Annotated in this window: 101 protein-coding genes, 1 tRNA gene and 1 pseudogene (2 of these 103 cut by a window edge); 57 read left to right on the top strand and 46 right to left on the bottom strand. The window is 72.0% G+C overall.

All coding sequences use genetic code 11. The features are described from left to right. From ACYVK5_RS10585 to mazG, 8 genes are all read right to left on the bottom strand, one after another. Window positions 1–170: the 5' end (the start) of an NAD(P)/FAD-dependent oxidoreductase gene (locus ACYVK5_RS10585; protein ID WP_460704610.1), read on the bottom strand. 1,264 nt of this gene lie to the left of the window's left edge; 170 of the gene's 1,434 nt are visible here — the first part of the coding sequence; the start codon lies at window positions 168–170; its stop codon lies off the left edge, out of view. Between the two features lie 93 nt (window positions 171–263). Beyond that, complete coding sequence (locus tag ACYVK5_RS10580) at window positions 264–1,319, bottom strand: Ppx/GppA phosphatase family protein (protein WP_460704608.1); 1,056 nt, start codon at window positions 1,317–1,319, stop codon at window positions 264–266. A gap of 46 nt (window positions 1,320–1,365) precedes the next feature. Continuing rightward, a complete protein-coding gene (locus ACYVK5_RS10575) occupies window positions 1,366–1,878 on the bottom strand; it encodes a DUF501 domain-containing protein (RefSeq protein ID WP_460704606.1) in 513 nt (170 codons plus the stop codon). A gap of 158 nt (window positions 1,879–2,036) precedes the next feature. Beyond that, window positions 2,037–2,498 carry an FtsB family cell division protein gene (locus tag ACYVK5_RS10570; protein WP_460704604.1) on the bottom strand — a complete coding sequence of 154 codons (462 nt, stop codon included), beginning with the start codon at window positions 2,496–2,498 and terminating at the stop codon, window positions 2,037–2,039. 1,078 nt (window positions 2,499–3,576) lie between these two features. Then, window positions 3,577–4,857, bottom strand: coding sequence for a phosphopyruvate hydratase (gene eno / locus ACYVK5_RS10565; protein ID WP_460704602.1), 1,281 nt, complete (start codon window positions 4,855–4,857; stop codon window positions 3,577–3,579). A 139-nt stretch (window positions 4,858–4,996) separates the two neighbouring features. Continuing rightward, window positions 4,997–5,752: a hypothetical protein gene (locus ACYVK5_RS10560; protein WP_460704600.1), complete on the bottom strand. Its 756-nt coding sequence runs from the start codon at window positions 5,750–5,752 to the stop codon at window positions 4,997–4,999. Further along, window positions 5,749–6,354 (bottom strand): RNA polymerase sigma factor, encoded by a 606-nt coding sequence (locus ACYVK5_RS10555; RefSeq protein ID WP_460704598.1) that lies wholly within the window; start codon window positions 6,352–6,354, stop codon window positions 5,749–5,751. The genes ACYVK5_RS10560 and ACYVK5_RS10555 overlap by 4 nt, the downstream gene beginning before the upstream one ends. Before the next feature lie 203 nt (window positions 6,355–6,557). Further along, window positions 6,558–7,391 carry a nucleoside triphosphate pyrophosphohydrolase gene (gene mazG, locus ACYVK5_RS10550; RefSeq protein WP_460704596.1) on the bottom strand — a complete coding sequence of 278 codons (834 nt, stop codon included), beginning with the start codon at window positions 7,389–7,391 and terminating at the stop codon, window positions 6,558–6,560. 189 nt (window positions 7,392–7,580) lie between these two features. Between mazG and ACYVK5_RS10545 the strand changes: the two genes are divergently transcribed. From ACYVK5_RS10545 to ACYVK5_RS10480, 14 genes are all read left to right on the top strand, one after another. Beyond that, window positions 7,581–8,036 carry a helix-turn-helix domain-containing protein gene (locus tag ACYVK5_RS10545; protein ID WP_460704594.1) on the top strand — a complete coding sequence of 152 codons (456 nt, stop codon included), beginning with the start codon at window positions 7,581–7,583 and terminating at the stop codon, window positions 8,034–8,036. Then, window positions 8,033–8,434: a HepT-like ribonuclease domain-containing protein gene (locus ACYVK5_RS10540; protein ID WP_460704591.1), complete on the top strand. Its 402-nt coding sequence runs from the start codon at window positions 8,033–8,035 to the stop codon at window positions 8,432–8,434. The genes ACYVK5_RS10545 and ACYVK5_RS10540 overlap by 4 nt, the downstream gene beginning before the upstream one ends. Window positions 8,435–8,490: 56 nt before the next feature. After that, window positions 8,491–10,011, top strand: a complete 1,521-nt coding sequence (locus ACYVK5_RS10535; protein ID WP_460704589.1) for an ABC transporter permease — start codon at window positions 8,491–8,493, stop codon at window positions 10,009–10,011. A gap of 115 nt (window positions 10,012–10,126) precedes the next feature. Continuing rightward, window positions 10,127–10,804, top strand: a complete 678-nt coding sequence (locus ACYVK5_RS10530; protein ID WP_460704587.1) for an ABC transporter ATP-binding protein — start codon at window positions 10,127–10,129, stop codon at window positions 10,802–10,804. Window positions 10,805–11,121: 317 nt separating this feature from the next. Further along, entirely contained in the window at window positions 11,122–15,276 is a 4,155-nt protein-coding gene (locus tag ACYVK5_RS10525) for an endo-1,4-beta-xylanase (protein ID WP_460704585.1), read from the top strand. A gap of 194 nt (window positions 15,277–15,470) precedes the next feature. Continuing rightward, entirely contained in the window at window positions 15,471–17,108 is a 1,638-nt protein-coding gene (locus tag ACYVK5_RS10520) for a peptide ABC transporter substrate-binding protein (RefSeq protein WP_460704583.1), read from the top strand. 81 nt (window positions 17,109–17,189) lie between these two features. Beyond that, window positions 17,190–18,194 carry an ABC transporter permease gene (locus ACYVK5_RS10515; protein WP_460704581.1) on the top strand — a complete coding sequence of 335 codons (1,005 nt, stop codon included), beginning with the start codon at window positions 17,190–17,192 and terminating at the stop codon, window positions 18,192–18,194. Window positions 18,195–18,270: 76 nt separating this feature from the next. Next, the gene (locus tag ACYVK5_RS10510) at window positions 18,271–19,236 is read left to right on the top strand and encodes an ABC transporter permease (RefSeq protein WP_460704579.1); all 966 of its coding nucleotides are present in this window, start codon (window positions 18,271–18,273) and stop codon (window positions 19,234–19,236) included. Next, on the top strand, window positions 19,233–20,459 hold the full coding sequence (locus tag ACYVK5_RS10505) for an ABC transporter ATP-binding protein (RefSeq protein ID WP_460704577.1): 1,227 nt from the start codon (window positions 19,233–19,235) through the stop codon (window positions 20,457–20,459). Before ACYVK5_RS10510 ends, ACYVK5_RS10505 begins: the two co-directional genes overlap by 4 nt. Further along, window positions 20,452–21,579 carry an ABC transporter ATP-binding protein gene (locus ACYVK5_RS10500; RefSeq protein WP_460704575.1) on the top strand — a complete coding sequence of 376 codons (1,128 nt, stop codon included), beginning with the start codon at window positions 20,452–20,454 and terminating at the stop codon, window positions 21,577–21,579. The genes ACYVK5_RS10505 and ACYVK5_RS10500 overlap by 8 nt, the downstream gene beginning before the upstream one ends. Beyond that, window positions 21,576–22,364, top strand: coding sequence for a type 1 glutamine amidotransferase (locus ACYVK5_RS10495; protein WP_460704573.1), 789 nt, complete (start codon window positions 21,576–21,578; stop codon window positions 22,362–22,364). The genes ACYVK5_RS10500 and ACYVK5_RS10495 overlap by 4 nt, the downstream gene beginning before the upstream one ends. A 268-nt stretch (window positions 22,365–22,632) precedes the next feature. Beyond that, window positions 22,633–23,433 carry a serine hydrolase gene (locus ACYVK5_RS10490; protein ID WP_460704572.1) on the top strand — a complete coding sequence of 267 codons (801 nt, stop codon included), beginning with the start codon at window positions 22,633–22,635 and terminating at the stop codon, window positions 23,431–23,433. Between the two features lie 611 nt (window positions 23,434–24,044). Beyond that, a complete protein-coding gene (locus tag ACYVK5_RS10485; RefSeq protein ID WP_460704569.1) occupies window positions 24,045–24,347 on the top strand; it encodes a helix-turn-helix domain-containing protein in 303 nt (100 codons plus the stop codon). 35 nt (window positions 24,348–24,382) lie between these two features. Next, window positions 24,383–25,651 carry a type II toxin-antitoxin system HipA family toxin gene (locus ACYVK5_RS10480; RefSeq protein WP_460704567.1) on the top strand — a complete coding sequence of 423 codons (1,269 nt, stop codon included), beginning with the start codon at window positions 24,383–24,385 and terminating at the stop codon, window positions 25,649–25,651. Between the two features lie 243 nt (window positions 25,652–25,894). Here the strand turns inward: ACYVK5_RS10480 and mfd are convergent, their stop codons facing one another. Then, a complete protein-coding gene (gene mfd / locus ACYVK5_RS10475; protein ID WP_460704565.1) occupies window positions 25,895–29,653 on the bottom strand; it encodes a transcription-repair coupling factor in 3,759 nt (1,252 codons plus the stop codon). A gap of 539 nt (window positions 29,654–30,192) precedes the next feature. Between mfd and ACYVK5_RS10470 the strand changes: the two genes are divergently transcribed. Together ACYVK5_RS10470 and ACYVK5_RS10465 are read left to right on the top strand one after the other, a co-directional pair. Further along, window positions 30,193–31,248 (top strand): acyltransferase family protein, encoded by a 1,056-nt coding sequence (locus ACYVK5_RS10470; RefSeq protein ID WP_460704563.1) that lies wholly within the window; start codon window positions 30,193–30,195, stop codon window positions 31,246–31,248. 327 nt (window positions 31,249–31,575) lie between these two features. Continuing rightward, window positions 31,576–33,327: a Coagulation factor 5/8 type domain-containing protein gene (locus ACYVK5_RS10465; RefSeq protein WP_460704561.1), complete on the top strand. Its 1,752-nt coding sequence runs from the start codon at window positions 31,576–31,578 to the stop codon at window positions 33,325–33,327. Between the two features lie 314 nt (window positions 33,328–33,641). Here the strand turns inward: ACYVK5_RS10465 and pth are convergent, their stop codons facing one another. The 6 genes from pth to ACYVK5_RS10435 form a co-directional block, all read right to left on the bottom strand. Next, window positions 33,642–34,247, bottom strand: coding sequence for an aminoacyl-tRNA hydrolase (pth, locus tag ACYVK5_RS10460; RefSeq protein ID WP_460704559.1), 606 nt, complete (start codon window positions 34,245–34,247; stop codon window positions 33,642–33,644). A gap of 21 nt (window positions 34,248–34,268) precedes the next feature. Continuing rightward, window positions 34,269–34,865, bottom strand: coding sequence for a 50S ribosomal protein L25/general stress protein Ctc (locus ACYVK5_RS10455; protein WP_460704557.1), 597 nt, complete (start codon window positions 34,863–34,865; stop codon window positions 34,269–34,271). A gap of 206 nt (window positions 34,866–35,071) precedes the next feature. Continuing rightward, a complete protein-coding gene (locus tag ACYVK5_RS10450; protein WP_460704555.1) occupies window positions 35,072–36,256 on the bottom strand; it encodes a glycosyltransferase in 1,185 nt (394 codons plus the stop codon). Between the two features lie 93 nt (window positions 36,257–36,349). After that, window positions 36,350–37,333: a ribose-phosphate diphosphokinase gene (locus ACYVK5_RS10445; protein ID WP_460704553.1), complete on the bottom strand. Its 984-nt coding sequence runs from the start codon at window positions 37,331–37,333 to the stop codon at window positions 36,350–36,352. A gap of 1 nt (window position 37,334) precedes the next feature. After that, entirely contained in the window at window positions 37,335–38,834 is a 1,500-nt protein-coding gene (gene glmU / locus ACYVK5_RS10440; protein WP_460704772.1) for a bifunctional UDP-N-acetylglucosamine diphosphorylase/glucosamine-1-phosphate N-acetyltransferase GlmU, read from the bottom strand. A 64-nt stretch (window positions 38,835–38,898) separates the two neighbouring features. After that, window positions 38,899–38,970: transfer RNA gene (locus tag ACYVK5_RS10435), tRNA-Gln, on the bottom strand. Between the two features lie 182 nt (window positions 38,971–39,152). On the opposite strand from ACYVK5_RS10435, the gene ACYVK5_RS10430 reads away from it, so the two are divergent. Together ACYVK5_RS10430 and ACYVK5_RS10425 are read left to right on the top strand one after the other, a co-directional pair. Then, on the top strand, window positions 39,153–39,770 hold the full coding sequence (locus ACYVK5_RS10430; RefSeq protein WP_460704770.1) for a TetR/AcrR family transcriptional regulator: 618 nt from the start codon (window positions 39,153–39,155) through the stop codon (window positions 39,768–39,770). Window positions 39,771–39,799: 29 nt separating this feature from the next. Then, complete coding sequence (locus ACYVK5_RS10425; protein ID WP_460704551.1) at window positions 39,800–40,408, top strand: MarR family winged helix-turn-helix transcriptional regulator; 609 nt, start codon at window positions 39,800–39,802, stop codon at window positions 40,406–40,408. Window positions 40,409–40,488: 80 nt separating this feature from the next. On the opposite strand, the gene ACYVK5_RS10420 is transcribed toward ACYVK5_RS10425, so the two are convergent. The 3 genes from ACYVK5_RS10420 to ACYVK5_RS10410 form a co-directional block, all read right to left on the bottom strand. Beyond that, window positions 40,489–41,967 (bottom strand): MFS transporter, encoded by a 1,479-nt coding sequence (locus ACYVK5_RS10420; RefSeq protein WP_460704549.1) that lies wholly within the window; start codon window positions 41,965–41,967, stop codon window positions 40,489–40,491. Window positions 41,968–42,104: 137 nt separating this feature from the next. Continuing rightward, window positions 42,105–42,926: an acetylxylan esterase gene (locus tag ACYVK5_RS10415; RefSeq protein WP_460704547.1), complete on the bottom strand. Its 822-nt coding sequence runs from the start codon at window positions 42,924–42,926 to the stop codon at window positions 42,105–42,107. Window positions 42,927–43,005: 79 nt separating this feature from the next. Further along, window positions 43,006–44,022, bottom strand: coding sequence for an acetylxylan esterase (locus tag ACYVK5_RS10410; RefSeq protein WP_460704545.1), 1,017 nt, complete (start codon window positions 44,020–44,022; stop codon window positions 43,006–43,008). A 117-nt stretch (window positions 44,023–44,139) separates the two neighbouring features. Between ACYVK5_RS10410 and ACYVK5_RS10405 the strand changes: the two genes are divergently transcribed. The 5 genes from ACYVK5_RS10405 to lat all read left to right on the top strand — a co-directional run bounded on the left by ACYVK5_RS10405 (window position 44,140) and on the right by lat (window position 49,490). Next, the gene (locus ACYVK5_RS10405) at window positions 44,140–46,104 is read left to right on the top strand and encodes an ABC-F family ATP-binding cassette domain-containing protein (protein ID WP_460704543.1); all 1,965 of its coding nucleotides are present in this window, start codon (window positions 44,140–44,142) and stop codon (window positions 46,102–46,104) included. Between the two features lie 2 nt (window positions 46,105–46,106). Then, complete coding sequence (locus tag ACYVK5_RS10400; RefSeq protein ID WP_460704768.1) at window positions 46,107–46,553, top strand: Lrp/AsnC family transcriptional regulator; 447 nt, start codon at window positions 46,107–46,109, stop codon at window positions 46,551–46,553. A gap of 154 nt (window positions 46,554–46,707) precedes the next feature. Next, window positions 46,708–47,265 (top strand): peptidoglycan-binding domain-containing protein, encoded by a 558-nt coding sequence (locus ACYVK5_RS10395; RefSeq protein WP_460704541.1) that lies wholly within the window; start codon window positions 46,708–46,710, stop codon window positions 47,263–47,265. A gap of 13 nt (window positions 47,266–47,278) precedes the next feature. After that, window positions 47,279–47,965 (top strand): hypothetical protein, encoded by a 687-nt coding sequence (locus ACYVK5_RS10390; protein WP_460704539.1) that lies wholly within the window; start codon window positions 47,279–47,281, stop codon window positions 47,963–47,965. Between the two features lie 208 nt (window positions 47,966–48,173). Further along, window positions 48,174–49,490 (top strand): L-lysine 6-transaminase, encoded by a 1,317-nt coding sequence (lat, locus tag ACYVK5_RS10385; protein WP_460704537.1) that lies wholly within the window; start codon window positions 48,174–48,176, stop codon window positions 49,488–49,490. Window positions 49,491–49,609: 119 nt separating this feature from the next. Here lat and ispE read toward each other — a convergent pair whose 3' ends face one another. The 8 genes from ispE to ACYVK5_RS10345 form a co-directional block, all read right to left on the bottom strand. Beyond that, a complete protein-coding gene (gene ispE, locus ACYVK5_RS10380) occupies window positions 49,610–50,797 on the bottom strand; it encodes a 4-(cytidine 5'-diphospho)-2-C-methyl-D-erythritol kinase (RefSeq protein ID WP_460704535.1) in 1,188 nt (395 codons plus the stop codon). Then, a complete protein-coding gene (gene rsmA / locus ACYVK5_RS10375) occupies window positions 50,794–51,642 on the bottom strand; it encodes a 16S rRNA (adenine(1518)-N(6)/adenine(1519)-N(6))-dimethyltransferase RsmA (protein WP_460704533.1) in 849 nt (282 codons plus the stop codon). The genes ispE and rsmA overlap by 4 nt, the downstream gene beginning before the upstream one ends. Before the next feature lie 116 nt (window positions 51,643–51,758). Further along, window positions 51,759–53,105, bottom strand: a complete 1,347-nt coding sequence (locus ACYVK5_RS10370; protein ID WP_460704531.1) for an aggregation-promoting factor C-terminal-like domain-containing protein — start codon at window positions 53,103–53,105, stop codon at window positions 51,759–51,761. A gap of 467 nt (window positions 53,106–53,572) precedes the next feature. Continuing rightward, the gene (locus ACYVK5_RS10365) at window positions 53,573–54,946 is read right to left on the bottom strand and encodes an aggregation-promoting factor C-terminal-like domain-containing protein (RefSeq protein ID WP_460704529.1); all 1,374 of its coding nucleotides are present in this window, start codon (window positions 54,944–54,946) and stop codon (window positions 53,573–53,575) included. Between the two features lie 82 nt (window positions 54,947–55,028). Then, window positions 55,029–56,054, bottom strand: a complete 1,026-nt coding sequence (locus tag ACYVK5_RS10360; RefSeq protein WP_460704527.1) for a TatD family hydrolase — start codon at window positions 56,052–56,054, stop codon at window positions 55,029–55,031. Window positions 56,055–56,213: 159 nt separating this feature from the next. Next, window positions 56,214–57,932, bottom strand: a complete 1,719-nt coding sequence (gene metG / locus ACYVK5_RS10355) for a methionine--tRNA ligase (RefSeq protein ID WP_460704525.1) — start codon at window positions 57,930–57,932, stop codon at window positions 56,214–56,216. 237 nt (window positions 57,933–58,169) lie between these two features. Further along, a complete protein-coding gene (locus ACYVK5_RS10350) occupies window positions 58,170–59,855 on the bottom strand; it encodes an RNA-binding domain-containing protein (RefSeq protein WP_460704523.1) in 1,686 nt (561 codons plus the stop codon). Between the two features lie 84 nt (window positions 59,856–59,939). Further along, window positions 59,940–61,703: a dolichyl-phosphate-mannose--protein mannosyltransferase gene (locus ACYVK5_RS10345; protein WP_460704521.1), complete on the bottom strand. Its 1,764-nt coding sequence runs from the start codon at window positions 61,701–61,703 to the stop codon at window positions 59,940–59,942. A 33-nt stretch (window positions 61,704–61,736) separates the two neighbouring features. Here ACYVK5_RS10345 and rsmI point away from each other — a divergent pair, with 33 nt between their 5' ends. From rsmI to ACYVK5_RS10320, 5 genes are all read left to right on the top strand, one after another. After that, complete coding sequence (gene rsmI, locus ACYVK5_RS10340; RefSeq protein ID WP_460704519.1) at window positions 61,737–62,603, top strand: 16S rRNA (cytidine(1402)-2'-O)-methyltransferase; 867 nt, start codon at window positions 61,737–61,739, stop codon at window positions 62,601–62,603. A 169-nt stretch (window positions 62,604–62,772) separates the two neighbouring features. Continuing rightward, the gene (locus tag ACYVK5_RS10335; protein ID WP_460704517.1) at window positions 62,773–63,126 is read left to right on the top strand and encodes a hypothetical protein; all 354 of its coding nucleotides are present in this window, start codon (window positions 62,773–62,775) and stop codon (window positions 63,124–63,126) included. 33 nt (window positions 63,127–63,159) lie between these two features. Next, window positions 63,160–63,327: a helix-turn-helix transcriptional regulator gene (locus ACYVK5_RS10330; protein WP_460704515.1), complete on the top strand. Its 168-nt coding sequence runs from the start codon at window positions 63,160–63,162 to the stop codon at window positions 63,325–63,327. 124 nt (window positions 63,328–63,451) lie between these two features. Next, the gene (locus ACYVK5_RS10325) at window positions 63,452–64,069 is read left to right on the top strand and encodes an isochorismatase family protein (RefSeq protein ID WP_460704513.1); all 618 of its coding nucleotides are present in this window, start codon (window positions 63,452–63,454) and stop codon (window positions 64,067–64,069) included. 37 nt (window positions 64,070–64,106) lie between these two features. Continuing rightward, a complete protein-coding gene (locus ACYVK5_RS10320; RefSeq protein WP_460704511.1) occupies window positions 64,107–65,843 on the top strand; it encodes a family 20 glycosylhydrolase in 1,737 nt (578 codons plus the stop codon). Between the two features lie 209 nt (window positions 65,844–66,052). Here ACYVK5_RS10320 and ACYVK5_RS10315 read toward each other — a convergent pair whose 3' ends face one another. After that, a complete protein-coding gene (locus ACYVK5_RS10315) occupies window positions 66,053–67,687 on the bottom strand; it encodes a hypothetical protein (protein ID WP_460704509.1) in 1,635 nt (544 codons plus the stop codon). 141 nt (window positions 67,688–67,828) lie between these two features. Between ACYVK5_RS10315 and ACYVK5_RS10310 the strand changes: the two genes are divergently transcribed. After that, window positions 67,829–68,002: a hypothetical protein gene (locus ACYVK5_RS10310; protein ID WP_460704507.1), complete on the top strand. Its 174-nt coding sequence runs from the start codon at window positions 67,829–67,831 to the stop codon at window positions 68,000–68,002. A 158-nt stretch (window positions 68,003–68,160) separates the two neighbouring features. Here ACYVK5_RS10310 and ACYVK5_RS10305 read toward each other — a convergent pair whose 3' ends face one another. After that, window positions 68,161–68,748 carry a dihydrofolate reductase family protein gene (locus tag ACYVK5_RS10305; RefSeq protein ID WP_460704505.1) on the bottom strand — a complete coding sequence of 196 codons (588 nt, stop codon included), beginning with the start codon at window positions 68,746–68,748 and terminating at the stop codon, window positions 68,161–68,163. Window positions 68,749–68,966: 218 nt separating this feature from the next. On the opposite strand from ACYVK5_RS10305, the gene ACYVK5_RS10300 reads away from it, so the two are divergent. Then, window positions 68,967–70,340, top strand: a complete 1,374-nt coding sequence (locus tag ACYVK5_RS10300) for a dihydrolipoyl dehydrogenase family protein (RefSeq protein WP_460704503.1) — start codon at window positions 68,967–68,969, stop codon at window positions 70,338–70,340. 103 nt (window positions 70,341–70,443) lie between these two features. On the opposite strand, the gene ACYVK5_RS10295 is transcribed toward ACYVK5_RS10300, so the two are convergent. Both ACYVK5_RS10295 and ACYVK5_RS10290 read right to left on the bottom strand, forming a co-directional pair. Continuing rightward, entirely contained in the window at window positions 70,444–70,818 is a 375-nt protein-coding gene (locus ACYVK5_RS10295; RefSeq protein ID WP_460704501.1) for a hypothetical protein, read from the bottom strand. Between the two features lie 203 nt (window positions 70,819–71,021). Continuing rightward, the gene (locus ACYVK5_RS10290; protein WP_460704499.1) at window positions 71,022–72,200 is read right to left on the bottom strand and encodes a DUF3179 domain-containing protein; all 1,179 of its coding nucleotides are present in this window, start codon (window positions 72,198–72,200) and stop codon (window positions 71,022–71,024) included. 196 nt (window positions 72,201–72,396) lie between these two features. Here ACYVK5_RS10290 and ACYVK5_RS10285 point away from each other — a divergent pair, with 196 nt between their 5' ends. From ACYVK5_RS10285 to ACYVK5_RS10250, 8 genes are all read left to right on the top strand, one after another. Next, window positions 72,397–73,005: a TlpA family protein disulfide reductase gene (locus tag ACYVK5_RS10285; RefSeq protein ID WP_460704497.1), complete on the top strand. Its 609-nt coding sequence runs from the start codon at window positions 72,397–72,399 to the stop codon at window positions 73,003–73,005. Window position 73,006: 1 nt separating this feature from the next. Further along, window positions 73,007–73,870 (top strand): cytochrome c biogenesis CcdA family protein, encoded by an 864-nt coding sequence (locus ACYVK5_RS10280; RefSeq protein WP_460704495.1) that lies wholly within the window; start codon window positions 73,007–73,009, stop codon window positions 73,868–73,870. 105 nt (window positions 73,871–73,975) lie between these two features. After that, window positions 73,976–74,464, top strand: a complete 489-nt coding sequence (locus ACYVK5_RS10275) for a MarR family winged helix-turn-helix transcriptional regulator (RefSeq protein ID WP_460704493.1) — start codon at window positions 73,976–73,978, stop codon at window positions 74,462–74,464. 118 nt (window positions 74,465–74,582) lie between these two features. Beyond that, window positions 74,583–75,386: an MBL fold metallo-hydrolase gene (locus tag ACYVK5_RS10270; protein WP_460704491.1), complete on the top strand. Its 804-nt coding sequence runs from the start codon at window positions 74,583–74,585 to the stop codon at window positions 75,384–75,386. After that, window positions 75,377–75,790: a nuclear transport factor 2 family protein gene (locus ACYVK5_RS10265; protein WP_460704489.1), complete on the top strand. Its 414-nt coding sequence runs from the start codon at window positions 75,377–75,379 to the stop codon at window positions 75,788–75,790. Before ACYVK5_RS10270 ends, ACYVK5_RS10265 begins: the two co-directional genes overlap by 10 nt. A gap of 307 nt (window positions 75,791–76,097) precedes the next feature. Then, complete coding sequence (locus ACYVK5_RS10260) at window positions 76,098–78,314, top strand: serine hydrolase domain-containing protein (RefSeq protein WP_460704487.1); 2,217 nt, start codon at window positions 76,098–76,100, stop codon at window positions 78,312–78,314. Window positions 78,315–78,339: 25 nt separating this feature from the next. Next, window positions 78,340–79,755 (top strand): sensor histidine kinase, encoded by a 1,416-nt coding sequence (locus ACYVK5_RS10255; RefSeq protein ID WP_460704485.1) that lies wholly within the window; start codon window positions 78,340–78,342, stop codon window positions 79,753–79,755. After that, a complete protein-coding gene (locus ACYVK5_RS10250) occupies window positions 79,752–80,636 on the top strand; it encodes a response regulator (protein ID WP_460704483.1) in 885 nt (294 codons plus the stop codon). The genes ACYVK5_RS10255 and ACYVK5_RS10250 overlap by 4 nt, the downstream gene beginning before the upstream one ends. Window positions 80,637–80,757: 121 nt before the next feature. Here ACYVK5_RS10250 and ACYVK5_RS10245 read toward each other — a convergent pair whose 3' ends face one another. Continuing rightward, window positions 80,758–81,477, bottom strand: a complete 720-nt coding sequence (locus ACYVK5_RS10245) for a DUF4386 domain-containing protein (protein WP_460704481.1) — start codon at window positions 81,475–81,477, stop codon at window positions 80,758–80,760. Between the two features lie 157 nt (window positions 81,478–81,634). On the opposite strand from ACYVK5_RS10245, the gene ACYVK5_RS10240 reads away from it, so the two are divergent. Then, complete coding sequence (locus ACYVK5_RS10240) at window positions 81,635–82,303, top strand: TetR/AcrR family transcriptional regulator (RefSeq protein WP_460704479.1); 669 nt, start codon at window positions 81,635–81,637, stop codon at window positions 82,301–82,303. Window positions 82,304–82,439: 136 nt separating this feature from the next. Here the strand turns inward: ACYVK5_RS10240 and ACYVK5_RS10235 are convergent, their stop codons facing one another. From ACYVK5_RS10235 to ACYVK5_RS10225, 3 genes are all read right to left on the bottom strand, one after another. Next, window positions 82,440–83,657 (bottom strand): cation:proton antiporter, encoded by a 1,218-nt coding sequence (locus ACYVK5_RS10235; RefSeq protein ID WP_460704477.1) that lies wholly within the window; start codon window positions 83,655–83,657, stop codon window positions 82,440–82,442. A gap of 149 nt (window positions 83,658–83,806) precedes the next feature. Beyond that, window positions 83,807–84,325 carry a PNPOx family protein gene (locus ACYVK5_RS10230; protein ID WP_460704475.1) on the bottom strand — a complete coding sequence of 173 codons (519 nt, stop codon included), beginning with the start codon at window positions 84,323–84,325 and terminating at the stop codon, window positions 83,807–83,809. Next, window positions 84,322–85,014, bottom strand: a complete 693-nt coding sequence (locus ACYVK5_RS10225; RefSeq protein ID WP_460704473.1) for a DUF4386 domain-containing protein — start codon at window positions 85,012–85,014, stop codon at window positions 84,322–84,324. Before ACYVK5_RS10225 ends, ACYVK5_RS10230 begins: the two co-directional genes overlap by 4 nt. Window positions 85,015–85,118: 104 nt before the next feature. Here ACYVK5_RS10225 and ACYVK5_RS10220 point away from each other — a divergent pair, with 104 nt between their 5' ends. Both ACYVK5_RS10220 and ACYVK5_RS10215 read left to right on the top strand, forming a co-directional pair. Beyond that, complete coding sequence (locus ACYVK5_RS10220; RefSeq protein WP_460704471.1) at window positions 85,119–85,820, top strand: TetR/AcrR family transcriptional regulator C-terminal domain-containing protein; 702 nt, start codon at window positions 85,119–85,121, stop codon at window positions 85,818–85,820. A gap of 44 nt (window positions 85,821–85,864) precedes the next feature. Beyond that, window positions 85,865–88,618, top strand: a complete 2,754-nt coding sequence (locus tag ACYVK5_RS10215) for a bifunctional FO biosynthesis protein CofGH (protein WP_460704469.1) — start codon at window positions 85,865–85,867, stop codon at window positions 88,616–88,618. A 179-nt stretch (window positions 88,619–88,797) separates the two neighbouring features. On the opposite strand, the gene ACYVK5_RS10210 is transcribed toward ACYVK5_RS10215, so the two are convergent. The 3 genes from ACYVK5_RS10210 to ACYVK5_RS10200 are packed head-to-tail and all read right to left on the bottom strand — an operon-like array spanning window position 88,798 to window position 91,501. Beyond that, the gene (locus ACYVK5_RS10210; protein ID WP_460704467.1) at window positions 88,798–89,940 is read right to left on the bottom strand and encodes an aromatic ring-hydroxylating oxygenase subunit alpha; all 1,143 of its coding nucleotides are present in this window, start codon (window positions 89,938–89,940) and stop codon (window positions 88,798–88,800) included. Next, window positions 89,937–91,160: an NAD(P)/FAD-dependent oxidoreductase gene (locus tag ACYVK5_RS10205; RefSeq protein ID WP_460704465.1), complete on the bottom strand. Its 1,224-nt coding sequence runs from the start codon at window positions 91,158–91,160 to the stop codon at window positions 89,937–89,939. Before ACYVK5_RS10205 ends, ACYVK5_RS10210 begins: the two co-directional genes overlap by 4 nt. Then, the gene (locus ACYVK5_RS10200) at window positions 91,157–91,501 is read right to left on the bottom strand and encodes a bifunctional 3-phenylpropionate/cinnamic acid dioxygenase ferredoxin subunit (RefSeq protein WP_460704463.1); all 345 of its coding nucleotides are present in this window, start codon (window positions 91,499–91,501) and stop codon (window positions 91,157–91,159) included. The genes ACYVK5_RS10205 and ACYVK5_RS10200 overlap by 4 nt, the downstream gene beginning before the upstream one ends. 160 nt (window positions 91,502–91,661) lie before the next feature. Between ACYVK5_RS10200 and ACYVK5_RS10195 the strand changes: the two genes are divergently transcribed. Together ACYVK5_RS10195 and ACYVK5_RS10190 are read left to right on the top strand one after the other, a co-directional pair. Further along, a complete protein-coding gene (locus ACYVK5_RS10195) occupies window positions 91,662–92,447 on the top strand; it encodes an IclR family transcriptional regulator (RefSeq protein WP_460704461.1) in 786 nt (261 codons plus the stop codon). A gap of 172 nt (window positions 92,448–92,619) precedes the next feature. Further along, window positions 92,620–95,193 (top strand): GcvT family protein, encoded by a 2,574-nt coding sequence (locus tag ACYVK5_RS10190; protein WP_460704459.1) that lies wholly within the window; start codon window positions 92,620–92,622, stop codon window positions 95,191–95,193. Between the two features lie 108 nt (window positions 95,194–95,301). Here the strand turns inward: ACYVK5_RS10190 and ACYVK5_RS10185 are convergent, their stop codons facing one another. Next, the gene (locus tag ACYVK5_RS10185; protein ID WP_460704457.1) at window positions 95,302–96,066 is read right to left on the bottom strand and encodes a DUF427 domain-containing protein; all 765 of its coding nucleotides are present in this window, start codon (window positions 96,064–96,066) and stop codon (window positions 95,302–95,304) included. 317 nt (window positions 96,067–96,383) lie between these two features. On the opposite strand from ACYVK5_RS10185, the gene ACYVK5_RS10180 reads away from it, so the two are divergent. The 6 genes from ACYVK5_RS10180 to ACYVK5_RS10155 all read left to right on the top strand — a co-directional run bounded on the left by ACYVK5_RS10180 (window position 96,384) and on the right by ACYVK5_RS10155 (window position 102,161). Beyond that, window positions 96,384–97,280, top strand: a complete 897-nt coding sequence (locus tag ACYVK5_RS10180) for a ketopantoate reductase family protein (RefSeq protein ID WP_460704456.1) — start codon at window positions 96,384–96,386, stop codon at window positions 97,278–97,280. A gap of 202 nt (window positions 97,281–97,482) precedes the next feature. Continuing rightward, a complete protein-coding gene (locus ACYVK5_RS10175) occupies window positions 97,483–98,349 on the top strand; it encodes a GNAT family N-acetyltransferase (protein ID WP_460704454.1) in 867 nt (288 codons plus the stop codon). Between the two features lie 62 nt (window positions 98,350–98,411). Further along, on the top strand, window positions 98,412–98,951 hold the full coding sequence (locus ACYVK5_RS10170) for a hypothetical protein (RefSeq protein ID WP_460704452.1): 540 nt from the start codon (window positions 98,412–98,414) through the stop codon (window positions 98,949–98,951). Window positions 98,952–99,079: 128 nt separating this feature from the next. Beyond that, a complete protein-coding gene (locus tag ACYVK5_RS10165; RefSeq protein ID WP_460704449.1) occupies window positions 99,080–99,820 on the top strand; it encodes a YcnI family copper-binding membrane protein in 741 nt (246 codons plus the stop codon). Window positions 99,821–99,828: 8 nt separating this feature from the next. Further along, window positions 99,829–101,538, top strand: a complete 1,710-nt coding sequence (locus ACYVK5_RS10160; RefSeq protein ID WP_460704447.1) for a copper resistance CopC/CopD family protein — start codon at window positions 99,829–99,831, stop codon at window positions 101,536–101,538. Continuing rightward, entirely contained in the window at window positions 101,535–102,161 is a 627-nt protein-coding gene (locus tag ACYVK5_RS10155) for a DUF1775 domain-containing protein (protein ID WP_460704445.1), read from the top strand. Before ACYVK5_RS10160 ends, ACYVK5_RS10155 begins: the two co-directional genes overlap by 4 nt. 73 nt (window positions 102,162–102,234) lie before the next feature. On the opposite strand, the gene ACYVK5_RS10150 is transcribed toward ACYVK5_RS10155, so the two are convergent. Beyond that, entirely contained in the window at window positions 102,235–102,741 is a 507-nt protein-coding gene (locus ACYVK5_RS10150; RefSeq protein WP_460704443.1) for a CGNR zinc finger domain-containing protein, read from the bottom strand. Between the two features lie 83 nt (window positions 102,742–102,824). On the opposite strand from ACYVK5_RS10150, the gene ACYVK5_RS10145 reads away from it, so the two are divergent. From ACYVK5_RS10145 to ACYVK5_RS10135, 3 genes are all read left to right on the top strand, one after another. Beyond that, window positions 102,825–103,700, top strand: coding sequence for an alpha/beta fold hydrolase (locus tag ACYVK5_RS10145; protein ID WP_460704441.1), 876 nt, complete (start codon window positions 102,825–102,827; stop codon window positions 103,698–103,700). 239 nt (window positions 103,701–103,939) lie between these two features. Then, window positions 103,940–104,635, top strand: a complete 696-nt coding sequence (locus tag ACYVK5_RS10140) for an ABC transporter ATP-binding protein (RefSeq protein WP_460704439.1) — start codon at window positions 103,940–103,942, stop codon at window positions 104,633–104,635. Continuing rightward, the gene (locus ACYVK5_RS10135) at window positions 104,632–105,912 is read left to right on the top strand and encodes an ABC transporter permease (RefSeq protein ID WP_460704437.1); all 1,281 of its coding nucleotides are present in this window, start codon (window positions 104,632–104,634) and stop codon (window positions 105,910–105,912) included. The genes ACYVK5_RS10140 and ACYVK5_RS10135 overlap by 4 nt, the downstream gene beginning before the upstream one ends. 19 nt (window positions 105,913–105,931) lie before the next feature. Here ACYVK5_RS10135 and ACYVK5_RS10130 read toward each other — a convergent pair. Beyond that, window positions 105,932–106,051: pseudogene (locus tag ACYVK5_RS10130) on the bottom strand (CGNR zinc finger domain-containing protein); the annotation flags it as partial. Window positions 106,052–106,312: 261 nt separating this feature from the next. On the opposite strand from ACYVK5_RS10130, the gene ACYVK5_RS10125 reads away from it, so the two are divergent. After that, window positions 106,313–108,703 carry a glycosyl hydrolase family 95 catalytic domain-containing protein gene (locus tag ACYVK5_RS10125; protein WP_460704435.1) on the top strand — a complete coding sequence of 797 codons (2,391 nt, stop codon included), beginning with the start codon at window positions 106,313–106,315 and terminating at the stop codon, window positions 108,701–108,703. 3 nt (window positions 108,704–108,706) lie between these two features. Beyond that, window positions 108,707–109,096, top strand: a complete 390-nt coding sequence (locus tag ACYVK5_RS10120; protein WP_460704433.1) for a LacI family DNA-binding transcriptional regulator — start codon at window positions 108,707–108,709, stop codon at window positions 109,094–109,096. Here the strand turns inward: ACYVK5_RS10120 and ACYVK5_RS10115 are convergent. Next, the gene (locus tag ACYVK5_RS10115; protein WP_460704431.1) at window positions 109,093–109,773 is read right to left on the bottom strand and encodes a TetR/AcrR family transcriptional regulator; all 681 of its coding nucleotides are present in this window, start codon (window positions 109,771–109,773) and stop codon (window positions 109,093–109,095) included. The genes ACYVK5_RS10120 and ACYVK5_RS10115 overlap by 4 nt on opposite strands. Before the next feature lie 101 nt (window positions 109,774–109,874). Between ACYVK5_RS10115 and ACYVK5_RS10110 the strand changes: the two genes are divergently transcribed. Next, window positions 109,875–110,363 carry a nitroreductase/quinone reductase family protein gene (locus ACYVK5_RS10110; protein WP_460704429.1) on the top strand — a complete coding sequence of 163 codons (489 nt, stop codon included), beginning with the start codon at window positions 109,875–109,877 and terminating at the stop codon, window positions 110,361–110,363. Window positions 110,364–110,389: 26 nt separating this feature from the next. On the opposite strand, the gene ACYVK5_RS10105 is transcribed toward ACYVK5_RS10110, so the two are convergent. From ACYVK5_RS10105 to ACYVK5_RS10095, 3 genes are all read right to left on the bottom strand, one after another. Continuing rightward, window positions 110,390–110,776, bottom strand: coding sequence for a DUF4345 domain-containing protein (locus ACYVK5_RS10105; protein ID WP_460704427.1), 387 nt, complete (start codon window positions 110,774–110,776; stop codon window positions 110,390–110,392). 56 nt (window positions 110,777–110,832) lie between these two features. Next, a complete protein-coding gene (locus ACYVK5_RS10100) occupies window positions 110,833–111,183 on the bottom strand; it encodes a CBS domain-containing protein (RefSeq protein WP_460704425.1) in 351 nt (116 codons plus the stop codon). A gap of 95 nt (window positions 111,184–111,278) precedes the next feature. Then, window positions 111,279–111,965: a CPBP family intramembrane glutamic endopeptidase gene (locus ACYVK5_RS10095; protein WP_460704423.1), complete on the bottom strand. Its 687-nt coding sequence runs from the start codon at window positions 111,963–111,965 to the stop codon at window positions 111,279–111,281. A 127-nt stretch (window positions 111,966–112,092) separates the two neighbouring features. Here ACYVK5_RS10095 and ACYVK5_RS10090 point away from each other — a divergent pair, with 127 nt between their 5' ends. Together ACYVK5_RS10090 and ACYVK5_RS10085 are read left to right on the top strand one after the other, a co-directional pair. Then, complete coding sequence (locus tag ACYVK5_RS10090; protein ID WP_460704421.1) at window positions 112,093–112,728, top strand: hypothetical protein; 636 nt, start codon at window positions 112,093–112,095, stop codon at window positions 112,726–112,728. After that, on the top strand, window positions 112,728–112,970 hold the full coding sequence (locus ACYVK5_RS10085) for a helix-turn-helix domain-containing protein (RefSeq protein WP_460704419.1): 243 nt from the start codon (window positions 112,728–112,730) through the stop codon (window positions 112,968–112,970). Before ACYVK5_RS10090 ends, ACYVK5_RS10085 begins: the two co-directional genes overlap by 1 nt. 192 nt (window positions 112,971–113,162) lie before the next feature. On the opposite strand, the gene ACYVK5_RS10080 is transcribed toward ACYVK5_RS10085, so the two are convergent. Then, window positions 113,163–113,846, bottom strand: a complete 684-nt coding sequence (locus tag ACYVK5_RS10080; RefSeq protein ID WP_460704417.1) for a hypothetical protein — start codon at window positions 113,844–113,846, stop codon at window positions 113,163–113,165. A gap of 67 nt (window positions 113,847–113,913) precedes the next feature. Further along, window positions 113,914–115,343, bottom strand: partial view of a cytochrome b/b6 domain-containing protein gene (locus ACYVK5_RS10075; RefSeq protein ID WP_460704415.1) — the 3' portion only. 457 nt of this gene lie beyond the right edge of the window; the window shows 1,430 of its 1,887 coding nt (coding positions 458–1,887); its start codon lies beyond the right edge, outside the window — the gene reads right to left on this strand; it ends in the stop codon at window positions 113,914–113,916.

Here is a 115,343-nt window from a genome sequence, read left to right as displayed (position 1 = left end):
ACGACGACGATCGCCGCCTCCCGCTTCTTCAGCTTCCTGCGCAGGCGGCGCGCCACGTAGAGGCCGACGGACCCACCGCCGAGCACCACGATGCGCGGCACCTTGCGCAAGCGGGGCGCGGCCGACGCGTCCTGGGCATGGCTGACCGAGGTCAGGTCGTTCTGAGGCATGATTCTCAGACTACCGCGCCACGACACGCCGTCCGGTGCCCTGTCCACGCGCTCTCAGCGTGACGCGTACCACGGTGAGGGAGCGGCAACACGTCAGACGAGCGACAGCGCGATCCCGTCCAGGATGTCGTGCTCGCTGGTCACCACGTCCGTCAGCGTCCCGCCGGCCGCCTCGACGTCGTGCACCACGCGCTCGACGACCTCGGACCAGACCAGCGCTCCCGCGGCGATCACGTCGACACGCCCGGGGTGCAGGAAGCCCATCGCCCGGCGCTCCTCGCGCGAGGACGCCAGCAGCGCCTCGCACGATGCGAGGACGGCCCGCACCGGCAGCTCGGCGCCGCCCACGCGGCCACGGTCGTACGCCGTCAGGCCCAGGGCGTGCGCGGTGATCGTGGTGATCGATCCGGCGAGCCCCACCAGCGTCCGGGCCTTGCCGAGCGGGACCACGCGGGCGGCGTCGTCCAGCGCGGCCCGGACGTCCGCCCGCGCGGCGGCCACCTCGGCCGGCGACGGCGGCTCCTCGGCCGGCAACGGCCGCTCCTCGGGCGCACCCGCCCCGCCCCGCGAGCCCGCGTGCGCCTCCCCCGCCGTCGGACCCGCCGTCGAGCCCGCCGCGACACCGGCCGGCGGCGCGAAGTGCCTCTCGGTCATGCGCACCGATCCCACGTCCATGGAGTGGGCGGCATCCACGTGGTCCGTGCCGAGGACCAGCTCCGTCGAGCCGCCCCCCAGGTCCACCACGAGGAACGGGCCGGGATGGGTCTGCGCGACGGCGCTCGTGGCGCCACGGAACGACAGCGCCGCTTCCTCGCCGCCCGAGATCACCTCGACGTCCACGCCGAGGATGTCCCGCACGCCGGAGAAGAACTCGTCCCTGTTGCGCGCGTCCCGCGTGGCCGACGTCGCCACATACCGCACCTTGGTCGCCCCCAGCGACTCGATGGCCTCCGCGTACTGCCGCGTCGCCGCGAGCGTGCGCCCCAGCGCATCGGGGTGGAGTTCACCGGTGCGATCGACGCCCTGCCCGAGCCGCACGATCTCCATCCGGCGGTCGAGCTCGGTCAGCGCTCCGGCGTCGTCGATGTCGGCGACGAGCAGGCGGATCGAGTTGGTACCGCAGTCGATGGCGGCGACTCGGGAGGTCATGGATCGGTCTCCTCGGGGGGCTCGTGAGCGGGAACGACAGCGGAAATCAGCAGGTGCAGCGGTCCGGGCGCCAGTCGTCCCGTGCGAGCGCGAGCGTCTCGTCACCCAGCGGGTTCACGCCCGGACCCGCGGCGAGGGCATGCGCCATGAGGGCGTGCAGGCATTTCACGCGCGTGGGCATGCCCCCCGCGGAGATCCCGTCGATCTCCTCGACGTGGCCGAGCTCCTCGCGCCGCGCAATGTAGTGCTCGTGCGCCGCGCGATGGCCGGCGGCCAGTTCCTCGTCCTCGCTGAGCCGCTCGTTCATCTCCTTCATCACGCCGATCGCCTCGAGGCGCGACGCCGCCGCCACCGCACCCGGGTGCGACAGGTAAAAGGTGGTGGGGAACGGCGTCCCGTCCGGCAGACGCGGCGCGGTCCGCGCGACGAGCGGCCGCCCGCACACGCAGCGCGCGGCGATCCCGACCACGCCGCGCGGTACCCGCCCGAGCTGCTCCCGGAGCACGGCGAGGTCCTGCGGGTCGACGGTCTCGGAACTCACGGCGGCTCTCTCACTCACCCGCCCATTCTCCCCCACCCGCTCCCGGGCGGCGGCCTGACGTCGGTCGCTTGTCGGGTGGTCGGCTCGATGTCGCGAAGTCGGTCCCCCGAGCGACCGATCATCCGACAACGGGCCGACCACCCGACAACGGGCCGACCATACGGACTCGCGGTCGCTCACTCCGAGTCGGCGATGCGGAGGGAGTCCCAGAGCCTCGTGTACCAGGGGGTGTTCTCGCCCTGGTCCTCCCGCGGGGTCTCCACGGGGCCGGGTTCCGGCTCCTCCTCCCGCACCGACTCGCCGTCGAGCGTGCGCCACGGCGTGTCGCCCGGCATGACGAACCGGAGCCGGGTCCTGGCCTGCTCGATCACGTACGACTGGTCGTCCCACCGCGCCCGCTCGTTCTCCAGTTCGGCCTTCTCGTCCTGCTGTTCGGAGAGTTCCTGCCGCAGTTCCGACAGCTGCGCCTGCTGCGCCACCGCCGCCCGCACGGTCGGCAGCAGCAGCACGATCGCCAGCAGCACGACCACCGACAGCACGAGCGCCCGTACCGTCAGCACCTCCGGCACCGCGAGCCCGTAGCGGGAGCGCTGCCGTTCGGCCCGCGCCGCCCGCACCGAGCCGCCACCCGCCGGCACGCTCGCGTTCGTGGTGCGCCTCGGCCGCGGCTGCGGCGGCCGCTTGGCGTTCCCCGGCCCGCGCCGCGGACTCTTCGAGCTGTCCGACGACGACCGTGGCCGCGTCCCGGAAGCACCGGAGCGGTTGCCCGTGGCAGGCTTCGGCGACACAGGCCGGGGAGTCGCCGACTGGGGCGACGCGGTCCTGGGCGGCGCCGACTTGCGGGAGGTACCGGACTTCAGGACCGCGGGCTTGCGGGAGGTACCAGACTTCGGGACCGCGGACTTGCGGGGGGTACCAGACTTCGGGACCGCGGGCTTGCGGGACGCACCCGACTCGGAAACCGCCGTCTTGTCCCGGGCACCGGCCCCGGGCGCCGGAGACCTGCCCGAGGCGCCCGCCCCGGACGCCTTCTTACGGGAGGTACCGGACTTCGGTGTCGTGGATTTCGGCCCGGGCGTCTTGGCCCGGGCGATCTTCCCCGAAGTCGGCCGACCTTTCGAGGACGCGGTCGCCCCCGAATCTCCGTGTCCGCCACTCGCCGCCGTCGCCCCCGAGGATCCTTGCCCGCCCCGGGCCGCCGTCGTCCCCGAGGCCTCCTCCTCGCCCAGGGCGGCCGTCGTCCCCGAATCATCGGACGGCTCCGGGCGGGCAGCCGGACGGCGCCGCCCCGGACCGGACGGCGACGCGGGACGACGAGACGAGGGCACGCCACGATTGTGCCGACCGCAGCCTCGATGATCACGACATTTCGAACGGCGCGCCGCCCACGCATCCGGCGGCAGATCTACTGACGGCCGTTCAACAGGGCGGGACCACCCCTTTCGGACCCGCCGAAGTGGGTCCGCGACCCTACTGAACCCGACTCAGTCCGCGAGCGGCCCGGGGCGGCAGGAGAGCCCGCCACCCTCGCCTGGAACAGCAGTGTGGTCGGGGGTTTTCCGCATGGTCGGTCAATCACTTGACCGACCATGCGGAAAACCCCCGACCACACTGCTGTTCGGAACCTGGCTGGCCCGCGCCGCACGAAACCGGCGCGGCCCGGCCCCCGGTGGAGGGCAGCCCGGGTTCCGGGGCTCAGCCCGGTCTTCCGGGAGCTCAGCCCTGGAAGCGGGGGAACGCCGTGCGGCCGGCGTAGACGCCGGCGTCGTCCAGGGCGTCCTCGATGCGCAGGAGCTGGTTGTACTTGTTGATGCGCTCACCGCGAGCCGGGGCACCGGTCTTGATCTGGCCGGCGTTGGTGGCCACCGACAGATCCGCGATGGTGGTGTCCTCGGTCTCGCCGGAGCGGTGCGACGTCATCGTGGTGAAGCCGTTGCGCTGGGCCAGCGTGACCGCGTCGAGCGTCTCGGTCAGCGTGCCGATCTGGTTGAGCTTGACCAGCAGCGAGTTCGCCGACTTCTCCGCGATGCCGCGGGCCAGGCGCTCGGGGTTGGTGACGAACAGGTCGTCGCCCACGATCTGCACCTTGTCGCCCACCGACTCCATGAGCGCCGCCCAGGCGCCCCACTCGTCCTCGCTCAGCGGGTCCTCGATGGAGACCAGCGGGTAGTCGGCCACGAGCTGCGCGTAGTAGTCGACCATCTCCTCGGTCGACTTCTTGCCGCCTTCGAAGGCGTAGGAGCCCTCGGCGAAGAACTCCGTGGAGGCGACGTCGAGCGCGAGCGCCACGTCGGTGCCCGGCGTGTAGCCGGCCCGCTCGATCGCGACGAGGATCAGGTCCAGGGCCTCACGGTTGCTCGCGAGGTTCGGCGCGAAGCCGCCCTCGTCGCCGAGCCCCGTGGCGAGACCCTTCTCCTTCAGCACCGACTTGAGGGCGTGGTACACCTCGGTTCCGCTGCGGAGCGCTTCCTTGAAGGTCGAGGCGCCGATCGGCGCGACCATGAACTCCTGGATGTCCACGTTCGAGTCCGCGTGGGACCCGCCGTTCAGGATGTTCATCATCGGAACGGGCAGCACGTGCGCGTTCGGCCCGCCGACGTAGCGGAACAGGTCCAGGCCCGAAGACTTCGCCGCGGCCTTCGCGACCGCGAGCGACACTCCCAGCACCGCGTTCGCGCCGAGGTTGCCCTTGTTCGGGGTGCCGTCCAGCTCCAGCATCGTCGCGTCGACGATGCGCTGCTCCTCGGCTTCGTACCCGATCAGCTCGGGCGCGATCTGGTCGTTCACCGCGGCGACGGCCTGCTCCGTGCCCTTGCCCAGGTAGCGGCTCTTGTCGCCGTCGCGCTTCTCGACGGCTTCGAACGCGCCGGTCGACGCGCCCGACGGCACGCCGGCGCGGGCGTAGGTGCCGTCGTCCAGGACGATCTCGACCTCGACGGTCGGGTTGCCGCGCGAGTCCAAGATCTCGCGTGCTCCAACGGCTTCGATGCTAGCCACGGATTCTCCTTCTCAGGATGTTGCTCGGAGGTTACGGCTCCCACCCTAGGACGTCCCGCGAGAAGCCGGGGAGCTGTCCGCGATGAGCCCGCCCCGCGGTCCGGTGCGCACGACCCGGCATGCGCACCGTCCCAGTCCATCAATGCAGCGTGTCCGGGCTGTAGACCACGATCTGGACGTCCTCGTCCACGCGCATCTCCCAGAGGGTGCACTCGAACGCATCGCCGGTCTCGAGCGCCGTCGGGGAGAGCTCGTGGTCCGGGCCGAGCAGCCCTTCGACGAGCGAGAGCGCCTCGTCCCGGCCGATGCACCTCCCGCCGCCCTCGGACGCCTCGACGGAGGTGAGTGGCCTGTCGAAGGGCGGCCCGGCATCTTCCTCGGCGACCCGCATCGCAATGGCCGCGGCCGTCTCCTCCTCGATGAAGTCCCAGGTGCACGTCTCCTCGTCCTCACGGGGCATGCCGTGCGAGATTCCCCCGATCTCGATCTCGACCTGCCTCAGGTACGACTCCGTCCAGTCGATGCCCTCGTCCGACGTCGGACAAGCCCGCTGGACCCAGCCGACCGGGCCCTGCTCGGCCGGGGTGCGCGTCTCGGACGGGCTCGGCTCGGGCTCGCGGCCGACCAGCGTCTCGACCTGCGCGGAGAACGCGTCTCCCGCGATGGACCCCAGAGCGCCGGAGGCGTACGCCGCGCCCCCGCCCGCGAGGACCAGGCCGAGTCCCCCCGCCATCATCGTCCCCCGCAGCATCCGGCGACGGACCTGCTTCGTGCTCCGCTCACTCATCATGATCCCCTCCCTGAGGGCGTCGAACGCCCCCGGGTCGACGGCGTCGAGGCGCGCCGACCTCGCAGGGTCCGCCGCACGCAGCGCGTCCATGGCGTCCTGGTTCATCGGGCCTCCTCGACTCCGGAGTGAGCACTCGCCCACTCACTCATGACGTGTCCGGTTCGCTGCGATCGTTTCCGCGCACCGTCAGCCTCTGGCTCGTCACCGGACGCGATCCGAGCCAGACGCTCGGCGAGCCGGCGCCGCGCCCGGTGCAGCCGCACCCGGACCGTCGCCCGCGACACGCCCAGGACCACCGCGATCTCGTCCCGGGCCAGATCCTCCCAGGCGACGAGCCGGAGGATCTCCTGGTCGTTCTCGTCGAGCCCGGCCAGTGCCAGCTCGATGTCCGAGCCACCCCGCAGACCGGCGTCGGCGGGCGGAACGACCTCCACGAGCTGTGCCCTCAGACGGTCGGCGAGCGCGGAGCGCCGTCGTTCGCCCCGGTAGTAGTTGGCGAGCACCCGCCGCGCGACGCCGAACAGCCACGGGCGCGCCCCGTCCCCGCGCGGGACCTCGGCGATGCGACGCCAGGCGACCAGGTAGGTCTCCGCCACGACGTCGGCCGCGTCGGCAGGGTCGGAGACCCGGCGCACCGCGTACGCGAGCAGTGCCGGATTCGTGTCGGCGAAGAGCACCGAGAAGCGCTCGTCGTCAGTGGTGGGCATACGGCTCCCTGTTCGGCGGCTCACCGGTGTGTGTGCCGGACATCTTGCACATGTCCGGTCCAGGCCGCAGCGTTACAGGAGGTTCGCGGTCGATCTCCGACGGGCGCGGACTGGAGGTCGGCCGTTCGCGCGGCGGCTCCGCGACCGGGCCGGCGCTGCCGCGTCGGCCTCAAGCCTTTGCGGCCGCCGAATCCGCGGCGGCCTCAAGCCTCTGCGGCCGCCGAATCCGCGGCGGCCGACTCCGCGGCACGCACCTGCGCCTCCAGCGCGCGGCTCGCGGCGCGCATCGCCTGCTCGGCGTCGACGCCGTCGGCCTGCGCCCGGCGCACGACGTCGAGCAGCTCGGCCCCGTAGCGCTCCGCGAGGTCGTCCGACGACGGAGCGCGGTCCGATCCACCCTCGTCGCGCCGCGGCGTGGCACCGGTGCCGGTGCCGCCGGCGCCCGACGATCCGGTGCCCGGCGACCTGTTGTCCGCCACCCCGCCGGGAAACTCTGCCCCCGGGACGCCGGCCTCCGGTGTCCCGACGCCGGGCGATCCGGTAGCCGGCTGCCCGGTGCCCGGCCCCTCCGCGAACCCTGCCTTGGCCGCGCGGGACACGACCTTCTGCGCGCGGGCGAGCGCGCCCTGTGCCAGCGGGATGCCCTCCAGGACCGACGTGCGCTGCTTCTCGGCCTGCTTGATGTCCTCCCAGCCGGCGAGGACGTCGTCGGCGGAGCGCTCCTCGCCGTCCGGGGTGAACACGTGCGGGTGCCGCCGCACGAGCTTGTCGGCGAGGTCGCGGGCGACGTCGTGCACCGTGAACGGCCCGGGCTCCTCGGTCGCGATCCGCGCGTGGAACAGCACCTGCAGCAGCACGTCCCCGAGCTCTTCGCGCATGTGGTCTCGGTCGCCGGACTCGATGGCCTCGGCCAGCTCGTGCGCCTCCTCCAGGAGGTACGGCACGAGCGAGGCGTGCGTCTGCTTCCGGTCCCACGGGCACCCGCCCGGCGAGTAGAGACGGTCCATGACGTCGACGGCGCGGCGCAGCTCATCCATGCGCCGATGCTCCCACGCCGCCGGGTTCCTGGGCCGGGCAGCGCGTCGGCACTACGGCGCCGCGCCGCCTCTCGCCGACGGCCGGGCCGCGTTCCCGCCGCGTCACCATCCTGCGCGGCCTGGCTCAGCACCTTCCACCATGCCAAGTGCGCGGTCGCGCGCGACTTCCAGCGCCGATACTCTTGATACATGAAGGGTGACCCGCAGCTCAGCCTGCGCGAGATGCGCGAGGCTGCCGGCATGACACAGCAGCAACTCGCCGACGCATCGGGCGTCGCGCGTCCGAACATCGCCGCGTACGAGTCCGGGCGCCGCCCGCTCACCGGCGCCATGCGGGAGCGGCTCGTCCACTCGATGCGGCGGCCGTCCCAGGTACTCGGGTCCCGTCGCCGCGAGGTTATCGCTCTCATCGAAGAAGCAGGTGGGCGCAATCCGCGAGTGTTCGGCTCCGTCGCCCGCCATGAGGACACGCCGGCCAGCGACATCGACCTGCTGATAGATCCCGGCCCGGGGATGGACCTGTTCGCGTTCGCCCAACTGCGCCAGGACATCGAAGAAACGCTGGGCATCCACGTCGACCTGGTCAGCGAAGGCGGCCTCAAGCCGAAGCATCACCGGATCCGGGAGGAAGCGAGACCCTTGTGACTGAGAACCGAACAGTGCTCGCCGAGAAGTACGGCGAGCGCACCGTCACATCGCTCGACGATTTCGTGGAACACACCGGGATGGCGGCTCGCCTCGTCGCGTTCGGCAGAGACCGGTTCTTCGCCGACGAGTTCGTCATGCTCGCCGCGGAAGCCGTCGCGATCCGACTCGGGGAGTCCATCAATCGCATGGACAAGACATTCCTCGCGGACCACAGCCACCTCGGCCTCCAGCCGATCCTCAGCACTCGCCATGTCATCGCGCACGGCTACGACATCATCGACCACGAGGTTCTGTGGCGCGCGTACGCCGAGCGGCTGCCCGGGACTGCCACCGCCGTCCGGTCTCTCCTCGGCGACGTGGCATCTCCGATCACGACGAACGCCGGGACCGCATAGCTTCATCACAGCGTCACGACAGGTCCGGCTCAGCGGTTCTCGCCACCCTTGGCCCCATGTTCCTCACGTACCTGCGCAGGGAGTTGCGCAACAGACGTAAGCAGACGGCGGTAGTCGCGATCGGGCTGGCCGTCGCCATCGCGCTGGTCATGGTGGTCTCGTCGGTGTCGGCGGGGGTCCGGGACGCGCAGACCGAAGTGCTGGAATCGGTCTACGGCGTGGGCACCGACGTCACCGTGACGCAGACGGCGGAACCCGGCGAGGGCGGCGGGTTCGGCCCCGGGCGCTTCGACTTCGACGCCGAGGACGGCGAGGCCACCGCGGACGGCACCCGGGAGATCGCGCAGGAGCGGCTCACGACGAGCCCCGGGACGACGGCGTTCGACGCCGGTGCGCTCGACGCCGTCGCCAACCTCGACGATGTCTCCGGCGTGGCCGCCACGCTGGAGCTCTCCAGTACGAGCTTCTCCGGCGAGATGCCCGACTTCCGCGAGATGGGCGAGGGTGGCCCCGGTGCCGAGCCCGGCGAGGGCGGCGAGGGCGGCGGGCAGGGCGGCCCGTCGTCGTTCGAGATCGACCAGCAGACGGTCACCGGCATCGACCCGGCCACGGCCGCCGTCGGCCCCCTGACCACCACCGAGATCGCGGACGGCCGCACCTTCGAGGCTTCCGACGCCGGGCAGGACGTCGCCGTGCTCGACGCCGTCTACGCGGAGCAGGAGGAGATCGGGGTCGGCGACACGGTCACCGTCGGCGGCTCCGAGCTGGAGGTGATCGGCACCGTGTCGTCGACCACCGGCGAGGGCGTGGAGACGGCGGCGAACATCTACCTCCCGATCGACGTGGCCGCCGCGCTGGCCGATCTCGACGGCCAGGTCACGACGCTGTACGTGCAGGTCGACTCGTCGTCGAACGTGGACGGCGTCTCGGCGGCGATCGCCGAGGAGCTCCCCGACGCGACGGTCTCCACCCAGGCCGACCTCGCCGAGGGGGTGTCCGGCTCGCTGTCGACGGCGTCGTCGCTGGTCTCGACGCTCGGCACCTGGCTCTCGGTGATCGTCCTGCTCGCCGCGTTCGGGCTCGCGATCCTCTTCACCGTGTCCGGGGTGAACCGACGCACGCGCGAGCTCGGCACGCTCAAGGCTCTCGGCTGGTCACAGCGACGCGTCGTGGGCCAGATCGCGGGCGAGTCCGTCGCGCAAGGGCTGATCGGCGGCGTCGCGGGCGTGGCACTGGGCGGCCTCGCCGTCCTGGCGGTGAACCTCTCGGGGATCACGCTGAGCGGCTCGACCGGCGCCCAGGTCGCGTTCGGGGGCAGGGGCGGCCCGCAGACGGGTCAGGCGCTGCAGGACGGAGCGGGTGAGGTCGCGGGCGGCGGCCCGGCCGGCTTCGGCGGTGGTGGCGGCGGCGGACTCGCCGACACGGTGTCCGACGTCGTCCTGCACGCGCCGGTCTCCCTGTGGATCGTCGCCGCCGCGGTGGGCCTGGCGGTGCTGGGCGGCCTCGTGGCCGGCGTGGTCGGGGGACAGCGCGCGGCGCGGCTGCGCCCGGCGGAGGCGTTCCGCTCCCTGGCCTGAGACCGGTCGCCGCGCGGCCGGTCCCGCCGGTCCGGCAGATGGCCGCGAGACCGGCCGCGCGGCACCGGCCCCGCCGTACCGCAGCACGTCGTCGTACAACGAGAGAAGGCATGTCATGTACCAGATCGAAAAGCTGAGCAAGACCTACACCCAGGGGAGGCGGACCGTGCACGCGCTGCGTGACGTGTCGCTGCGGATCGAGGACGGCGAACTGCTGTCCATCCAGGGCCCGACCGGGGGCGGCAAGTCCACGCTGCTCCAGACGCTGGGCGGGCTGGACCGGCCGACGTCGGGCAGCGTCGTGCTGGACGGCAAGGACCTGGCCGCGATGAACGACGCCGGGCTCACCCGGGTGCGCGCCGAGACGGTCGGATTCGTGTTCCAGAACTTCAACCTCATCCCGACGTTGACGGCGCAGGAGAACGTCGAGACGGCGCTCGTGCCCGCGGGCGTGACGAAGGCGGAGCGGGCGCGGCGGGCGCTGGACACGCTGGAGTCGGTGGGGCTCGGCGAGCGGGCGGACCACCTGCCGGGCGAGCTGTCGGGCGGGCAGCAGCAACGCGTCGCGATCGCGCGGGCGCTGGTGAAGAACCCGACCGTGCTGCTGGCCGACGAGCCCACGGGAAACCTCGACGAGGACACCCGCGACGAGATCGTCGACCTGATGGAGGGCCTGTGGAAGGAACAGGGCCTGACGCTGATCGTGGTCACGCACGACTCGGCCGTGGCGGCGCGCACCCCGCGTCGCATCCGCATCGCGAAGGGCAAGGTCAAGGAGCTGACGGGCGCCTGACCCGCCACCCGGGCGCCCACCGCCGAACCGCAATCCTGTCCCGCGATCGGCCGACGGACCGCAGGAACACGCCGACAATCCCAGCTCGAACGGCAGCCTGAAGCCGGTTCCAGCTGCCCAACCGCAAGAGGAAGCCGGTTCCGACTGCCGAACCGCAAGGTGAATCGTGCAAACGCGAGGTTTGCACGATTCACCTTGCGGTTCAGCGCCCTCTGGCGGTGGGAGGATGCGGTTCGGCACGCGGTGACTGGCCCCCGCTCCCGGGTGTGGCTACTATCACGCCCAAAGCACCCGTACCGCGCAAGGGAGCGCCTCTGATGTTCGATCGAAATCGTTTCCCATATCGAAATCGTTTCACACGACCCCGCACCACAAGATCCGGACGCCGCCTCACCGCCGCCACCACGGCCGCGGCCCTCGCCCTCACGGGCGCCGGCGTCGCGACCGTCGCCCTGACCGGACCGGCCGCCGCAGAACCCGTCACGATCACCGCGGCCGACTTCACCGACGGCACCACCGGCGCCTGGACCGCGTCCGGGAGCGCCACGCTGGAGGTGGTCCCGGACCCCGACGACGCCGGCAACAACGTCCTGTCCGTCACCCGCGCCGCGGACTACGAGGGACTCCAGTCCCCCGCCGGGATCTTCGAGGCGGGAGCCACGTACGACTTCTCGATGCGCGCCCGCATCGCCCCGGCCGCCGAGGGCGAGACCCCGCCGGAGTCCACCGGCATCCGCTTCGTCATGAAGCCGGACTACACCTGGGTCGGCAACACCACCATCACGTCCGAGTGGACCACCGTCACCGGCTCGTACACCGCGGCGGCCGACGCCGATCCGTCCGCCCTCCAGGCGTACCTCGGCACCGCCGACCAGGAGGGGCCGTACACCATCATGGTTGACGACATCCTCGTGACCAGCGAGGACAGCGGCACCGACCCGGGCACGGCCCCCGGCGGCGCGATCAGCCCTGTGCCCGCGCCGGCGTACCTCGCGGACGGCACGGGCAACGTCTCCGCCCTGACGTTCGACGACGGCCCCAACCCTGGCACCACGCCCGCGCTGCTGGACTTCCTCGCCGAGCAGGACATCACGGCGACGTTCTGCGTGATCGGCCAGAACATCGAGGCCGACGGCGGCGCCGAGATCCTGCGCCGGATCGTGGACGAGGGTCACGTGCTGTGCAACCACTCGACCGGCTACGCCGACATGGGCGACTGGACCGCCGATCAGGTGCGCGCGGACCTGGTCGCGAACCTGGAGATCATCCGGCAGGCCCTGGGCGACCCGAACCAGAAGGTCCCGTTCTGGCGCGCGCCGAACGGCTCGTGGGGCGTGACGCCCGATGTCGCCGTCGAGCTGGGCATGCAGCCGCTCGACGTGCGCAACACGATCGCGGACTGGGAGACGCAGGACGAGGCCACCCTCACGGAGAACCTGCGCGCCGCGATGGTCCCCGGCGAACTCGTCCTCGCGCACGACGGCGGTGGTGACCGCTCTGGGACGCTCGCCGCGGTCCGGACCGTGGTGTCCGAACGCCTCGCCGACGGCTGGGAGTTCGTGTTCCCGCAGGGCACTCCCCCGGCGTCGGGCACGGTGCTGAGCACCGACTTCGAGGACGGCACGCTCGGCGGCTGGGGCCCGCGCAACGGCGCGGACGACAGTGGCTTCGGCGTCGCGGTCACGGACGCCTACGCCCACGAGTCCACGTACTCGGCCGGGATCACGAACCGCGAGAGCACGGGCGACGGCATCGGCCTCGACGTGACCGGGACGCTCCAGGCCGGCGTCACCTACGACGTGTCCGCCTGGGTCCGTTTCGCCGACGGCGCCACGCCGGGCGACGTCTGGCTCAGCCTCGCGCACACGTCCGACGGCGAGACGACGTACGACACGCTCGCGCAGTTCGACGGCATGTCGAGCACCTCGTGGCAACAGGTCATGGCGACCTTCACGATGCCGTCCGCCGACGATGCCCTGCTCTACCTCGAGACCGACTACAACGGCGAGAACCTGAGCGACTGGTACGTCGACGACATCGAGATCTCGGTCCCGGAGCCGCCGGTCGTCGAGGACCTCACGCCGATCCACGAGACCACCGACTTCCCCGTGGGCGTCGCGATCGACGCCCGCGAGACGACCGGCCCGGCCGGGGAGCTCACCGCACGTCACTTCAACCAGATCACGGGCGAGAACCACATGAAGCCCGAGGCCTGGTACGACGAGGAGGGAAACTTCGGCCGTCACGCCCAGGCCACGGCCCTCATGGACTTCGCCGCGGCGAACGACGTGCGCGTCTACGGGCACGTGCTGGCGTGGCACGGCCAGACGCCGGACTGGTTCTTCCAGGACGACGCCGGTGACCCGCTGCCCGCGGACACCGCGGGCCAGGAGATGCTCCGGGAGCGCCTGCGGACGCACATCTTCGCGGTCGCCGAGAACCTCTCCGCGGACTACGGGCCTTTCGGGTCCGACACGAACCCGCTGGTCGCCTGGGACGTGGTGAACGAGGTCATCTCGGACAGCGGTGAGTACGACGACGGCATGCGCCGCTCGGAGTGGTACCGCGTCCTCGGCGAGGAGTTCGTCGACCTGGCGTTCCGGTACGCGGACGAGGCGTTCAACGAGACGTACGCGGCGCCGCCGTCGGACACGGTCCCGGAGCGCCCGGTGACGCTGTTCATCAACGACTACAACACCGAGCAGTCCGGCAAGCAGGACCGGTACCTCGCGCTCGTGGAGCGGCTGCTGGAGCGCGGCGTGCCGGTGGACGGCGTCGGGCACCAGTTCCACGTGAACCTGTCGCTGCCGGTCGGTGCGCTGGAGACCGCCCTGGACCGGTTCGCGGACCTGCCGGTGACGCAGGCCGTCACGGAGCTGGACGTGACCACCGGTACCCCGGTCACGCAGGCGAGCCTCATCGAGCAGGGCTACTACTACCGCGACGCGTTCCGCGTGTTCCGGGACCACTCGGCCGGGATGTACAGCGCCACGGTGTGGGGCCTGACGGACGATCGCTCGTGGGTGGCCGACAACGGCGCGCCCCTCCTGTTCGACGGCGCCTACCAGGCCAAGCCCGCCTACCACGGCGTGGTCGACGGCGAACTGCCCGCCAAGCTCCGCACGGCGGACGTGTTCGCGGGCGACGTGCCGCTGGACGACGCCGCGACGAGCTCGCTGGAGTGGGACAAGCTCCCGCTACACACGTTCGGGACGGACGCGGGCAACGCCCGCTTCCAGCTCCGCTGGGCGCCGGATCACCTCACGGCGTACGTGTCGGTGGACGACGCGACGACGTCGGGCGACGCGGTGACCTTCGCGCTCGGCGAGGCGGAGTACGTGGTCGCCCGCGACGGTTCCGGCGACGCGGACGCGGTCACGTCCGAGCTTGAGGGCGGCTACGACGTCGTCGTGCACCTTCCGCTCGACGGCGCGGCCGAGGGCGACACGCTGGACCTCGACGTGCGGGTGTCCGACGACGGCGAGGCCGCCGGTGCGTGGAACTCGCCCGGCACGCTCGGCACGCTGACGCTCGTCGAGGAGCTCTCCTACACGGAGATCCCCGAGGCGGCGACGGCCCCGGTGATCGACGGCGTGGCTGACGCCGCATACGAGGCCGCCGAGCCGGTGGTGACCACCAAGGCGGTCGAGGGCGAGGACGGCGCGCAGGCCACCGTGTCGACCACCTGGCAGGGCAGCACGCTGTACGTGCTGGCCGACGTCGCGGACCCCGTGATCGACGTTTCGGGCTCGGATCCGTGGGTCCAGGACTCCGTGGAGCTCTACGTCGACGCGGGCAACGCGAAGAACGGCGGCTACCGCGCCGACGACACGCAGATCCGCATCTCGGCGGAGAACGTGGTGTCGTTCGGCACGGGCGACGAGGCGGACCAGGCCGCACGGCTCACCTCGGCCGTGCAGCAGACGGACGACGGATACGTCGTCGAGGCCGCGATCGACCTGCTGGAGTACGGCGGGCTCGGCACGTTCCACGGCCTGGACTTCCAGGTCAACGACGCCTCCGACGGCGCCCGCACCGCGATCCGCAACTGGGCCGACCCGACCGGGGCCGGCTACCAGTCCACGGCGCACTGGGGCGTGGGCCGGCTCGTCGGGGCGCCCGGGATCGAGAACACCGTGCCGCCGGAGATCACCGGGAAGGCGCGCCCGGGCCGGCTGCTCACGGCCGACCCCGGTGAATGGTCCGTCGAGGACGTCACGCTCAGCTACCAGTGGCTGCGCGACGGCGAGCCGATCGCCGGGCACCCGCACGCGAAGCACTCGGGAACCGGCAAGACCTACAAGGTCAAGCCGTGGGACGCCGGGCACGAGCTGACCGTGGAGGTCACCGCCGAGGCAGAAGGCTACGACCCGGTCACGGCCGCCTCGGAGCCGGTCACCGTCCGGCATCAGAACCCCTGGCAGTGGACCTGGACGTGGCTCCTGCCCTTCTGGCACTGGCCCTGGCGCTGACGCCGGGGACCCCCGATCCGCCGAGGTAGCGGGCTGCTTCGTCGCCCCGCTACCTCGGCACTCCACCACCGCCGGGGTGGCGGCCTGCTCGGGCAGGCCGCCACCCCGGCATCGTGCTGCCCGGGCAGGTGGGGACGCGTACCGTTACCCAGCTTTTACTTGCACAAATGCACACTCATGCCAAAGTTACGGTTATGGCGCAGATCACCACCAGGATCACCGCGACCGCCGGCGTGGCCGCGGTCGCACTGACGCTCGCCGGCTGCAGCCCCAGCGACACCGAGGGTGGTGCCGACGGGCGGGTCACCCTGGAGACCTGGATCAGCCAGGACATGGAGACCCTGTTCCCCGGGGACGCCGGGACGTACGACAACATCAGCGTGCTCGACGTCGTCTACGACGGCCTCGTCCGGTACGACCCGGAGACCACCGAGCCCTACAACTACGTCGCCGAGTCCATCGAGCCCGACGAGGAGAACACCGTCTGGACCATCACGATCAGGCCGGACCTGACGTTCCAGAACGGCGAGCCCGTCGACGCCGAGGCGTTCGCCCGGGCCTGGAACTACACGGCCGACGGTGACAACGGCCTGTACTCGAACTACTTCTTCAGCATCGTCGAGGGCTATGACGAGATGCAGCCCACCACGGACGACGACGGCAACATCACCGCCGAGGGCGCCGCGGACGAGCTGTCGGGGGTGAAGGTCCTCGACGAGCTGACGATCGAGGTCACCCTCGGCGCACCGTTCGCCGGCTTCGCGACCATGCTCGGCTACACCGGCTTCTACCCGGTCGCACAGGAGTGCCTGGACGACGTCGAGGCGTGCGCGGTCCAGCCCATCGGGAACGGGCCCTTCCAGGTCACCGACTGGCAGCAGAGTCAGGAACTGACCGCGGAGAAGTGGGCGGGCTACACGCTGGACGAGACGCCGGAGTACGACGTGATCCACTGGACGGAGTACGCCACCGGCGAGACCTCCGGCTGGGCCGACTTCATGGCGGGCGACCTCGACCTGTCCTTCCCGCCGACGGCCGAGGTCGAGGCGACGAGAAACGACCCCCCGCCCGGGGGCTACGTCGAGCGCCCCGGCTCCGCCCTGACGTACCTCGGTTTCTCCGGCTACACCGACGGCCCCTGGAACGACATCGAGTTCCGCAAGGCGATCTCCATGGCGATCGACCGCGAGGGCATCGTCGCCTCGCTCGGCAGCGGCCAGGCGACCCCGGCCGACTCCTGGGTCGTCCCGGGCGGCGTGCCCGGCGGCGAGGCCGGCACCTGCGAGTGGTGCGTCTTCGACCCGGAGGCCGCCCAGGACGCGCTCGCGGCGGCGGGCGGCTGGCCCGACGGCGAGAGGCTGCAGATCAGCCTCGGCGACGACGAGTCCGAGGTGGAGTACTTCACCGCGATCGGCAACTCCATCGAGGAGGTGCTCGGCATCCCGTACGAGCTCGACATCGACCCGGACTTCTTCACGACGCGCGCGGAGCAGGGATACGACGGCATGTTCCGGAACAACTGGTTCCCGGACTACCCGCTGAACGAGAACTACCTCAGCTTCTACGCCTCGGGCGCGCCCGGAGCGGGGCACTGGGGCTGGTACAGCGAGGAGTTCGAGGCCAAGCTGGCGGAGGCCGCCGCGGCGTCGTCGCTCGACGAGTCCGTGGCCCTCTACCAGGAGGCCGAGGCGATCCTCGCCGAGGAGTTCCCGACCATCCCGTTCCGCTGGAGCTTCAGCGCCACCTACTACAGCGAGCGCCTGGACAACGTGGACCTCAACCCGTTCTCGGGTGCGCCGGTCCTGCGCCAGATCGAGGTATCGGCCGGCTGAACCACCCGCACCTGATCACCTGCGGGGTGGTGCCGGCGTCGCTCCACGGCACCTCCTCGCGGTCATGAACCAGAGGATTCCATGGGCCGCTACATCGCCGGACGCGTGCTGCAGGGCGCCGGGACGCTGCTGCTGGTGATGTTCGTGCTGCACCTGCTCACGACCGTCGCCATCCAGCTCAACGGCAGCCCCGCACAGGCGTTCTTCGGGGACAAGGTCGCGACGGAGGCGCAGGTGGCCGCCGTCGAACAGCGCTTCGGGCTCGACGACCCCTGTTTCGACCGGCCCGGCGACCCGTGCCTCGGGCCGTTCGCCGAGCGGCTCGGCCAGTACGCCCGTGGGGAATTCGGCACCAACCTGCGTGGCCGCGAGGTCTCCGACATCGTGAGCGCCGCGGCGCCGAACACGCTGCGCCTGTTCTGCGTCGTGGTCGTCACCTGGCTGGCGCTCGGCATGGTGCTCGGGTCCGTGGCCGCCCGCCGGCGCGGCTCCGCGGGCGACCACGGCATCCGGCTCACGTCGGTGCTGATCGACGCGTTTCCTGTCTTCGTGCTGCTGATCGTGTACCGGTACGTCGTGGCGGTGCCGCTGAACCGCTGGTCCAAGGAGACGTTCGGCGAGGACAGCTGGCCGCCGTACTGGTTCCGGCCCTCGTTCGACCCGGCGCACCCTTGGGCGACGGTCGTCGTGCCCGGGATCCTGCTGGGTCTGGCGGGGTCGGCGGCGTTCATCCGCCTGGTGCGGGCGAGCCAGCTCGAGTCGTATGCGGGCGAGCACGTGCGCACGGCCCGGTCGAAGGGGCTGGCCGAGGGGCACGTCGTCGTGCACCACGTGGTCCGCAACTCGTCCGTGCCCGTGGTCACCGCCGTCGGCCTCACGTTCGCCGAGGCCCTCGGCGGCGCCGTCATCACGGAGGGACTGATGAACATCTACGGGATGGGCGGCGTGCTGTGGGAGGCGGTCCGGAACGACGACGTCGGACTCGTGCTGGGCGTCGTGACCCTGCTGACCGCTGTGACCGTGCTGGTGATGATCGTGGTCGACATCGCCTACGCCGTGCTCGACCCGAGGATCCGCTATGACTGACATCGGCGACGGGCGCAGCGGAGGGTACGGGCCGGGGAACGAGGCACGTGCCCGGAGCGGAGTCCGAGGAGATGGCATGAACGGTACCGACATCGACGACGGGCGCGGCGGCGGGCGGCGGGCCGAGGCCCGTGCCCGGACCGGAGGGCACGTCGCCCCGGCGGCGCGTCCGCTCACCCGGGCCTGGCGCGCGCTGCGAGGCCGGCCCGATGCCGTGATCGCGAGCGCCGTGCTCCTGTTCTTCACGACGATGGCGCTGGCTCCGCGGCTCTTCACGAGCACGAGCCCGCGCTCCTGCAACATCCGCGAGGCCCGGCTGGACCCGCAGGAGGCCGGCGGCGCGCACCCGCTGGGTACGGACGCGCTGGGCTGCGATGTGCTCGCCACGCTGGTGCACGGCGTGCGGCCGTCGCTGCTGCTGGCCGTCGTGGTCGTGGGGGTGGCGCTGGTCATCGGGGTGACGCTCGGCCTGGTCGCCGGGTACTACCTGGGCTGGGTGGACTACCTGGTGTCGCGCACGGTCGAGGTGTTCCTCGTGATCCCGCTGCTGCTGGCCGCGCTGCTGATCCTGTCGCTGTTCCAGGGGATCGAGCTCGGCGCGGGGACGTTCGACGTGATCCTGCTGCCCGCGGTGGTGCTCGTCCTGTTCAGCTGGATGCCGTACGCCCGGTACGTGCGTGCGAGCGTGCTGGAGACGAAGAACCTCGACTACGTGACGGCGGCCCGCTCGCTGGGTGCCTCCGACCTGCGGGTCATGGTGCGGCACGTACTGCCGAACGCGATCGGCCCGGTCACCGCGATCCTGCCCACCTCGGTGGCGGGGATCATCAGCTGGGAGGCCGTGCTGTCGTTCCTCGGGATCGGGGTGCGTCCGCCGGCGACGAGCTGGGGGATCCAGATCGAGCAGGGGTCCGAGTGGGTGACCGGCGGTGCACCGCACATCCTGCTCGCACCCCTGATCTGCCTGGTCGCCACCGTGCTGGCGCTCGTGGTGCTGGGCGACGCGTTGCGTGACGCCCTCGACCCGAGGCTGGCCCGATGAGCATCCACTCAGAGCCCGGCCCCGGGGCGTCGTCGGGCACTGCCCTGCTCGAGGTGCGCGACCTCGCGGTGGAGTTCCGCACCTCCGAGGGGGTCGTGCGGGCGGTGGACGGGGTGTCCTACCGCGTGGAGGCCGGGCGGACGCTCGCGGTGGTCGGGGAGTCCGGGTCGGGCAAGTCGGTGTCGTCGCTGGCGGTGATGGGCCTGCTGCCCGACACCGCCCGGGTGACCCGCGGGGAGGCCCGCCTGGCGGGCGAGGACCTGCTGGGACTGAGCCGGCGCGAGCACCGCAGCCGGTGCGGCGACCGGATCGCGATGGTGTTCCAGGACGCGCTGGCGGCGCTCAACCCCGTGCACACCGTCGGGTACCAGCTCACGGAGGCGCTGCGGAGGCGGCGCGGGATGTCGCGCCGGGACGCCGGGCGGCGCGCCGTGGAGCTGCTGGATCTGGTGCAGGTGCCGAACGCGCGGGGCCGGGTGAAGGACTATCCGCATCAGTTGTCGGGCGGCATGCGGCAGCGGGTCATGATCGCGACGGCGCTGGCCATGGACCCGGACGTGCTCATCGCGGACGAGCCGACCACCGCGCTCGACGTCACCGTGCAGGCCCAGGTGCTGCGGCTGCTCGCCGAGATCCAGGCCGAACGGCGGATGGGGCTGGTACTCATCACGCACGACCTGGGCGTGGTGGCCGGCATGGCCGACGACGTCACCGTCATGTACGCCGGGCGCGTCGTGGAGCGGGCACCGGTGCGCGACGCCTTCCGCGCGCCCGCCCATCCGTACACGCGCGCGCTGCTGCGGTCGATCCCGTCGGCGGGTGGCGACGCGGGCGTAGGGAGAGGCAGGCGCAGGTCGTCGCCCGGTTCTGGCTCGCAGGACGACGTCGGCGCCGGGCAGGCCCGCCGGGCCCTCGACGACCGGGAGCTCGACGGGCGGCGGCGCCTGCCGGTCATTCCCGGCCGGCCGCCCGACCCGGCCGCGCTGCCGACCGGCTGCGCATTCCATCCGCGGTGCGACCTGGCCCGCGACGTGTGCCGGTCGGACACTCCGCCGCTGTTCGCGACCTCGACGGCGACCGAGCGCATGTCCGCATGCCACTTCGCCGCCGAGGTCCTGGCGTCCTCTGCCGCGGCGGTTCCGGGCGAGCGCCAGGACCCGTCCGATACCGGATGCCCAGGGCTCGCCGTCGGCCCGGAGGACAAGGAGATGACCGATGGCTGAGACCGTGCTCGAGGTTCGCGACCTCGTCAAGCACTTCCCGGTACGCCGCGGGCTGCTGCGCCGCACCGCCGGCATGGTCAAGGCCGTCGACGGCGTCTCGCTCGCCCTCGGCGCGGGCCGCACGCTCGGGGTGGTGGGCGAGTCGGGATCGGGCAAGTCCACGCTCGCGCGCACGCTGGTGGGGATCGAGCGGCCGACGTCGGGCCAGGTGCTCGTGGACGGCCACGACGTGGCGCGGCTGTCCCGGGCCGGCCGCAGGCAGCTGCGCCGTGACGTGCAGATGGTGTTCCAGGACCCGTACACGGCGCTGAACCCGCGCATGTCCGTGGGGCAGATCGTCGGCGAGCCGTTCGCCATCCACCGGGTCCGCCCGCCGGGCGGAAGGACCGCGGCCGTCGGCGAGCTGCTGGAGCTGGTCGGACTCGACCCGGGTCATGTGGACCGCTACCCGCACCAGTTCTCCGGCGGGCAGCGGCAGCGCATCGGCATCGCCCGGGCGCTCGCGCTGCGCCCCCGGATCCTGGTGTGCGACGAGCCGGTCTCCGCCCTCGACGTGTCCGTGCAGGGGCAGGTCGTCAACCTGCTGCAGGACCTGCAGGACGAGCTCGGGCTCTCGTACGTGTTCGTCGCGCACGACCTGGGCGTGGTCCGCCACATCGCCGACGAGGTCGCGGTGATGTACCTGGGCCGCGTCGTGGAGCGGGGCCCGTCCGACGACGTCTACGACGACGCCCTGCACCCCTACACGCAGGCGCTCCTGTCGGCGGTCCCGGAGCCCGACCCGGCGGTGCGGCTGACCGACTCCCGCGCGATCACGCTGGAGGGTGAGCCGCCGTCGCCCGTGGATCCGCCCGCGGGGTGCGCCTTCCATACCCGGTGCCCGCTGGCGCGGGCGCTCGGGGAGGGGGCGCCGCTGCCGGGCTCGGGGAACGACTCGGGCGCCGGGGACGGGTCCAGGTCCGTCGGTGACGGACACCCGGTTCCGGCCGGTTGCGTGGATGCTCCGCCCGCCCTGGAGCCGCACGGGGACGACGGCGGTCCCGCCGCGGGAGGTTCCGCGCACCTGGCGGCGTGTCACTTCGCGCGCCCGCTCCCGGCCCTGACGAAGGTGGAGTCATGACGCGTGTCCTGGTGGTCCAGAACTCGAAGACGTCGGGCCCGCGGCGGCTCGGCGACTGGCTGGCGGAGGCGAGCGTGACCGCCGACGTCGTGCGGGCGTCGGAAGGGCTGCCGGCCGGCCTGGACGGGTACGACGGCGTCATCCTGCTCGGCGGCGGCTACCTGCCCGACGACGACGCCGAGCACCCTTGGCTCCCGGCCGAGCGCGCGCTCACCGCCGAGGCGCTGGACCGCGAGACGCCCCTGCTCGGGATCTGCCTCGGCGGACAACTGCTTGCCCAGGTCGCGGGCGGCACGGTGACCGCGAGGTCCGGGGAGACGGAACGCGGGATGTGCGCCCTGGAGGTCCTGCCGGCGGCGGCCGGCGACCCGCTCCTCGGCCAGTTCCTGGCAGGAGCCGGACCGACCGGCCCCAGCCGCGACGGCCCACCTCACCGCGCGGACGTGCGCGACGCCGCCACGGCCGCCGTCGTCCCCGGGCCGCTGTGGATGCTGGAGAACCACGAGGATTCCGTGACCACGTTGCCGCCAGGCGCGACGCTGCTGGTCACGTCGCAGGAGTGCCGGGTGCAGGCGTTCCGGGTCGGGCGGGCTGCCTGGGGGCTGCAGTTCCATCCGGAGGCGTCGCCGGACGCGATCCTCCGCTGGGACGAGGCGGCCCTGGCGGGCCAGGGCATCGATCGCGCCGCCCTGGCAGCATCCGCCAAGGAGCACGCGGAAACCAACGAAACCCAGTCCCGGGCTGTGGTCCATGCCTGGACCGACCTACTGAGGACTGTTCAGTAGGGCCCCGCGGGCCTTTCACGCTGGTTTGAAGGGATCCGAAACCCTGATGAACTGGAGTCAGTAAGGGATCGCGGGGAAGCGCCGCAGCCGAGCAGGGACCGCCCGGCAATGCGGGTCGCAACCATGCGGTCGAGTAGTTGCCCGGCCCGCCGGGCGGCGGAGCAATTGCCCGCCCCGTCAGGTGGTCAGGTCATGTGCGTGCCCGGCCCTGTCAGGTGGCCGAGCGCATGCCCGGCGGGCGGCGGGACGCGAGGATCGGAGGAATCGCATGGTGCGGAGAGGGACCCACAGCGACGGCGTGCCGTTCGTCGCCTTCCATGTCGCGCGGGCGTCGGGCGAGGTGCTGGCTGCCCGCGAGGACGACGTCGTGGTCTACGCCGCGTCGACGGTGAAGCTCGCGGTGCTGGCCGCCGCCGCCCGGGAGCTCGACGCCGGGACCGCGTCGCTCGACGAGGAACTGGTCGCCGCCAGGACGTTCACCTCGCGGGCCCCGGGCGCGGGCCCGTTCACGATCGAGCCGGACGACATCGACGAGGGCCTCCCGCCGGACGGCACGCCCATGCCTCTGGCCGACGTCGTCGAGCGGATGATCGTGGTCTCGTCCAACGAGGCGACCAACATGATGATCGACCGGGTCGGCCTCGATGCGTGCAACCGGGCGCTGGCCGACGCCGGCTGCACGGACTCGATCCTGAGCCGCCTGTACTCCGACCTCGCCGCGGCCCGAGCCGGTGGCCCGTCGCACCTGGTCACCGCACGCGACCTCGCCCGCCTGATGGGCGCGATCGTGGCAGACCGGCTGGCGAGCCCGGAGCGGACTGCCTGGATGCTGGACCTGCTGTCCCGGCAGACGGACCGCCAGCTCACGGCGTCGTTCCCGGACGACGTGCCGTTCGGCTCCAAGTCCGGCTGGGTCGACGGGATCCGCCACGACGTGGCTTTCCTCGGCGCGCCGGGCCCGGACGCCCTCGTGATCGCCGTCTGCACGCGCGGCTACGAGAACGCGGACGCGGAGGAGGCGATCAAGGCGCTCGGCGCGATGGCCTCGGCCATTGCGGTTGTGCGATGAGGTTAGCCGGAAGCAATATCGGGACCGAGCTGCACCATTGCGATGGCTGCAGAAGTGAGCCTCGGGAGATCCTGCCGGACGACAGGGCCCGGGGCTCGCGTCATGTCTGAGCCCGAGCGTCGATCACGCGGACCTCGGTCGATCGTTCGATCGTCTTGAGCCAACGGGGGTTACCCGTCCGAGACTGTCGTCCCGCCAGTGAACCTTGCGCTGCCCCTTGAGCCGCAATGCACGCGTCGCGTCTCGGATCTCGTCCGCCCGCGCAGGATCTACGATCGCGGTCCCCAGCATGTACGCGCCCGGGTCGAGGTTCTTGTCTGATCCAGACTCATCGCCCCACGCAGCAAACACTCCATCCCCCTGCCGGCAGTCTCGGTTTCACCTCCGTGCCGCACGACACCGACTCGACTGGTGAACTACAGCGCCGCCACTCCTAGCCGTGGGAACGAAGAATTGCGCGGCGTGGCACAGCGGCGGGCGCGGCGTCATTGGCGTGCCGGTGGTTGACGCTAACGGCCAGCGTGCTACCCATTAGGGACGACGACGGCTATCCTGGTGACCACAGTCCGACCGGCGCGCCCAGACCGCCGTCGTCCAGAAAGTCCGACACCATGGCCCGCACGTCCCAACGAACCCACCGAGATCTCGCCTCGATCGGCGAGCACGTCCGCAACTGGCGCAAGATCCACGGCCTCACCGCTCAGCTCGTCGCGGATCGCGCCGGCATCACCCGCACCACCCTGCGCAGCATCGAGAACGGCACCGGCACCGTCAGCCTGGCGAACACCCTCGCGGTGCTCCGGGTCCTGGGAGTGGCCGACGCCGTGGTCGGTGCGACAGATCCGTTGACCACCGAGATGGGGCGTTTCCATGCGGAACGCACTCTCCCGCAGCGCGTGAGGATTCCCGGCTGAGGGGCACCGCACACTACGTAAGGAGTTGAGCCGCCGTGGCGATCCGTGTCGAGGTCCATCTGCCAGGCGGCCGGCAGGTCCACGCCGGTGAACTCGATCTGCACCTCAACACGGGGGGTGCGCTGGTCGGCAGCACGTTCCGGTACACCGACACGTACCTGCGCACGCCCGCCGCGTACGCGCTGTGCCCGGAGCTGCCGCTGACGCCGGGGCCGATCCCGTCGGCGGGCGACCGGCCGATGTTCGGCACGTTCGCCGACTGCCAGCCCGATCAGTGGGGCCGCACGCTGCTGTTCCACGCGGAACGGAGCAGCGCCCGCGACGAGGACCGCGCGTCCGTGCGGCTCACCGAGAAGGACTTCCTGCTCGGCGTCCAGGACGCGACCCGGCTCGGTGCGTTGCGTCTCTCCCTCGACGACGGCGAGACCTTCCTCGCGCCGCCGCGCGCCGACGTGCCGGAACTCGTGAACCTGCCCGCGCTCACGGAGGCGGCGGAGGCCGTCGCGGAGCACCGCGGGTCGGACCATGACCTGAGGCTGCTGGTCGCCGCCGGCACGTCGATGGGCGGGGCGCGGCCGAAGGTCACGGTGCGCGACGCCGACGGCGAGCTGTGGATGGCCAAGCTGCCCCTGCGCACGGACCGATGGGACGTCCAGGCATGGGAGTACCTCACGCTGCGGCTCGCGTCGCGGGCCGGGATCGAGGTTCCCGTGGCACGGCTGCACCGGGTGGACGGGGACCGCGGCCGCCACAGCATCCTGCTCACCCGGCGGTTCGACCGGCTGCCCGACGGCCGGCGGGTCGGCTTCCTGTCCGCGGAGTCGCTGGTGCAGAAGGCGTTCTTCGAGACGATCGACTACCGCACCCTCGCCGAGACGCTCGCGGACCACTCCGGCCGGCCCAGCGCGGACGGGTACGACCTGTTCCGCCGTGTCGTGTTCACCCTGCTCGTGCGCAACGTGGACGACCACATGAAGAACCATGGCTTCCTGCGCCGCACCGAGGGCTGGTCGCTGGCACCGCTCTTCGACGTCAACCCGGATCCGTTCTCGGTCGCCGAGTCCACGCCGCTGCGGCCGATGGGCAACCGGATCGACCGCGAGATCCGCGTGCTGCTGGACACGTGCAGTTCGTACGGCCTCCGTCCCGACCACGCGCGGAAGGTGGTCGCCGAGGTCTCCGAGGCGACCGCGGGCTGGGCGGACCTGGCCCGCGACATGTCGCTCCCCGGCGGCGAGATCACCCTCATGGCGGAGGCCTTCGAGAACCCGAACCGCAACGAGGCCCAGAGCCTGGCGGCGTAGCGCGCCGGACTCGCGCCGACCTCGGCGGCGCCGCCGAGGTTGCCGTTGCGGTCTCCGTCGCCGACCACGCCGTTCAGGGGTGTCGAGCGCGCTCCCACCACGCCAAATGGCGTGGTCGCGGCGACGGGCCACGGGCCGACGGGCCACGGGCCGACGAGCGACGGGCCGACGGGCGACGGCCGACGGGCCGACGGGCCGACGAGCGACGGGCTGACGGGCGACGGGCCGACGGCGGCCGGGAGGTCAGCGCGTGGTGCCCACCTTCGCCGCAGCGGCGACCTCGCCCAGGACGACCGCGTCGACCAGTTGCTTCGCCCACGCCAGGATCTCCGCGCCGCGCAGAGGGCGACCGCCCAGGCGGGCCGTCGTCGGGAACGGGACGAGGATCGCGCGGATGCCCGGCTTGAGGATCGTGCCCGGGTAGAGGCGCTTGAGGCGCAGCGTCTGCGACTCCGCCAGGTCGACCGGGGCGAACCGCACGTACTTCCCCTGGGCCGTGACGTCCGTGAGGCCGGCCGCGCGGGCATGGTTGCGGAACTCGGCGACGTCGAACAGCGCCGACGCGACCTCCGGAAGCTTGCCGTACCGGTCGGTCAACTCCGCCCGCACCTCGCCGAGGGCGGCGTCGTCGTGGGCGGCGGCGATCTTCTTGTACGCCTCGAGCCGCAGGCGCTCGGTGGCGATGTAGGTCTCGGGCAGGTGGGCGTCGACCGGCAGCTCGATCGTGACCTCGGGCACCTCCTCCTCACGATCGCCGCGGAAGGCGGCGACGGCTTCGCCGACCATCCGCACGTAGAGGTCGAACCCGACGCCCGCGATGTGGCCCGACTGCTCGCCGCCCAGCAGGTTGCCGGCGCCGCGGATCTCCAGGTCCTTCATGGCGATCTGCATGCCGGCGCCGAGGTCCGTGTGCGCGGCCATGGTCGCCAGGCGGTCGTGGGCCTGTTCGGTGAGCGGCTTCTCCGGCGGGTACAGGAAGTACGCGTACGCGCGCTCGCGTCCGCGCCCCACCCGCCCGCGGAGCTGGTGCAGCTGGGACAGCCCGAGCACGTCGGCGCGCTCCAGGATGAGCGTGTTCGCGTTGGAGATGTCCAGGCCGGTCTCCACGATGGTGGTGCAGACCAGCACGTCGAGCTCCTTCTCCCAGAAGGAGCGGATGACCTGGTCGAGCTGGTGCTCGTTCATCTTGCCGTGCGCGACGCCGATCCGGGCCTCGGGCACGAGCTCGTTCAGCCGCGCCGCCGCGCGGTTGATCGACTCGACCCGGTTGTGCACGTAGAACACCTGGCCCTCGCGCAGCAGTTCGCGGCGCAGCGCCGCGGTGATCTGCTTCTCCTCGTAGGCGCCCACGTACGTGAGCACGGGGTGACGCTCCTCGGGCGGCGTCGCCAGGGTGGACATCTCGCGGATCCCGGTGACCGCCATCTCCAGCGTGCGCGGGATCGGCGTGGCCGACATCGCCAGCACGTCCACGTTGGTGCGCAGCTGCTTGAGCGTCTCCTTGTGCTCGACGCCGAACCGCTGCTCCTCGTCGACGATCACCAGCCCGAGGTCCTTGAACCGGATGGACCCGGTGATCAGCCGGTGCGTGCCGATGACGATGTCGACCGTGCCCTCGCGCAGGCCGTCCACCACCGCCTCGGACTCCTTGTCCGACTGGAAGCGGCTCAGCGCCTTCACCGTCACGGGGAACCCGGCGTACCGCTCGGAGAAGGTCTCGAAGTGCTGCTGCACCAGCAGCGTGGTGGGCACCAGCACGGCGACCTGCTTGCCCTCCTGCACCGCCTTGAAGGCGGCACGCAACGCGATCTCCGTCTTGCCGTAGCCGACGTCGCCGCAGATCAGCCGGTCCATCGGGACGGGCTTCTCCATGTCCGCCTTGACCTCGTCGATCGAGGCGAGCTGGTCCGGCGTCTCGACGTACGCGAACGCGTCCTCCAGCTCGCGCTGCCAGGGTGTGTCCGGTCCGTACGCGTAGCCCTGCGTGGCCATCCGTGCGGAGTACAGCCGGATGAGCTCGCTCGCGATCTCCTTGACGTGCTTGCGGGCGCGGGCCTTGGTGTTCTTCCAGTCGGCGCCGCCCATCTTGTTGAGGCTGGGCGCCTCGCCGCCGACGTACTTGGTGACCTGGTCGAGCTGGTCCGTCGGCACGAACAGCCGGTCGCCGGGCTGGCCGCGCTTCGACGACGCGTACTCGATGACCAGGTACTCCCGCGTGGCACCGTTCGCGCTCCCGCCGAGGCTGCGCTGCACCATCTCGATGAACCGCCCGACACCGTGCTGTTCATGCACCACGTAGTCGCCCGCCCGCAGCTGCAGCGGGTCGACGACGTTCCGGCGCCGGCTCGGCATCTTGCGCATGTCCCGGGTGCCCGCGCCGCCGGCCCGCCCGGTCAGGTCCTGGTCCGAGAAGACGGCGAGCCGCAGCTCGGGCGCGACGAAGCCACGGCCCACCCCGCCGGCCACGACGTGGACGACGGCGGCCTCGGGCTCGGTCTCCAGGGACGACTCCAGCCGGGCTGCGGTGCCGGCCTCCGACAGCTGCTCGCTCATGCGCTTGGCGGGACCGTGGCCCTCCGTGGTGAGCACGAGCGTCCAGCCGGACTTCTGCAGGGCGTCGACCTCGCGCAGCGCCCGCGCGAAGTCGCCCCGGTACGACTCGACGTCGCGCGCACCGACGGTGAAGATCTCTCCGGCCGGGTTGATCGCGCGATCCTCCGGCAGGTCGCCGGCGGCCTGGTCCTCGGACACCCAGCCCGGAAGGTACGCGCCGGCCCCCACGGACGCTACGGCAGGAGCGCCCGCGCCCGGATCGGCGTGGCCGGCGGAAGACCCGTCCCCGCCCGCTGCGCCGTCGGACAGTTGCGCGAGCTCCACGTCCTGGCCGAAGGACGACAACGTCCACCAGCCCAGGCCGCGACGGGCCGCGACGGCCCGGGCCTCGGCGAGGGTCGAGAACGACGCCGCCGACTGGTCCGCGTCGCCACCGCCCGACAACGGGACCGAGCCGCCCGCGGCGGCCCCCACCCAGGCGGCTTCGAGGAACTCCTGCGTGGTCGCGACGAGATCGTGGGCCCGGCGCCGGACGCGCTCGGACTCGTTGAGGATCAGCAGTGCGTCGTCGGGCACGAGGTCGAGCACCGGGACCATGTGGTCCACCAGCAGCGGCGCAAGGGATTCCATCCCCTCCGCGGGGAAGCCGTCCGCGAGCTTCGCCAGCATCTCGGCGGCGCCCGGCAGCGACTCGGCGAGGTCCGCAGCGCGCTCCCGGACGGCGTCGGTCAGCAGGATCTCGCGGCACGGGGGCGCCCACAGGCCGCGGTCGGCGGTCTCCAGGGACCGCTGGTCCGCGACGGCGAACCAGCGGATCTCGCTGATCTCGTCGCCCCAGAACTCGCAGCGCAGCGGGTGGTCCTCGGTGGGCGGGAAGACGTCGAGGATGCCGCCGCGCACCGCGAACTCGCCGCGGCGCTCGACCATGTCGACCCGGGTGTAGGCGGCGTCGGTGAGGCGCTGGGCGATGTCGGTCAGGTCGGCCGTGGCCCCACTGGTGAGCGAGACCGGGACGAGTTCGCCCAGGCCCCCCACCACCGGCTGGAGCAGTGCGCGGACGGGCATGACGAGCACGCGGACGGGCCCCGCCTGACCCCGCTCCTCGGTCGGGTGCGCCAGCCGGCGGAAGACCGCGAGACGGCGGGCGACCGTGTCGGCGCGCGGGCTGAGCCGCTCGTGCGGCAGGGTCTCCCAGGCCGGGAGCACCGCGACGTCGTCCTCGTGTCCCGCGGGCAGGTAGGTGCGCACCGCCGTGGCGAGCTCGTCGGCCTCGCGCCCGGTCGCGGTGACCACCGCCAGGGGCCGCCGTTCCGAGGCGGCCGCCAGGAGTGCGGGCCGGACACCGACGGGCCCGACGACGTCGGCCTCGCCGCGCGCGCCGACGTGCTCGACGGCGGCCGCGACGCCCGGATCGGCGAGCAGGAGCGGAAGCAGACCGGTGAGATGCATCGGGGTCCTTACAACGGTGCGAATGGGGTACGACGACGGCGCCAGGCCGGCGACACGTGCCCGGGGAACCATCCGGGCACACGACAACTGGCCCACTTCCTCCCATGGAGGGGGTGGAGGGGCTGGGTCCACAGTAGCGCCGGAGTCTGACAACGCAGCGGCTCCGTCATCGCGAGACCCGAGGAAGCCTTCACATCACCACACGATTCCGCAGGTGACCCCCTGCCGCGAGCCCGGCCGCTCCACGGCCGGGCTTCCCACGGTCGACTGCTCCACGGCCGGCTGCTCCACGGCCAGGCTTTCCACAGTGGGACCGCGGTCGGACTCCCCACCGCCGCATTCCCCACAGTCGGGCCGCGGTCGGACTTCCCAGAGTCCGGCTTCCCACCGCCGGGCTCCCCACGGCCAGACTTCCCACAGTCGGGCCGCGGTCGGACTCCCCGCAGTCGGGCTCCCCCCTGCCGTGCTCCCAACGGCCAGGCTTCCCACCGCCGGGCTTCCCACCGCCGGGCTTCCCACGGTCGATACGATCGCAGGCGATGTCCACGCAGCCCCGCCAGTCCACGTCCAGGCCCGATCCCGTCCGAGGTGGCGCGCACTCCCGCATCGCGTGGGCCGACGCCGCGCGCGGCCTGGCGATCTGCCTCGTCGTGCTGTACCACGCGACCAACTGGACCGCCGGTACCGGGTACGACGTCAGCGTGCTGCGCGAGTTCAACGAGCCGCTGCGCAGCCTGCGCATGCCGCTCTTCTTCACAGTGGCGGGCATGTTCGCCACCAAGTGGGTCGCGACGTCGTGGTCCACGCTGTTGCGCGGCAAGATCTTCTACTTCGCGTGGGTGTTCGTACTGTGGGAGCCGATCACGCTCGTGGTGCGGCTCGTCACGGGCTACTACAAGGTGGCCGACGCCGACTGGTCCACCCTGGCCGGACATCTGACCTGGTCGCTGCTGATCCCCCGCTCGGAGCTCTGGTTCATCTGGACGCTGGCGGTCTTCTTCCTGGCGGCCCGGCTGCTGCGGCCCCTCCCGGCATGGGTGCAGCTCCTGGCGGCCACCGGCGTGAGTGGCTGGGCGCTGGCCGGCTGGGAGCCCGAGAGCATCGCCTACCGCGGCGCGGCGCAGTTCATCCTGTTCTTCCTGGTCGGCGTCCACCTGCGGCCGCTCGTGGAGACGTACGCCGATCGGCTGAGGTGGTGGTCGGGGCTGCTGGCCGTCGGCGCGTGGTACGGCGCGACGTGGGTGGTGAAGGCGTACGGCCTGGAGCCGACGCCGGGGCCCTACCTGCTGGCGAACGTCGCCGGGGCGATGGCCGGGATCGCGATCAGTGTCGCGCTCGCCAGGCTTGTCCCCGGGCTCGGCTGGGTCGGCGCGCGAACCCTGCCCGTCTACGTCACCCACACGCCGCTGATCCACGCCATCCTCTGGGCGTACTGGTCGAACGGCGTCTGGGTCCCGACACCGCAGTCGCAGTGGATGCCGCTCTTCATGGCGACGGCCATCGTTGCCACAGCCCTGACGCTGGACGCGGCCACCCGTCGCATCGGCCTGGGCTGGATCTGGGGCCCACCCCGCCGCTGGCTCACGACTCCCTGACGGAGGGCGCTCCGCGCCTGACACACTTTTCGCGCCAACCACGAGGTTCCTTTCACCAGCCCGCCCCTTGGCGTAAGCAACCTCCTGCTCCACAGGGAACCTCATAATCACCGTCTGATATGCCGGATATGCCGAACCGAGGTCAGGCATAGGCCGAGTCAGGGCCACCTTCCTGCGTTGCTCACCCACGACCGCCGTCGTACACCTTGTGCGACTCTTCCTGTTTGCCCTAAGTCTTGTTAAAGTCGGAGTCAGTTGCGAGGCCGCGCTCGCGCGGCTGGAGGAGCCGACAACGCCGTCGGCTCCCGTTCCTACCCGGGAGGCGACGTGCGACGTCCACGACGAACGGCAGCATTGGCCATCGCGGCCCTGACCAGCCTCGGTGCGGCAACCCTCACGCTCCCCGCGGCCGGAACGACCGGAGCCGCCTGGGCGGCGGGAACCACCGCGGTCACCGGAACCACCACGGCCACCGGAGCAGCCGCGGCCACCGGAGCAGCCGCGGCCACCGAGCCGACCAGAGCCACCGGACCCATCCCGAACCCCGTGCTCCCCGCCCCGGAGTCCGAGGTCAACATCACCGGCGAACCCTTCACCGGCACCGCGCCGGACGGCAGCGTGCTCGGCTACGTCGACGCGCACAGCCACATGTTCATGGAGGACGGCATCGGCGGGGCCGCCCTGTGCGGCAAGGCGTTCTCCGAGCACGGCATCGCCGACGCCCTCCAGGACTGCCACGCCCACGGAGCCCACGGCGAGACCGCGCTGCTGGAGAACCTCACCCGCCACGGCTCGCCGTTCGGCACGCACGACACCACCGGCTGGCCGACCTTCGCCGACTGGCCGGCCCACGACTCCCTCACCCATCAGCAGATGTACTACCGCTGGGTGGAACGGTCCTGGCGGGCGGGGCAGCGGATCCTGGTGAACCAGCTGACCAGCAACGGCCTGCTGTGCTCCATCAACCCGGGCACCCACCAGGACTGCGACGAGATGGCGGCGATCCGCCTGCAGATCGACGACGCGTACGCACTGCAGGACTTCATCGACGCGCAGTACGGCGGGCCCGGCGAGGGCTGGTTCCGGATCGTCACGGACAGCGCCCAGGCGCGCCAGGTGGTCACGGAGGGGAAGCTCGCGGTCGTGCTCGGCGTGGAGACGTCGGAGCCGTTCGGGTGCAAGCAGACGCTGCGGATCTTCGACGGGTGCACCCGCTCGGACATCGAGGCGGGCCTGGACGAGCTGTACGACCTGGGCGTGCGGTCCATGTTCGTCTGCCACAAGTTCGACAACGCGCTGTGCGGGGTGCGGTTCGACTCCGGCTCCACCGGGACGTTCGTCAACGCCGGCCAGTTCCTCAGCACCGGGACGTTCTGGCAGGTGGAGTCATGCCCGGCGGACGAGCCGCACGACAACAACCCCGGCAACGTCGAGCTGCCCGAGGAACTGGACTGGCTGCCGATCCCGCCACGCTACCCGTCCGGCACGGTGTGCAACACGTACGGGCTCACCTCGAAGGGCGAGTTCCTGATCGAGGAGCTGGTGGAGCGCGGCATGCTGATCGAGCTGGACCACATGTCCGCAAAGGCGGCGGACCGGACGCTCGAGATGCTGGAGGAAGCCGACTACAGCGGCGTGCTGTCCACCCACTCGTGGACGGACGAGCGGTACCTGGACCGGATCTACGCCCTCGGCGGGTTCGCGACCATGTACGGACACGACACCGAGGAGTCGATCGCGGAGTACGAACGCACCGCCGACGTGCGCGCGCAGTACGGCGTCGGCGGGGTCGGCTTCGGCTTCGACATGAACGGCTTCGGCGGCACGCCGGGCCCGTCGGACGGCCGGGTCGCCTACCCGTTCACGTCGCTCGACGGCGGTTCGACGCTGGACCGGCAGGTCACCGGCGAGCGGGTGTGGGACATCAACACCGACGGCGTCGCGCACTACGGCCTGGTCCCGGACTACCTGGAGGACCTCCGCGTCTCGGCCGGCGAGCCCCTGACGGCCGACATCCTCCGCGGCGCGGAGTACTACCTTCGCACCTGGCAGGCGGCCGAGTCCGACGCCACGAACTGACCCGCCCCGGGCCTTGCCCACGACCACAGCTCACCTCGAACTGCGGCCCCGAACCGCAGGGACACGCCGAAACCACAGAACCGAACCGCAGGGAACGCCGACGGAGCCGGATCGAACCGCAGTCCGGTGCCGACCACGGCTGCCGAACCGCAGGGTGAATCGTGTCAATCAGCGGTTAGCACGATTCATCCTGCGGTTCGGCAGCCACACCCGAGAAACCCCTGCGGTTCGGCAGGCAGGAAACGGCACGAGCCTGCGGTTCGGCACGAGCCTGCGGTTCGGCGCGGGCGCGCGGGCAGCGGCGAGGGGCGGTGTCACGCCCTCGCCGCGTGGAACTTCCCCTGCGCGGCCAGGAGGCCCTCCGTGACCAGGAGTTCCACCGCGTCCGCGGCGTCGTCCACGAGGATCGGGAGGTCCTTGCGTTCGGCACCCGTGAAGTCCCGCAGCACGTAGTCGGCGGTGTCCATCCGGCCCGGCGGCCGGCCCACGCCGACGCGGACGCGGTGGTAGTCGCGGGTACCGAGCGCCTTGGTGATGTCGCGCAGCCCGTTGTGGCCGCCCTCGCCGCCGCCGATCTTCAGCTTGATCGTGTCGAACGGGATGTCGACCTCGTCGTGCACGACGGCGACCTGGGCGGGCTCGATGCCGTAGTACTGGGCCAGCGCGCTCACCGGGCCGCCCGAGACGTTCATGTACGTGGACGGCTTCGCGAGGATCACCCGGGGCCCGGGCCTGCCGCCGGGCAGCATGCCGAGCCGCACCTCGGCGGCAACGGCCTGCGCCCGGCCGTGCCGGGTGAACCTGCCGCCCGTGCGCTCGGCCAGCAGGTCCAGCACCATCTGACCCACGTTGTGCCGGTTTCCGGCGTACTTCGGCCCGGGATTACCGAGCCCGACGACGAGCCATGGCTGATCGGTCATCGATTCAGGCACCCGAACGGATCAGGCCTCCGCGGACTCCTCGGCGGACTCGGACTCCTCGCCCTCCTCCGCGCCGACCTCGCCGCGCGGCTCGGTGATGAGGACGACGGCCTGCTCCGGGTCCGTCAGCAGCACGGACCCCTCGGGGAGCTGGACGTCCTTGGCGTACACGTGGGAGCCGGACGTGAGGCCCTCGATGGACACGTCCACCGACTCCGGCAGGTGCGTCGCCTCGGCCTCGACCGACAGGTTCTGGGCCTCGACCAGGTGGATGGTGCCCGGGGCGGACTCGCCGGTGATGTTCACGTAGATGTCGACGGCGATCTTCTCACCGGCGCTCACGACCAGCAGGTCGATGTGCTCGATGACGTTCCGGACCGGGTCGCGCTGCACGTCCTTCGCGACGGCAAGCTGGCCCTTGCCGTCCAGCTCGATGCTGAGCAGGGCGTTCGAGTGGCGCAGCGCCAGCATCGAGTCGTGGCCCGGCAGCGTGACGTGGACCGGGTCGGTGCCGTGGCCGTACAGCACGGCGGGAATCTTGTTGCCGCGGCGGATGCGGCGAGCGGCGCCCTTACCGAACTCGGTACGGGCCTCGGCGACAAGCTTGATCTCGGACACGGGAGCAACTCCTGAGGGTGATGTCGGACTAACTCGGGCGGGCGGCTGCGTCGGCGTGGGACATATGACGGACGCGGTGCGCGCGAAGTCGCTGCGTAGCGGTTGGCCCAATGGGTCACCGACTCACCGCCCAGTCGATCACGGACTGCGGCGCGTGCGGAACAATCCGTCGCGGCCGTCCGACGTCCCTCGCCGAGGCAACCTGACTACTGTACCCGCTCGTCGGCCCCCGACGCACCGAGAACGTGGTCGCCCTGCTGTGACGAAGAGAGCGCGCCCCCCAGCACCGGCTGGGTCCGCCGCGGGCGATACACGACCTGCGAGTGGAAGACGAACCTCAGCAGGAACGCCACCACCAGCAACACCGCCTGCACCAGCACCGGCCACGCGTCCGTGGCCGCCACGATCCACACGAAGATCGGCAGCCGGATCGCCGCCTCGGTGCCGTTGAACGCGAACGAGTGCGTCAGCCGCGACCAGAACCCGAACCGTCCCAGCCCGAGGAGGTCGCGGAACACCAGCCGTTCCTGCAGGGCGAAGTTCATGGCGATGGTCACGACGGCGGCGATCACCGCCGCCCAGGCGTGATGCATGCCCGCCAGGTCGTTCAGCGCCCAGAGGATGAGCACGTTCCAGACCGCGCCCATCCCGCCGATGATCGCGAACCGGGACATCCGCCCGAACCGCAGCGACGCGAGCTGCTCCAGGTACCGCAGCCCCATCTGCAGCGTCGCCTTGGACCTGCCCGCGTACCGCTCGCCGAACACGAACGGCTCCTCGCCGACGGCGAGTACGCGCTTCCCGCGTGCCAGCACCTCGAGCAGGATCTTGAAGCCGCGCGGCCGCAGGGTGTCCAGGTCGAGGGCGGCGACCCGCACCGCGAAGAACCCGGTCAGCGGATCAGTCACGTTCCGCAGCCGGAGCGGGAACATGGACCGCGCGAGCAGCGCGGACACCGTGGACACGGCCCGCCGCCAGTAGCCGTCGAGCCCGCCGGCGTCCCCTCCGCCGATGTACCGCGACGCGACGACGACGTCGAGCCCGGCTTCCTGGCCTCGCGTCGCGAGCACCGGGGCGAGCTCCGGCGGGTGCTGCAGGTCCCCGTCCATCACGACGGCCCACTCGGTCTCGACGGACCGCAGCCCCTCGACAACCGCGCCGCTCAGACCGCCGTCGGCCGCCTCGCGGTGGATCATGCGGACCGGGACGCCGCCGCGGGCGGCCTGCCCGGCGGCGACCCGCTCGATGACGGACGGCGTGTCGTCCCGCGAGTCGTCGACGAACAGCACGCAGGCGCCGGACATGCCCGCCAGCGCCTCGTCGAGGCGCCGCACGAGTTCGACGACGTTCGGTCCCTCGTTGAACGTGGGGACCACGACGGTGATGGCCACGGAGCCTCCTGGTCAGTTCTGCGTCACAGAACAGTCCACCCTTGACCTAGTTCCAGTCAACTCTCAAGTCGAACTGAACCCTTTAGCACGGGGTCAGGCGTTCCCGTCGAACAGGCTCGTCACGGAGCCGTCCGTGAAGACCTCCTTGATGGCGGTGGCGATCAGGGGCGCGATCGAGAGGACCGTGAGCGAGTCGAACCGCTTGGACGCCTCGATCGGCAGCGTGTCGGCCACCACGATCTCGGTGGCCCCGCACTCCGCGAGCCGCTGCGGCGCCGGGCCGGACAGCACGCCGTGCGTGGCCGCGACGGTCACCGATCGGGCACCCGCCGACATGACCACCTTGACCGCCTCGGCGATGGTGCCGCCGGTGTCGATGAGATCGTCGACGAGGACGCAGTCCTTGCCCTCGACGTCGCCCACCACGCGGTTCGCCACGGCCTGGTTCGGGCGCGTCACGTCGCGCGTCTTGTGCACGAACGCCAGCGGCCCGCCGCCCAGCTTGCTCGCCCAGATCTCCGCCACGCGGATGCGCCCGGCGTCAGGCGACACCACCGTCACGTTGTCCACGTCCACGCGCGTGCGCACGTAGTCCACGAGGATCGGCAGCGCCCACAGGTGATCGACCGGCCCGTCGAAGAAGCCCTGGATCTGCGGCGTGTGCAGGTCCACGGACATGATGCGGTCCGCGCCCGCGGTCGCCAGCAGGTCCGTCATGAGGCGTGCCGAGATCGGCTCGCGACCCCGGCCCTTCTTGTCCTGACGTGCGTACCCGAAGAACGGAGCCACCGCGGTGATCGTGTGCGCGGAGGCGCGCTTCGCGGCGTCGACCATGAGCAGGTGCTCCATGATCCACTGGTTGATCGGCGCGGTGTGGGACTGGAGCAGGAAGATGTCGGCCCCGCGGACCGACTCGCTGAACCGGACGTAGGTCTCGGTGTTGGCGAAGTCGTAGGCGCTGACCGGCAGGAGGTCGACGCCGAGTTCCTTGGCCACGTCCTGCGCCAGCTCGGGGTGCGCGCGCCCGGACGCGACGACGAGCGGGCGCTGGATCTGGCGGAGGGCGGTGCTGGGCATGTCAGTGGGCCTTTCGTTCCTGATCAGGGTGTCCGGCTTCATCGGAGTGTCCGACGTCGGACGTGGTGCCGTGGTCTGTCGCGTCGCCCGCGGCGTCGGCGGGCGCGGCCGACTGGGCGATCGCATCGACGGGGATGCCCTTGGCGGCGGCCGCCGCCTCGGCCGCGGCCGTGCCGGGGCGCCTGCGCGCGACCCAGCCCTCGATGTTGCGCTGGTCCGCGCGCCCGACGCCGAGCGCGCCGGCCGGCACGTCCCGGACGATCACCGAACCCGCCGCCGTGTAGGCGCCGTCGCCGACGGTCACGGGCGCGACGAACATGTTGTCGGCCCCGGTGCGCGCGTGCGCGCCGATGACGGTGCGGTGCTTGTGCTCGCCGTCGTAGTTCACGGTGACGGAGGCCGCGCCGATGTTGGTGTGGTCGCCGATCTCGGCGTCGCCCACGTAGCTGAGGTGCGGCACCTTGGCGCCCTCGCCGATCGTCGCGTTCTTGGTCTCGACGAACCCGCCGATCTTGCCCTTGGCGCCCAGCACGGTCCCGGGGCGCAGGTAGGAGAACGGCCCGACGCTCGCGCCCGCGCCGATCACCGCGAGCTCGGCGTGCGTGCGCACCACGGACGCGCCGTCGTGCACCTCGGTGTCACGGAGCGTGGTGTCGGGGCCGATCGTCGCGCCCTCGCCGATCCTGGTGGCACCGTGGAGCTGCGTGCCGGGCAGGATCGTCACGTCCGGGGCGAGCTCGACGTCGACGTCGACCCACGTCGTGGCCGGGTCCACGACCGTAACGCCCTCGCGCATCCAGGACTCGAGAATGCGCCGGTTCATCTCGGCGCCGAGCGTCGCGAGCTGCACCCGGTCGTTGACGCCCTCGACGGACATCGCGTCGTCGGTGATGATCGCGCGGACCGCGCCGCCCTCCTTGCGGGCGAACGCGATCACGTCGGTCAGGTACACCTCGCCCTGGGCGTTCCCGCGGTCCAGGCTCGCGAGCCCGCGGCGCAGGGTGGCGGCGTCGAACACGTACGTGGACGTGTTGATCTCGCGCACCTCGAGCTGCCGGGGCGTCGCGTCCTTGTGCTCGACGATCGCCTCCACCTGGCCGTCCGCGCCCCGCACGATGCGCCCGTAGCCCGTGGCGTCCGGGACCAGCGTGGACAGGATCGTCACCGCGTCGCCCTCGGAGTGGTGCGTGGCGAGCAGCCGGCCCAGTGTGGCGCCGTCGAGCAGCGGCACGTCCCCGGCGAGCACGACCACCGCGCCGTCGATCTTCCCCAGGGCCTCCATCGCGCACTCGACCGCGCGGCCCGTGCCGGGGACCTCGTCCTGGTCGACGACGCGCGCCGCCGGGTCCAAATCGGCGACGCGAGCGGCGACGAGGTCACGCTCATGGCGCACGACGACGGCCAGCTCCACCGGGTCGAGTTCCCGCGCGGCGGCGATCGCGTGCCCGACCATCGGCCGCCCGCCCACGGGATGGAGGATCTTCGGAAGGCGGGACCTCATCCGCGTGCCCTGCCCGGCTGCCAGGACGACGACGGCGGCCGGCCGATGTGTTTCCGTGCTCACGCTCCGCCCCCAGGACTCGAACCTGGACCAAGGGCACCAAAAACCCGTGTGCTGCCGATTACACCAAGGCGGACCGGTGCGTGCGACAGCGCGTCCGGCCGCCGCTTCCCTCGCGGGCGCGGAGACCGCCGTCGTGCACCGTGGCCCAGTCTGCCAGGTCGTCGGGGGTGCGTGCGGCGGCGAGGAGTGTCGGGCGGGACACACGGCACAATGTTCACCATGGCACCCGACTCCCGACGCACGCCGCGACCCCGCATGACCGCGAGCCAGCGCCGTGAGCAACTGCTGTCCGTGGCCCGCGAACTGTTCGCCTCCAAGGGGTTCGACGGCACGAGCGTCGAGGAGATCGCCGCCCGCGCCGAGGTGTCCAAGCCGGTGGTGTACGAGCACTTCGGCGGCAAGGAAGGGGTGTATGCGGTCATCGTGGACCGTGAGGTCCAGGAGCTGACGGCGGCGCTCACGGGCGCACTCGACGCCGGCGGCCACCCGAAGGTGCTGCTGGAGCGCACGGCACTCGCGCTGCTCGACTACATCGAGGAGAGCGAGGACGGCTTCCGGATCCTGGTGCGCGACTCGCCGGTCGCGCAGGCGACCGGGACGTTCTCGAGCCTGATCGGCGACGTCGCCACGCAGGTGGAGCGGATCCTGACCGAGCAGTTCCGGATCAACCGCCTCGACCCGCGCACCGCGCCGCTGTACGCGAACATGCTCGTGGGCATGATCGCGCTGACGGGCCAGTACTGGCTCGACCACCGCGCGACGACGAAGTCGGAGGTCGCGGCCCACCTGGTGAACCTCGCCTGGAACGGGCTGAGCCGCATGGAGAAGAAGCCGGCCCTGATGCGCCCTCTCGGGGCCGGTCAAGACTCTTGATATCAAGACACTTCGGGTAGTCTCTCGCCATGGAGGAGTCCACCAGCGGTTCGATACCGGGGCCGCACGACGACGGCCGCCGGGGCACGGGGCGCGGTACAACGGGGCCGGGCACGGGTGAGCCGGGCGCAGGTGAACTCGACGACGCCCCGCACGACGAGGTCGATCGCATCGTCGCGGCCTGGCTGCGGGTCCGTCCCGACCTCGACCTGGAACCGCTGACGGTGTTCAGCCGGATCTCGCGGCTCGCCCGGCACCTCGACCTGGCCCGCCGCCGCGCGTTCGCCCGCCGCGACCTCGAGACCTGGGAGTTCGACGTGCTCTCGGCGCTTCGTCGCGCCGGCGAGCCCTACCGCCTGTCCCCCGGCGCGCTGGTCCTGCAGACGCTCGTCACCAGCGGCACCATGACGAACCGCATCGACCGCCTCGCCGAACGCGGCTTCGTGGAGCGCCACCGCTCCCCCGACGACCGCCGCGGTGTCCAGGTCGAGCTCACCCCCGCCGGCCTGAAGCAGGTCGACGCCGCGATGGCCGACCTCCTCGACGTCGAGGCCGACGTCCTGTCCACCCTTGGCAAGGACGACCGCCTGAACCTGGCGGACCTGCTCCGCACCCTCGCGACCCAGTTCGAGGAGTAGGTCACCGCAGCGCTGGCCCACGAGGTTGCTTACGCCAAACGCGCCGCAGGCGTAACCAACCTCATGGTCCGTCGCCGAGCTCATGGCTGCGGCAGCCTCCGCTTCGTGCGCGTCGCAAGCGCCAGGGCGACCGCCATCGCGGTCAGCACGGCCAGGACCAGCATCAGCGGGGCGGACCAGCCGCTGGTGGCGTCGTGCACCGCGAACATGACCGACGGGCCGGTGAACGCGATGACGTACCCGCACGACTGGACCGTCGCTGCCATCCGCCGCGCCGCGACCGGGCTACCCGCCCGCTGCGCGACCAGCGTGAAGATCACGGCGAAGTTCCCGCCCTGCGCGAGGCCGGCCAGCGAGCACCAGAGGGCCCACCAGCCGGGCGCGAACAGCAGCCCGAGCGGCAGCGACAACCAGCAGGCGGTCACGACGGCGGACGCGGCCCCGAGCGGGAGCCGCAGCGCGTGCGTCGCCGGCAGCACCAGCGACCCGAGGATCGCCAGCCCCTGGAACAGCGACGCCGCCGCACCCGCCTCCGCGGGAGTGAACCCGATCCGGTCGCCGAGCAGCTCGGGCAGCGCGCCGGTCACCGCGAAGAAGGCGAACGACTGCCCCACGAACGCCACGGCCAGCATCCAGGTGATCGGCCGGCGCAGGACGCGCTCGGCCGGGCGCGCGAACTCCGCCCCGGAGGAAGCGGTCCCGCCCCGGCCCGCCGCCGTCTCCAGGCCCGACCCCGCCGTGTCCGACCCCGCCGTGTCCGACCCCGCCGTGTCCGACCCCGCCGTACCCGGCACCTCCGTGCCCGGCACCTCCGTACTCAGCACCTCCGTGCCCGGGGTCGCAGTCTCCGATGCCGCAGTCTCCGATGCCGCGGTGTCCGACGTCGCTGTGCCGGACGTCTCCGTGTCCGACGGCGGCCGTGGCCGCGCCGGGCGTTCGCCGTCGGACACCTCGCCGCGGGCGGGGACGCCCCTGATGACCCACGCCCAGCAGACCAGCGCGGCCACGGCCAGGACCGACCACGCCGCGAGCGCCGCCTGCCAGCCGAGCCACGCCGCGAGCGGCACGGTCAGCGTGGTGGTGAAGACCGAGCCGAGGTTCAGCGAGGCCGTGTAGAGGCCGGTGGCGACGGCGGCGCGGCGGGCGAAGTCGTGGACGACGATCACGGGTGCGGCGACGTTGCCGACGGTGATCGCGGCGCCGATGACGGCGGTGCCGGCCACGGCGATCCAGGCGCCGGACGCTCCCGTGGCGGCGGACCGCAGGAGGGTCCCGGCGAGGACACCGCCGACGGCGAGCGTCATGGCCCGGTACGGGCCGATCCGGCCGATGATCCAGGAGGCCACGGGCGCGAACAGGGCGAAGCAGAGGATCGGGACGCCGGTGAGCAGTCCGGCCTCGACCGTGGACATCTCGAGGCCGGTGGCGACGTCGGACAGGACGGGCGGCACGGCGGTGATCGGTGCGCGGAAGTTCAGCCCGACCACGAGCAGGGCGACGAGCAGGGCGCCGGTCGAGACGGCGCGGCGGGAGGAGGCCGGGGAGAGTGGGGTGCTCACGATGCGCCCATTGTGCCGACGGCGGCGACGGCCCGCCGCACGCGTCCAGCGGCGCGGCATGGCGTGGAGCGGGGCGGGGCGGCGCGGGGCGGCGCGGCACCGGGCAGCGCAGGGCCGGGTGACGGTTCGGCGGGGTCCTAGTTCGCGACCTGGGGCCGGAAGATCGGGCCGAGTTCCGTGTGGGTGGCGAACCATTCCTGGTAGGTGGCCTGGCGGGCGCCGGGTTCGGAGTGGTCCATGACGCGTTCGACGACGTCGGGGGGCGTGGCGCCCGAGAGCTCCGCGACAAGCTGCGCCGACTGCGCTCCCCAGGCCGCGAAGATCTCCGGCGCGCCCGCGCCGGGCCCGAGCAGCACCGGGGACGACGCGCGGCGCGCGAACGCCCGGAGCGCGGAGGCGTGCTGCTCGCGGAACGGCGCCTCGGCGATGACGCAGGCGATGTCCTGCAGGAGTCCGGCGGCGGCGACGGCCGCGCAGCCCGCCCCGGCGCGGCCGAGCACGGCGACGCGTGACGGGTCCACGCCCGGCAGGGACCGCACCTCCTGGACGGCGCGGACGGCGTCGGCCGAGATCTCGCGGTTGTACGGGTCCTGGGGGTCGCCGTCGTGCCGCATCTCGACGACGAGGTGCACGTAGCCGGCCGACGCCGGCCAGGTGCGGTCGTGCGGCGCGCCGAGACCGCCCGGCGGGACGAGCTCGACCACGCCGGGGAGCGTCCGCGCCGTGTCGGTCGGGGTGACGAACCAGCCGTGCAGCGGGTGGTCCTCGAAACCCGGGAGAGTCACCGCGTCGATCGTCAGCCCCCCGGCGTCCGATCGTTCGGGCTCGAGCCGGGTGGCGGCCTTGGTGCGCGACCGTACGAGCAGGTCGGACCTGAAGTCGTCGAACCCGGGCGGCTCGTCGGCAGCCGGGGGCGCGGCAGGCGCGAGTGCGACCAGAGGAATGTCGAACTCGGACACGGTGGGAGTCCCTCCGTCGGGTGGGTGGTGCGCCTGGCAGCGTACTGCCGTTTGTTCCTCGCCCCCACCCGGACCTGGGCTACTTCACGTGCTCGCGGAGGAACTCCAGGTGCCGCGCGAAGCGGTACTCGCCGCCGCCCTCGTGCCCGTTGTACGGGTAGACGTCGATCCGGGGCGGCTCCGTCGTCGCGGGCTCGGCCGCCGTACCCCAGGCGTTCCGGGCGGCGTACACCGTGGAGGGCGGGCAGACGTCGTCCATCAGGGCGGTGGAGAACAGGGCCGGCGCGTGCGCGCGGCGCGCGAAGGAGATGCCGTCGAGGTAGGAGAACGTGCGCCAGGTGCGTTCCTCGACCTCGGGCGCCCGGTGCACGTGCAGGTACTGCGTGATCTCGCCGTACGGCATGGCGTCGGTGATCTGCACGGCGCGGCGGTAGTGGCAGAGAAAGGGGACGTCGGGCATCGCGGCGGCCAGGTCGTCCAGCAGGCCGGCGACGGCGATCGTGATGCCGCCGCCCTGGCTCGTGCCCGCGACGGCCACGCGTTCAGGGTCGACGCCGTCGATCGCGCGGACCGCGTCCACGGCGCGGACACCGTCGGTGAACACGCGACGGTAGAAGTGGTCGTGCGGGTCCTCGATGCCGCGCGTCATGTACCCGGGAGCGGTGGGCCCGGCGCCGACCGGGTCCGGGGTGGCACCGCCGCCGCCCCAGCCCGATCCCTGGCCTCGCGTGTCCATCATGAGGTGCGCGTAGCCCGCGGCGGCGAAGCCGAGGTGCTCGTGCGGGAGGCCGCGGCCGCCGTTGTAGCCCTGGTACTGGACGACGGCGGGCAGCGGGCCCTCGGCGTGCGCCGGGCGCGTCAGCCACGCCTTGACGGGATGGCCGCCGAATCCGGGGAAGGTCACGTCGTCGACGGTGACCTGGGTCAGTCCCGTGTCGACACGTTCGAGCCGCGGGACCCCGCCGTCGGGCAGCGCGTCGCCGCACCTGCGAGCTTCGGCGATCGTGCGGGCCCAGAAGTCGTCGAAGTCTTCGGGCTCGTCGATCTCGGGCAGGTACTGCTCGAGATCGGCGCGGGGCATGTCGAACTGGGCCACTGCTACCTCCTGCGTCACTGCGGAAAGCGGTGTCTGTCCGCTCCTGCGCCGGTGAGCATATCCGCGCCCCGGCCCGCGGCGGATCGGGCATCCGGCGGGGGCGCATAACCTTGCGGGGTGGCACATCTCCTCGGCGCCGACGGCATCTCCCTCCAGATCGCTACCCGCAGCCTGCTCTCCGACGTCTCGCTCGGGCTGGACGACGGCGACCGCGTGGGCGTCGTCGGCCCCAACGGCGCCGGCAAGTCCACGCTGCTGCGGATCCTCGGCGGGCTGTCCGAGCCCGACGCCGGGCGCGTCACCCGCGTGAGCGGCTCCACGCTCGGCATGCTCGACCAGCGCGACGACGTGCCCGACGGCGTCACCGTGCTGGACCTGGTGCACGGCTCCGCCGACATGCACGAATGGGCCTCCGACGCCCGCATCCGCGCGGTCCACGAGGGTCTGCTCGCGGATCTCGACCTGGACGCGCCCGTCACCACCCTGTCCGGCGGCCAGCGCCGCCGCGTCGCGCTCGCCGGCCTGCTCACCGACGATCCGGACGTCCTGCTGCTCGACGAGCCCACCAACCACCTCGACGTCGAGGGCGTGGCATGGCTCGCCGAGCACCTCGCCACCCGCTACGGCCGCCCGGGCGCCCGCGGCGCGCTCGTCGTCGTGACGCACGACCGGTGGTTCCTCGACGCCGTCTGCACGAAGACCTGGGAGGTGCGCGGCGACGGATCAGGCGAGGTCGACGGGTACGACGGCGGCTACGGGGCGTACATCCTCGCCCGCGCCGAGCGTGCCCGGCTGGCCGCCGCGACCGCCGAGAAGCGCGAGAACCTGCTGCGCAAGGAGCTCGCCTGGCTGCACCGCGGCGCCAAGGCCCGCTCCTCCAAGCCCAAGTTCCGGCTCGACGCCGCCGCCGCGCTCATCGCCGACGAACCGCCGCCGCGCGACACGATGGAACTCACGCAGATGGCCACGCGGCGGCTCGGCAAGGACGTCCTCGACCTGGAGGACGTGACGGTCGTCCTCCCGCCGCGCGACGAGGCCGCCGGCTCCGACCCGGCAGGCCGCGTGCTGTTCGACGACGTGACCTGGCGCCTCGGCCCCGGGGACCGATACGGCGTGGTCGGCGTGAACGGAGCCGGGAAGACCACGCTGCTCGCGCTGCTCACCGGGCACCGCACACCCGACTCCGGCCGGGTCCGGCGCGGCAAGACGATCGAGGTGGCGCAGCTCAGCCAGGAGGTCTACGAGCTCGACGAACTGGGGCACCTCACCGCCGTCGAGGTCGTCGAGCGCGAGCGCGGGCGGATCGAGATCGACGGCAAGGAACTCACCGCGGCGCAGCTCACCGAACGCCTCGGGTTCACGCGGGAGCGCGCGTACACGAAGGTGGAGAGCCTGTCGGGCGGTGAGCGGCGGCGCCTCCAGCTGCTGCGGCTGCTCGTCGCCGAGCCCAACGTGCTGCTGCTCGACGAGCCGACCAACGACCTGGACACCGACACGCTCGCGGCGCTCGAGGATCTGCTCGACGGATGGCCGGGGACTCTGGTCGTCGTGTCGCATGATCGGTATCTGCTGGAGCGGGTGGCGGATCGGCAGGTTGCCTTGCTGGGGGACGGGAAGATTCGGGATCTGCCTGGTGGGGTCGAGGAGTACCTGGCGCTGCGGCGGGGTGGGGCAGCAGGTCGGGGTGGGGCGGCTGGGGCGGCAGGTCGGGCTGGGGCAGCTCGGGCTGGGGCGGCGCGGTCCGCGCGGGGGGCGGGCGGCCGGGTGGGGGCCGGGACCTCGGGGGAGGGAGCGTCCGCGTCGGGTGAAGGGCTGGGGGGCGGTGGGGTGGGGTCACGGGCTTCGGTGGAGACTCCTGTGCATACTCAGGCGGAGATTCGGGTGGCGCGGAAGACGATTTCTCGGATTGAGCGGCGGTTGGAGAGAATCGCGGAGGAAGAGGGTCGGCTGCATGAGGACATGGCGGCCCGGGCGACGGACTTCGAGGCCGTCGGCCGGCTGGACGCCCTGCTGAAGGAGCTGGCCGCGGAGAAGGGTGAGCTCGAGATGACCTGGCTCGAGGCTGCGGAGGTGGCCGGATGACCCTGGAAGACGACGTCGACCGCACGATCGTCAGTGCGCTGCGGGCGGACGGCCGCACCACGCTCGCCGCGCTCTCCGAGGCGACGGGACTGTCGCTCTCGGCGGTGCAGGTGCGGGTGCGCAAGCTGGAGTCGCGCGGCGTGATCTCCGGCTACCGCGCCATCGTGGACCCCGAGGCGATCGGGCTGCCGCTCACCGCGTTCATCGAGATCACGCCGCTGGACCAGGCGCAGGAGGACGACGCGCCCCAGCGGCTCAAGGACCTGCCCGGGATCGAGGCGTGCTACTCGGTGGCCGGCAACGCGAACTACCTGCTGCTGGTCCGGGTGGCCGCGCCGCGCGAGCTGGAGGGCCTGCTGGGCCAGATCCGCCGCACCGCTCAGGTCAGCACCCGCAGCACGGTGGTCCTGCAGACGTACTTCGAGGGCCGCCCGGTCGAGTCCTCCTGACCGCGCGAGTGGCGCCGGGCAGCTCGGGGGCGCCTGGCAGCGCGGGTGGGTCTTGTGGCAGGCGGCAGTTGGTGCGCGCGCCTGTTTCTTCTGGTCCGGGAGGATTGCTAGTCTCACCGCGATATAACGGCATTCTTCCAAGGAAACCGGACCCATGGTGAGCACGAGGACCTGGCTGCAGGTCGCGGGTGGAGTCGTCATCGCCGCGCTGGTCACTGCCGCGTTCCTGCAGGGGCGCGTCGCGGAGGACACGTGGACCGCCAACGACCCCGTGGGCGAGTGCGGCACCGGCTCGCTGGGCGGCGAGATCGGGCAGCAGAGCGGCGGTGAGGTGCTGGCGGTCCAGAACGTGCTGTCCGCGACGCACGCCCTGGAGCCCGTGACCAGCACCTGGGACGCGGATTCCGAAAAGGCCGTCCGGGCGTTCCAGGCATGGACCGGCCTGCCGGTGGACGGCTGCGTCAACACGAACACCTGGGTGACGATGCGGGCGCTCGTCGTGTCCGTGTGCGCGCCCGAGTACCAGTGCCAGGGCCCGGACCAGCTGCTGCGCTGGGGGCCGGCCCGCGACTCGCGCGACGCCTGGTTCCTCGACGCGAACTGCGACTGGGCCTCGTGGGTGCTTCCCGGGACCGCCCAGAGCCCGGTCGCCTCCACCACACCGTACGAGTTCTCGCGCGAACCGCTCACGAAACTCCGGTGCGAGGGATGACAGGGGTCGCGACATGGCGATGATCACCGACTATCGCAGGTCGACCCGGCGCAACGAGCTGATCCTGGGCGGTGCCGTGGGGCTCGTCGTCGTCCTCGCCGTCGTCGCCGTGACGCTCCTGATCACTATGCGCGACAACGCGGACCCGGACCCCGACCCCGGCACCGACGCCCGCGAGCTCACCGCAGACACGTGCGCGGCCGGCAGCCGCCAGCCCAGCTGGGTGCCCGACACCGTGATGCGGGCCGACGTCGCCTGCCCCGAGGACATCTCGCGCCGCGTGGGCGACAGCACGTCTCCGGACCGCCTCGGCACCTGGATCGTCTACGACCTGCACGGCGCCGCGAACGAGGAGACCGTGCCCGGTGCCGCGCCCGGCGCGTGGCCGGAGGACGAGGTCGAGTCCGGGGCCATCCACCCGGCCACGACGATCACCTACGTCGCCTATCTCGGGTCGGAGAAGCTCGTGCCCGAACTCGGCGGCGAGACGATCCAGGTCGAGTGGATGGACTTCCCCGAGGGCGGCGGCGACGCCCGCGTGACCCGGGTCGAGAACAACGGCTACGGCCCGGTCCGCGTCGAGTGGACGGACGACGACGGCTCGTACCTGCTCCTCACGGTCCTGGGCCGCACCCCGGACGGCCGCTCTGGCGTGGAGGTCGAGGAGCTGCTCCGTATGGCGGGCAGCCTCGCCGGCTGATCACGTCCGCCACGGATGGCCCCTTCGCCATGAACGGCAGGGCCGCGACGGACGGCACCTTCGCCATGAACGACCTGGCCGCCACGTGAAGCCCCGGCCGGCGGCCATGCCGTTCTCGACCGAGGTGCACCCCGGGCCCGGCAGTCTTGCGTAAAATTCTCCTGTCCGGGGGTGTACTGGCAGGATGTTCTCCCGTAGCGTGACTCTCATGACTGAGACGATCCTCTCCCCCTCCGAGGCGCTCCCCACCCTTCGTGAGCACCTCCTGGTCGACGGGTTCGACCTTGTCCTCGACCTCGAGAAGTCCCACGGCTCCACGCTCGTCGACGCGCGTGACGGCCGCGAGTGGACCGATCTGTTCACGTTCTTCGCCTCTTCGGCGCTGGGCATGAACCACCCCGCCCTGGCCGAGGACCCGGAGTTCCTGAGCGACCTGACCCGCGCCGCCCTCAACAAGCCCTCCAACTCCGACATCTACAGCGTCGAGATGGCGCGATTCGTCGAGACCTTCGCCCGTGTCCTCGGCGACCCGGCACTCCCGCACCTGTTCTTCGTCGACGGCGGCGCGCTCGCCGTCGAGAACGCGCTGAAGACCGCCTTCGACTGGAAGTCCCGGCACAACGAGGCGAACGGCCGCTCCCCCGAGCTCGGCACCAAGGTGCTGCACCTCGAGCACGCCTTCCACGGCCGGTCCGGCTACACGATGTCCCTCACGAACACCGAGCCCGGCAAGGTCGCCCGGTTCCCCAAGTTCGACTGGCCGCGCATCCCGTCGCCGTACCTCGCGGACGGTCGCGACATGGACGCCGCGGAGGCCACCGCGCTCGGCGCCGCCCGCGCCGCGTTCGAGGCGAACCCGCACGACATCGCCTGCTTCATCATGGAACCCATCCAGGGCGAGGGCGGCGACCACCATTTCCGCCCGTCGTTCCTCCGGGGCATGCAGGCCCTCTGCCGCGAGTTCGACGCCCTGTTCGTCCTCGACGAGGTGCAGACCGGCGTCGGCATGACCGGCACCGCGTGGGCGTACCAGCAGCTCGACGTGCAGCCGGACATCGTCGCGTTCGGCAAGAAGGCCCAGGTCTGCGGGATCATGGCCGGTGGCCGCGTCGACGACGTGCCGGACAACGTGTTCGCCGTCTCCAGCCGCATCAACTCCACGTGGGGCGGCAACCTCACCGACATGGTGCGCTCCCGCCGCATCCTCGAGGTCGTCGAGTCCGAGGGCCTCGTCGAGCGCGCCGCGCGGACGGGCGAGTCGCTGATGGGCAGGCTGCACGACCTCGCCCGCCGTCACCCGGGCCTCGTGTCGGACATCCGCGGCCGCGGCCTCATGTGCGCGCTGAGCCTGCCGTCGCGCGAGGTCCGCGACGCCGTGCTGGCGACAGTGGCCGACGACGGCGTCCTGCTCCTGGGCTGCGGCACGCGCTCGGTGCGCTTCCGGCCGGCGCTGACGGTGGACGAGACCACGCTGGCCCACGGCGTCGAGGTCCTCGACAAGGCGCTGGCGGCGCAGCACTCCTGAGAGTTTCCCTACGAACCACGAGGTTGCTTACGCTTCGACCCTCTGAGGGGAAAGCAACCTCGTGGTTCGCACGGAACCTCATGGTCGGCGCCGGCGGGAAGGCTTTCCGAGAGAATCTCTCAGCCCGTGATGCGGGCGCCCGGGGCCGGGCCCGTCGCCGTCCAGACCGATGCGGCGACGTCGGCCGCCGTCCAGGCCGCCGTGATCGCCAGGGCGTGACGGCGCGAGCGCGCCAGGGCCGCGACCGTCGGGCCGGAGCCCGAGACGAGCGTGCCGAGCGTGCCCGCCTCCCGCGCGACCTCCAGCACCCGGCCCAGCTCGGGTCGCAGGTCCAGAGCGGCCGCCTGCAGGTCGTTGTGCAGGGCCTCGCCCAGCGCGGTCGGGTCGCCGGCGCGCAGGGCGGCCATGAGCTCCGCGTCGTCCCCGGGATCGGGGCCGCGGTCGACGACGTCCGCCGCGTCCCCGTCGTCCCACGTCTCTCCGCCCGTCGGCACACCGCCGATGTCCCACGTCCCATCGCCGGTCGGCGCACCACCGGCGTCCCGCGCCGCACCGCCCGTCCGCGCAGCGCCGCCCGTCCGCGCCCCGCCACCGGTCCGCGCCCCGCCACCCGGCCGCGCCGCGCCGCCCGTCCGCGCACCGTCCCCCGCCCGCGACGCGGCCGCGCGAGCCGACTCCCCCGCCGCGGCCGCCGTCGTGCGCGACCGCTCGTCGAAGCGGGCGAAGACCGACGGCGTCGACAGTCCCTCGGCCTGGACGGCGAACGCCCAGTGGAACTCGCCGCGGGTCAGGACCGGGGTGAGGACGTCGCCGCGGCCCGTGCCGACCGCCGTGTGGCCCAGCAGCGCGAACGGCACGTCCGCCCCGAGGCTCGAACCCAGCATCAGCAGTTCCTGGCGGGACAGTCCCGCGTCCCACAGCGCGTCGCAGGCCACGAGCGCGGCGGCCGCGTCCGCCGACCCGCCGGCCATCCCGCCCGCGACGGGCACGCCCTTGTGGATGTGGAGGGCGACATCGGCGTCGATCCCGGTGTGGTCGGCCACGGCGCGGGCCGCACGCCACGCGAGGTTGGTCTCGTCGAGGGGGACGACGTCGGACTGGGGGCCGGTCACCGTCAGGGTGATCCCCGCGCCGGGCGCCACGTGGGTCGCCGTGACCTCCTCGAAGAGGGACACCGCCTGGAAGACGGTCGACAGCGGGTGGTAGCCGTCGTCGCGCACGGCACCCGACCGCAGCACGAGGTTCACCTTGCCCGGGGTCCGCACCTTCACCGACGGCTCCGGGGCCGCGTGGAGGTGGCCGCTCACGCGAGCTGCTCCGCGATCCGGGCGAACTCCTCGACCGTGAGGGTCTCGCCGCGCGCACCCGGGTCCACGCCAGCGGCGCGCAGGGCCTCTTCGGCCGCGGCGCCCGAGCCGACGAGGCCGCTGAGGGCAGCACGCAGCGTCTTGCGGCGTTGCGCGAAGGCGGCGTCGACCACCCGGAACACGGCCTCGCGCCGCGCGACGGTCGACGGCGGATCGCGGCGCTCCAACGCGACGAGGGCCGAGTCCACGTTCGGCACCGGCCAGAAGACGTTCCGGCTGATCGCCAGGGAACGCCGCGCGTCCGCGTACCAGGCGGCCTTCACCGACGGGATGCCGTAGACCTTCGAGCCCGGCGTCGCCGCGATCCGGTCCGCGACCTCGGCCTGCACCATGACGAGCAGGTGCTCCAGGGACTCGAAGCGCTCCAGGAAGGTCAGGAGGATCGGCACCGCCACGTTGTACGGAAGGTTGGCGACGAGTGCCGTCGGCGGGGCGCCGGGCAGGTCGGTAACGTCCATCGCATCGGCGCCGACCACGTCGAGGTCGGCGTCCGGGAGGTGCGCCTCGACCGTCCGGGGGAGCTGCTTCGCGAGCACCGGGTCGATCTCGACCGCCACGACGGACGCGCCCGCGTCCAGCAGGCCGAGGGTGAGGGATCCGAGACCGGGGCCGATCTCCACCACCCGTTCGCCCGGACGCAGGTTCGCGGCGCGGACGATCTTGCGCACGGTGCCGCCGTCGTGCACGAAGTTCTGCCCGAGCGTCTTCGTCGGGCGAACGCCAAGACGCCCTGCCAGGTCGCGGATCTCCGCGGGGCCCAGCAGGGCGCCTTGACGTGTATTCACGTGGACGAGCCTAACGGTTCGATATCGGCTCGCCAGCTATCCACAGCTTGTCGGTCGCTGTACTCGACCACTCCCGGGCCGCAGGGACGAAGCCCGGCGGCTCCGGAATGCGCAGCTCAGTACCAGCCGACCGACTGCGAGTGGCCCCATGCGCCGCACGGCGTGCCGTAGCGGCCGGCGATGTAGCCGAGGCCCCACTTGATCTGGGTGGCCGGGTTGGTCGCCCAGTCGGAGCCCGCGGTGGCCATCTTCGTCCCCGGCAGTGACTGCGGGATGCCGTAGGCGCCCGACGACGGGTTCTGCGCGAGGTGGTTCCAGTTGGACTCCTTGGTCCACAGCGCCTCGAGGCAGGTCCACTGCTCGCCGGTCCAGCCGCGCGCGGCGGCCAGCTGCTGACCGATCTGGCGGTTGGAGCCCGCCGGGACCACGGTGGTCGTGGTGCTCGACGAGGACGAGGAGGACGACGAGCTGGACGACGAGGTGTTGCTGCTCGTCGTGGGCTCGGGCTCCGGAGCGGGGCGCTCCTTGGTGCCCTCGGCGACGACCTCGGTGACCGGTTTGGTGGTCACCTTGTTCGAGACCAGCTCGCGGTCCTGCACGACGCCGTCGACGGTGGTCACCCGGTACGTCTTGGTGCGCTCACCGTTCTTGCCGGCGGTCTTGACCGCCGGGTCGAGGTCCTCGTACCGCGAGGAGTCCGTGACGGTCTTCGAGTCGTGCTTGATGGTGATGGTCTTGGTGACCTTCTTGGTCTCGACGCGCTCCACCTGCAGGGCGACGTCGGTCTTCTCCGCGACCTTGGCGACCTCGGCTTCCTTGACGGCCTTGCCGCCGTTCTCGGTCAGGTCGTCCACGGAGACGACGCTGACGCGGTCGTCCCCGTCGAGCTCGATGTCCAGGCGCTCCAGGATCGCGGCGACGCCGTCTCCACCGCCGTCGACCACGCGGGTCGAGCCGTCGGCCACGACGGCGACCGGGCCGTCGTCGTGCAGGCGCAGCGGGAAGTCGGCGCGCTCTCCGCTACGGGAGGCCACGAGCCGGACGTCCGTGCCACGCGAGGCGAGGATCTGCAGCGCCTCCTGGGAGTCGGTGACGTTGAGCCAGACGTCGGACTCCTTGCCGTCGGCCGCGACGGTCACCTGACGGCCGTAGCGGACGACGACGTCGGAGCCGTCGCGCAGTGTCGTGTCGGGAGAGGGTGCCACCTCGTCCTGGTCGTCGAGCCGGACGCCCTGGGCGGCGAGGAGGCCCTCGACATCGCCGGCGAACGTGCTCACGGAGGTGGTGGTGCCGTCGACGTCGAGCGTGACGGTCTTGTGCGCCTTGGCGAACGCGACGGTGCCGGATGCAAGGATCGCGGCTGCCGCGACGCCGGCCACGACGGGCCAACGGCGGGAAACTCGGTGGGTTCTGGCATTGCTGGGGATGTTCGAGCCGGAGCTCGCTTCAGTAACGGTGTTCACTCGCGTCCAGTCTTCGGACTACCCGGGCACGAGCGGCGAGAACGGGTGGCCGCGTCCGCAGGCACCCTCCTCGACGGCCGCCATGTCATAGCCGCACGCGGCCTGGCGGTTCGCCCGCGCACGGCGCAGGTGATCGTCGAGGTCTCGACCGGCCGATCCGGCGGTCTGGCGCTGTCCGCACTCCTGTGGGAGCACACCGGGACCTCGCCGTCCTCCTGGCGGGCGAACCGGACACTTACACCAATCCGATTCGACGCCGCAAGCAAGGACACTAGACCGTAACCGATCCGTTATTCATTCGACGAATCCGTAGCGTGTGTTTCCCGTCACGGGTGAAAAATGTGCGCAACAGTGCGCCATCGTGCGGGAGGAGTGCGCACGACGCGGCGGCGAGTACGCGGCGAGCCTCGGGCCGTCACTCCGGGTTCACGGGCATAACAGAGCCCGGCGGCCCCGGAGAGCAGAGTTCAGTACCAGCCCACGGACTCCGAGTGGGCCCAGGCTCCGCACGGGTTGCCGTAGCGGCCGGCGATGTACTCCAGGCCCCAGGCGATCTGCGTGGCCGGGTTGGTCAGCCAGTCGGAGCCGGCGGTGGCCATCTTCGAGCCGGGAAGAGCCTGCGGGATGCCGTAGGCGCTCGACGACGGGTTGTCCGCGTTCCAGCGCCAGCCGGACTCCCGGGTCCAGAGCGCCTCCAGGCACGTCCACTGCTCGCCGGTCCAGCCGCGCGCGGCCGCCATGGACTTGCCCAGCGCCCGGGCGGCCGCGGGGTCGGCCTGCGCCTCGGAGATCCGCATCGTGCCGACGGCGACCACCTGGGTCACGGGTTTGCTGATGACCTCGCGGTTCAGCACCGTCTTCTCGACGACGGCGCCGCCGAGCTTCGTGATGGCGTACTTGACCCGCGCCTCGCCGGCCACGCCGGCAGTCTGCACGATCTCGCTGCCCTCGAGAAGCTCCGGGTCCTGGATGGTCTCGGTCTCGAAGGGGATGGTCTCGGTGACGGTCGTCCGCGACGACGCGTCCCGGTTGATCATGACGACCATGCCGTCCACGGCCGCGGCACCCAGCGGCACCGACGACACGTCCTTCTCCTTCAGGACGATGCCGGCCTCGGCGAGCATGCCGCCGACGGTGGGCTGTGTCGACTTGACCGGCAGGGTCTCACCGTCCACGGAGACGTGGACCGTCTTCATGGTGGAGACACGGATGGGCTCGCGGCCGAGCGGCTCGCTGCGGGACGCCGAGGCGACGGCGCCCTGGCCCCGCTCGCCGATGAGGGCGAGGAGCTCACCGACGGTGCCGGCGGTGGTCTCCATCTGCGTGACCTCGCCGTCGATCTCGACGTCCACGGTCCGCATGGTGCGCACCACGATGACGGAGCCGTCCTTGGCGTCCGCGTCCACGGCCGGCGTGACGACGTCGGCCCGGCCGGGGGTGATGTGCTGCGACTTGAGGATCTCGGCGACCGAGGTGCCGTAGGCGTCCACGGTCTTCACGTCGCCGTTGAAGTCGATGGTGACGGTCTTGGCCTGCGCGGCGTAGGTGCCGGTGACGGCCACGAGGCTACCGAGCACGGCGGTCTGCACACCGATGCGGACGGGCGCCTTGGCCAGCCACTCCGGTGGTTTGATGCTGAGCGGCTCGGAGGGCGCCGCGTGCGCTCCCTTGGAACGACGGCGGGGGCTGTCGGACCGGTGCGGCGTGTCGGCCGGGTGCGGGCCGTCGGGCTGGCGCGGCTTGTCGTTCGACCAGGGACCAGGCGGGCTCCCGACGGGTCGCCTGGCGGCCGCGGCCGGGTCTGCGAAACGCGCTGCGCCGAGCTCCCGTCGCGATCTCACGGTCGTATGGTCTGCCACGAACCAAGACGGTAACCGAACCGGGCCCGTCTGGAAAGCCCGCTGAGGGACACATGTCCCCCTGTCACCATTTGCCGTAGACGGCCTCCGAATTGGCACTGATCTCCGAGCAGAGTTTCTCCAGGTCAACCTCAAGAAACTCCGCCATGGACCGGGCCGTGTGCGCCGCCGCGAACGGAGCGTTCGGCTGACCTCGAAATGGGTGCGGAGTGAGGTATGGGGCGTCCGTCTCGAGCAGGATCAGGTCACGGGGCGTCACGGCGAGCGCCGTCCGCAGCCCGTCGTTCGGCCTGAACGTGACCGGTCCGGCGAACGAGAGGTACCAGCCCTGCTCCGCGCACACCCGGGCCATCTCGGCGTCGCCCGAGAAGCAGTGGAAGACGGTGCGCTCGGGGGCGCCGTCGGCCAGCAGAACCTCGATGACCTGCGCGTGGGCATCGCGGTCGTGGATCTGCAGCGCGAGGCCGAACTCCTTGGCCAGGGCGATGTGCGCCCGGAAGGAGTGTCGCTGAGCCTCTTGGCCCTGCGGTCCGGTGCGGAACAGGTCCATGCCGGTCTCGCCGATGGCGCGGATGCGTTCGTGGCCCCGGGCAAGGTCCGCGATCTCGGCGATCGCGTCGTCGAGGGACGCGGCATGCCGCTCCTCGGGCTCGGACTCCAGGCCGTCAGGCCCCACCTCGTCGACGCCGGCGTGCAGCGTCGCCTCGTTGGGATGGATGGCGACGGCGCCGAGGATCCGGTCCGTATGCCCGTCGACCACGCCATCTTGCGTGGTGGAAGCCCTCTCATCACGCACGATGACGTGGTCGGCCGACGTATCGGCGAGATCGGTGTCCGGAGTGGCTGGTGGGGTCGTCGGCGGCGACAGGAGCGCGGCGGTCCAGCGGGCCGATTCGAGGTCGCAGCCGACCTGGACGACCCGATCGACGCCCGCTGCCGCAGCCCGCACGAGGTGCTCGGCCGGAGTCGGCGCGGGCACGCCGTCCGGGAGCACGGCGCCGATGTGGTCGAGGTGGGTGTGGTTGTCGACGACGGCGACAGGCAGCGGCTCAGGATCCGCGGGGAATCCGCGGTCACGCTTGCGGGCCATGGTTCTCCTCGATCTGACGGTGTCACGGGGGCGGTGGCGGTGGCGGGTCGGTACCGCCGGCAGGGTCGGGTGCCGCCGGACTGGACGGTGCCGCCGAGCCACTCATCCCGCGGCACCAGCCCGCGTCGCCAGATGGCCAGCCCTGGCGACACCCGAAGGTCACGCGGCGTCGGCGCCGCCGAAGCGCTCGACGTACCCGGCGACGTCGTCGTCGGTCAGCTTGGCGAACAGGACCGGCGGGACCGTCACGCCGGTCCCGGCGGGCACCGCGTCCAGGGCGCGCGCCTCCTCCGGGCTGACCCACGCGGCCCCGTCGTCGACGCCGAACACGCCGCGGAGCGTCGCCGCCGTGGCCGGGATGAACGGCTCGGAGACGACCGCGTAGAGCCGGATCAGGTTCATCGCCGTGCGCAGGGACAGCGCCGCGGCGTCCGGGTCGGTCTTGACCTGCTTCCAGGGCTCCTTCTCGACCAGGTACGCGTTGCCGGCCGACCACAGAGCGCGCAGCGCGGTGGCCGCCTTGCGGTACTCGAGCGCCTCCATGTGCTCCTCGAGCTCCGCGAGCAGGCGCGCCACCTCGGTGCCGAGCTGCTCCTCCGGCTCGCCCGGCGTGCCGCCGGCCGGAACGGTGTCGCCGAACTTCTTGACGGAGAAGGTCAGCACGCGGTTGACGAAGTTGCCGAGGGTGTCGGCCAGGTCCTTGTTGACCGTGGACGCGAAGTGCTCCCAGGTGAACGAGGAGTCATCGGACTCGGGCGCGTTGGCGATCAGGAAGTACCGCCAGTAGTCGCTCGGCAGGATCTCCAGGGCGGCGTCGGTGAAGATGCCGCGCTGCTGCGAGGTGGAGAACTTGCCGCCGTAGTAGGTGAGCCAGGAGAAGCCCTTGACGAAGTCCGTCATGGTCCACGGCTCGCGCACGCCGAGCTGCGTCGCGGGGAACATCACCGTGTGGAACGGGACGTTGTCCTTGGCCATGAACTGCGTGTAGCGGACGTCGTCGGCCTCGTACCACCACGACTTCCAGTCGCGGGTCTCGCCCTCCGGGGCGGCGTCGGACCATTCCTTGGTGGCGCCGATGTACTCGATCGGGGCGTCGAACCAGACGTAGAAGACCTTGCCGTCGGCCGCAAGCTCGGGCCAGGTGTCGGCCGGGACGGGCACGCCCCACTCCAGATCGCGCGTGATGGCGCGGTCCTGCAGGCCCTCGGCGATCCACTTGCGGGCGATCGACGTCGACAGCAGGGGCCACTCCTTGCTGTTCTCGTCGAGCCAGGCCTCGACCTCGCCCTGCAGCTTCGACTGCAGGAGGAAGAGGTGCGTGGTCTCGCGGATCTCGAGGTCGGTGGAGCCGCTGATCGCCGAGTGCGGCAGGATCAGGTCGGTCGGGTCCAGGACGCGGGTGCAGTTCTCGCACTGGTCGCCGCGCGCCAGCCCGTAGCCGCAGTGCGGGCAGGTTCCCTCGACGTAGCGGTCCGGCAGGAAGCGGCCGTCCTCGGGCGAGTACACCTGGCGGATGGCCCGCTCCTCGATGAAGCCGTTCTCGTGCAGCTTCCGGGCGAAGTGCTGCGTGATCTCCGCGTTCTGCTGGGACGAGCTGCGGCCGAAGTAGTCGAACTGCAGGCTGAAGCCGTCGTAGATCGCCTTCTGCGTCTCGTGCGCCTGCGCGCAGAACTCCGCGACGGGGATGTTCGCCTTGGCCGCGGCGAGCTCGGCGGGCGTGCCGTGCTCGTCGGTGGCGCAGATGTACAGGACGTCGTGGCCGCGCTGGCGGAGGTACCGGGCGTACACGTCCGCCGGGAGCATCGAGCCGACCATGTTCCCCAGATGCTTGACGCCGTTGATATACGGAAGCGCACTGGTCACAAGGTGGCGAGCCATCGCTGGAAGCTCCATTTCGTGGGACGGGACGGCCGGAATCGGCCTCGCCCAATCCTATGGCCTGGGCCGCCCTGGCAGCTGCCGGTTATCCACAGGCGTGACGAGCACGGCACCGCGATGTCCTCCTGCCTGCGAACGCCCGGGACGTCATGCAGACGACTTTCATCGTCAGCAGTCCTGCAGCGGCCGGGCATCATCAGATCCAGTACGGCAGCCACTGTCGTGGCTCGTGACCGGTTATGCCTCAGCAGCGAGCGAGAGGACATAGTGGGCGCCACGTCTCTCGCCCCGAAGTTCGAGCATGCCGTGCGCGACGAGGCGGCGAAGAAGAGTTGTCGCCTGCGTCGGTGCAATCGAGCAAAGCTCGGCGGCCTGTGCGCGGTTGATCGATCCGTGCGCGCGCACATACTGGAGCACCATCTCTTGCTGCTGGATCGGATCGAACGACCGTGTCCGGATGTATCCCGAAGCCGCTCCGATCGCCCGATACGCCGCACCAGACAGGTGGTAGGCGCGCCCCCGTCCGCTGCCCCGCGCCTCGACGACACCAGAGTCGACCATCCGGCTCAGCGTTGCTCGCACCTCAGCCTGCGAACGCTGGGTCAGCGTTGCCGCGTCGGTCAGACTGAGAGCACCGTCCCGGCGAAGGGCGCGGAGGACCTGAAGATCCTGCAGTGGCCATGGGCGACCGGTCTCCCGTTCACGTTCGAACACATAGCGAGCGAGTTCGGTATCGGCGTCAGCCGTTGGGAACGTGACACGGACCGACGCGGACGTGCTGCCGGTGTAGTCGGGCGCGTCCCGCCCGATCCGCAGCATGCCTGAGTACATCCGTTGGATCCCGCGTCCCGTGCGTTCCACGAGCCCCATACGCCGGAACGCCTCGGCCAGCAGGCGACTGCGCGGACGGCTCTCTACCAGCAGGTTGTCGAGCCGGATTCCCTCGGGGAATCCACCAGGGTTGGCGATGGTCACTCCGTCGTCCGTTATCTGCACCTGAACCGGACCGAGCTGCGTGAAGTCACGGTGCACCAGCGCGTTCGCCACGGCTTCGCGGAACGCTTCGACCGGGACCTTGGGTAGAGCGACACGGAGCATCCCGGCGTCGACTTCGTCTTCCTTGTTATACGGGAGGAACAGCCGGTGGATCTGGTTGGCGGCACTGATGAGTCCGCCAGACACCGTCTCGTTCAGTGTGACGGAGGTCTGCGAGAGAACCTGGAAGAGCACCTCGTAGGTCGGCGCGAGGCGACGTAGCGATTCGGTCTTACCGAACAGCAGGAGCGCACCCATCAACGGCATCGGGTCCGGATCTCCAACGGTCACCACTCCGAGCGCCCTGGCGAGGTCCAGATCGTCCAGCGTCCCCAATGCGTTGTCCCCGCTGCTACTGACGAGCGTCCGGGCCAGCGCGAACGCTGCTGGATCAAGGTCATCCAACGAGATCCCAGGAACACGGAGAGCCGCATAGTCGTTCTGCCCCGTGCTGGTCGTACGGCTCAGCATCTCGTGCAGCGGGTACGCGACACACTGTGGGCGCCCATCGGGCCCCAACGAGCGGCGTCGATACGTGGCGCGTGCAGTTCCGACAGGGGTGAACGCCTTCTCGACTTCGATGGCGATGACCTCGCGCTCGTCGATCTCGAGCACGGTGACCTCGCATGGGAGTGGAGGTACCGTCTGGTTCGCGATGAGTGCACGCATACGATGAGGATCGGTGCCGCCACTGTGGCGGGGGGCTGCTCCGGTGACGCGGCCGTCGTCCTCGACGCCGAGGAAGAGGGTGCCACCCTCACCGTTGGCAAGGCAGGTCACGTTCTCGACGATCCCGTTGTCGGAATAGCGCTCTCGTCGCTCGCTCTTGAACTCGACGGTGAGAGTCTCGCCTGTTTCGATGAGCGCGCGTGCCTGGTCTGGTTCCATGCCTACTTTTATACAACTTATAAAACTCTACCGCACTCCGAGGTAGAGTTTTAAAACCGGTCTTGGGCACGGCAGCACGCGGCATCAGATCCAGCTCGGCACCCACATCAGGCTGTGCCAGTAGTCGTAGGGCACCGGCATAGCCGTCCAGATCGGGTAGAAGAGCACGCTCACGCCCACGATCACGGCGGCCACCACGCCCGTCACCCAGCCGATGGCGCGGCGTGCGGGCGGGTCGTCGTCGGTCAGGTCCAGGAGCGCGGCGACCACGTGCACGATCGTCAGGACGAGGAACGGCGCGAACACGATCGTGTAGAACGTGAAGATCGTGCGCGAGGTCCCGCCGAGGAACTCGGCCACCGGCCACGAGTACAGGAACCACGGCAGCCAGCCCGCCGCGACCGCCGCCAGCGGGCCGGACGCGCGCCAGTCCCGCTGCATGATCCCGAGCACGAGCGACACGAGGAGCGCGACCGCGCCGAGCCACCAGATGATCGGGTTGCCGAGCGAGGTCACGGCGGTGGCGCAGTCCCGCGCCGCGTCCGCCGGGCAGGGCCCCTGCCCGGGAGAGAGCCTCTCCCAGAAGAACGACGTCGGTCGCGCCTGCACGATCCAACCCAGCGGGTGCGCCGCGTAGTTGTGCTCGGAGTCGAGCGTCGTGTGGAAACCCCACATCTGGTGGTGGTACTGCCACAACGACCGGCCCGACTGCCACACGCCGTCGGCCCAGCCCGGCCACCACCCGGGGGCGTCGTGCCCGTTCACCGCGGCCCAGTCGCGCATGTACCCCATGCGGCTCGCGAACCAGCCGGTCCACGTCGCGACGTACGCCAGCACGACCGCGGGCACCATGACGAGGACGGTCGGCACGATGTCGGACAGGATCCCGTCCTCCCACCATCGCCGGATGCCGGCGGCGCGCCGCGCGCCCAGGTCCCAGAAGATGGTGAGCAGGCCGAACGCCACCACGAACCACAGCGCGGACCACTTCACCCCGCACGCCAGGCCGAGGGAGACCGCGGCCGCGAGCCGCCACCACCGGAACCCGATCCGTGGCCCGTACAGCCCGACCTCGCTGCCCGCGTCCACGAGATGCGCCACCCGGTCGGCCAGCCGTCGTCGCGCCCACTCGCGGTCCATCACCAGGCACCCGAACGCCACGAGCACCCAGAACATGAGGAACTGGTCCAGCAGGCCCGTGCGGGAGTGCACGATCGCCTCGCCGTCGACGGCGAGCAGCAGACCCGCCAGCACCCCGAGCGCCGACGACGCGAACAGCCGCCGCGCGATCCGCACCACCAGCAGCACCGCCAGGATGCCGACCACCGCGCTCGCGATCCGCCACTGCCACGGCTCGGTGGCGCCGCCCGCCAGGCGCATCCCGAGGGCGATCATCCACTTGCCGACCGGCGGATGGACCACGTATTCGGCCTGGTCCGTCAGGTAGGAACTGACATCGCCCGCCTCGAAGGCCGCGTTCGGGTCCTCCGGCCAGGCCGCCTCGTAGCCGAGGCTCGCCAGCGACCAGCCCTCCTTGACGTAGTACGTCTCGTCGAAGACGAGCTTCGCCGGACGGCCCAGGTCCCACAGCCGCGCGAAGGCGGCCACGAGGACGACGGCCACCGTCCCGGCCCAGCCCCAGAAGCGGTCCCGGGACGTGACACCCAGGCGCATCCGGCGCGCGCCGAGCAACTGGGTCAGGAGGCGTTCGCGCGTGGAGCGGCCGTCGCCGACCGGGGCAGGGGCGAGCGCGACCTCGGCCGTCACGTCGGGCGCGGTGTCGGCGGTGTCGGCGGCCACGTCGGTGGGGCCGGCCTGGGGGTCTCGGTTCACGTCGTGCTGGGGCACCGGGCCAGCATAGGGCGTGGGATCGTGGGAACCGTGACATCTTCGACAGGCCAACGGGGTACGACGCCGCAGGGCGCCCTCGTCCTCGCCGCCACACCGATCGGCAACGCCGACGACGCCTCCGGCCACCTGCTGCGCCTCCTGGCCGACGCCGACGTCGTCGCCGCCGAGGACACCCGCCGCCTGCACGCCCTCGCGGCCCGGGTCGGCGTGAAGGTCGGCGGCCGGGTCGTGAGCTTCCACGAGCACAACGAGACCGCCCGCGCCGACGACCTGCTCGACACCGTCGCGTCCGGCGGCACCGTCGCTGTCGTGACCGACGCCGGCATGCCGTCCGTCAGCGATCCCGGCTACCGGGTGGTGGCCCGCGCGATCGAACGCGGACTGCGCGTCACCGCTGCACCCGGCCCCTCGGCGGTGCTCACCGCGCTCGCCCTCTCCGGCCTGCCCACCGACCGCTTCACCTTCGAGGGCTTCCCGCCCCGCAAGCCGGGCGAACGCGCCCGGAGTCTCACCGCGCTCGCGGCCGAGCCGCGCACGATGGTCTTCTTCGAGGCACCGCACCGGATCGCGGACACGCTCGCCGCGATGGCCGTGGCGTTCGGCGACGACCGGCCCGGCGCGGTCTGTCGCGAGCTCACCAAGACGTACGAGGAGGTGCTGCGCGGCGGGCTCGGGGAGCTCGCCGAGCGCGCGTCGGGTGAGCAGCTGCGTGGTGAGATCTGCGTGGTGGTCGCCGGTGCCCCGCCGGTACCCCCGGCGAGCGTGGACGACGTCGTCGGCGAGGTGCTCGACCGGGTGGCGGGCGGCGAACGGCTCAAGACCGCGGTCGCGGAGGTCGCGGAAGCGACGGGGGTGCCCAAACGCGACCTGTACGCGGCGGCGCTGGAGGCGCGCTGACCGGAGGCGACCGGGGCGACCGGAGGGCGGCGGTCACCGTGGAAGGCGACGTGACCAGGTAGGTCGTCCTGCTTTCGCCTTGACCACGCCTCGCCCCTTGTCATGTAGGGGTGAAGTTTTATCACAACTATACGTATGCAATCAGCGAACATGGTCCTAGCGTCGAGTCATGGATGGTCACCCCGGATACTCCCTGGCAGCGGCCGGATTCTCGTACCAGTCCCCCTACGCGCGGCCGGGCTCGCTGGACGAGCTCGCCGGACCGGCGTCGGGCACCGTCAAGGCCGGGTCCCACATCACCGGCACCAGGTACGTGTCGTTCGACATCGAGGACGAGTCCCAGCTCTGGGACCTGTACTCCGTCACGGTGCGCGACGGCACGGTGCGCGACCAGCGAGAGCTCCTGAACAAGGAGGTCCTGCTCCGCATGTGGCCCGTCCTCAACCTGCCGCAGGAGTGCCGCCAGGAGTGGGAGTCGCACTTCGCCGAACTGCGGGTGCGGACTCGGTGGTCCTTCCTCTGACCTCACGCAGCCCGACCCGGTAAGTCTCGGGGCATGTCTGCCACTCTGGGTAAACGGCTGCGGGAGGTGCGCAAGCGTCGAGGGCTGACGCAGCGGGAGCTGGCGAGCGAGTCCGGGACGTCGCTGTCGCTGGACCCCGGCTCGATCCGGCCGGGCGGGCAGGTGCGGGCTGGCTCGTCGAGGAAGCGGCTGACGGGATGACATCGCGATCTGGCTGCCGGCGGCGTACGCCGTCGTGTTCACCGTCCTCCCGGGAGCACGACGGATGTCGCAGTGACACCCCGGGGGCTACCGCACCCGGTCCCCACGGTGGCAGGCTAGGTTCATGGACGACATTCGGCCCCAGACCAGCCGCTTCGTGACGAGCCGGCCCCGGCGGGCGCTCGTGGTGGTGGACGTGCAACCCACGTTCTGCGAGGGCGGCGAGCTCGGCGTCGAGGGTGGCAACGCCGTCGCGGAGCGCGTGGCCGTGTACGTCAAGGAGCACCGCGAGCGGTACGACGCGATCCTGACCACACAGGACTGGCACATCGATCCGGGCGAGCACTTCAGCGACACCCCCGACTTCGTGAACTCGTGGCCTCCGCACGGCGTCGCGGACTCGCCCAACGCGGCGCTGCACCCCGCGCTGGCCGAGATCGACGCGGACGCCCACGTGAAGAAGGGCCAGTACGACCACGGCTACTCCGGGTTCGACGGCGCCGACGACGCCGGCCGCTCGCTCGAGACCATCCTCACCGACGCGGGCATCGGCGCGGTCGACGTCGTGGGCCTGGCCGAGTCGCACTGCGTGAAGCAGACGGCGCTCGACGCGCGCCGCGGCGGCCTCGCGACCCGCGTGCTCACCGATCTGACCGCCCCCGTGTCGCCAGAGCAGGGCGAGCAGGCGCGCGCCGAGATGCGCAGCGCGGGCGTGGAGCTCTTGTCCACCACTGATTTGTAAAGACTGCATTCAGTATTCGGCGCTATGCTCGCGGCCTATGACGGACAACGACGTCGCCGTGGCGATCACTCCAGCCCCCGTCCACGTCGAGCCGGGCCAGGGGGTGGTGAGCCTCGACCGGGTGCGGGTGATCGTGCCCGACGTCGTTCCGGGTGGTGAAGGCTGTGCCGATCCCGGCCTCCGGTCCCTCGCGGCGGAACTGCTCGAACCCGCGGGCCTCACCGTCGTCGCGCCGTCGCAGGCCGACTCGTCTCCCGGCGTCCCGCTCGAGCTGCGCGTCGACGAGACCGCCGGCCCGGAGGCGTCCTCGAACCCGGAGCGGTACACGCTCACCGTGTCCTCCGACGGCGTTCTCGTCGCCGCACCCGGGCGGACGGGCCTCATCCACGGCCTGCGGACGCTGCGCCAGCTCGCCGGCGCCGCCCAGGCCGCCGGGCATCCGGGCGAGGTCGCGGCCGTCGTCGTGCGCGACGAGCCGCGGTACGAGTGGCGCGGGCTCTCCCTCGACATCGCGCGGCACTTCTTCGGGCCCCACGACCTGCGGGCGGTCGTCGACCTGCTCGCCCAGTACAAGCTGAACCGCCTCGGCCTGCATCTCACCGACGACCAGGGCTGGCGCCTGGAGATCCCCTCGCGGCCGGAGCTGGTGGCACGTTCCTCACAGGGCGCCGTGCACGGGGACCAGGGCGGGTATCTCAGCGTCGACGACTACGCCGACCTGCAGGAGTTCGCGGCCGCGCGCGGGATCGTCGTCGTCCCCGAGATCGACGTGCCCGGGCACGTCAACGCCGCGACCCACGCCTACGGCGAGCTGACCCCGGACGGGCGGCCGACCGACACCTACGAGGGGATCGACGTCGGGTTCTCCCGCCTGTACCTCGACCTGCCGGCCACCGAGCCGTTCCTGCGGGACGTGCTGGGCGACGTCGCGCGGATGACCCGCGGGGAGTGGGTGCACTTCGGCGGCGACGAGGTGCACCGGATGGCGAGCGAGGAGTACCTGGGGTTCGTGGAGCTGTGCCAGGAGATCGTCGCGTCTTCGGGCAAGACGCCGGCCGCGTGGCAGGAGGCCGCCGGAGCGGGGCACGGCGACGCCGAGACGGCCGCGGCGGCGCTGGCCGCGGCGGGTGTCGGAGCGGGCGGTGCGGCCGGCGGGGGTGCGGGCGGCGCCGCGGCTCCCGGAGCGGCAGCGGTAGTCGGTACGACGGCGGTGGCCGGGGTGACAACTGCAACCGGTACGACGGCGAACGGCACGACGACGGGCGGCGGAACCGCGACCGCCGTCGTCCCTGACGGTGGTACCGCTCCCGCCGGGTCGCCCGTGCGGGCCGGGACCGTGCTGCACTACTGGGACCCCCGCGCGAAGCCCGACGCGTTCCTGCGCGCCGCCGAGGCCGGCGGCCGGTTCGTCATGGCCCCCGCCGAGCGGACCTACCTGGACATGAAGTACACGCCCGAGCACCCGCTGGGGCTGGAGTGGGCCGGGTTCGTTGAGCTGCGCGACTCCTACGAGTGGGACCCTGCCGCGACGATCGACGGGCTTCCCGCCGAGGCCGTCGACGGCGTGTCGGCCTGCGTGTGGACCGAGACCCTGGTGACGCGGAACGACCTGTTCTCCATGCTGCTCCCCCGCCTCGCGGCCGTTGCCGAGGCGGCGTGGACAGCCCAGGACGGCAAGAACTGGGAGTCCTTCCGGCAGCGGATCGCGACCGAGGCGGCGGCATGGCGCCGCGACGGCACGGCATACCACCCCACCCCGCAGGTGGACTGGTAGCGGCCTCCGCCGAACCGCGAGACCACCAGCCCCCGAGCTCGCCGAACCGCAAGATCAGCCCGGCACCGATTGCCGAACCGCAGGATCGCCCCGACACCGCCCGCCGAACCGCACGTTGAATCGTATAAACCGCCGATTGGCACGATTCAACGCGCGGTTCGCCGGCAGCCACCGGAACCGGGCTGCGGTTCGGCTGGACCGGCGCGGCCTCAGTCGACCGTGATCAGGAGCGGTGCCGCGGGATCCGACGGGAGGGGCGCGCCCGTCGGCGGGCCTGCCCAGCCGGTGGCGGCGCGCTTCGGCAGGCCGGAGACGACGTCGTACCACACGCCGCTCGCCGTCGTTCCGCCGTCGACGGGGCCCGCCGCGGCGAACACCGTGACCACCTCGGCGCGCGGCTTCAGCGCGGCCCGGTCCGTGATCGACGACGCCGTCGACTGGTGCACCACGACCATCGCCTGCGGCAGCCCCTGCGCGGACACGATCCCGGCGACCCGGTCCACCACGGCCTGCAACTCCGCGACCGGGACTTGTCCCTCGACGTCCGCGCCGTTGCCCGGCACGCGGAACTCGGGGTGCAGCGCGAGTCCGACCCCCGGCCGCGCAAGCAGCGGTTCGAGCGTGTCGATCTGGGCGGCGAGCGGCCGATTGCCGGGCACGACGTCGAGCAGCACCACGATCCCGGCCTCGCGCAGCGCGCCCACCACGGCGGTGAGGTCCTCGACGGGCAGCGGGTCCAGGTAGTCCCCGTCCACTCCCGGATCCGACGACTTCACGCTCGCGGCGACCGACACGACCGGCACGCCCCCGTACGCGTCCACCGCCGCGCGCGCCTCGTCGGCGGCCGCCCCGGTGACGGCCGGGTCCGCCCCGGCCGGCGGCGTGAACGACGTCGCGACATACGTCTCGCCGGCCAGGCGCTGCGTGCCGTGCGGGTAGGTGGCCCCTCGGCGCGCGGCCTCGACCTGCCAGGTGAGACGGTCCTGATCGGTGAACCCGGGACCGATGGCGACGACGCCGAGCGGGTCCGCGGACATGATCCGGCTGATCGCCGCCTTGCGCGCACCGGGATCGCCGCCGGGGACGACGAGCGGGACCGCGCCCGCCGCCCGCGCGGTCCCGATGGCCGCCTCCTGACCGTCCGCCGGATCGATCAGGAGCATCACCTCGGAGAGCTGGTCCGGCTCCTCCACGTCGGGAACCTGCTCGCGCAGGGTCCGGAGCCTGGTGGGGTCGATCATCCCGGCCTCGGGAAGCGTGACCTCGGTCCCGGCCGACGACGATCGCACCGCCGCGCCCGTTCCGACCGACGTCCCCTTGCCCCCGGGCTCCACGGACTCGACGGCCTCCTCGGCCGCCTCGCTCACCGCGTTCGGGTCGAAGCGGACGACGTCGCGCTCGCCGGCCACGGCGGCCGCGGCCGCCACATCCCCTTCGTCGCCGACGACGACCAGCGACTCGACGCCCAGCCGCTCCAGCTCGTTCCGCAGACCGGCGGCGTCGATGACGCCACCCTCGAGCAGCACCGGTGCGGCGAGCGCCTCACCGGTCGCGGCGGCGGTCATGCGGTCGGCGGCGTCGTCGACGGCGGCGAGCACGGCTACGGGTGAGTGGTCGAAGAGGGACTGGCTGGCGTGGAGGGCGAGCTCGGCGGGCTCGTCGGAGACGAGCGCGAGAACGCCGTCCTCGGGCGCGCGCACCGCGGGCCGGGCGTCGTCCGACGGGGCGCCGGAGCCCTCGGCGCTGGGAACGGAGCACCCGGCGAGCGCGGTGGCTGCCAGGGCGGTGACCAAGGCGGAGGCCGCGATGCGAGTTTTGACGAATCGGGCGTTCCGGTGATCCACGCGACATATCTTCCCGCACTCCACGGAGGCAGGTTCCCCGGGTTGGTGAATTGTGAGTGAAAGTTCGCACGGACGCCCCAACGATCACGGTGAGACCTGGGCCTGCGGATCCGCACCACGGAGCGGCACGACGACGCCCTGGTGCGCATGGTCGACCAGATCGAGGCACGCCTCACGTTCGTGCGCATGACGGCCGGGGCCGAGGCCGAGTCCCTGGGCGTCGACCTCGCGGCGGCCCCGCAGATGATGAGCGCGGTCCGCGACGCGATCGCCGCGGGCACCCTGGGCTACGCCCTGCTGATCGCCGAGCGATGAGCGGCCCACCTCCGGACAAGAGGCTGACGCCCCGCGCTCCGTCCTCTGTTGTCTGCGAGCCATGCAGTTTCTTTCCGTTTAGCGGCCTGAAACGAAAGGAACTGCATGGCTCACAAGCAACGGCCCGACCTGACCAAGTCCCGACATCCCGGCGGCAGTCAGCGCCGCAGCGTCAGGTGCGTGACCTCCGGCGTGTGCCGCACGGTGGATTCCGAGAACTCGATGGGCGGAACGCCGTCGAACACGCGCGTGCCGTCGCCGAGCGTGAAGGGGACGATGTGCAGCCGCAGTTCGTCGACGTACCCGGCGGCGAGGTACTCGTTCAGGGTGGTGGCACCGCCCGCGATCGACACGTTCCGGTCCCCGGCGGCGTCCCGCGCCTGTTCGAGCGCGGACTCGATGCCGTCGGTGACGAAGTGGAACGTCGTGCCGGTCATCTCCAGCGGCTCCCGCCTGTGGTGGGTGAGGACGAAGACCGGCGCGTGGTACGGCGGCTCCTCGCCCCACCAGCCCCTCCAGTCGAGGTCCCATTCCCCGCGCCCGGGCGAGAACATGTTGCGGCCCATGATGAACGCCCCGGCGTCGAGGATCGCGTCGATCTCGGCGCGGTGGTCGTCCTCGTGCTCGAACATCCAGGGGTGCAGGCGTTCACCCGCGACCACCCCGAACGGGTGGTCGAGCGACTGATCGTGCCCGGCGGAGATGAGGTCGGTGGACACTCCGATATCAGCGGTGATGATTCCCATGTGAGGTCCGACGACGGGCCGCACGGAAACTCATCGGTGTGCCGGCGATGAGTGAGTGCGCTCACGAAAAAGTCCGCGGCCATGGGAAAGACTGCCGCTGTGCCTCGCCGAGTGCGGCGGCGCATTCTGGGACCATCCGGAGCAAGCATCCGCAGCAAGGGGATCGGCCGCGACAGGTCGCGCGCGCCATCCGCACACCGCGAGGAGAGGAAGCCGAGATGAGCACCACGGAGCAGGCAGAGGTCGTCGTCGTCGGGCTGGGGGTCGCCGGGGAGGCGGTCGGCGGCGCGCTCGCGAAGGCGGGCGTGGACGTGATCGGCATCGAGGACAACCTGGTCGGGGGCGAGTGTCCCTACTGGGGCTGCATCCCCTCGAAGATGATGATCCGCGCCGCGAACCTGCTCGCCGAGGCCCGGCGGATCCCCGGGATGGCCGGGGACTCGACGGTGACGCCGGACTGGGCGCCGGTGGCCCGCCGCATCCGCGAGGAGGCGACCGCCGACTGGGACGACACGGCCGCCGTCGACCGCTTCGCCGACGCCGGCGGACGGTTCGTCCGGGGGCGTGCGGAGATCCTCGGGCCGGACCGGGTGCGCGTCGGGGACACCGAGTACACCGCGTCCCGCGGCCTGGTCGTCGCCACGGGCACCGAGCCCGTGGTCCCGCCGATCGAGGGCCTCGCCGACACGCCGTTCTGGACCAACCGCGGCGCGATCGAGGCCGAGGAGCTCCCGGCGTCGCTGATCGTGCTCGGTGGCGGCGCCATCGGGCTGGAGATCGCACAGGCCTACGCCCGGTTCGGGGTGGAGGTCACCGTGGTCGAGGCGGCGGACCGCATCCTGCCCATGGAGGAGCCGGAGTCCTCGGAGCTGATCGCGGACGTCCTGCGGGCCGAGGGTGTCGCCCCGCACGCCGGCTCCCCGGTCACGCGCGTCGCGTACGACGACGGCCGCGGGTTCACCGTCACCGCCGACGGCATCTCCGGCGACCTGCGTGCCGAGAAGCTCCTGGTCGCCACCGGCCGTCGCCCGCGCCTGACCCCCGAGACGCGCACCGCGCTCGGCGTCGCGCCCCGCGGCGACCTGGTCGACGACCGGCTCCGGGTCGCCGACCGCGTGTGGGCGCTCGGCGACGTGGCGGGCAAGGGCGCGTTCACCCATGTAGCCACGTACCACGCCGACATCGTGGTGCGGGAGATCCTCGGCCAGGACGGCCCGGCCGCCGACCATCGCGCGCTCCCCCGGGTGACGTTCACCGACCCGGAGGTCGGCGCGGTCGGGCTCACCGAGGCCGGCGCACGCGAGGCGGGGCTGACGGTGGCGACCGGGATCCAGCAGGTCTCGTCCACCACCCGCGGCTGGATCCACAAGGCCGGCAACGAGGGCTTCGTCAAGCTGGTCGCCGACACCGACGCCGGCCACCTCGTCGGCGCCACCGCCGCCGGGCCGCACGGCGGCGAGGTGCTCGGGATGCTGGCACTGGCCGTCCACGCCCGGGTCCCCCTCACCGAGCTGGACTCCATGATCTACGCCTACCCGACCTTCCACCGCGGCATCCACGAGGCCCTGAAGAACCTCGCGGCGGCCGGCTGATCCCATAGCTGCTGATCGGGGTTCAACAGGGTTTCGAATCCATTGAAGAGCGCCGGAAGAGGGACCCCCGCCCTACTGAACCGCCAACCAATACGGTCCCCGGTCAGGCGAACGTGCCCAGCCAGGTCGTGAGCGCGTAGAGGGCCGCATAGGTCGCGACCGCGATGGCCAGGGCCGCCGCCAGCTTGCGCCACGCGCCCCGGGCGCCCGCGACGCTGCACTGGTCGCGGCGCCGCAACGCCCAGACGACCAGTCCGGCGAGCACCGCCAGGCCGGCCAGCCGGAACCACCAGGCGTAGCCGTCGTAGAGGTCGGTGGCCCAGGTGAACGCCGTCGCCGCGCTGACGACGCCGATCAGCGCGAGCACCGTCGGGCCGACGCAGCACAGGATGCCGGTCAGCCCGGCGATCACCCCGATCCGGACGGCGGGGAGGCCCTTCGGCGGTGCGGGTGCGTCGGTCCTGGGCGTGTTCGTCATACCCGCCATCCTGCCGCGAAGCGCGCCGGGCCTTCTGTAAGCACGAGCACTCACCGGCCTGCACAACCGACAGCCGCGAACCGCATCAGGTCGACGAGGACATGCGACTCGAAACCAGCGCCTGCGCCGGCGGTCGACAGCCGGTCGGAGGTCGACGGTCGACGGTCGGTACTCGGCAGCCGACGATCAGTGGCCGGGCCGGCTCAGTCGATCAGTCGCGTCTCCGGCTGGAAGCCGACCCAGGCGAACCAGAAGGTGTCGAGGTGCGTCACGGGCTCCAGGGTCTCGCCCTTCAGCGGTCCTGCCGTCGCGCGTCCCAGGACGTTCCAGGCCGATCCCGTCTCCTCGTCCTCGAACCCCGCGCCGGCCGGGCGGAAGGTAAGGGCGCGCCCGTCCGCCGTCGTCGGCTCGAAGACACCGACAGTGCCGACCTCCTGGCCGTCGACGATGCGATCGGCGTCCAGCGCCGAGGCCTGGCCCTCCCGGTGCCAGAGCACCAGGTCGCGGCCGCCCACCTCGACCTCGAGCACTCCCGACTCGGCGAGGAGGGCGCGGCGCACGGCCACCGCGTTGCCGTCGGACTCGATCCCGACCACCCGTTCCTTCACCGGAAGCCGGGGATCCTCGGTCGGGGGCTGCACGAGCAGGCGGCCGTCCGGGTCGTCGTACCCGGGGTACGGGTTGCGGCCGTAGTCGCGCGAGAAGCCCGTGTCGCGGGTGAGCACCAGCGCGTCGGGGTGGTCGCTGCGGAACTGGCCCCAGCCGACCGCCCCCATCGGGATCGCCACGAGCTGCGCCCCCGTGAGGTGCCCCACGGAGGCCTGACCGGTGAGCTGCGGCCACAGCGACTCGGTCTGCCGGTCGTACATCACCAGGTTGTCGATGTAGAGCTTCCCGGACGTGCCGAAGTCCAGCACCTCGCCGTCGACGGTGCGCTCGAACGCCACCCCGGAGTTGCACAGCGGGCAGTAGGTGACCGCCACGGGCACGCCGCCGACCTCGTCGTTCACGATCTCGTGCCACGTCATCACCTGCAGGGGGTAGGCCCGGGTCTCGTCGGCGACGGTGAGGGACAGCACGGGCTCGTCGTCGTCCAGCCAGTCCACCTCGCCGGCCGGCTGGAAGACGGGGTCGTCGATCGCGGGGATGCCGTCGGGCGGTATGCCCCCGGACGCGAGGTGGTCCAGGTCGATGAGGGGCTCGGGCAGGTCGGGGTTCTGCGGGTAGTCGAGGGCCGACGGCGTGTCGTCGTCGACGCCGGACCCCGCCGCGGACCCGGACTCGCCCGCCGTGCCGGACCCATCGCCGGCCGGCTCCTCCGGCGCGGCGCATCCGGCGAGCGCCACGAGCAGCGCCGCCACCAGTACCAGCTTCCGGACCATGGCCCCCACGATCCGCTGCCACACGGCGACACCTCTGTAACGCCCATCACTATCGCCCAAAGTCACCGAAACCCGTGGTCAGCGCTACGCCCGCGCCGCGTGACGGTCACCGTGGACCGGCGACAGCCGGCCGACGTCATCGGACTGTAAGGACGCTCACCGACAATCCGCCCAGTTCCGGGAGCAGACTGTGTCTATGCGTCGGATTCTCGCACCCTTGATCGTCAGCGTCCTGTTCCTCGCGGGCTGCGCCGCCGGGACCACCCCGGGCACGGAGACCGGCGACGACGCCGGCGCGAGCCCGGAAGCCCCGGTCGGCACGGACGCCGACTCCGGCACGGACACCGACTCCGGCTCGGACACCGGCGACGGCGATGCCGCCGACGCCGGCTCGGGGGCCGACGTCGACCCGGCCGCCTGGGACTTCTCCGCCGAGACGCTGGACGGCGGCACGTTCGACGGCACCTCCATCGCCGGTACGCCCACCGTGCTCTGGTTCTGGGCGCCCTGGTGCCCGACCTGCCGCGCCCAGATCCCGACCGTGACCGGCCTCGCGGAGCGGTACGACGGCGAGGTCGAGTTCGTCGGCGCCGGCGGCCTCGCGTCCGGCGACGAGATCCGCGACCTGGCCGACGACATCCCGCACATCACCCACCTCGTCGACGTCGACGGCGTGGTCTGGTCGAAGTTCGGCGTCACCGCGCAGTCCACCTACGCCGTGATCGACGAGAACGGCGAGGTCGTCGCGGACGGCTACCTGGACAACGGCACCCTCGAGGACCTCGTCGCGGACCTGGCGGGCTGACGTGCCCAGCGCGGACGCCTTCGCGGTGGCCTTCGGTGCGGGGGTCGTCGCCGCTGTGAACCCGTGCGGGTTCGCGCTGCTGCCCGCCTACCTCTCCCTGTTCGTCCTCGGTGAACAGCGGTCGCGACCGGCCGCCGTCGGACGCGCGATCCGAGCAACGCTCGCCCTCACGCTCGGGTTCGCCGGGGTGTTCCTCCTGTTCGGCCTGGCCGTCGCGCCGGTCGCGGCCGCCGTCCAGGCCTACCTGCCCGCGTTCACCGTGGTACTCGGGCTGGTGGTCGCCGCGGCCGGCGGATGGCTGCTCGCGGGGCGCAGCCTGCCCTCGATCACGATCGGCCGCCGGCCCGGGAAGCAGGGGGCGCCGACGGCGGGCTTCGGCTCGATGACCGGGTTCGGCGCGTCCTACGCAATCGCCTCGCTGGGCTGCACCGTCGCGCCGTTCCTCGCGGTGGTGGTGACCGCGTTCCGCGTCGACTCGCCGCTGGCCGGGGTGCTGCTGTTCCTCACCTACGCGGGCGCGATGGGCTTGATGGTGGGGACGGCCGCCGTCGGAGTCGCGCTGGCCCGGGACGGCCTCATCGCGCGGGCGCGACGGTCGGGCAGCTGGCTCCCGAAGGCGGGCGGCGCGCTGCTCCTGGTCGCGGGCCTGTACGTGGGCTGGTACGGCTACTGGGAACTGCGGGTGCTGCACGCGGGCGCGGACGCGGATCCCGTGGTGGCGGCTGCGGCGACCGTCCAGCAGTTCCTCCACGAGATCGCCCCGTGGATCGCCTACGCGGGCGTGGTCCTGATCGCGGCGGTTCTCGTCGTCGTGGCGATCCGGCGCGTACGCCGCCGCTCCGGATCGGCCCGCGCCCCTCGGTGACGTTCTCCGGCCGCGGCCATCCGACTGCTGCGCAGCTACGGCAGCTCTGACGCACTGACCAGTGATCGCACCTCGTATCGTGGACCGCGACGACGGGGAGGCACTGTGGGCGATGCGTTCGCGACCGCGAAGGAGGCGGCCGATGACGAGTCGGTGGTCGCCTTCGGGCGGTTCCTGGGGGCGGCGAGCCGGCTGGAGCACGTGCTCGGCCGGGAGATCGAGGAGCGGTGCGGGATCTCGCACCTGATGTTCGAGGTACTGCTGATCCTGGCCCGCGCCGGGGAGCCCGGCCTGTCGATGCGCACCATCAGCCGCGAGCAGGTGCTGACCACCGGCGGAGTGACCCGGCTGATCGACCGCATGGAGGTGGCGGGCCTCGTGGAGCGCAGCGACAACCCCGCCGACCGGCGCGGCCGCATCGTGCGCCTGACGGCGGCAGGAGAGGCGAAGACCGTCGAGGCGAGCAGCGTGCACCTGGCGAACATCCAGCGGTACTTCCTGGAACCGCTGCGCGCCGAGCACCGCGCCGCGTTCGCCGAGAACCTGCGGATACTCAGCCGCTCCGCGGGCGAGGCGGTCGGGCGCCTGCGATAGCCGGCAGGCCGGTCCACACCGGAACTCTTCCAGGGAATATCTGATTGGTCAGATACTGTTCAGTCAGACGAACGGCGCCGCATCCGCGCGGTGCCCGGCCCTGATACGAGGAGCAACCATGACCGCACTCGAGTTCACCCTTTTCGACCTGGACTTCCCTGCCGGGAACAAGGCCAAGACCGCCACGCTCGTCGCCGGCGAGACCGAGGCGATGCTCGTGGACGCCGGCTTCACCCGCGCCGACGGCCATCGCCTCGCCGCCGCCGTCCTCGATTCCGGCAAGGCCCTCACCACCGTCTACATCAGCCACGGCGACCCCGACTTCTACTTCGGCGCCGAGGTTCTCGCGGACGCCTTCCCGCAGGCCCGGTTCGTCGCGACCGCACCGGTCATCAAGCACATCCAGCACTCCTACGAGGGCAAGCTCAAGGCCTGGGCCACCTCGGGCGTGAACCTGCCGACCCGGCTGATCGACCTGGAGGTCCTCGGCGGCGACATCACCCTGGAAGGGCACCGCTTCGAGCTTCGCGGCGGAGCCCCTGGCCTGGAGGACCGGCACTACCTGTGGCAGGCCGAGCAGCGGGCGGTTCTCGGCGGCTGCATGGTCTTCGCCGGGCAGCACGTGTGGACCGCCGACACCGGCGAGGCCGCTCGCGCCGTGTGGCGCGGCGTGCTCGACGAGATCGAGGCGCTCGACCCGGACCTGGTCGTGCCCGGCCACCGCGCGCCCGGCGCGCCCGCCACCGTCGAGGCCGTCCGCTACACCCGCGAGTACCTCGAGCAGTTCGAGGACGTCCTCAAGACCTCCGCGGACGGCGCCGCCGTGACCGCCGAGCTCGTCGAGCGTTACCCCGGCGCGGAACTGCTCGTCGCCGCACAACTCGGGGGCAAGGTCGCGAAGGGCGAGATGGCATGGGGCTGAGCGACTTCGCGACCTCGATCGAGCCGCGTGACGTGGTGCGACGCCAGTACCTGGCGTCCGCAGCCGGGGACCTGGAGGCGCTGCGCGCGACCCTCGCCCCCGACGTCGAGTGGACCGAGATGGCGGGCTTCCCGCTGGCCGGCACCTATCGCACGCCCGAAGGCGTCACGACGAACGTGATGGAGCGGCTGGGCGCGGACTGGACCGACTGGGCCGCCCACGACGACACCTACGTGGCCGACGGCGAGAACGTCGTGGTCCTGGCCCGCTACACCGCGGTCAACAAGGCCACAGGCAAGCCGATCGACGTGCGCGTGGCGCATCACTTCACGGTCCGGGGCGGGCTCATCGTCCGCTTCGAGCAGTTCGTCGACACCGCCAAGGTCCGCGACGCGATGGCCTGACAGCGAGGGTCGCTTCCGCAGCCTGAACGTGCTGGACCGCGGGCCGGTGGTCGTGCGTGTGACGCGTGGCCCGACCGCCCCACCCGAGCCTTGTCCGCCCCGCGCGGACGGATGGTCGGTCCGATGCCGCGGGGCCGCTCCCTCGGGTCCCACTCCTCGGCATCGGGCCGATCGTCGCCCGAGGTTCCGCCAAAGGTCGTAGGCCGATTTCCGACCTCCGCCAGTCGTGCGCGGCAGGGCCCGCCGACGACGCTGGGTGCACTCGAACCGAAGCCCCTTTGCGGGGCGAGAGCACCCAGGAGGACACATGCACGCCGCCACCACGGACCGCCGTCGGGCACCGGGAATCCGACCACCCCTCCCGGCGCGGATCGCCGCCGCGCTGGGCGCCGCCGCGCTCGTCGCGACGACGGCCGCCTGCGGCGGTACCCAGCCTGAGTCGTCCAGCGCCGGATTCGGCTCGCACGCCGGCGCCGCGTCCGCCTCGCACACAGGCGCGAGGCCTGGCGTTCACGCAGCCGCTGCGTCCGGCGCTCATGCAGGCACGACGTCCGGCACTCAGGCAGGCACGACGTCCGGCGCCGAGACCAGCACGCTGTCGGCCGCTCAGGCAGGTACGACGTCGGGCGCGGGGTTGGGCACCGTGGCCGCCGTCGCCGAGGAGCTGACCGCAGCGAACGTGGACGCCTGGCTCGAGGAGAGGCTGCCCGCGGCCATGGAGGCCAACGAGATCGCCGGAGCCTCGGTCGCCGTCGTGCACGACGGCGAGGTCGTCACGACGCGGGGCTTCGGGCAGGCCGACACCGGCGCGGACGGCGGCGCGCCGGTCGACGCGGACGCCGACACGCTGTTCCGGCCGGGATCGGTGTCCAAGGTCTTCACCGCCACCGCCGTCATGCAGCTCGTCGAGCAGGGAGACCTGGATCTCGACACCGACGTCTCCGAGTACCTCGACTTCGAGATCGACCGGAACTTCGACGCCGACCTCACGCTGCGGCACCTGCTCAGCCACACCCCGGGGTTCGAGGAGCGCATCGGCGGGCTGATCGGTTCGGGCGACGGACCCGCGGATCTCCGGCAGGCCCTCGTGACCGACCCGCCCGAGCAGGCCTACGCCCCCGGGACCACGCCCGCGTACTCCAACTACGGCAACGCGCTGGCCGGGTACATCGTGGAGCGGGTCAGCGGCGAGTCGTTCGAGGGCTACGTCGACCACCACATCTTCGAGCCGCTGGGGATGGAGTCGTCCACGTTCCGCCAGCCGCTGCCGGACGAACTGCGGGACAAGATGTCGCAGGGCTATGCTGACGCCACCGGCCCGGCCCAGCCCTTCGAGATCGTCGGCACCCCGCCGGCCGGGGCCCTCACCTCCTCCGCGAACGACATGGCGCGGTTCATGCTCGCGCAGCTCGGCGCGGTCCCCGAGGAGAACCTGCTGCTGAACGACGCGACCCGGGAGCAGCTGTACTCCCCGGCGCTGACCGAGGCCGACCTCGGCAGCTTCGCGGGCGCCCAGCGCATGACCCTCGGGCTCTTCGAGGAGGACCGGAACGGTCACCGGATCGTCGGCCATGGGGGCGACACCCAGTTGTTCCACTCCCACCTGCAGCTCTACCCCGACGACGGCACCGGGTTCTACATCTCCGTGAACAGCTCCGGTCTGGACCCCCTGGTGACCCACGAGCTGCGCATGGACCTGCTGGAGGACTTTGCCGACCGGTACTTCCCCGCGGACGGCACCACCGGTGAGGACACCGCCGACGACAGCGCCCGCACGGGCATCGACACCGTGACCCAGCGGGAGAACGCCGAGCGTCTGGCCGGGACGTACGTCGCGGCCCGCGGCTTCCACAGCAACTTCCTCGCCGCGCTCGCCCCGGTGATGAGCTACAAGCTGAGCGCCCGCGACGACGGCCGCCTGGCCATGAACCCGGACCCGGGCACCCAGCGGCCGGCCGTCTACGAGCAGATCGGCGACGACGTGTGGCAGGAGGTCGACGGGGAGCGCAGAATCGCGGTCCGGACCGAGAACGGTCGCGTCACCGGCATCGCGCACGACTCCGCCTTCACGATCCTGCCGCTCGCGGCCGAACGCGAGGCGGGCCTGCCGATCCTCCTTGCCGCCACCGCCGTGCTGCTCCTCTCGCTCCTGGCCTGGCCCGCGGGTGCCGTCTGGCGGCGGATCCGCAAGCTGCCCGCCCCGGACCCCGCGGGACGGCTCTGGCGGGCGCTGACCCGGGTGGGTGTCGTCAGTGCGCTGCTCGCCGTCGTCGGCTGGTCCGTGGCCGTACTGAGCATCATGGAGCTGGTGGAGGTGCCGTCCTCGGCGATCCGAGGGCTCCAGGCACTTCAGGTGGTCGGCGCGCTCGGTATGGTGCCGGCGGCGGCCGGACTGGTCGGCGCGATCCGGCGACGGGCCGGCTGGCGCCGGATCGCGGGACCGGCGGTGGCGCTCGTGGCGCTCTCCGCGGTCACGAACTTCGCGATCATGTTCCACCTCCTGTCCCCGAACATCTCCTACTGAGACGGACTGAGACAGGATGAGTCCCGTGCAGTCACCGCCCGAGGAACGCCAGACACGCCGGGTATACCGGCAGGACGCCCTACTGGCCGCTGTCGTCACCGTGATCACGCTCGGAGTGGTCATGATCATGGTGCGGCTCATCGACGCGGACCCCGACGTCAGTCTGTCTTCCGCGCAGTACTGGGCGGTCGGTGTCCTGTCGTGCGCGCAGGCCCCGTTCCTCGCGCTGCGCCGCTCCCTGCCGATGGCGACGCTCCTGGCCGTCGCGGCGTGCCAGGTGGCGCTCGTCGCCGTCGCGCCGGAGGTGATGTCGCACGGGATCGCGCTGCTCGTCGCGGCGTACACCGTCGGGTCGCGCACCTCCACCACGACCACGCTCGCCGTCCTGGTCCCGGCCGTGCTGGCCCAGACCGCGATGGTGGTCGTGGCGGCATGGGGGCGGCCGGACCTGGCCGCGCTCGTCGTGAGCCAGACAGGGTCGGCGCTGATGGCCTACGGCGGCGCGGCGTTCGTCGGCAGCTATGTCGCGACGCGCCGCCGCGAGCGCGAACTGGAGCGGAGGAGCGCACAGGCCCAGATCGCGGCGCAGCGCGAGCGCGCCGAGACAGCCGTCGCGGCGGAGCGCGGCCGGATCGCCCGCGAGCTGCACGACGTCGCGGCCCACCACCTGTCGGGCATGATCGTGCAGGCCTCCGCCGTCGACCGCCTCATCGGCCGGGACGACGACGCCGCCCGCTCGGGCGCGGCCTGGATCCGCTCGCAGGGCAAGGCGACCCTGGAGAACCTCCGGCAGGTGGTGGGTCTGCTCCGGGACGACGCCGGCGTCGACGGGAACGCCCCGGTGCCGGGACTGGGCGCGCTTCCGGCGCTGGTGGAGGAGGCCCGGCGGGCCGGCACCGACGTCGTACTGGAACGGACGGGCGAGGCTCTGCGGCTGCCGCCGATCACGGACATCTCCTGCTATCGGATCGCCCAGCAGGCCCTGACCAACGTCCGGCAGCACGCGCCGGGCGCAGCGGCGCGGGTCCGGCTCGCCTACGGCCCGCGGGCGGTGGAGCTGGAGGTGGTGAACGGCCCGGCCGCCCGCTCCCCCGCCGAACTCGCGGGTGGTGGAGGGTCCGGCCTGATCGGCATGCGCGAACGCGCCGGCCTGATCGGTGCCGACCTGGCCGCCGGTCCGGCCGCCGACGGCGGCTGGCGGGTGCGGCTGCGACTCGCGGTCTCGCACGACGACGGGCTGTCGCGGGAGAGGGTCGACGGGTTCCCGGGTACGGATGCCCATGGTCGACCGGAGGCAGGGCGCGACGACGGCCGCCGGAGAAGCCGGCACGCCGACAGCCGCCGCGGTGCCGGGCCCGGCACCGGCCGGCCGGGCGACGAAGGGACCGGCAGCAGCCGTCCTGGCGCAGGACACGACGACGAGACGGGGGATCTCGCATGATCAGGACGCTGCTCGTGGACGACCAGGCGGTGGTGCGCGCCGGCTACCGGGTGCTGCTGGAGGACGCCGGGGACATCGAGGTGGTCGGGGAGGCGTCGAACGGCCCGGCCGCGGTCCGTGAGGCGGCTCGTCTACGACCGGACGTGGTCTGCATGGACGTGCGCATGCCCGGCGGCGACGGGATCGCGGCGACCCGCCAGATCCTGGCAGCCGCGAACACGATGGATCCGAACGGCGCAGACACTGGCGGCAGCGGTCCCGGCGGAAGCCGTCACGGCGCGGGGCCCGACGACGGAAGTCCCGGCGGCAGCGGTCCTGGCGGCGGCCGTCACGGCGCGGGGCCCGACGACGGAAGTCCCGGCGGCAGCGGTCCTGGCGGCGGCCGTCAGGGCGAAGGCCCCGGTGGTGGCGGTCCTGGCGACGGCCGTCAGGGCGACGGCCCGGCGCCCGTGGCGCCCGCGGTTCTCGTGGTGACCACCTTCGACCTGGACGACTACGTGTTCGGGGCCCTCGAGGCCGGCGCGAGCGGGTTCCTCCTCAAGGACTGCGAACCGGAGGAACTGATCACGGCCGTCAGGAGGCTCGCGGCGGGTGAGGGCATGGTGGACCAGGCCGTGACGCGGCGGGTGATCACCGAGTTCGCCCGGCGGACGAGGAGGACCGCAACCGCGCCCGGCCCGGCCGCCGCGCTCACCGAGCGGGAGACCGAGATCGTGCGGCTCCTGGCGAGCGGCATGTCGAACGCCGAGATCGCACGCGAGCTGTACGTGGAGACGAGCACGGTGAAATCCCACCTCGGGCGCGCGATGACGAAGATCGGCACCCGCGACCGCGTGCAGACGGTGGTGTGGGCCTACCGTCACGGCCTCGCCGAGCTCTGACGAGATCGTCCGCCCGCACACCTTTCGGCGCCGACGACATCGACTGACGAAGTTGGTGACGAACCACGAGCTTGCTTTCGCTTCGACCCCTTGAAGCGCAAGCAAGCTCGTGGTTCGTCGACTACGCCGTCACGGCTTGCCGGCGCGGTCCTTCGTACGCCTCGGGGTCGAACCCCTTGACGAGCAGCCGGCCCGCCAGGCCGATCTCGAAGAGGGCTCCCGGGATCAGCATCACGAGGCTGATGTGGACGCCGAAGATCTCCGCGGCGGACCCGGCCGCGTGCGCGGCGTAGCCGACGAGGCCGAGACCGGCCAGCCAGCGCGGCACCAGGCGGGTCCGGTACAGCAGGGCGACCAGCACGAAGGCGCCCACGGACAGCGTCAGCTGGCCCGCCTGGTAGCCGAGCTCGTTGGCGTCGAGGGCCAGGTGGGCGAGCGCCGTCGCCCAGCCGTCGCCGGCGGGCCCGGCGGCCGCGCTCTCCCGGGCCAGGGGGATGAGCAGCAGCACGGCGAGCGCTCCGGCGGCCATGAGAATGACCTGGATGATCATCGCCGCGAGGTAGGCCAGCGCCGTCTTCCTGCCGTACTGGTCGACCACCGGGAAGAACAGGACCGCCTTGCCGATGTCGACCGCGGTGTTGAGCAGCATGAGGAAGGCGCCGAGCGCGAGGAGCGTCGCGTGCGCGGGGACCGAGGCGAGGAAGTCCTCCCCGTCGGCGACGGAGGTCACCAGGGCGTTGCCCGTCCCGTACATGAGGAACCCGGCGAGGAACAGGCTCCCGATCAGCCGGGAGGTGAGCATGCGCGCGTCCAGGCGCGGGGGCGTGGTCAGGGTGGTCATGGCTGAGTCCTTCTCTGGGGGCGGGTGAGGGCCCGCGCGGCGTCGTCGTACCCGGCACCGTGCGGCGGTTTCGTACTAAGTACTAATGCTACCGTACACAGTACGAAGCCCTGAGAGAGCCCGTGACAGATCCGAGAGAACCCCCGACAGAGGCACGATGACCGACCCTTCGAACCCCGCGACGCCGTCCCGGACGCGGCTGAGCCGCGCACGCGTCCTGGACGCGGCCCTGACGGTCGCCGACCGCGACGGACTGCAGCGGCTCACCATCCGTTCCCTGGCGAACGAGCTGGGCGCCCGGCCGATGTCCGTCTACCACTACGTCTCCGGCAAGGACGAGCTTCTGGACGCCCTCGTCGACGTCGTCTTCGAGGCGATCGACTCCCCGGATCCCGACGGCGACTGGCGCGAGGAGATCGGCCGGAGCGCGCACTCGGCGCGTGCCGTCCTCCGCGAGCACAGCTGGGCGATCGGCCTCCTGGAGTCCCGCGCCTCCCCCGGCCCGGCAACCCTGCGACATCACGACCGGGTCCTCGCGTGCTTGCTGCGATCCGGCTTCTCGACCGAGCTGACGGCCCACGCCTACGCGCTCGTCGACAGCTACGTGTACGGCTTCGCACTGCAGGAGGCGTCGCTCCCGTTCGACGGTCCGGGCGCCGCCGGGGACATCGCCCGGCCGATCATGGAGCAGATGGGCACCGGCGAGTACCCCGCGATGGTCGAGATGGCCACGAACCACTACCTCCGGCCGGGCTACGACTGGGCGGACGAGTTCGGCTTCGGGCTCGAGCTCATCCTCGACGGACTGGAACGACGACGGGGCTGACGGCTCACGCCGAGCGCTTGCGCGGCGAGCCTGCGCGGCGAGCCTGCGCGGCGAGAGATGCCAACCGAAGGTGGCACCGGGGACGAGACCCGCGACCTGGGTGCCCGGAGTCCGACGCCCGGTCCGGCGGCCGGTCCTACAGCCGGTCGTCCTGTTCCTCCGGGTGTTCGTCTTCCGCTGCGGCCGGTGCGTGCATGCCCCCGATCCGTTCCGCGAGGGCCGGGAACAGGAGCACCGAGAGCACGCCCGCGCAGACCAGGGCCGCCGCCTGGGCCTCGTCGAGGGCGCCGCTCGACACGCCCGCCGTCGTGATCACCACGACGAGGGGGAGCGCGGTCGACGCCATCGTGGAGAGGGCGAGCGCCTCACGCCGCGGGAGGTCCCGCCGGTGGAAGAGGAAGGTCGGGACGCCGCGGACCACCAGGAGGAGCACGAGGAAGATCGGCACGCTGACGAGGACCGCCGCGTCGGAGACCAGCGACTGGACGTCCAGACCGACTCCGGTGACGACGTAGAAGATCGGGATGAGGAAGCCGAACCCGATGCCCTCGAGCCGGGAGCCGACGATCCGTGCCTCCGCGGGGTCGCTCGACCTGAGGAAGACATGCACGAGCAGGCCGGCCGTGAACGCGCCGAGCACCGGGTCGAGCCCGAGCCACTCGGTGATCGCGAACAGCAGGATCACCAGGAACACGCAGAGCCGGACGGCCACCTGCGAACTCGTCCCCAGCGTGGCCGCGACGAGGCGGCCCAGCCGCGGATGGCGGGGCCGGCGCGCGAGCCACGCCCCGGCCAGGGCTAGCGCGGTGAACGCGCCGAGTACGGCGAGCGTGTGGGCGGGCCGCTGCCCGCTGAGCACGAAGGCGATGGCGAGGATGGGGCCGAACTCCCCGATGGTCCCCACCGCGAGCACGCCGTCGCCGAAGCGCGTGCCGCCCAGGCCGGCGTCCCGGACCAGCGGGAGGACCACACCGAGTGCGGTGGTGGTCAGCGCGAGCCCCACCACCAGGCCGGTCTCCGTCCCGCCGACGACGAGCCCGAGGCCGAGTCCCGCCCCGAGCGAGACCAGCCAGCTCCAGGTGGCCCGCCGCAGCGGCCCGCCGACGACGCGCCCGACCTCGATCTCGTACCCGGCCAGGAACATGAGGAACGCCAGCCCGAGATCGCTCAGCGCGTCGACGACGTCGGTCCTCTCCACCAGGCCGAGCAGCGCCGGCCCGAGCAGGACGCCCAGCAGGATCTCGAAGACCACCGCCGGCACCTTCAGCCGCGGCTCGCCGCGGTCGGCGAGGAACGGCGCGACGACCGCGGCGAGCGTGATCAGCGCCAGCATCATCAGGCTCTGCTCGTCCACCGGCTGCCCCCTCCGTCCGCCTGCCCCTCCCCAGCATGCTGGCCGCGGCGCCGGGCTGCCATCCGGGAGGTCCCCTGTGAACCAGGAGGTTCCTTACGCCCCCGGGGCCTGGAGCGTAAGGAACCTCGTGGTGTGCACGGACCCCTGACTCAGGGGACCGGCCGCTCCTCGCCCGCGAGCTCCGTCGCGCGCAGCCGGAGCGCGTTCTCGAGCTTGAAGATACGGATCGTCGCCGGCTCCAGCTCGGGGAAGGCCGTCTCCCCGACGGGGACCACCTCCGGGCGGTCCACGTGGTAGGTCTTGCCGTCGAACTCCAGGACGGCGGATCCGGCCGCCCGCAGGTTGCGGAGCCAGTCGGTATCGGGCCCGTAAGGCAGCTCGACGGCGAACCCGCCGGGCTCGGGGCTGGGCCCGATCGGCGTGACGTACTCGCGGCCGCTCGTGCGCCCCCGGTGGCGCAGCAGCCCCATCGTGGCACCCTCCTTGCCGGCGGTGCGTAGCTGGGCGCGGTTGGTGACGGATCGGTTGAAGCGCCGCACCGCCCCCAGGATGCGCGGGTTCTGGGTGCGGACGCCGATCACCACGAACGCCATCGCCGCGGCGAGCAGGACGGCGACCGTCCCGACGACCACGCCGAGGACCGTGAGGACCGTGAGAATCACGCTCATCGCGACCGCCCCCCACGCACCAGGAACCAGATGCCGAGTGCGACCTCGCCCAGCAGCGAGCTGGCCACGAGGATCCCGGTGAGCACGGTCAGGAGGACGGCGCCGTCGGGCAGGAAGAGGCGGGCGACGCCGTCGGCCGCGTACGCGAACCCGGCCACGAGCAGGACGACGCCGAGGAGCGACGGGGTGGCGCGATCGCGCAGGACGATCAGGCCCAGCACGACGAGATGGGCGGCGAACACGACGAGGCCGACCCGCCACGTCGCGGTGAACTGTCCGAGCGCCGCGTGGGCGGCGGCGTCGTCGGGGGCGGCGCCGGTGGCGATGCCGAGTGCCGTGGAGAGGTGTCCGACGGCGGTCGCGAGGACCGCCGCGTAGGTGACGCGGAGCCAGGCGGCCAGGGCGGGCAGCTCCCGGTGTCCGCTGCCGAAGAACCGCCACACGGCCCAGGCGAGCACGACGTCGAGGATCACGACGAGCAGGAACGCCGTGATCGCCAGGCCGAGAAGCACCTGGCCGTCGGCGATCCGGTCGGCCGCACCCGCGGCGCCGGTGCCCGCGAGGCCCAGGAGCGTGGCGTTGGCGGGGAGGGCCGCCACCGCCATGGCGAGCGTGGAGACGCCCGCGACGACGGCGGCGTCGCGGGGATAGGTCGTGGTGCCCGGTGGAGCGGCACTGGTCATGGTCATGGTCCTGATCCCTCGATCGCAGTTTATCTTGTAAACATGTTTACCTTGTAAGCGTAGCCGTCCACAAGTCCTCGGAGGGATGAATCGTCGGAGAGAATGCGATGGTGACCGAGACACGGAACCGGCGTCGTCCCCTGAACCGCGCCCGCGTGCAGGCAGCCGCCGTGGAGGTCGCCGACCGGGACGGCCTCAAGGGCATCACCATGCGGTCCGTCGCCGACCTGCTCGGGGTCGAGGCGATGGCGCTGTACCGGCACGTCTCCGGCAAGAACGACCTGCTCGACTCCCTCGTCGAGGTCGTCATCGCCGAGGTCAACGACGCCTGCGACGCCCTCCCCGCGCCCGAGGACCCGGCCGACTGGCGCACCAACCTGCGCCGCCGCATCCTCACCGCCCGGGACACACTGCTCCGGCACCGCTGGGCACCCGCCCTGATCGGCTCGCACGGCACGATGGGACCCGCGCTGATGCGCTACCTCGACGAGTTCGGGGCGATCATGTCCGCCGGCGGATTCACCCTCGACACCATCCACCACGCCCTGCACGCGTTCGGCCCGCGAGCGCTGGGCTTCTCGCCCGAACTCTTCGAACCCGAGGCGCCGGCGGTCGTGGAGACCGACCTGGACGAGGAGGCGGCGCTCGCCGACCTGGCCGCGATGGCCGAGAGTCTGCCCTTCCTCGCGCAGATGGCGCAGCACCTCGCCCACGAGGCGTCCACGACGCTCGGCTGGTGCGATGACCAGGCCGAGTTCGAGTTCGGGCTCGACGTCATGCTCGACGGCCTGGAGAAGCGGCTGCACCGCTGAGTCCGGGCCATCCCTCCCCTGACGACCGCATAGGGTTTCTCACCATGGACGACGACATCGCGGCCCAGGTCCCCGCAGCCCCCACACCCCGGCAGACCAGCCGCGCGCTGGCCCGCGCCGAGCGCGGCGTCGCACTGGACGTCGAGGAGACCGCCGCGCTGCTCGCCGCCAGGGGCGAGGAACTGGACCGGCTGTGCGCGGTCGCGGCGCGGGTCCGCGACGCGGGCCTGGTCGAGGCGGGCCGGCCCGGCACGACGACGTACTCGCCGAAGGTCTTCATCCCCGTCACCCGGCTGTGCCGCGACCGCTGCCACTACTGCACCTTTGTGGAGACGCCGGGCCACGCCGCCCGCGAGGGCCGGGAGCCGTACCTGTCGCCCGACGAGATCCTCGCCATCGCCGCCGAGGGCGCGGAGCTGGGCTGCCTCGAAGCGCTCTTCACGCTCGGCGACCGCCCCGAGGACCGCTGGCCCGAGGCCCGGCAGTGGCTCGACTCGCGCGGCTACGACTCGACCCTCGCCTACGTGCGCGCGATGGCGATCCGCGTCCTGGAGGAGACCGGCCTCCTCCCCCACCTCAATCCCGGCGTCATGAGCTGGGAGGAGATGAACCGCCTCAAGCCCGTGTCCCCGTCCATGGGGATGATGCTGGAGACCACCTCCCGGCGGCTGTACGAGACGAAGGGCCTGGCGCACTACGGCTCGCCCGACAAGGACCCGGAGGTCCGGCTCCGCGTGCTCGAGGACGCGGGACGGCTCGCGATCCCGTTCACGTCCGGCCTGCTGGTCGGCATCGGCGAGAACCTCACCGAGCGTGCCGAGACGATCTTCGCGCTGCGCGCGAATCTCCGGCGCTACGGCGCGCTGCAGGAGATCATCGTCCAGAACTTCCGCGCCAAGCCCGACACCGCGATGCGGCACAGCGACGACCTCCCGCTCGACGAGTACCGCGCCGCGATCGCGGTCACCCGGGTCGTGCTCGGCCCGAAGGCGCGCATCCAGGCTCCGCCGAACCTCGTCGACCTGGCCGAGTGCACCGCCCTCCTGGACGCCGGGATCGACGACTGGGGCGGGGTCTCGCCCCTCACCCCCGACCACGTGAACCCCGAGCGCCCCTGGCCGTCGCTCGACCGCCTCCGTGAGACCGTCGAGCAGCACGGCTTCACCCTGCGCCCGCGGCTCACCGTCCATCCGCGGTACGTCCTGCAGGGCGAGCCGTGGCTCGACCCGCGCATCAGCGCCCACGTCGCGGCCCTCGCCGACGACGACGGTCTGGCGCGGCCCGGCGTGAAGCCGTCCGGCCTCCCGTGGCAGGAGCCCGACGGCGGGTTCACCGCCGCCGGCCGCACCGACCTGCACGAGACGGTTGACACGGAGGGCCGCACGGCCGATCGCCGCGCCGACTTCGACTCGGTCTACGGCGACTGGCAGGGCCTACGAGACGAGGTGGCCCACCGGAACCAGGCCGCGACGGCTGCCGACCACGCCATTTTGCGCGATGGTCGCGCTTCCACCGCGCAAGATGGCGTGGTCGACCAGGATGGCGTGGTCGACGGCGGCGGGGCTGACGGCGGCGGGGCTGACGGCACGACGACGGGCTCCGCGACAACGGCATCAGCGTCGGCATCGGGACCGGAGGCGGGGTCGGAGTCGACGCCCGCATCGGGGTCGACCGCTGCGGCGGCGACCACTCGTGCGGTGGCGATCAGCGCCGAGGGGAAGGCCGCGCTGGCGGCGGCCGAGCGGGATCCGGGCGGGTTGTCCGACGAGCACGCGCTGACGCTGATGACCGCCGAGGGCGAACTGCTGGAGCGGGTCGCGTCGTTCGCCGACTCGCTGCGGCGCGACGTCGTCGGCGACGACGTCACCTACGTGGTGAACCGGAACATCAACTTCACCAACGTCTGTTACGTCGGCTGCCGGTTCTGCGCCTTCGCGCAGCGCCGCAGCGACGCGGACGCCTACTCGCTGTCCCTCGACCAGGTCGCCGACCGGGCGGAGGAGGCCTGGGGCCTCGGCGCCACCGAGGTCTGCATGCAGGGCGGCATTGACCCGCAGTTGCCGGCGACCGGCTACTTCGACCTGGCCCAGGCGATCAAGCAACGCGTGCCGGACATGCACGTGCACGCGTTCAGCCCGATGGAGATCGTCAACGGCGCCTCACGCACCGGCCTGAGCTTCGAGGACTTCCTCATCAAGGCGCGCGAGTCCGGCCTCGACACGATCCCCGGCACGGCGGCGGAGATCCTGGACGACGACGTGCGCTGGATCCTCACCAAGGGGAAGCTGCCGACGAGCACGTGGATCGACGTCGTCTCCACGGCGCACCGGGTCGGGCTGCGGTCGAGCTCGACGATGATGTACGGGCACGTCGACCACCCGCGGCACTGGGTCAAGCACCTGCGCGTGATCTCCCGCATCCAGGACGAGACCGGCGGGTTCACCGAGTTCGTGCCGCTGCCGTTCGTGCACAACAGCTCGCCGATCTACCTCGCCGGCGTCGCCCGCCCCGGCCCGACCGCGCGCGACAACCTCGCCGTGCACGCGATGGCCCGGATCATGCTGCACGGCCGCATCGACAACATCCAGACGAGCTGGGTGAAGCTCGGCGTGGACGGGACGCGGCGCATGCTGCGGGCGGGGGTGAACGACCTGGGCGGAACGCTGATGGAGGAGACGATCTCCCGGATGGCGGGCTCGGAGCACGGCTCGGCCAAGACCGTCGCGGAACTGGAGGAGATCGCGTCGGGCATCGGCCGCCCGGTCCGTCAGCGCACGACGACGTACGGCGTGCCATAGGCCCAACGGGACGGCGGGCCGGTCGGCCGTGTGGTCACTCCGTCAGTCACACGGTCGTGTGGCCAGCCAGCCGTTCGGCGTGTGGTCGGGGGTTTGGCGTGTGGTCGGTCAATCACTTGACCGACCACACGCCAAACCCCCGACCACACGCCGAACGGCCGACCACACGTGGGCCGCATCTACCCGCGTAGGCCCGGCGACACCTTCTCCCGTACCCATTCGTGGAACTCGCCGATGTGGTGCTCCGCCGGGACCAGCACGCCCCCGTCCGTGTAGAGGGCGGAGGCCATGGACGGCTGGGTCTTCTCGCAGGCGTCGAAGTCCTGCCGGTTGACCCGGTCGAACAGTTCGACCGACGCCGAGACGTCGGTACCCGACTCCACGACGTCGCCCACGAACAGCCAGTCGCACTCCAGGACGGTCCGCTCGGCCGAGACCGGGAACATCCGCAGGAAGATCACGTGGTCAGGGACCATGTTCACGAACACGTTCGGCCGGATGGTGATCGCGTAGTAGCGGCGTTCCTGGTCCGGCGCGATCGTCGGTAGCTGCCCGACGCCGGACGAACCGTCGACGGTGAACCCCTCGACGTCCTCGCCGAACTCCGCACCGTGGTTGACGAAGGCCTGAGAGGCCCAGCCCTCGGCGAACTCGGGAAGCACGTTCGTCAGCTCGGGGTGGATCGTGGCGCAGTGGTAGCACTCCTGGAAGTTCTCGATGATCAGCTTCCAGTTCGCCGCGACGTCGTAGGTGATCCGGCGCCCGACGGCCAGCTCGTCGATGTGGTAGTTGTCGAGGTGGTGCACGTCCCCGAGCCGGGTGACGACCTCGCCCAGCACGGTCTCGGTGAACGACGGCGGCTCGTCGGCCAGGCACACCCACACGTAGCCCAGCCACTCCCGCACCGCCACGGCGCGCAGCCCGTACCGGTCGCGGTCGACGTCGGGCATCCTGGTCAGGTTCGGTGCCGCGACGAGCTTGCCGTCCAGGTCGTAGGTCCAGGCGTGGTAGCCGCACTGGAACGTGCGCCCGCTGCCGGACTCCTCGGTGCAGACCCGCATCCCGCGATGCCGGCACACGTTGTAGAACGCGCGCACCTCGCCCCGCCGGTTCCGGCTCACGACGAGCTGCTCGCGGCCGACCTGCACCACCTTCCAGTCGCCGGGCCTGGCGAGGTCCGCGCTGCGCACCACGCAGTTCCAGCTCTTCTCGAAGATGTGTTCCTGCTCCAGCGCGAAGATCTGCGGGTCCGTGTAGTAGCGGCCGGGAAGGGTCGGCATCAGCGACCCTTCGACCGGGCTGTCCAGTTTGTCGATGATCATGCCGCGCTCTCCTTCTCGAGCAGGACTCCGGGCTGGGGTTCGGGCACGGGCATGGGCTGGGGAACGGACCGGCGCCGCATGCGCGACCGGCGCCACCGCGTCACCTCACGGAGGCGGTTCATCCCGAGCACGGCGACCTCCTCGCCGTCACGCTCGTAGACGATCAGCAGGTCGCCGCCGGTGACCGAGCCGTCGCGGATCGTGGCCCGGTCGGCGCTACTCGGCTCGCCGGCGACCTGGATCGTGGTGCCGTACTGCTCGGACCAGCAGTACGGCACCGGGGCCGGCGGCGGTTCGTGGCCCAGGATCGAGGCGGCGGCGGCAGCCGCGTCGTCGACGGCGTCCTGCCAGTGCCCCGCACGGCCATGGGTGGCCCGCTGCGCGCAGTCGCCCACCGCCCACACGCCGTCGGCTCCGGTACGCCCGGCCTCGTCGCAGAGCACCGCGCCGGACAGCCCGAGCGGCACCCCGGACGAGGCCAGCCATCCGGTTGCCGGCCGGGCGCCCACTCCCGCGACGACGAGGTCGGCCTCCACGAGCCCGCCGTCGGCCAGGGACACGCCGCCGACCCGGCCGGACGCCCCGGGGACGAACCCGGTGGCCCGGGCCTCGTCCACGAAGCGCACGCCGTGACGTTCGTGCAGCGCCTTCAGGCTCAGGGCGGCCTCCGGCCCGAGGCGGCTCCGTAACGGGTACGCCTCCGGGCCGACGACGGTCACCGAAGCGGCGCCGAGCGCGGTGGCCGTGGCCGCCGTCTCGAGTGCCACGAACCCGCCGCCGATCACGGCGACGCGGCGGCCGGCGACGCCGTCGGACCGCAGCGCCTCGGCATCGTCCAGCGTGCGCAGTACATGGGTGCCCGGGAGCGCCGGGCCGAGGCGCACGGCGTCGGAGCCGGTGGCGACCACTATCGCGTCCGCGGCGAAGGCGCGGCCGTCGGCCGTCCGCACCACCCTGTCGTACGAGTCGAGCGCGACGGCGCACGTCCCGCGGACCCAGTCGGCGTCCAGCGGGTCTTCCGGGTCGTCGAGCGCCAGGTCGGCCGCGCCGATCGTGCCGGCCAGGTAGGCCTTGCTCAGCGGCGGCCGGTCGTAGGCCGGGTGCGGCTCCGCGCCGATCACTGTCAGCGCTCCGCCGTAGCCGGCACGGCGCAGCGCGTTCGCGGTGTGGAAGCCGGCCAGGCCACCACCCACGACGAGGACACTCGCCGGGGCGCTCATCCCACGACCATCCCGGGCGGGAGGTTCGGCTCCAGTGCGGAGAGCTCGACCCACACCTCACCGCCGCGCACCTCGACCTGGTGCACCCGGACCGGCTTCTTCGCGGGCGGCTGGTCGACCTCGCCGGTGAGCAGCGAGAACGAGCTGGTGTGCAGCGGGCACTCGATCCGGCAGCCCTCGACCCAGCCTGCGGCCAGGGACGCGTCCTGGTGCGTGCAGGTGTCGTCGACGGCGTGCACGGTTCCGTCCTCGGTGAGAAAGATCGCGATCGGTGGCTCGAGCGCGTCGATGCGCAGCCCTTCGCCGGGTACCAGATCGTCCAGGAGACATACGCGTTGCATAGGACCTCCGATCAGGCTATTGTTGCGCTATGCGAAACACGATTCGCAGTGCACAACGTTTTGCGCAATATTCTGCGGTGCCCCAGGCCGCCGCCGTCAAGACGTGCGGCGGCTCACCTCAAACAATTCACATGCCCGTAACGTGCCGAAAGGTCGCTTCATGAAGGCGACGACCGCCGACCCGACGCCCGTGCAGTCCGTCGACCGCGCGGTCCACATCCTGGAGCTGCTCGGCAACAACGGCCCGATGGGGGTCAGCGAGGTCTCCCGCCACCTCGGCGTGCACCGGTCCACCGCGTTCCGGCTGCTGGCGACCCTGGAGGGCCGGCACCTGGTGGAGCAGGAGTCACACCGCGGCCTCTACCGCCTCGGCCTGGGCCTGCTCCGGCTGGCCGGCTCGGTGAGCGCGCAGGTCGACCTGGTCCGCGACGCGCAAGCCTGCTGCGACGCGCTGGCCGCGCAGCTCAACGAGACCACCAACGCGTCGGTCCTCGACGGCGAGGCGGCCATCAACATCACCCAGGCGCTCGGCAGCCAGCTGGTCGCCGTGGTGCGCGACGTCGGCCAGCAGACGCCACTGCACGCGACCTCGACCGGCAAGGTCCTGCTCGCCCACACGCCCGAGGACGTCCAGGCGCGGCTCGTCCGCGGCAAGCACGAGCGGTTCACCCCGGCCACCATCACCGAGCCGGAGGCCCTCCGGTCGGAACTCGCCACGATCCGCGAACAGGGCTGGGCGGCGTCGCACGAGGAGTGGCAGGCGGGTACCAACGCGGTGGCCGTGCCCGTGCGCGGCCAGGGCGGGAACGTCGTGGCGGCGCTGTCGGTGACCGCCCCGAACTTCCGGATGCCCGAGGACAGCTTCCCCAAGTTCGCGGAAGAGCTCGCCGAGGGCGCCGCTGACCTGGGGCGCCGGCTGGGCGGCTGGGCCTCGGCGGAGCAATAGGCCGCTGCCCACCCGTGCGGGTTGGTGGTCCGCGCCGTGACCTCCGGTTACGGAGGCGTAAAACCCTCGCCGAGTCACAGCGGCCCATTGTGGGGATGGCATCGCCGCCCCTACGATCGTTGCGTATCACAACACCATGTTGCTATATGCGCAACAACCGCAGGAGGCAGCCGTGAGCAGTCGCGCGTCAGCACCGACCCCGTATGCCCAGCCACGGATCGTCGTCGTCGGCCTGGGCGTGGTCGGGGCAGCCCTCGCCGACGAACTGGTACTGCGCGGGATGCGGTCGGTCACCGTGCTGGAGCAGGGACCGCTGTACGAGACCGGGGGTTCCAGCTCGCACGCGCCCGGCTTCGTCTTCCAGACCACGCCGAGCCGGGTGATGAGCACGCTCGCCCGGCGCACCCTGGACAAGTTCGACGGCCTGGAGCTGGACGGCGCCTGGCTCTCGAAACGCGTCGGCGGACTGGAGATCGCCCGCACCCCTGAGCGACTGCGGGACATGATGCGCCGGCAGGGACTCGCCTCCTCGTGGGGCATCCCGTCCGAGGTGGTCTCGCCCGAGGAGTGCGCGCGCCTCTGGCCCGGACTGGACCCGGCGACCGTCCTCGGCGGCTTCCACACCCCGACCGATGCCGTGGTCAAGGGCGTCCGCGCCGTGGAGTGGCAGGCGCGGCGAGCCACGGCCGGCGGAGCGACGATCATCGGCGGCACCCGCGTGACCGGCATCCGGACGAAGAACGGCCGGGTCACGGGCGTCGAGGTGCTTCCGGTCCCGGCGCCCGACGGCACGACTGCCGACGGCACGACTGCCGACGTTGTTCCGGCCGATGTCGTGATCTTCGCCGCGGGGCTGTGGGGCCCCGCGCTCGCCCGCGACCTCCTCGGTTTCGAGCTGCCGATGATGCCCATGGAGCACGGCTCCGGTCGCAGCACCCCCGTCCCCTCCCTGACCGCCCTCGACGACGACGTCGAGGTGGCACGCCCGATGCTGCGGCACCAGGACTTCGCGATGTACCTGCGCGAGTGGGGCAGCACGATCAGCGTCGGCGCCTACGAGCATCGGCCGATCCCCGTCGAACCGGACCGGATCGCGGGCGCCGACGAGTTCGCCCGCACCGGAGTCCACCCGGCGATGCACCCGCTCACCCGCGAGGACTTCGAACCGACATGGCAGGAGGCGCAGACGATCCTGCCGGGCCTGCGCGAGTCCCGCCTCGACCTCGCGAACTCGTTCAACGGCATCTTCTCCTTCACGCCCGACGGCGGGCCCATGCTCGGCCCGGTACCGGGCACGGAGGGACTCTGGCTCGCCCAGGCGGTGTGGGTGACGCAGTCGGCCGGCGTCGGCCAGGTGATGGCCGACTGGATCACCAGCGGCGACCCCGGCATCGACACCCACGGGCTGGACTTCCGGCGGTTCGACCCGCAGGTGGTCAGCCACGACTTCACCGTCGAGCGGGCCGAGGAGGCCTACGACGAGGTCTACGACGTCGTGCACCCGAAGGCGCCCACGCTGCGGCTGCGCGGCCTGCGCACTCCCCCGTTCCACGACCGGCAGCAGGCGCTCGGCGCCGTGTTCGGGGAGGCGAACGGCTGGGAACGGCCGCTCTGGTACGAGGCGAACGCGACGCTCCTCGAGGGGATGCCCGACGGCGCGGCGGACGGGACTTCCGACGGCGCGGCGGACGGAACGGACCCGGTGGCCGGCCGGGACGCCTGGGCGGCGCGGCACTGGTCGCCGATCGCGGCCGCCGAGGCACGCGCGACCCGGGCGGCCGTCGCGATGTACGACATGACGGCGCTGCCCCGGATCACCGTCAGCGGCCCCCGCACGACGGCGTTCCTGCGGTCCCTGCTGTCCACCGACGTCGACAAGTCGGTGGGGCTGATGTCGTACGCGCTGCTGCTGGACGAGCAGGGCGGCGTGCTCTCCGACGTGACGGTCGCCCGGCTCGGGCCCGAGGAGTACCACCTGGGCATCAACGGCCCGCTGGACGTCGCCTGGCTGCGCGAGCACCTGCCCGCCGACAGCGCCGTGCAGATCCACGACGCCGGGTCCGGGGCCTGCGGGATCGGCCTGTGGGGGCCGAACGCCCGCGATGTGCTGGCCGGGCTCACCACCGAGGACGTCTCGAACGAAGGGTTCCGGTACTACCGGGCGCGGCGGATGCGGATCGCGGGCGTGCCGGTGCTGGCGCTGCGGCTGAGCTACGTCGGCGAACTCGGCTGGGAGCTGTACGCGCCCGCGGAGTTCGGCCGCCGGCTGTGGGACGCTATCTGGACCGCCGGGCAGCCGCACGGCCTGGTCGCGGCCGGGCGCCGGGCCTTCGAGAGCCTGCGGCTGGAGAAGGGCTACCGGCTCTGGGGCACCGACATGACCCGGGAGGACAGCCCCGCCGAGGCCGGGGTCGGCTTCGCCGTGCGGCCCGCCGCACGGCAGTTCACCGGCCGGTCCGCGCTCGCCGGCCGGCCGGTCACCCGGCTGCTCACCTGCCTGACCCTGGACGACCCGCGCCGGGTGGTGCTCGGTTCGGAGCCGGTCTACCTGGACGATCGCGTGGTGGGGTACGTCACCAGCGCCGAGCAGGGATACACGACGGACACGTCCATCGCGTACGCGTGGCTGCCGCAGGAGCTCGCGGAGCCCGGGACCCCGGTCGAGGTCGAGTACTTCGGCGAGCGCCTCCCCGCGACCGTGACCGCCGAACCGATCTTCGACCCGGAGGGGAAGCGGATCCGCTGATGCAGCACTTCGACGTCATCGTGGTGGGGGTCGGGTCGATGGGCCGGTGACCGCCTACCGCCGACCGCGGGCGATCACCGGGGCAGGCGGGCGACCACGGGTGATCGCCTACGGCCGGCCGACCCGCTCCCCGTCGACGTAGAGCTCCAGGTCGGCGGTCTTCTCGGGCCAGAAGCAGACCAGACCGGCGAGCCCCGTCGACTCCGGCAGCGGGGTGTCGTACCCCCAGACCACATCGGCGAGCTGCGAGCCCCCGGCGTCGATGGTCCAGTACGACGCCTCACCCTTGTAGGGGCAGTGGCTCGTGGTGTCGGTGGGGGTCAGCAGGTCCATCCGCACGTCGACCCGCGGCAGGTAGTAGCGGGGTACCAGCCCGGTCTCGGTCAGGACGACCGGCCGGCTCGACTCCGCGACGACCTCCCCGCCCACGACGACGCGGACGTGCCGACTGGACGGCAGCGCGTCGATGCGCACGTACGGGCTGCGCGCGTGGGTGTGCAGGACCTCGTCCTCCTCGAGCCAGGTGTCGAAGGCCGACCAGGTCAGGGCGAACGCGTCGCGCATGGCCTCGACCGGGGCCTCCGGATAGCGCTGCGCGGCGCCGGGAAGCGTGCGATTGCCGATCACGACGTCGAACAGCTCGGTGGGTCCGAGGGCCTTGGACCGCGGGCCGTGGGACGACGACGGGCGCACCTCGACCTCCAGGTCCTCGGGCGCGAAGAGGTGCCGGGGGTAGTAGGAGTGTTCCCAGACCAGCAGCGGATCGACGGCGTCGGCGACGAGCTCGCCCTCGCTGTAGGCGCGGATCCTGGTCCGGCCCCGCTGCACCGTCCCCGGGGCGATCACGAACGGGTTCTCGATGATCTCGGACATCTCTGTCACCTCTCGTACGGTCCTCTGCGGGCGCCCGGCATCCCGGGCGTCTCTCCTCCCGACAACCTGGCACGCCACCATCCTGTTCCGCCGGCCTCCAGTCGGTAAGCGTCCGGTAAGGCCCCGCCCGGCAACCACGGTGGTCGGCAGTTCGTCGTGAGATCGGCAGTTCGGGCTGCCGATCTCACGACGAACTGCCGACCACGGACAGCGACGTACCCGCATGCCGGGACAGCATCCAGGGATGGCTCCCCCGATCCGGCACCGGATCGTGAGACCGATCCGAGGGCGTATGTCCGGCCACCTAGCATCGGCCCATGTCTGACACCCCCATCGCCGTCATCGGACCCGGCGCGATCGGCGGCCTCGTCGCCGCCATGCTCGACCGGGCCGGGCACGACGTCGTCGTGATCGCCCGTGAGAGGACCGCCGCGCAGATCGCGGAGCACGGCTTCGACCTCGAGACCGACAGGTTCGGCACCTGGCACGCGCCGCTCACCGCCGCGACGGAGGTCCCGCACGGCGCCCGCGTGGTCGTGGCGGTCAAGGCGGAGGGCGTCGCGGCCGCCGCCGAACTGCTCGCCGGCGCCCGCCCCGTCGAGGTGGTCTCCCTGCTCAACGGTCTGGACCACCTCGACGTGCTGCGCTCTGCCCTGCCCGGCGTGCACGTCGTCGGCGCCACCATCGCGGGCGAGACGCTCCGTACCGGAGCGGGCGAACCCGGCCCGCTCCGGGTCCGGCACCGCGGTGACCTCCTGCGGGTGGTCGTGCCCGACGGCGCCGCCGGGCTCGGCGTGGTGACCGCGCTGCGCGACACGCCCATCGACATCGTCACGGGCGGGACCGACGCCGAGGTGCTGTGGAAGAAACTCCGCTTCCTGGCCCCGCTCGCGCTGCTGACGTCGGCCTGGGCGACCGCGATCGGGGACGCGCTGACGCGCGATCCCCGGCTGACATCGGACCTGCTCGCCGAGATCGCGGCGACCGCCACCGCAGAGGGCGTGCCGACCACGGGCGAGGAACTGCACGGCATCCTGAGCGGTTTCCCGGCGCCGATGCGCTCCTCCCTGCAGGCCGACATCGAGGCCGGCCACGCGGGCGAGCTCGACGCGATCGGCGGAGCCGTGCGGCGCCGGGCCGAGGCCCACGGCATCGAGGCGCCGGCGCTGGACGACGTCATCGCCAGGATCGAGGCACGGATCCCCACCACCTAGGCGATCGCGCGGGTAAGGGCTGGCTGCTGAGTCCTCGACCACGCGGTTGGCACCACGACCACGAGGTTCTGTCGCATCGGCCGAGGGAGCCGGTCGCCAGGCTCGTGGTCGCGTCGCCGAGCTCGTGGTCGCGGCCTCAGCAGCCCTCCGATGATCCGAAAAGGACGTGCGGATCGCCCGCCCCGTGCGGTCTGATCGGACGATGACGATCGTGCTGGGCAAACCGGGTGTGGACGAGCTGGGCGAGGCCGTGGGCGCGCTGCGCCGGTGGCAGGACGACGAGGCGGCGATGCAGCTGCATCCGGGCGACCTGGGCTGGTACTGGCGGTTCGGCGCGGTAGCGACGGCCGCGGCGGTCCGGACCTGGAGCCGGGAGGGGCGGATGCTCGCCGTCGGCCTGCTGGACGGACCCCGGCTGCTGCGGCTGACGACGGCGCCGGACGCCCGGCGTGACGAGGATCTGGCGCGGCAGATCGCCTCCGACGTGGCCGACCCGGATCGCGGCGTCCTGATGCCGGGCAGAGGCGGCGTCGAGGCGCCCGAGGACGCGCTCGTCAAGGACCTGCTGCGCGAGGACGGCTGGGGCGACGACGAGCCGTTCACCCCGCTGCGCCGCGACCTGACGGAGCCGGTACCGGACCCGGGTGTCCGGGTCGAGACGGCCGGGCCGGAGAGCGCGCAGGACCGGGCCACCGTGCAGCGGGCGGCGTTCACCGGCTCGACGTTCACCGACGAGCGCTGGCATGCGATGGCCGCCGGCCCGCTGTACTCCGATGCCCGGTGTCTGATCGCGTACGACGACGCGGGCCACGCCGTGGCGGTCGTGACGGTGTGGTCGGCCGGCCCAGGAAGGCCCGGACTGGTCGAGCCGATGGGCGTGCATCCCGAGCATCGCCGTCAGGGGTACGGCCGGGCGATCACGGTCGCCGCGGCCGCCGCGCTCCGGGAGCTGGGCTCGTCGAGCGCGCTCGTCTGCACCCCGACCGCCCAGCCCGGCGCCGTCGCCACCTATCTGTCGGCGGGCTTCGAACGGCTCCCCGAGAGATGGGACTGCTGCCGGAACGGTTAGACCGGGAGCAAATACCACAGGCACCTTCGTTCGATGCGTTGTCCGGCGCTACAGTTCACCCCGTGATCTCACCCGGGACAGGAGCGCTCCGTGCACTGCGGATACTCCTGCTCGCCGTCGTGACGGTGGGACTGTCCCTGGTCTCGCACCTCCTGGCCGGCGGCGCACACCCCGGCACGGTGCCGCTCGCCGTCCTCACGGCGCTGACCGCCCTGGCGATCCGGCCGCTCACCCGGCGCGAGATCGCCATGCCACGCCTGATCGGCGTGCTCGGGGCCGGGCAGGTCGTGCTGCACGTCGCGTTCGAGCGGTCCGCCGCTCTGTCCGCGGTCCCCGGGCCGGCGCACCACCATCAGGACACGGCGACGACGCCGTGGATGATCGGCGCGCATGCCGCCGCGACGCTGGTGATCGCCGTCGCCCTGCGGCACGGTGAGGCCCTGCTGTGGCGGCTGTGGGCGTGGCTCACGGGCCACAGCCTTCCCGGCGAGCCACGCGTCGTGCTCGTCACGACGCCTCCGGCGCACGGCTACCTTCCCGAGGTGCGTCCGGCGTTCGCCGGCGGCCCGCCCCGGGGGCGCGCGCCACCCGTCGCGGTCTGACACCTCGACCACCGGCCGGGCGCCGTCGTACGTCGTCGTACGCCGCCGGGCCGGAGCATGCCGCGTGGCGCGCGAACGCGCCGTGGCGTGGCGTGCCCACGAACACCTCTTCCGCGAAAGGCACCCTCATGCGAAAGTCCCTGCGCGCCCTCGGCGCCACCGCCCTCACGGCCGGGCTCGTCGTCGCCGGCGCGACCACGGCCTCGGCCCACGTCGGCGTGACCCCCAGCACCACCGTCGCCGGCTCGTACTCCCTGCTCACCCTCAGCGTCCCGCACGGTTGCGACGGGTCCTCCACCGAGAAGGTCTCCATCCGGATGCCGGAGCAGATCCTCTCGGTGACCCCCAGCGTGAACCCGAACTGGGACGTCGAGAAGGTCATGGAGGACCTCGCCGAGCCGATCGACGACGGCCACGGCGGCGAGTACACCGAACGGGTCGCGGAGGTCGTCTACACGGCGAAGACCCCGCTGCCCGACGATCTCCGCGATGCCTTCGAGCTGTCGCTCAAGCTCCCCGAGGCGGAGGGCGAGACGCTCGTCTTCCCCGCCGTCCAGGAGTGCGAGGAGGGCGAGATCGCCTGGGTGCAGGTGCCCGAGGAGGGCGAGGACGCGCACGTGCTCGACTTCCCCGCACCGTCCTTCGTGCTCACGGCCGCCGAGGGCGACGACCACGGGGAGTCGATGTCCGACGACGAGGCCGATACCGAGGACGTCTCCGCGGCCTCCGAGAACAGCGCGTCGGCCGCTTCGACCGCTTCCGACACCGAGACCGGCACGCCCGCCCTCACCTGGGTCGCCCTCGCGCTCGGCGCCGGCGGCCTGGTGCTGGGCCTGCTGGCGTTCCTGCGGTCCCGCACCCAGGGCTGAGCCGCACGATGCCCCGCTCCAGGTACTGGTGCCGGGCGGTGGCCGCCCTCGTCGGCACCGTGGCCGGGCTGCTCGCGATCCTCGCGGGCGGCCCGGCCGCGGCCCACGCCGTGCTCGTCGGCACCGACCCGCGGGACGGCGCCGTCCTGGAGGCACCGCCCGACGAGGTCACGATCACCTTCAACGAACCCGTCCAGGTGGTCGCCGGAAGCACCACCCTCCTCGCCGCGGACGGGTCACCGGTCGCCGCGACGGCCGTCGCCGTCGACGACACCGTCGTCGTCACGCCCGACGCACCGCTCGCCGCCGGCACCTACGTGGTGAGCTGGCGCGTCATCTCGCTCGACACCCACCCCGTCGCCGGCGCCTTCTCGTTCTCCGTCGGGGCGCCGAGCGACACGAGCGTCGACGTCCAGGTCGCCGAGCCGACGGCGGCACTCGTCGCCGCGCGCGCGATCGAGCAGGCCGCCGTGCACCTGGGTACGTTCCTCGTCGCCGGCCTCGTCGTCTTCGAACTGCTCGTGCTGCACGCGACGCCCGGCGCCGCCCCGGTGCTCCGCCGCCGGATCCAGCGCGTGCGCCGCTGGGCGCTCCTGGTCGCGGGCGTCGCCCTGGCCGCCGCGGTGCCCCTGACCGCGGCCTGGCAGGCCGGGGCCGGGCTCGGCGCCGTCGCGGACCCCGCGACCTGGGCCGCCGGGATCATGTCCGACACCGCAGCCGCCGGCGCGCTCGGCCTCACCGGACTCGTCGTGGCCACGCTCGCCGCACCCCGGGCCGGGCGCGAGACCCGCGCCGTCCGGTCCGCGGGCCTCGCGCTCGGCGGGTCGGCACTCGCGCTCGGCGCGCTGCTGCTGGTCGGGCACACCCGCACGTTCGGACCGCCGTGGCTCGTCCTGGCCGCGGACGTGCTGCACGTCTCGGCGGGCGCGGTGTGGCTCGGCGGCGTCGTCGGGCTCGCGCTCGTGCTCGCGCCGTCGGCCCTCCTGGAGCCGCGGCGCGCCGCGGTGACCGTCGCGCGGTTCTCCGCGCTGGGCGCGTGGCTCGTCCTGGCGCTCGCCCTGACCGGGGTGACGCTCGGCTGGCGCATCCTCGGCACGGTCGATGCCTTGGTGGGCACGGCCTACGGCCGCAGCCTGCTGGTCAAGACCGCGCTCGCGCTGTGCGTCGTCGCGATCGCCGCCTGGAACAGGTACCGGCTCGTGCCGGCCGCCGCCGTCGCCGAGCGGGGGCCCGCCGCGGCCGGCTCGCCCGGTGCGGTGGCGCGACGCCGGCTCGGCCGGACCGTCGCCGCCGAGGCGGTACTCCTGGGGCTCGTCCTGGCGGTGACGGGCGTCCTGGTCTCGAACAGCCCGGTCACCGCGGTCCCGGCCGACGCCGATGCCACGGTGCCGGAGGCCGTGGACGTGACGGAAGAGCTCGGCGACGGCACGCTCCAGGCGCGCATCACTCCCGGGAGGGTCGGCGTCAACTCCCTGGAGGTCGTACTTCTCGACGCCGACGGCGCCCCCGCGGAGCCCGTCGCGCTGCCCGAACTGACCACCACGCTCGCCGAGCCGTCCATCGGGCCGTTCACCCACCCGCTCACCGAGACCGGACCCGGCACGTACGAGGCCGCCCTCGACCTCACGATGCCCGGGAGCTGGACCGTCACGGTGAGCGTGCGGACCTCGAAGTACGAGAACCCGATCGTGGACATCCCCATCGAGGTGACATCGTGAGTACCCCCACCGCCGCCCGTCTGCTGCGGGCCGGCGTCCGGACCCTGCTGGGCGTGATCGCCGTCGGCGTCCTGTGCCTGCTGCCCGCCGCGCCGGCCGCGGCGCATGTCCTGATCGAGACGGTCGAACCGAACGACGACGGCACCACCACCCTCACGTTCACGTTCGACCACGGCTGCGAGGGAGAGCCGACCGACACCCTGCACGTCACGATGCCCGACGGTGTCGAGGCCCTCACGGCCGGGCAGCCCGACGGCTGGGGCGCCGACGTCGGACCCGGGTACGTGCACTGGGAGGGTGAGCCGGTGCCCGACAGCGAGCGCGCCGAGTTCACGCTCGACGTGCGGGTGACGGGCGCCGTCGGGCAGTCGTTCTCCTTCCCGACCGAGCAGGGGTGCTCCTCGGGCGCCGCCTACTCGTGGAGCGACACCGACCCCAGCGGCGCGCACCCCGCGCCGACGTTCGTCGCGACGGCCGCGACGCTCGCGGAGGTGCCCTCCCGGGCGGCGGGCCCCGCCGAGGTCTCGCAGGTCGGGACGGGTCCGCTTGTCGCCGGTGTGCTCGTCGCCGCGGTGATCGCCGGGGCAGGCGGCGGCTGGGCCGCCCGCCGCCGGATCCCCTGACGCCGCACGAACGCCGCGGCGCCCATGGACCGCGGTCGGCTACTTGCCGCGTGGTCGGTCCGATGTCGTGTGGTCAGCCGCTCCGGGTGCGCTCGTAGTGGCGGCGGGCCTTCATGCGGTTGCCGCACAGGGCCATCGAGCACCATCGCGCCCGGTTCGGCTTGCTGTGGTCGACGAGGAACCGGGCGCATTCGTCGTTGGCGCACGGGCGCAGCCGGCCGGGGTTTGCTCGCCGCACGGCGTCCCAGGCCAACACGGCACGGACGGCCGCGCGCCGCGCGCCGCTCACCTCGACCGTCCACTCGATCCCTCCGCCAGTGACCGCGGGCCGACGGCGGACGCCCTCGAGCAGCGGCGCCAGCGCGCCGAGCGGGGTCTCGCCGCGTACGAGGCCCTGCAGGACGTCACGCGCCTCCCGCGTGGCCCGCAGTTCCGCGCCCGAGCCCGTGCCGCCGTGGGCGCGCAGCCACTCGGCGGTCAGGACCTCCTGCCGGGTGCCGTCCACCACGGGGGTGCTGTTGAGCAGGTCGAGCAGGAACGCTTCGTCGGTCGTCTCGCCGGTCTTCTCGTCGATCGTCAACCCTAACCTCCAAACCTCGCTTGACAGGTTACACGAGCGCCTGGTTTCGTTCTAACCACTACAACCTGTCAAAGGAGTTAGAAGTGAGCGCCGTCCACCATCGCTACGTCACCGTCCAGGGTCACCGGCTCTTCTACCGGGAGGCCGGACCGGCCGATGCGCCCGTCCTCCTGCTGCTGCACGGGTTCCCGACCAGTTCGTTCATGTTCCGTGAGCTGATCCCCCGGATCGCCGGCCGCTACCGCGTGATCGCCCCGGACCATCTCGGGTTCGGCCTGTCCGACGCCCCTTCGGCCCACGAGTTCGGCTACACGTTCGACGCGCTCGCCGACCTGACCCAGGGGCTGCTCGCCGAGCTCGGCATCACCCGGTTCGCCGTCTACGTCCAGGACTACGGCGCCCCCGTCGGCTGGCGGCTGGCGCTGCGCGACCCGGACTCCATCACCGCGATCGTCACCCAGAACGGCAACGGGTACGAGGCCGGTTTCGTCGAGGAGTTCTGGCGCCCGGTCCGGGCCTTCTGGGAGGAGCGGACGCCGGAGACGGAAGCTCAGGTCCGCGGGGCGCTGACCCTGGAGGCCATCCGCTGGCAGTACCTGCACGGCGTGCCGGACGAGACGCTGGTCAGCCCGGACACCTGGCACCACGACCTCGCGCTGGTGTCCCGGCCGGGCAACGACGAGGTCCAGGTGGCGCTGTTCGGCGACTACGCCACGAACCCTCCCCTGTATCCCCGCCTGCACCGGTACCTGCGGGACAGCCGCGTACCGGTCCTGGCGGTCTGGGGCCGCGGCGACGAGATCTTCGGCCCCGCGGGCGCGGAGGCGTTCGCCCAGGACGCCCACGACGCGGAGATCCACCTGCTCGACGGCGGTCACTTCCTGCTGGAGAGCGCCGTCGACGAGGTCGCCGGCCTGATCGGAGACTTCCTCGACCGCAGACTCGACATCCCGGCGTAGCCGACGGCGACGCCCTGAGTCGACCCGCGCGGGGACGGAGCCGGCCGGACCCGCGCGGCCGGCCCCCCTCTTCGTCGCGCCGACTCGCGACGACGTACCAGCCGCTTCCGGCGCCGAGCGCTTCCTGTGTGGTACCAGCGTGGTACGCAGGTGTCATCGCCAGGACGATTCGCGCGGGCGGCTCCTCGGCGAGGGTTGACCGTGTCAAGTTCTTCGGCGACACGAGAGAGGCGGCCGAGGTGGCATCCCCACTGATCTCCGTCAGCAACCTACGCAAGACCTACGGATCCGGACCGAGCGCCTTCGAGGCGCTCAAGGGACTGGACCTGGACATCACCGAGGGCGAGACCCTCGCGATCGTCGGCAGGAGCGGATCGGGAAAGTCCACCCTGATGCATCTGCTCGCCCTGCTCGACCGGCCGACCGCCGGGACGATCACCCTGGACGGGACCGACACGTCCCGGTTGTCGGCCCGGCAGCTCAACCGGACCCGCAACAGCACCTTCGGGTTCGTCTTCCAGCAGTTCTTCCTCAACGCGCAGGCGAGCGTGCTGGACAACGTGACCCTCCCGCTGAAGATCGCCGGGGTCCCGCGGCGTGAGCGCACCGCGCGCGGGATGGCCGCTCTCGCTCAGCTCGAGCTCGACGACAAGGCAGGCAACAAGGCCAACGACCTGTCCGGCGGGCAGAAGCAGCGGGTCGTCATCGCCAGGGCGCTGATCAACCGGCCGCGCGTGATCTTCGCCGACGAGCCGACCGGGAACCTCGACACGGCGACCGGCGGCGTCGTGGAGGACATCCTCTTCGACCTCAACCGGCGCCAGGGCATCAACCTGGTCGTCGTCACGCACGACGACGACCTCGCGTCGCGGTGCGACCGGAGCATCTACCTCCGCGACGGCCTGATCGCCGCGTACGAGGAGGTGGCGGCATGAGGGGCATCGACATCGTCGGGACCGCGTTCCGCAACGCCTTCCGGTCCAAGCTGCGGACCAGCCTGACCGTGCTGGCGATCTTCATAGGCGCGTTCACGCTCTCCGTGACCAACGGCCTGGGCACCGGCGTCAACCAGTACCTCGACGACACCGTGGCCTCGGTCGGCGTCGACGACGTCATGACCGTCACCAAGGCGAGCGACTCCGAGCCCACCGACGGCCCGGCCGAGTACGACCCCGACCGGATCGAGGCCGACGGCCCGCCCGGTACGACGACGGTCGCCCTGACCGACGACGACATCGACACCCTCGCCGACATCGACGGCGTGCTGGACATCGAGCCCGTCAAGAGCGTCGCCGTCGACTACGTCCAGCACGAGAGCGGGGACAGGTACCAGCTCGGGGTCGCCCAGTTCGTCCCGGGGATGGAGGTCGAGCTCGCCGCGGGCGAGCAGGTCGACCTCGACGCCGCCGGCCCGGAGCTCGTGCTGCCGGAGGACTACCTGGAGCCCCTCGCCCTCGGCAGCGCCGGCGACGCGCTGGGGCAGACGGTCGTACTGGCCGTCACCGACGGCACCGGAACCCAGGAGACGGCCGAGGCGACCGTCGTCGGCGTGGCCGAGCCCGGCCTCATCAGCATGGGCGGCGCCATCCCGAACGACGCGCTCACGCAGGACCTCTACGACCTGCAGGCCACGGGATCCCCCGAGGCGGAGACCACCCGCTACCAGCAGGCGTCCGTCTGGTTCGACGCCGATGCCGGCGAGGAGCAGACCCAGGCCCTGCAGGACCGGCTGGCCGACGCCGGCTACACCGGCAGCACCCTGGAGGAACAGCTCGGCACGATCACGTCGGTCATCGACGCGATCGTGCTGGTCCTGAACGGGTTCGCCGTGATCGCGCTGATCGCCGCGGGCATCGGGATCGTCAACACGCTCTTCATGGCCGTGCAGGAGCGCACCCGTGAGGTGGGGCTGATGAAGGCGATGGGCCTGTCGAACGCGCGCGTCTTCTCCTTGTTCAGCATCGAGGCGGTCGTCATCGGCCTGGTCGGCAGCGCGCTGGGTGCGCTCGCCGCGATGGGCGTCGGGCAGCTCGTGGGCGGCCTGTCGGGCGACCTCCTGGCCGACCTGCCCGGACTCACGCTCCTCGCCTTCGAACCGGCCACCGTGGCGGCGGTCGTGCTGGGCGTCATGGCCATCGCGTTCCTCGCCGGAACCCTGCCCGCGCTGCGGGCGTCGCGGCAGGACCCGATCTCGTCGCTCCGGTACGAGTAGCGCACCGACGCCCCGGTGATCAGCGGTCGGTGCGGGCTCGGGCGCGGTGCCGGCGTACCGCCGCCCGGTTAGCGCAGCGGACGGAACAGTACTGCTGCCGTCCGTTGCGGGTGATGTCGACGACGACCGCCGAGCACGGGTCGTGGCCCGAACGGGTTCCACGAGCACGCGTGGGTCACCGAATCGAGCCACCGGACGTCGGAAGGCCTGGTGCGCTACGTGCGCTGCGGCCGGTGCGGAAGCCGGCGCGTCGACGTCCAGGGCCACCCCCACGTCCCGCCGACGGCGCTCAGCGCCGTCGTGGGCTGACAGCGTCGCGGCGGGCGGCGGCCGGGCATTGTCCGTGCTCTCCCCCGATTGCTAGCGTGAAGGTTCACGGACGGACTCGAAGGAGAGGCACGTGTCACCTGAACTTCAGCCCGACGACCAGGCGATCAGTCTGGAGCGGCCGGCCGCCGGATTCCCCGAGGCGTTCCTGCTCGGCAACGGCTCGCTCGGCGCGACGGTCTACGGGCGGCCCGGCGTCGAGGAATTCGACCTGAACCTCGACACCGTCTGGTCCGGCGGGCCGGGCCGATCCCCGGTCAGCAAGGTGCGTCCCGGAACCGTCGAGGAGCTGCGCACGGTGATCGCGGCGGAAGACCACCTCGGGGCCGACGAACTGGCCCGGGAACTCCAGGCCGACGGCTGGACCGAGTCGTACCAGCCGCTCGGGCGGCTGTCGTGGCGGTGGGGCCGGGCCGACGACGCAGGCTCCGCCAGGGCAGGCTCCGCCGAGAGCGGCCGAGCCGACGGCGTGGACCCCGCCGTCTACCGCCGGCGACTCGACCTGCGCACCGCCACCGCCCGGGTCGACACCGGATCGGGCTCGATGGAGACCTACGTCAGCGCCCCGGACGGCGTCGTCGTCGCCGAGGCCGACGGCGCCGCGGCACCACCCGGTGCCACGCTCGGCTTCGAGTCGCCCCACCCCGGCGTCGACGTCACCGTGTCCACGTCGGACGGCGTCGAGTGGCTGGTCGCCGTCGGACGCGCGCCGAGCCGTGTGCTGCCGAACTACATCCCGAGCGACGACGCACTCGGGTACGACGGCGCCGCGCCGGACGACGACGGCCTGGTCGACGCCGGCATGGGCTGGGCGGTCGCTGCCGCCGTCACCGGTGACCGCCGGCTCGTGGCCTCCGCGGCGAGCGGCTTCCGCGGCACGGGCGAGCGGCCGAGCGCCGATCTCGCAGCCCTCGCCTCCGAGGCGCGGGCCCGGGTCCGCGCCGCGCTGGCGCAGGAGGCCGCCGACCTCCGACGACGCCACCTCGAGGACTACACCGAGCTGTTCGGCCGGGTCCGGCTCGACCTGTCCGCGTCGGACGATCCCCGGGCGGCCGCCGCGCAGCGGTACTTCGACCTCGGCCGGTACCTGCTCATCTCCAGCAGCCGCCCAGGCACGCAGGCGGCGAACCTCCAGGGCATCTGGAACGTCGACGTCCGGCCCGGCTGGAGCTCCAACTACACGACCAACATCAACGTCGAGATGAACTACTGGGCCGCCGAGCCGGCCGCCCTGCCCGAGCTGCACGAGCCGCTCTTCGACCTCGCCCGCGACCTCGCCGAGGCCGGCCGCCCGGTCGCGGCGTCGGTCTACGACGCCCGGGGCTCGACGACGCACCACAACACGGACCTCTGGCGGCTCACCGCGCCCGTGCAGGGCGAACCCCAGTGGTCGAACTGGCAGTCCGGTCTGGCGTGGATCGCCGCGCACGTCGGCGACCGCCTCGAGTACAGCTGGTCGGACGAGTTCGCCCGGTCCGTGGCGCTGCCGGTCAGCCGGGCGGTCGTGGAGTTCGCGCTCGACCAGCTCGTGGAGGACGCCGAGGGCATGCTCGTCGTGAGCCCGTCGTCGTCCCCGGAGCACCCCTTCCTCGCGGACGGCGAGCACGGCACCGTGACCGCCGGGTCCACGATCGACCAGGAGCTCGCGGCGCAGGCACTCGACCGGTACGTCCGACTCGCCGAGCGCCTCGACGTCGTCGACGACGTGGCCGGTCGCTGCCGCGCGGCCCTCGCGCGCCTCCGGCTCCCCGCGATCGACGACGCCGGCCGCCTGCAGGAGTGGGCGCTGCCGCTGCTGCCCAGCGAACCCGATCACCGGCACCTCTCGCACCTGTACGGCGCGTACCCGGGCACCCGCATCACGGAGACGGCCACACCCGCCGAGTACGAGGCGGTGCGACGAGCGCTCGACTACCGCCTCGAGCACGGCAGCGGGCACACGGGCTGGAGCCAGGCATGGGTCCTCTGCCTGGCCGCGCGGCTGCGGGACGCGGAGCTGGCAGAGCGGTCGATCGGTGTCCTGGTCGGCGAGCTCAGCTCGGCGTCGCTGCTCGACCTGCACCCGCTCGAGGGATGGCCCGGCGGCGCGATCTTCCAGATCGACGGGAACTTCGGCGGCACGGCCGGGCTGGCCGAGCTGCTGGTGCAGAGCCACGACGGCGCCGTCTCGCTGCTGCCGGCACTGCCGCCGTCGTGGCGCAGTGGCAGTGTCCGGGGCCTCCGTGCGCGCGGGGACCGGACCGTCGACCTCGCCTGGGAGTCGGGCAGCTTGCGGCACGCCCGGATCCGTACCGCGTCCGACGGCGAGCTCGTGATCGAGTGTGCCGCGGGACCCCGGCCGATCGTCGTCGACGACACCGGCGCGGCGATCGAGCCGCGGCCCACCGCACCGGCACCGCACGGCCGCACGCGCTGGGCCTGGAGGTCCACGGCGGGCCGGACCTATGAGGTCGAGAAGGGCTGACCGGTGGGCAAGCGCGTGACGATCCTCGACGTCGCCGAAGAGGCCGGGGTGTCCCGGCAGACGGTGACGCGAGCGGTGAACGACATGGACGACATCAGCCCGTCGACCCGGCGGCGGGTGCTCGAGGCGGCCGACCGCCTCGGGTACCGTCCGAGCCGGTTCGCCCGCAACCTGGTGACCCGGAAGAAGACGAACGCGCTGGGGCTCGTGGTCTCCTCGTTCCGCAACCCGTACTACACCGACATCGCCGCGGACATGCTGTCGGGGGCCGCCGACCGCGGCTGGCAGCTGCTGATGGCGGAGCCGGCCGACGTCCTGGACACGCTCCTACCACGCAAGATGGCGTGGTCGCGCGCAGGCACTTCGGGGTCGACGTCGCACCGGCGCGGTTAGCGCAGGGGCCGGCGGCGGTCCAGCCCTTCCAGGGTGAGGTCGAGGGCGAAGACGAACTCGGCGTCGTCGTCGCAGCCGCCGAGCCCCTCGTGGCCGGCCACGGCGGCGGTCAGCTCGGCGAGGCGCGGCGTGCCCATCGCCTCGAACGCCCGCACCTGGGCGGCCACCTCGTCCGGCGTGGTGTCGCCGGAGTCGTCGTAGAGGTCCTGGCTGAAGCCGAGGATGCGACTGCCGAGCACATGGATCGCGTGATGCACGAGGGCGAGGTCGAGTCCGCCGTCGCGCAGGATGCCCAGCAGCGTGTCGAGGTGTCGCAGCTCGGCCGGGGTCGGGGTGGACCTCACCTTGCGCAGCTGAGCGGTCCACGGGTGACGCAGCATCGTCGCGCGGGCCGCCAGCATGGTCGCGCGGGCGTTCGCTCGCCAGTCACCGGCGTCGGTGACCGGCTCGATCCGCGCGATGACGGCATCGATCATCGCCTCGAGCAGGTCGTCCTTGCCGTTCACGTAGCGGTAGACCGACATCGGGTCGATACCGAGCTCCGCGGCGAGGCGGCGCATGCTCACCGCGTCCACGCCACCGGCGTCGGCCAGGTCGATCGCGGCGGCGACGACGCGATCGCGGCTGAGGTGCGCGCGGGACGTCCCACGCGCGCCGGGGGCGGCGGATGCAGGCATTGCCGAAACCCTACCCTTGCGGGCTCTACGCCGTAGATCTACAGTGTATATACGCCGTATCTACGCTGTAGAACTGCGGCCCGAACCCCGGAAGGATCGCCGTGAACACACACTCGACCGACGACAACGCCGACCGGCCCTGGCTGCCGCCGCGCTGGGTGATACGCACCGTCTGGTCCGCGCAGCGCGGCCTCTACCGCCTCACCGGCGGCCGCTACCCGCTCACCCGCCCCCGGGGCGGCAGGTTCGGGATGCTGCGGCTGCGCACCACCGGCCGCCGGAGCGGCCAGGAACGTGCCGTCATCCTCGGCTACGTGGTCGACGACGGCCGCTACGTCACACTCGCCATGAACGGGTGGGGCGACGAGCCGCCGGCTTGGTGGCTGAACCTGTCCGCCCGGCCCGACGCCGCGATCGACACCGTCGACGGAACCTTCGGCGTGCGCGGCCGCGAGGCCGGGGGCGACGAACGCGACCGGCTATGGCCCGCCCTCGTGGCGGCTCGCGGCTGGGGCGGCGAGGACCTGGACCGTTTCGTCGCGACGCGACCGCGGGACACCCCGGTCGTCGTGCTGGAGCCGGTCGGCTGACAGCGGAGCGACGTTCGGAGCGAGGTTCAGCGTGCCCGCCCGAACGCCCGCACGTGCCACCAGACGACGAGCGGCACGACGGCCAGCTCGAGCACCATCACCCCGGCGAACACCGGATGCGGCCACCCCGTCACCAGCACGGAGACCAGTCGGGCGACGCCGCCGACCGCGGCGATCGCGAGGACCACCCGTGTCACCTCGCGGCGCCGCTCGGGGCGACGCAGGCTCCACCAGACGAGCAGTCCGGCAGCGAGCCAGAACACGTTGGCGAACCGGTACTGGCTGTCGACGGTGGCGTTCACCGGCTCACCACCGGGCAGCGCCGCAGGCCCGCCCACGATTCCCAGGAGTCCGCTCAGTACGGCCACACCGCCGAGCACCGCAATCACCACGACCAGCGTCCGACGACCCATGCCGTGCAGCCTGGCAGGGATACGGCGACTCGCATCACCCGACGCGCCGGGCGCGCTCATGCCGCGGTGGTGCGCGGGAAGATCCGGGCGAGCACGTCGGCCAGGGTGATCACGCCGGGGCCGTCCTGGGTGGACACGACCGCGAGGTGGTTGCGGGTCTCGCGCATCGCCGCGAGGGCCGTGTGCAGCGGCATGGTCGGGGCCAGCGTGTAGGCGGGACGGGCAAGGTCCGCGACGGGACGGTCGTCCGCTTCCAGGAGCACGTCACGCACGTGCACCACGCGGCTCGGGGCGCCGTCGGCGTCCTGGACCAGGATGCGCAGGTGGCCCGACCGGTCGGCGGTGGCGCGCACGTCGGCGGCCGTGGCCGTCGCGCGGACCGCGACGGGCGGGGCGTGACCCGACACGATGTCCGCGACGGTGAGACGGCGCAGATCCAGGGCGCCGGACGGTGATGCCGAGCTGCGCGAGGCGTAGCTGAATGTCGCGCCACAACCCCTGCTCAGCCGTAGATGACGAGGGCCGTGACGATCGCGGCGGCGTTCCACAGGGCGTGGGCCAGCATGGATGCCGTCAGCCGTCGGGTGACCAGGAACAGCCCGGTGTAGACGAGGCCGGCGATGGTGATGGCCAGGACATCCAGGAGGTTGGTCGGCAGGTGCAGCAGACCGAACAGCACCACCGAGACGACTGCTGCCACCTTCAGCGCCGCCCGGGGCCGGGCGGTCCGTTGCGGGATGGCGCCGAGCAGGAAGCCGCGGAAGTACAGTTCCTCGGCGATGCCGCCGCCCACGATCCCGAGGACGAGGGCGGCGGCTAACGCGACCGGGCCGCCGGAGGCCATTCGCAGGATCTCCTGGACTTCCAGGTTGGCCGCGCCGCCGGCTGCCGGGAGCAGGACACCGAACTCCAGAAGGAGTCGGGGTGGAACGGTGGCCGCCGCGATCAGCGTGTCCCGTCGCCAGTGACTCGACGTCAGGCCGAGGCTGCGGTGCGTCAGCCCGTGGCGGCGCAACCACCAGGCGATGAGGGCTGCGGCTGACACCAGTTCGGCGACGGTGACCGCGATGAGCACCATCGGCGCCCCGTCGGGTGCGAACACGCCCGCGGCGAGTGGCGGAGCGACGAAGCAGATCAGTGCGCCGGCGAAGAACAGCCCGGCGGAGCGGGCAGGTACGGGGATCGTCATGGTGGGTCCAGTCTCTCGGGGGCAGCTTGAGTCGTTCGACATACCGGTGGCCAAGCCCGTCGGTGGCATATCGACTTTCGGTATACTAGACGAGAAGCATATCGAATGTCGATAGGGGAGGTTTGTCGTGCAGCATGACATCGAACAGGGGCGTGGCCCCCGCACGGTTCCGGCGGGCCAGTGGGCCTTCGAGGCGGCCACGGCGGCCGCCCTGACGCTAGGCGTCCTGCTGGCCGCCGGCTCGGCGATCGGCGCGCTGATCGCCGACAACCTGGTCCTACCGGTGACGATGGACCCCAAGGCCGACCTCGGATCGCACGTCGCGGCCAGTGGCTTCGAACTCTTCCCCGAGGGCGCCGCCATCCTTACCGTGACCGAGCCGACGGTCGGCGACCGGTTCTGGATCTTCGGGCCGGCGTTGTTGCTCGCCGCTGTCATCGCGACGGCGGGAGGGTTGCTCTGGCGGGTGGTGCGGTCGCTGCGCACCGCAGACCCGTTCCGTCCGCGCAACGCCCGTCGGGTCGGCGCAGCGGCCGCCGTGCTCCTGCTCGGCGGATTGCTGGCAGCCGGACTCCAAGCCGCTGGTCATCTCGCACTCCTCGAGGCCGCACGGCGCACCTGGCCGCTGGCCCAGGCGCTCGAACTGCAGATCGTCATCGACCCGCCGACGACCACGCTGGTGCTCGGCCTCGGCCTCGGCGCGGCGGCCGAGTTCCTGCGCCGGGGCGCGGCGATGCGAGCCGACCTCGACGGACTGGTGTGATGGCTGCTGCCGATGACGAGCAGCCGCCCAATCACCGGGTGGTCTGCCACCTCGACCAACTCCTCGCCGAGCGCGGGATGACTCTCGCCGAACTCTCCAAACGGGCCGGGGTCACCGTGGTGAACCTGTCGGTGCTGAAGAACGACCGGGCCAGAGCCGTCCGGTTCTCCACCCTGACCGCCATCTGCGACGTCCTCCACTGCCAGCCGGGTGACCTGTTCAGCGCGCGTCCCACCGATTGACGGCCTGTTCCCGGGAGCCGGTAGTCCCTCGTGTTCGTGATCGGATCTGTCCAGGGTTTCTACCGCCCCGAGGCCGGCAGCCGCGCGTGGACGAGTCGGTTCACAGGCACGAAGGCTGTCAGTCGACAGGTCACACACGCGGCCGCCGGGCCACAGCCCGGCACGATCAGGCTGCGAGAGCGATTCTCGGAGTCAGTCGTAGTTCCACTCGTCGAGGCGGAGGCGCGGGTCGTCGGCGTCGATCGGTTCCATGGAGCGGGCGATCTGCTTCATCGTCGCGAGGTCCGCGTCCGCGTCCGAGTCCGAGTCCGAGTCCGAGTCCGAGTCCGAGATGCTGTACTGCACATCGCCCTCCCTCCAGCTGAAGGTGTTGGCGTTGACCCCTGTGGTGTCCTCGGAGTACGTCGCAAGCCCGCCGTCGAACTCGACGAACTCTCCACCTCCCTCCAGGTAGCCGTACTCCTCGGGAACCAGAGCGGGCCAGGCCACGCGCACGTACGGCGACCCTTCCTGCAGCCGACCGTCCTGGACCGACCCCTGCCACAGCATCCACTGGTACTGCCTCGTACCGGGGTCGGCCTTCGGGAGCTCCACCAGCTCGTATCCCTGGGGCACCCCGGACACCTGACCGGACCCGAGGTCCAGGCTCTCCAGCGCCGACACGAGGTCGTCCCGCGTGATGCCGTTGCCCTGGGCGTACCACCTGTCGCCACCCTCGGTCCACCAGATGAACTGGTACCCCACTGGCGAGACAAGCCCCTGCGCCTTCGTACCGCGGAGATCCATCGGGCCGGCTTCCGGCGGCCCGGTCCCGGCTTCCGGGTCGAACCCGGCCGGGAGGGACCCTCCGTGCAGCACCGCGAAGGCCCGGTCCACCAGCCGTCCCGGCGAGGGGACGGGACGGTTCAGCGGCTGAGCCGTCCCGGCCGTGGGACGGGACCGCTCAGCGGCTGCTGACCTTGCCGAAGACGGAAGCGATCGGCGCGATCACGAGCGGCCTCGCCGCGACGACCGCCGCGACCGCAACGACGAGACCTCCCGCGAACCAGGCGAAGCCCACCCAGCTGACCGTGTCGGAGGCCGCGAACATGTGGTTCAGGTTGCGCAGCGCCCCCGTGGCGAACACCAGGGTGACGTGCGCGATCACGAACAGCACGAAGAAGAGCATCGTCGGGAAGTGCAGCGCCCGGGCCACCGGCGCCGGGAAGAGCCTGTTCAGCCGTTCCGCGTTCTTGGGCCACCACTCGCTCATGCGCAATCCGGTGATCGCGGCCAGTGGGGCGGCGACGAACACCACCACGAAGTACATGAGTTGCTGCAGGCTGTTGTAGTTCACCCAGCCGTGCTCGGTGGGCCAGTTCAGCGTGAGGTACTGCAGCGCCGCCGATGCCGCGTTCGGGAACACCTCCCACGAGGTCGGCACGATCCGTACCCAGTGGCCGGACGCGAACAGGAGCACTACGAACACGACCCCGTTGGCCAGCCACAGCAGGTCGATGCCGGTGTGCAGCCACAGGTTGATGCTGATCTTCTTGCCGCCCCTCGCGGGGGTCCAGTAGGCGGGCGGGGTCTTCTGGTACCGCACCAGCAGGCCCGTGCGCACGATCAGCACCAGGAAGAAGAAGTTGAGGTAGTGCGCCCAGTTCGCCCAGACAGGGAAGCCGACCGGGGCGGAGTCGGGCAGCTCGTAGGACCCGGGGTAGCGCTCCAGGAACCCGGGCACGCCCGGAAGCGTGGTCACGCCGCGCGCGGCCAGCACGATGATCCCGGCCGCGGCGACGACGCCGACCAGCCACAACCCGAGGGGCCGCGCCCACCCGCCCAGGGTGCGCGAACCGATCCTGCGCGGCTCCCGCGCGGGCTCGGCGGGTGGCGCGGGCTCGGTCGGTCGTGCCGGCTCAGCGGGTCGTGCCATTTCGGTCGGTCGGGCAGGCGCGGTCGCGCCCGCCGATTCGGCCGGGGCCTCCGAGGCGGGTTCGACGACGGCAGGGGGACGGACGATCGGCGCGCTCCCGCCCTGGTCGGCGGGGGCGCTCGGCGCCGGGGTCGCCCGAAGCGACTCGGGCGCGGGTGACCCGTCGTCGGGTGACCCGCCGTCGGGCGACTCGGTGCGGGGCGACTCGGCCCCAGCGGGCGCGGCCGCGGCGCCGACAGGCGCGGCGGCGGCCTCGGCAGATGCAGCCTCGGCCGCGGGAGCCGCGGCGAGCCTTCGCTGGACCGTGACCGTCTCCGCCGGAGGCCAGGGCTCGCCACCGGCGACCCGTGGCAGGCCGCGACGCAGCACCACCTGCTCCGTGACGGTCTCGCCGGACGGTTCGGCCGCCCCGGGGGCGGCCGGAGTGTCCGCGGACGCCGGCACGGGCGCGGCCGGAA

The sequence above is a fragment of the Myceligenerans halotolerans genome (assembly GCF_054782975.1).
This window is presented reverse-complemented; position numbering and strand designations above follow the sequence as displayed.

Bases quoted from the DNA above. Each gene is read 5' to 3' on its own strand.
- ACYVK5_RS10510 (WP_460704579.1), top strand. From the start codon at position 18,271: ATGAACGGTACCGACATCGACGACGGGCGCGGCGGCGGGCGGCGGGCC.
- ACYVK5_RS10215 (WP_460704469.1), top strand. From the start codon at position 85,865: ATGGACGACGACATCGCGGCCCAGGTCCCCGCAGCCCCCACACCCCGG.
- metG (WP_460704525.1), bottom strand. From the start codon at position 57,932: ATGGCTCGCCACCTTGTGACCAGTGCGCTTCCGTATATCAACGGCGTC.
- ACYVK5_RS10580 (WP_460704608.1), bottom strand. From the start codon at position 1,319: ATGACCTCCCGAGTCGCCGCCATCGACTGCGGTACCAACTCGATCCGC.
- ACYVK5_RS10335 (WP_460704517.1), top strand. From the start codon at position 62,773: ATGGATGGTCACCCCGGATACTCCCTGGCAGCGGCCGGATTCTCGTAC.
- ACYVK5_RS10395 (WP_460704541.1), top strand. From the start codon at position 46,708: ATGGTGAGCACGAGGACCTGGCTGCAGGTCGCGGGTGGAGTCGTCATC.
- ACYVK5_RS10195 (WP_460704461.1), top strand. From the start codon at position 91,662: ATGAAGGCGACGACCGCCGACCCGACGCCCGTGCAGTCCGTCGACCGC.
- ACYVK5_RS10325 (WP_460704513.1), top strand. From the start codon at position 63,452: ATGGACGACATTCGGCCCCAGACCAGCCGCTTCGTGACGAGCCGGCCC.
- ACYVK5_RS10205 (WP_460704465.1), bottom strand. From the start codon at position 91,160: ATGAGCGCCCCGGCGAGTGTCCTCGTCGTGGGTGGTGGCCTGGCCGGC.
- ACYVK5_RS10290 (WP_460704499.1), bottom strand. From the start codon at position 72,200: ATGGTCCGGAAGCTGGTACTGGTGGCGGCGCTGCTCGTGGCGCTCGCC.
- ACYVK5_RS10490 (WP_460704572.1), top strand. From the start codon at position 22,633: ATGGTGCGGAGAGGGACCCACAGCGACGGCGTGCCGTTCGTCGCCTTC.
- ACYVK5_RS10525 (WP_460704585.1), top strand. From the start codon at position 11,122: ATGTTCGATCGAAATCGTTTCCCATATCGAAATCGTTTCACACGACCC.
- ACYVK5_RS10135 (WP_460704437.1), top strand. From the start codon at position 104,632: ATGAGGGGCATCGACATCGTCGGGACCGCGTTCCGCAACGCCTTCCGG.
- ACYVK5_RS10245 (WP_460704481.1), bottom strand. From the start codon at position 81,477: ATGACCACCCTGACCACGCCCCCGCGCCTGGACGCGCGCATGCTCACC.
- ACYVK5_RS10175 (WP_460704454.1), top strand. From the start codon at position 97,483: ATGACGATCGTGCTGGGCAAACCGGGTGTGGACGAGCTGGGCGAGGCC.
- ACYVK5_RS10485 (WP_460704569.1), top strand. From the start codon at position 24,045: ATGGCCCGCACGTCCCAACGAACCCACCGAGATCTCGCCTCGATCGGC.
- ACYVK5_RS10095 (WP_460704423.1), bottom strand. From the start codon at position 111,965: ATGACGATCCCCGTACCTGCCCGCTCCGCCGGGCTGTTCTTCGCCGGC.
- ACYVK5_RS10505 (WP_460704577.1), top strand. From the start codon at position 19,233: ATGAGCATCCACTCAGAGCCCGGCCCCGGGGCGTCGTCGGGCACTGCC.
- ACYVK5_RS10350 (WP_460704523.1), bottom strand. From the start codon at position 59,855: ATGGAACCAGACCAGGCACGCGCGCTCATCGAAACAGGCGAGACTCTC.
- pth (WP_460704559.1), bottom strand. From the start codon at position 34,247: ATGACCGATCAGCCATGGCTCGTCGTCGGGCTCGGTAATCCCGGGCCG.
- ACYVK5_RS10160 (WP_460704447.1), top strand. From the start codon at position 99,829: ATGCCCCGCTCCAGGTACTGGTGCCGGGCGGTGGCCGCCCTCGTCGGC.
- mfd (WP_460704565.1), bottom strand. From the start codon at position 29,653: ATGCATCTCACCGGTCTGCTTCCGCTCCTGCTCGCCGATCCGGGCGTC.
- ACYVK5_RS10185 (WP_460704457.1), bottom strand. From the start codon at position 96,066: ATGTCCGAGATCATCGAGAACCCGTTCGTGATCGCCCCGGGGACGGTG.
- ACYVK5_RS10390 (WP_460704539.1), top strand. From the start codon at position 47,279: ATGGCGATGATCACCGACTATCGCAGGTCGACCCGGCGCAACGAGCTG.
- ACYVK5_RS10445 (WP_460704553.1), bottom strand. From the start codon at position 37,333: ATGCCCAGCACCGCCCTCCGCCAGATCCAGCGCCCGCTCGTCGTCGCG.
- ACYVK5_RS10180 (WP_460704456.1), top strand. From the start codon at position 96,384: ATGTCTGACACCCCCATCGCCGTCATCGGACCCGGCGCGATCGGCGGC.
- ACYVK5_RS10320 (WP_460704511.1), top strand. From the start codon at position 64,107: ATGACGGACAACGACGTCGCCGTGGCGATCACTCCAGCCCCCGTCCAC.
- ACYVK5_RS10285 (WP_460704497.1), top strand. From the start codon at position 72,397: ATGCGTCGGATTCTCGCACCCTTGATCGTCAGCGTCCTGTTCCTCGCG.
- ACYVK5_RS10115 (WP_460704431.1), bottom strand. From the start codon at position 109,773: ATGCCTGCATCCGCCGCCCCCGGCGCGCGTGGGACGTCCCGCGCGCAC.
- lat (WP_460704537.1), top strand. From the start codon at position 48,174: ATGACTGAGACGATCCTCTCCCCCTCCGAGGCGCTCCCCACCCTTCGT.
- ACYVK5_RS10520 (WP_460704583.1), top strand. From the start codon at position 15,471: ATGGCGCAGATCACCACCAGGATCACCGCGACCGCCGGCGTGGCCGCG.
- ACYVK5_RS10165 (WP_460704449.1), top strand. From the start codon at position 99,080: ATGCGAAAGTCCCTGCGCGCCCTCGGCGCCACCGCCCTCACGGCCGGG.
- glmU (WP_460704772.1), bottom strand. From the start codon at position 38,834: ATGAGGTCCCGCCTTCCGAAGATCCTCCATCCCGTGGGCGGGCGGCCG.
- ACYVK5_RS10225 (WP_460704473.1), bottom strand. From the start codon at position 85,014: ATGACCATGACCAGTGCCGCTCCACCGGGCACCACGACCTATCCCCGC.
- ACYVK5_RS10295 (WP_460704501.1), bottom strand. From the start codon at position 70,818: ATGACGAACACGCCCAGGACCGACGCACCCGCACCGCCGAAGGGCCTC.
- ACYVK5_RS10210 (WP_460704467.1), bottom strand. From the start codon at position 89,940: ATGATCATCGACAAACTGGACAGCCCGGTCGAAGGGTCGCTGATGCCG.
- ACYVK5_RS10425 (WP_460704551.1), top strand. From the start codon at position 39,800: ATGGAGGAGTCCACCAGCGGTTCGATACCGGGGCCGCACGACGACGGC.
- ACYVK5_RS10535 (WP_460704589.1), top strand. From the start codon at position 8,491: ATGTTCCTCACGTACCTGCGCAGGGAGTTGCGCAACAGACGTAAGCAG.
- ACYVK5_RS10330 (WP_460704515.1), top strand. From the start codon at position 63,160: ATGTCTGCCACTCTGGGTAAACGGCTGCGGGAGGTGCGCAAGCGTCGA.
- ACYVK5_RS10305 (WP_460704505.1), bottom strand. From the start codon at position 68,748: ATGGGAATCATCACCGCTGATATCGGAGTGTCCACCGACCTCATCTCC.
- ACYVK5_RS10300 (WP_460704503.1), top strand. From the start codon at position 68,967: ATGAGCACCACGGAGCAGGCAGAGGTCGTCGTCGTCGGGCTGGGGGTC.
- ACYVK5_RS10250 (WP_460704483.1), top strand. From the start codon at position 79,752: ATGATCAGGACGCTGCTCGTGGACGACCAGGCGGTGGTGCGCGCCGGC.
- ACYVK5_RS10495 (WP_460704573.1), top strand. From the start codon at position 21,576: ATGACGCGTGTCCTGGTGGTCCAGAACTCGAAGACGTCGGGCCCGCGG.
- ACYVK5_RS10530 (WP_460704587.1), top strand. From the start codon at position 10,127: ATGTACCAGATCGAAAAGCTGAGCAAGACCTACACCCAGGGGAGGCGG.
- ACYVK5_RS10470 (WP_460704563.1), top strand. From the start codon at position 30,193: ATGTCCACGCAGCCCCGCCAGTCCACGTCCAGGCCCGATCCCGTCCGA.
- ACYVK5_RS10260 (WP_460704487.1), top strand. From the start codon at position 76,098: ATGCACGCCGCCACCACGGACCGCCGTCGGGCACCGGGAATCCGACCA.
- mazG (WP_460704596.1), bottom strand. From the start codon at position 7,391: ATGGATGAGCTGCGCCGCGCCGTCGACGTCATGGACCGTCTCTACTCG.
- ACYVK5_RS10430 (WP_460704770.1), top strand. From the start codon at position 39,153: ATGACCGCGAGCCAGCGCCGTGAGCAACTGCTGTCCGTGGCCCGCGAA.
- ACYVK5_RS10240 (WP_460704479.1), top strand. From the start codon at position 81,635: ATGACCGACCCTTCGAACCCCGCGACGCCGTCCCGGACGCGGCTGAGC.
- ACYVK5_RS10270 (WP_460704491.1), top strand. From the start codon at position 74,583: ATGACCGCACTCGAGTTCACCCTTTTCGACCTGGACTTCCCTGCCGGG.
- ACYVK5_RS10500 (WP_460704575.1), top strand. From the start codon at position 20,452: ATGGCTGAGACCGTGCTCGAGGTTCGCGACCTCGTCAAGCACTTCCCG.
- ACYVK5_RS10105 (WP_460704427.1), bottom strand. From the start codon at position 110,776: ATGGGTCGTCGGACGCTGGTCGTGGTGATTGCGGTGCTCGGCGGTGTG.
- ACYVK5_RS10230 (WP_460704475.1), bottom strand. From the start codon at position 84,325: ATGAGCGTGATTCTCACGGTCCTCACGGTCCTCGGCGTGGTCGTCGGG.
- ACYVK5_RS10265 (WP_460704489.1), top strand. From the start codon at position 75,377: ATGGGGCTGAGCGACTTCGCGACCTCGATCGAGCCGCGTGACGTGGTG.
- ACYVK5_RS10360 (WP_460704527.1), bottom strand. From the start codon at position 56,054: ATGGCCCGCAAGCGTGACCGCGGATTCCCCGCGGATCCTGAGCCGCTG.
- ACYVK5_RS10515 (WP_460704581.1), top strand. From the start codon at position 17,190: ATGGGCCGCTACATCGCCGGACGCGTGCTGCAGGGCGCCGGGACGCTG.
- ACYVK5_RS10085 (WP_460704419.1), top strand. From the start codon at position 112,728: ATGGCTGCTGCCGATGACGAGCAGCCGCCCAATCACCGGGTGGTCTGC.
- ACYVK5_RS10545 (WP_460704594.1), top strand. From the start codon at position 7,581: ATGAAGGGTGACCCGCAGCTCAGCCTGCGCGAGATGCGCGAGGCTGCC.
- ACYVK5_RS10200 (WP_460704463.1), bottom strand. From the start codon at position 91,501: ATGCAACGCGTATGTCTCCTGGACGATCTGGTACCCGGCGAAGGGCTG.
- ACYVK5_RS10560 (WP_460704600.1), bottom strand. From the start codon at position 5,752: ATGAACCAGGACGCCATGGACGCGCTGCGTGCGGCGGACCCTGCGAGG.
- ACYVK5_RS10555 (WP_460704598.1), bottom strand. From the start codon at position 6,354: ATGCCCACCACTGACGACGAGCGCTTCTCGGTGCTCTTCGCCGACACG.